Origin of the sequence: Chitinophaga sp. LS1 (genome assembly GCF_034274695.1) — a bacterium.
GTDB lineage: Bacteria > Bacteroidota > Bacteroidia > Chitinophagales > Chitinophagaceae > Chitinophaga.
In genome coordinates, this window is sequence record NZ_CP128362.1 from 6079413 (window position 1) to 6194755 (window position 115343).

Here is a 115343-nt window from a genome sequence, read left to right on the forward strand (position 1 = left end):
AAATATCATGGCCTGGAGAACTTTAGAACGAAAAACTCCCTCATCGGGGAGAGTTCTTCGTTCCAGATGGCCTCTGTGTCCAAGACATTTACCGGGATGGCTACGTTATACCTGGCAGAACAGCAGAAGCTGAGCCTGGAAGATACCCTCCAGAAGTTCTTCCCCGGTTTTCCATATAAGGGAATTACTGTCCGTATGTTATTGTCCCACAGGAGCGGGTTACCAAATTACCTGTATTTCTGTGACAGCATCTGGCCGGATAAGAAGCGGTTTATGACCAATGACGATGTGATCCGCCTGATGGAACAACATAAACCAAAGATTCAGCACCTCCCTGATACGCATTTCCAATATTGTAATACCAATTTTATGCTCCTGGCATCCATCATTGAAAAGGTAACCGGGCAGAAATATGCGGATTTCTTACAAAAGACCTTCTTTGACCCACTGGGCATGAATAATACGTTTGTATATGATCCGGCTACCCCTGTAAGGGCACACCAGACCATCAGTCATAAATACAATGGGCAGGCAGAACCCGATACCAATTTTGATGGTGTGGTAGGTGATAAAGGGATATATAGCACCGCCCAGGATATGCTGAAATGGGATCAGGGGTTATATAACGGCAAGCTGTTTACGCCGGAATGGTTGAAAATCGCATATACTCCTTATAGCCATGAGAAACCGGGTGTACGGAATTATGGATTGGGATGGAGATTGATGGTGTACCCCGATAGTTCTGAAATTGTATATCACAATGGCTGGTGGCACGGGAATAATACGGTGTTTTACAGGATTGTGAAAGATACGTCTACGATTATTATATTAGGGAATAAGTATAATAGGAATATATACCATGCTGTGAAACCAGTAGCTGCGATTTTAGGAGCAGGTGATGGTGAGACGGAAGGTGAAGAATAGCACAAAATTAATAACGCAAAAAAAAAGCTTATGCCGAAAGGCATAAGTTTTTTTTGCGGAGCTGGTCTGGCGTATTACCTGACCAGCTCCCAGTTTTATTCTTCTCCGTGTTTTCTATTCGGTAATACATTTTCCCTCGTCCATGGTATTGTACCCGTAAATTCATGCTGCCTCACCGCGCATTTCGCCATATGGCAATAATGACAACAAGAGCCAATACAGGGATCTGTATGTATAAAGAACTCTACTTCTCCTGATGTAAATGCATTATTAACCAGGTTTTCTATCGCTTTCAATTCCTCGTGCGAATCGTTTAATAATAAATAATACGGTAGGGTCAAATGGCAATCAATATGATAATTATTCCCATACTGCTGTACCCGCATATTATGTATATCAATCCACTTGTCTCTGCGGTGCTCTTCTAAGATCCGGATCACCTTATCCACCATCTGCATATCCGTTTCATCCATCAGACCGGAAATGGATTGACGCAGCAACCGGTAGCCCTGGCGCAAAATAAGAGACCCCATCAATGCAGACGCCAGCGGATCTATCCAGACCCATCCCGTAAAGTGAATGATCAATAACGCAACGACCAGTCCGGCACTGCTATACACATCCGTCATGATATGAGACCCATTACCGGTAATGGTGAGAGACGACAGCTGCTTCCCTTCGCGTAACAAATAAGCGCCTAACATAAGATTCCCCAAAGCCGTACCCCCAATGATCCAGAGACCCTTGTCTATACTTTCCAGCGGACTGGGAATAAAGAAAAACTGAGCAGCTTTAAAGAGGATCAAACAACCCGCTATAAAAATCATGGCCCCTTCAAACCCGATGGAGAAGAATTCCACCTTACCATGGCCGTAGGGGTGGTTTTCATCTTTCGGCTTGCTGGTCAGGTAAATACTGTAACAGGCAAAGGCGCCGGCTACCACATTGATAATGGATTCGAGGGCGTCTGACAATATCGCTACTGAGTGCGTAAGGAACCAGGCAAGGAACTTGGTTCCAGTAAGTATAAAACTTACGATCAGGGAGATCAATATGACACGTAATTCTTTTCTCTGCAAAACACTATTAATTGATCCACAAAGAAAAGAAATTTTCCGTAAGTTTAGTGTAAGTGAGTGTAAGTTAAAAGATAACAAAACTTAACTGTAGCAAAATAAAGATGTAACTGTAGTAATAGTCCCCCAACCAAAATCGTAATTATGCTGAATTTCAACCCAAAGTCTGCATGGCTATGCCTGCTATTGTGCAGCATATGCATGAATCCTGTGCATGCATTTCAACAACCCGCTGATATAGTCATTACCGGTGTGGTCCGGCTACTCGACAAGAATGGAGTGACCGCCGCCGCCCCGGGCGTCAGTGTAATAGAGCAAGGCACAAAGAATGGTACCATGACCGGCCCTGATGGAACCTACAAACTAAAAGTAAAGACGGGGGCCACCGTCGTCTTTTCCATGGTCGGGTATAAATCGATCACCCGTGCTGCCCAATCGGTCATCAATCCAACACTGGAAGAAGACGTAAGTAACCTGGGCGAAGTAGTGGTCACCGGTTACCAGACCATTGACAGAAAACTCTTCACAGGTGCGGCCACTGCTGTGAAAGCATCGGACGTAAGGCGTGCCGGTATTGCGGATGTAAGCCGTATGCTGGAAGGCCAGGTGGCCGGTGTGAGTATCCAAAACGTATCTGGTACATTCGGTGCCGCACCCAAAATCCGCATTCGTGGTGCTACCAGTATCACTGGTGATAATAAACCCCTGTGGGTGGTGGATGGTGTAGTGCTGGAAGATGTGATCAATGTAAGCAACGAACAACTCTCCACCGGGAACCCCTCTACCCTACTCGGCTCTTCTGTGGCGGGTTTGAACTCGGACGATATTGAGAGTTTCCAGATATTAAAAGACGCTGCCGCCACCGCACTCTATGGAGCCAGAGCGATGAATGGCGTAATCGTGATCACGACCAAGAAAGGCCGTGTAGGCAAGCCGGTAGTCTCCTACACAGGTAACTTCTCTACTTATCTGAAACCTACCTATGATCAGTTTGACATCATGAATTCTGCTAACCAGATGTCCGTATATACAGAACTGGAACGCAAAGGTTGGCTGAACCACTCTGATGCCACCCGCGCGGAAAATGGCGGTGTATATACCAAAATGTACAACCTGATCGATACCTACGATGCAACAAAAGGACAGTTTGGGCTGGCAAATACTCCAGAAGCCCGCAAGGCATTTCTACAAAGATATGCCGGTGCCAATACGGACTGGTTCAATACACTATTTAAGAATTCATTGATGCAGGAACATTCCGTGAGCATCTCTTCCGGTACGGACCGGTCACAGCTCTATGTATCTACAAGTTTCCTGCAGGATGGTGGCTGGACCCCGGCTGATAAACTAAAACGCTTCACGGGAAATGTAAGAGCGAATTACAACTTCAATGACAAGGTCTCCTTCGGATTTATAACCCAGGGCGTAATTCGTGATCAACGGGTACCCGGTAGTCTGAACCGGAACAGTAACCCGGTAAGCGGGCAGTTTGACCGTGACTTCGACATCAACCCATACAGCTATGCGCTGAATACCAGTCGTACACTCACAGCGTACGATGAACAGGGGCACCTGGAATACTTTACCCGCAACTTCGCTCCTTTCAATATCCTCAACGAAATGGCAAACAATTACATTGATGTGAGCCAGCTGGATTTGAAATTACAGGGCGAGTTTTCTTATAAGATCCTGCCTAATCTGAAATACACTTTTCTTGGTAACATTCGCTATGTAAAAAGTAGCCAGGAACATAAGGTAAAAGAGAACTCCAATATGCCAATGGCGTACAGAGCTGCAGGCGATGCGACTATCAGGGATAGAAACAGATTCCTTTACAAAGATCCCGATAACCCCGATGCTGAAGCCATCGTCGTTTTACCCTATGGCGGTATCTATTCCACTGATGATGATTACCTCGTAAGTTATTATTATAGGAATACATTAGAATGGAGTAAAACCTGGAACAATACACATACCCTGAATCTGCTAGGCTCACAGGAGTTGCGCTATGCCAACAGACAGAACAAACAATTCGATGGATATGGTTACCAGTTTGACAAAGGCGGTGTGCCTTATATAGATCCCAACATTATCAAGCAGAATGTTGAGAATAATTTCAATTACTACAGCATGACGATGAACTACGATCGTTATTTAGCTTATCTCGCAAATGCTGCTTATTCTTACAAGGGTAAATATAATTTCAATGGAAGTGTACGCTATGATGGCTCAAATCTGCTAGGTGAATCCAGAACCGCAAGATGGCTGCCTACATGGAATGTGAGCGGATCATGGAACCTCGACACAGAAGATTTCATGCAATCACTGAATAATATAAACAGACTCACCCTGAGAGCCACTTATGGTCTGACCGGAAGTATGGGAAATGCAAGAAACTCAAGTGTCGTATTGCAAAACAGAAGTACGAACAGACCTTATCTATCTGAAGTAGAATCAGTCATTTATATACAAAGTTTAGAGAACTCCCAACTCACCTGGGAAAAGCAATATGAGACAAATGTGGGCATTGACCTGGGCATGTTTCAGGATAAATTAACCCTGACACTGGATGGATATTTAAGACAAGGATTTGATCTTATCGGCCCTATCCGTACCTCAGGTATTGGTGGCGAGGAAATCAAAATCGCGAACTATGGAGATATGCATTCCAAAGGAGTGGAAGCAACCATCGCTTATAAGATCCTTGATGACAGAGAATGGGGATTACGCACACAACTCACCCTTGGCTATAACAAAGGAAAGATCACCCGGTTGGAAAATAACCCGATCATCTGGGACCTGGTCGTAGCTGAAGGCGGCGCCACACAAGGTCACCCTGTAAGGGGACTGTATTCCATTCCATTTGCAGGGCTGAACCCCAAAGACGGTACACCATTATTTATAAATGAAAATGGAGAGACCAGCAATAATGTATATCTACAAAGTGACAAGGTACAAAACCTCCATTATGACGGACCAGTAGATCCTACACTCACCGGTGGATGGTATAATACACTACGATATAAAAACTTCTCCCTCTCTGCATTGGTTACTTATAGTACGGGAAATAAGATCCGCCTGAACCCCGGCTTCAAACAACAGTACTCCGATCTCGATGCCAGCTCTAATGACTTCATCAACAGATGGACATTACCGGGTGATGAAGCACGTACCAATGTACCCAGTATACTCGATAAATATGGGGAATCTCTACTGGATGGCGTGTATCCTTATAATAATTACAACTACTCTACTATACGCGTAGCAGATGGTAGCTTTGTCCGTTTGAAGCAGGTATCCCTGACGTATGGTTTTAAACCAAAAGGATTCAACAACCTCTCTGTGAGCCTGGTAGCCAATAACCTCTGGCTCATATATTCTGACAAACGATTGAATGGACAGGACCCTGAATTCTTCAATGCAGGTGGTGTGGCATTGCCTATCCCTCGTCAGTTCACCCTTTCAGTAAAGGCCAGTCTGTAACCCTTTAAAACACGCATTCATGAAAAAGCATCATATCTTATTATTCATATTACTGGCAGGCAGCGGGTGTAAGAAATACCTGGAGCAGGCACCAGATCAGCGTACACAATTGAACAGTATGGATAAAGTAGCTGAGCTGTTGGGTACGGCGTATCCGCAGGGAGACTATGCCACCTTTACAGAAGCCGCATCAGACAATGCAGCCGACAAAGGAACAGGTGGTACCGTATCGCTGCAGATCAATACCAACCCTTATTATTTCAGGGACGTCATTGATAAAACAGAGGGGTCTCCTACTTACTACTGGAACAATTGCTATAAAGCCATCGCGGCCTGTAACCAGGCATTACAGGCAATCGAAAATGCAGACAACCCGGCAGACTACAATGCACAAAAAGGCGAAGCACTGGTAGCTAGAGCGTATGCACATTTCATGCTCGTAACTCTCTTTTCCAAAGTATATGATGCTGCTACCGCAGCTCAGGACCCGGGCATTCCATATGTGACTACTCCTGAAAATGTAGTGATCAAACAATACGAGCGCAAGACAGTGGCTTATGTTTATGAGCAGATCGAAAAAGACCTGACTACCGGGTTACCGCTTATTAAAAATACCTCCTACACAATACCTAAGTATCACTTCACCACTTCGGCCGCCAATGCATTTGCGACACGCTTCTATTTATTCAAAAAGGATTATCAGAAAGTGCTCACCTATGCAGCGAATGTATTTCCCGGAGGCAATATCAAAAGTAACCTGCGCCAATGGGTAACGGTGTATCAAAACCTCACTGCTGCGGAAGCACTGGCTTTGTATACGAACGCTACCGAGCCTGCGAATCTGCTATTGGTAGAAGCTCCTTCTATATGGGCCCGCAATGTTGCGCAATACAGATACGGACTGCAAACGGATCTTGTATATAATTTATATCGGTATCCAAACGTGACCGGAGCTACCTGGGTACAACCACTCTACTATGTAGGCGATAATACTGACAACTGGGAGATCCTCAAGTTCAGAGAGCACTTTGTACGTTCCAGTGCCAACGCGGATATCGGGGTGCCTTATACCATCTTCCCACTCTTTACAGCAGAAGAAGTTTTATTCAACAGAGCAGAAGCGAACATCTATCTGGGTAATTACGATGCCGCCAAGCAGGACCTGAATGACTACGCCAGTATGCGTATCGATGGTTACAATACCAGTTACCGTATTACAAATACGAAGCTGACCAACTTTTATGGCACTACCGATGTAAAGACCGGCCTCATTTATACCCTGCTGGATTTTAAACAGGCAGAATTTATGCAGGAAGGCATGCGCTGGTTCGATATACTTCGGTATCACATTCCTGTATCCCATAGTGGTGAAACCCTGACTGGTGATGACCTCCGTAGATTGTTCCAGTTACCACAGGAAGTGAAGCTCTCCGGTATTGAACAAAATCCCCGTTAACCGCATTAAAAATTTTGAAAATGAAATACTTATCAATATTGCTGATCATGCTGCTGGTAGCCTGTTCCAAAAAGGAAACCCTGGATACAGACCTGCCGGGACTCGGTGGAGAGACCTGGGAAAAAGGGCCACTGGATTACTGGCTGGATTCCAATTTTGTCAATCAGTATAATATAGAAGTGAAATACCGGTTTGACCGATATGAATTGTCGTTGAACAAGGACCTTGTACCAGTTACTGAATCGCAGGTTGAACCTGTGATGACAACCATTGCAAAAACATGGATCGCTCCTTACATCGGTGAAGCAGGTGATGCTTTCTTTAAAACATATTGTCAGAAACAGTTCGTTCTGGTAGGTAGCCCGCAATACAATACCAACAACACCGTAACACTGGGTACTGCAGAAGGGGGCCGTAAAGTCGTACTCTTTGCGTTGAATGATTTCAGCCTTGATAATAAACCAGGTGTACGGGAAATGTTGCACACCATCCACCACGAGTTTGCACACATCCTGCATCAGACGATCATGTACCCTGTAGAATTCAAAACCATTTCTACAGGATATACCGGCAGCTGGAATGATTATACATTGGACGAAGCGCTGGCAAGAGGTTTTGTGACCCAGTATGCGCGTAGTGCACCAGATGAAGACTTTGTTGAAATGGTATCGACAATGCTGGTAGAAGGCAAAAGTGGTTTTGATGCCATCGTAGCCAGTGCGCCTGATGACGGCGCCGCCAAATTACGCCAGAAGGAAGAGATCGTGGTACGGTACTTCAAGGAAAGCTGGAATATTGACTTCTACAGTCTGCAGACAAGAACCCAGAACGCTATCAATAATCTTTAATACAGCTCAATCATGCGTACACATATATTATATATACTGATACTGGCATGCCTCCTGAGCTGCCGAAAAGATCAAACGACCTCTATCTTTGGTGAAACGCCCGATCAGCGACTGGAAAAAGCGCTGGCAGATTATAAAACAAGATTAACAGGTGCTGAATATGGATGGAAGACAGCCGTGTTTCCACCAGCCGGCGGCGGGTATAGTTTCTTCTTTACTTTCGATACCGCAGGCAGGGTGACCATGTATGGCGACGTCACGGAAGATGCTGCAGCTACTCCCGAAAACAGTACCTACCGTTTAAAAGCCATGCAACGCCCCTCCCTATTATTTGATACCTACACTTACCTGCACCTGCTGGCAGACCCCGATCCAAATGTATATGGTGGCGTCACCGGTCAGGGATATTCTGTAGATTTTGAATATTCCATTGACAGTGTATCGGCTGATACAATCAAACTCACGGGGATCACTTATAGTACCAAAATGATTTTGATAAAGGCGACAAAGGCAGAACACGATGCATATACCTCCGGCGCTTTTGGTAACCAGTTAGTAGATATTGAGAATAACGTTGCTGATTTCCCCTGGCAATATTTACAATTTACAGATGGTCGAAAATTGCAGGTGAGCATAAATACATTTACGAAAAACTTTACTTTAATCTATCTCGATGATGCAGGAAAGGTACAGCTGATCACAACCCCATTTTACTATACAACCAATGGTTTGTATTTGCAAACACCAATTACATATGGCAGCTATACCTTTAATGAGGTATTCTGGGATCCTGATAATCAGGTATTTTATGTAAAAATAAATGGCAACCGGGTAGATGTGCAGGTGGCTGATAATTCTATTATACCCATGCATCAGTTGATCGGTGTAAGTTTCACTTCTATCGTAGTCCCGCCGCAGGCAATTCCCGGATGGTCAGATGATTTTACAAATATGTGGAAGTCTATCGCGACGTCATTGAAGAGTGGAAATTATGGGTTGACATTGTATTATACGTACTTCACTTTTGACAAAGATGCAGGCGTTTTATACCTGGATGTATATGTGATTCAGAATAACCGGCTGTACCTGGCTGAGTTCCCATATACTTATACCAAAACCACAACAGGGGTATTTGACTTTACAGGACAGACATATTCAGGCAATGCGGCATTGATAGATACAGATATGGCGCCATTACTTGATCACCTTGAAAACGATCATTTCACCATGGACTTTTATCAGGGAACGTTGGGACAGTTGAAAAGCGTAGAGGATACGGGATTCTATTTTACCGGATATCTGGAATAGAGGGGAAAAAATGAAACTCCTTAGAACTGCATAAATGCAAATTATATATCCGAATTAAAAGAGGGTGCATCATAAGTTAGATACACCCTCTTTTAATTCGGATATAAGAATGGAGCCAGATCCCATTTTATGCGTTTCTCAGGAGTTTTATTTATTTATGATACACGCTCTTTTCTATTTCGGTAAATATACTGTAAAGGTAGCCCCCTTACCCAGTTCGCCCTCGGCTTGTATCAACCCATGGTGGTTTTCTGCAATTTTCTTACAGAGCGCCAGGCCGATACCCGTACCTGCATATGTCTTTTTATCATTGAGGCGCTGGAAAATGGTGAAGATGCGATTGGAAAATTGTTGTTCGAACCCTATGCCATTGTCCTGGAAGATCAGTTTGATATAAGATTGATCTTTAGATAATTCTTCAGGAAGTTCATCAAAGGATACACCAGCTACGCTGATTTTTATAAACGGATCTTTGTCACAGAATTTCAGGGAATTGCCGATCAGGTTCGTAAATAATTGCTGTATTTGTAAAGGGATTCCACGTACAACTGGTAATGCATCTGATTGTACCAGGGCGCCCTTTTGTTCTATCAATAATTCGAAGTCAGTTAGGGTATTTTTCAAAATAGCCTGGAGGTCGGTATTCACAAAACGGGCTGCCGGATTAGAAAGACGGGAATAGTCCAGCACGTCTTTGATAAGTGCCGTCATTCGGGTAGCAGATGACTGGATCTTTTCGAAGTAATGATTGGCCTGGGTACCACTGTCTTTCATACTCTTTTGCAGCAATTCGGAGAAGGTCCTGATTTTTCGCAGAGGTTCCTGCAGGTCATGACTCGCGATATATGCAAATTGTTCTAGCTCATTATTTTTTCTTAACAATTCGGCAGTTCGCTCATCAACTTTTTGTTCAAGGTCCTGGGCACTTTGCTGCAATATTTCCACAGCGTGGCGGTGCAGCCTCGTGATCCTGATCTGTGCACGTACCCTCGCTAATAATTCTTTCGCTGAAAACGGTTTGACGAGATAATCATCTGCACCAATATCGTAACCTGCTATTTTAGCTTCCTCACCTGCTCTGGCCGAAAGCAGGATAACGGGAATACCAGATGTGTCGGGATCACCTTTCAGGTGATGCAACAATGCCACTCCGTCCATTTCGGGCATCATCACATCGCTGATCACAAGCTCAGGTACCTGTTGACGAATACGTTCAAGCGCAAGTTTCCCATTAGCTGCCGTATCCACTATATAATAATGGTGGAGAAGGCGCTGAAGGTAGTCCCGCATATCACCATTGTCATCAACAACAAGGATAACCGGTTTATCCTCTTCAGCGTCTACATTCGGATCTAACTCCGCCAGACCTAAGCCGGGGTCCAGCTGAGCGGCTTCCTGGGCAAAATTCTCAGGCAACAACGAGAAATAATCATTGTTATCATGCATCGAAACCTGATCTTCTGGCAGGTGCGCCATACCCAATGGAATACTGACGGTGAAAGTAGTACCTATACCCAGTTCACTCTCCACAGTGATATTTCCCTCATGGAGCAGCACCAGTTCTTTCACTAATGACAGACCAATACCGGTTCCTTCAAAAGAACGGCCACCACTCTGCTTCACTCTATGGAAACGTTCGAACATATGTGGCAGTTCCTCATCTGGTATACCGATACCCGTATCTTTTACTTTCAGAATAGCATGGCCATCATCCTCATATAAGACAACAGAAATAGTACCCTTCAGGGTGTATTTAAAAGCATTCGAGAGCAGGTTGAGCACGATCTTCTCCCACATCTCTCTATCTATATATGCCGTTTCCTGTAGCACGCGGCAATCCACTTCCAGTTGCATACCGGCATGCTCGATTGCTGAACGGAAACTACCAGCCAGGTCCATTGTTACATTTGCAAGATCGACAGGGCAATACTGCGCCTGTGCTTTTTTAGCTTCAATGCGACTAAAGTCAAGGAGGGTGTTTACCAGTTTCAGGAGCCGATTGGCGTTCCTATGCATTGTCTCCAGGTCGGCTTGCTGTTTCGTCGAAAATACAGAAGTGTTACCAGCCAGCAATTCTTCCAGGGGACCCAGCATAAGGGTAAGCGGCGTTCGGAATTCGTGACTGATGTTATTGAAAAAGGCTGTTTTGGCTCTGTCGATTTCTATGAGTGCTTCGGCTCTTTTGCGGGCTTCTTCGTATGCGTACACATTCGAAAGACCACTTCCAATCTGGTCGGCTATGAGTTGAAAAAAGCTGCTGTACTTTTCATCCAGCTGCCGATGTGGATTCAGACCGACGATCAGCAGTACAGATACGGCTGACTGACCAGCATTCATCGGAATGACCAAAGCATTGTCCGGCGAGCGGCCCCATGCACCTGAAGGTAAATTACCAAAACCATCTATCAGGCTGCTGATAACCAGTGTCTTATTGAAACTAATTGCCTCAGGCAATTTCCAGTAATCTGCGATCTCACTATCCAGCTTAATCTTTGCTGGCAGCACATTTTCATGAGAAGTACCCACCTGTGTGGCCATTCCGGTGTCCGTATTTACCTGGTAAATGCAGGTGAACGGGAAGTCGTGCAGGTTCTGTTTAAGTATATCGATGGTATGGGCAAAGACGGCCGAATCGGATTTAGTATCCATGATTATCTTGCCCAAATCTCTTAAAGTACGTAGTTGTCTTTCACCTGTAATGCGGAAGGTATCGTCTGTATTGGCACAAATTATCCCATTTGTACCACCATAATCACCGGGTATCGGACTATATGAAAAGGTGTAGTAAGTCTCTTCCGGATAGCCATTGCGCTCCATGATCAGCAGGAGTGCTTCGTCGTAAGTGCCGATATTCTTTTCCATGCAGGCTGTGGCCCGTGGTTCTACTGCATCCCAGATTTCCTTCCACACTTCGGCAGCAGGTGCACCTAACACATGGGGATGTTTACCTCCCAGGATCGACCTGTAAGGATCGTTGTAAAGATTGATCAGCTCCGGTCCCCACCAAACAAACATAGGTTGGCTGGATGTGAGGATGATGCGTATACAGGTTTTCAAACTTTGCGGCCAGGTTTCATAACGGCCTAATGGGGTTGAAGCCCAGTCATGGGAGCGAATTAATGCACCCATTTCCCCACCGCCAGTGAGGAATTCTGGGATTACAGTATTTGTCAGTTCCATATTATATGTAGAAATCAGGTATTATACCCTCTCAAAACTTGCTCCAATCTTTTTTCAAGGAGGGCCATACTGGGTGGTTTAACGATATAATCGGCAGCGCCCATATGTTTGGTTTCAACAATGTCGCGTTGTTCGGATGAAGTGGAATAGATAATCACAGGGACATTTTCTAACCTTGGAATCTTTCGGATTTCCTGCAGGCATTCCCTTCCGTTCATGCGCACCATATTCAGGTCGAGAAAGATAAAGTGTGGGGTGAACTTATCTTCTCTGTTCAACTTTGTCAGTGCGTCAATACCATCATTGGCAGTGATACAATGTATATTCTCATCGATGTTGCTCAATGCCAGGGAAAAGATCTCCTGGTCATCATCGTCATCGTCTATTAAGAAGCAAATGATCCTATCCTCCATATTGTGTCTAAGGTTACCCAATATACAGTTTTTAGATGTAGGTACATATCAAAAGTAATACCTAAATAAAAGCCCGGAACCATGGGCTCCGGGCTTATTTATATTAAGTTGTACCAGTGATTATTCTGGTTTATTTTCAGGTGTTGAAGCTGGTGCTGCAGATACCTGGGCAGGAGTGATAGGGCGTGATTCCCTTGGCTCTCTTGGCTGCTGCGGACGATCTTCTTTGGGTTCCCTAGGTTCTCTAGGTTCCCTTGGTGCACGGTCTTCCTTCGGTTCTTTATTACCAGAACCTGGCTTTTTCTTAGCTGATTTAGGCGCGAAGATGGCGATCATACGCTTACCTTCCATGGTAGGCATACCTTCCAGTGCACCTACTTCTGCCAATCTTTCTGCAAATTTCAAAAGTATCAGCTCTCCTCGTTCCTTGAACATGATTGCACGACCTTTGAACTGCACATATGTTTTTACTTTATTACCATCTTTGAGGAATTTCTCCGCATGTTTGGCTTTGAAGTCGAAGTCATGGTCGTCGGTATTAGGCGTAAAGCGAATTTCTTTTACTTCGCTTTTGTGCGCATTCGCCTTCATTTCCTTTTCCTTCTTCTTCTTTTCGTAAAGGAATTTATTATAGTCAATGATGCGGCAGACAGGTGGAGCGGCATTCGGAGATATTTCAACCAGGTCCAGTTGCTGTTCTTCGGCCATACGCAGGGCATCCTCCGTGCGGTATACGCCTACTTCAATGTTCTCTCCCACTAAACGCACTTCCGGAACGCGAATCATTCTGTTTGTGCGGTGTTCTTGTTGCTGTTCTCTACGGAAGTTGGGGGTTCTTCCACCCCTGTTAAAATTTGGTCTGGGTCCTTGCTGCATTAAAAAAAGTAAAATTTCAAATTAATAATTGTCTATAATGTTTAGAATGAGCCGGCACAGCTACTAATTGTTATTGCTTTAAATAATAGATATTAGCTATGAACCGACCTTTTATGTTAATAGACTCTTACGCAATTAACGTACCCGAAAATACAAAAGTTCAATTAGTTAAAAATATATTTCTATAATTTTCAAAGTATCAACCCTCATTTTTGAGGGTTGATACAAAAACTTTTGTAACAGAGTCGTTTATTCGAAAGATTTTCTGTTTGTGACTTCTTCCTGGACCAGTGCGATGAATTGATCGATATCCATAGCTCCTAAGTCTCCCTTGGCCTGTCTGCGTACAGCTACCTTGCCTTCAGCGGCCTCTTTTTCGCCCAGTACCAGCATATAGGGAACCTTAGCAAGCTCGGTTTCTCTGATCTTTTTACCTATCTTCTCACTCCGGTCATCAATTTCTGCTCTAATTTCTGATTTTTTTAACAATTCTGCCACTTTTTCTGCATATGCCTGACTCTTATCACTAATTGGCAGGATTTTCACCTGCGTAGGTGTCAGCCACAGCGGGAATTTACCACCGCAATGTTCGATCAGTACGGCGATGAATCTTTCCAGTGAACCGAATGGCGCACGGTGGATCATTACAGGGCGGTGGCGTTGGTTATCTGCACCGATATATTCGAGTTCGAAACGCTCAGGCAGGTTGTAATCCACCTGGATGGTACCCAACTGCCATTTACGGCCCAGGGCATCCTTCACCATGAAGTCCAGTTTAGGACCATAGAACGCTGCTTCGTCGTATTCTGTTACTGTTCTCAGGCCTTTTTCTGCTGCTGCTTCAATGATCGCCTGTTCTGCCAGGTTCCAGTTTTCCTCTGTACCGATGTACTTGGTTCTGTCTGTCTGGTGACGCAGGGAGATCTGGGCTGTAAAATCAGTAAAGCTCAGACTATTGAATACATATAATACCAGGTCGATCACTTTCATGAACTCTTCCTTCACCTGGTCAGGACGGCAGAAGAGGTGCGCATCATCCTGAGTAAATCCACGTACACGGGTCAGACCATGGAGTTCACCATGCTGCTCGTAACGGTATACTGTACCAAATTCTGCAAAGCGTACCGGCAGGTCTTTATAGCTCTTAGGGCTGGCTTTGTAAATTTCACAGTGGTGTGGACAGTTCATGGGTTTCAGCATGAACTCCTCGCCTTCCTCTGGTGTGTGGATGGTCTGGAAACTGTCTTTACCATATTTTTCATAGTGACCGGAAGTCTTATACAGGTTCACGTTACCGATGTGCGGCGTTACAACCGGTAAATATCCCAGGTCCAGCTGTGCTTTCTGCAGAAAAGCCTGGAGTCTTTCACGGAGCATGGCGCCTTTTGGCAGCCACAGTGGCAAACCTAAACCAACCTTTTCGGAGAAGGTGAACAGTTCCAGTTCCTTACCCAGTTTACGGTGGTCACGTTTCTTTGCTTCTTCCAGCAGGAACAGGTGTTCATCCAGTTCTTTCTGGTTAGGGAAAGTAACACCATAGATGCGGGTCAGCATCTTGTTCTTTTCATTACCTCTCCAATAGGCACCAGCAATATTTGTCAGCTTGATCGCTTTGATAAAACCGGTACTTGGAATGTGTGGGCCACGGCACAGATCAGTGAAATTACCTTGTGTATAGAAGGTAATTTTACCATCCTCCAGCTCGTTGATGGTCTCTATTTTATATTCATCACCTTTTTTGGTGAAGTAATCCAATGCTTCTACTTTGCTGACTTCCCTACGTTCATAAGCGTTGTTGGCTTTTGCCAGTTCAGCCATCTTTGCTTCTACCTTACGCAGATCTTCGTCGGAGATGGTACGGCCACCCAGGTCGATGTCGTAGTAAAAACCGCCTTCAAGTGCAGGGCCATAACCGAACTTTACGCCCGGATAGATTGATTCCAGCGCTTCTGCCATCAGGTGGGCGGAGGAGTGCCACATGGTAGACTTACCTTCCACATCAGACCAGGTCAGCAATTGCAGCGTACTGTCCGTCGTTATAGGGCGGGCGGCGTCTACCACCTGCCCGTTCACTTTAGCGGCTAATACTTTGCGTGCCAATCCCTCACTGATGGATTTGGCAATGTCCATTGCAGTTACTCCTGCTTCATACTGACGAACTGCGCCATCCGGTAATGTAATGTTGATCATACGATTGAGCTGTTAATCTTCAGCTATTAAGTTTTGCGTTTTTATGTTCCCAATGGGGTATATCTGTTTGATACACCGCGTTTGGGCTTGCGAAGTTAAGAAAATTGATGGGTTTTTCTACATCTGTTAAAAGATGGTTGACAGGACCTTCGGATTAACAGGGACGAAGGTAGCAGTGAGCACTGCATTTATACTTCCTGCTTAGTTAAATCTCAGACTATCCGTGACTTCTACACACCCCAGCATATCGTTTCCAAAATAAGGATTCGTCTTCTTACTGGAATTGCTCAGCCAATACCCACCGGCATCCTTCAGTGCCATCGGACAATACTGACGGTAAACGGTTTTCCCTTTCACACCTGTCACTTTAATCAAATCAAACAACAAACCAGACACCATATCAAATGCAGCTCTTTTCTCTTCAATAGCCTTCTCACTTACCAAACCACTTAACTCAGCACTCATGCTGGTCACCTGGTTCCTTACATTTGCCAGCCGGCCGGAATCCATTTGCAGGGAATTGAGCGGCAGACTGTCGAGGTGTTGTTTCAACTCGGCACTATACCGGTCTATATATGTGATGTTTGCCTGGGTCAGTCCTTCTGTCAGGGAATAGTAACTCTCCATGGCTAACTGTAATGAATCGTAAAAGACAGTGGCGTAAGGCGCCTGTAATGCCGTAGTATCCCCTTTTTCTCCGTTCTCCTGCCTGGTGGATGATTGACAGGCTGCTATGCTGATCAGTAATAATGCCGCTACTATGAACCTCATATATTATATGTATCTTTTTGCAAAGATAAGGAAACCATCGCTTTTGCCTGCGCCCGGCACAAAGGATCATTAAAAAGCACTAACTTTGCCCCTTTCAATTAATTTAGGCAATGCTAATAGCACTTCAGGACATTACTTTTGAGTTTGGCGCAAGGGCCATTGTAGAAAACGCCTCGTGGCATATCATTCCCGGCGACCGTGTAGGATTGATCGGGATGAATGGAACCGGGAAATCCACTATTTTACGTGTTATTAACGGGGAGTATTCCGTTTCAAAAGGTAGCGTCAACAAAGCTAAAAACCTCTCTCTTGGTTTCTTTAACCAGGATCTTCTGAGCTTCGAATCTGACGACTCCATCCTCGAAGTGGGTATGACCGCTTTTGAAGAAGCCATTAAATTGGAAAAAGACATCGAGCGCCTTACCCAGGAACTGGAAACTAACCAGTCCGAAGAGCTCCTGATCGAATTCAGTGATAAACTTCACCTCTTCGAAACCCTCGGCGGTTACGAAATGAAACACCGTTCTGCACAAGTACTGGAAGGTCTCGGTTTCAGCACTGCTGACCTGGAAAGACCTTACAACCAGTTTTCCGGAGGTTGGCGCATGCGCGTACTCCTGGCAAAACTGATCCTGCAGCAACCGGATGTACTCATGCTCGATGAGCCGACGAACCACCTTGACCTCCCTTCCATCGAATGGCTGGAAAAATACCTGCAAAGCTATAACGGCGCTGTGATCATCGTATCGCACGATCGTTTCTTCCTCGACAGAATGGTCAACAAGATTGTTGAGTTGTACCAGCAGCAGCTGCACCACTACTCAGGCAATTACGAAGACTACGAACAGGAAAAAGAACTGCGCCGCGAAATGCAGCAGCGTTCTTACGAAAATCAACAGGAATACATCCGCCAGCAGGAACGCTTTATCGAGCGATTCAAAGCCAAAGCTTCCAAGGCCGCACAGGCACAGAGTGCTATGAAACGCCTGGACAGACTGGATAGAGTAGAACAGGTAGATGGTGGTCCTTCCAAGATCAGAATCAACTTCACGATTGATAAAACACCGGGAAAGATTATCTGTACCCTGGAAGAAGTGACCAAGAAATATGGTAATCTCACCATCCTGGATCAGGCCAGCGCAATCATCAACCGTGGTGACAAGATCGCCCTGATTGGGGCAAACGGTAAGGGTAAATCTACCCTGCTCCGCGTAATCGCTGGTACGGAAGAAATGGAAGGCGAACGCATTCCCGGTCACAACGTAGTAGACAGCTTCTACGCACAGCACCAGCTGGAAAGTCTGAACATGGAGAGCGAAATCCTCGACGAACTGAAAAGCTGCGGTAGCGGTCGTACAGAAGTAGAGCTCCGCTCCCTCCTGGGTTGTTTCCTCTTCACCGGCGACGATGTATATAAGAAGATCCGCATCCTCTCCGGGGGTGAAAAAGCACGTGTGGCGCTGGCAAAAACAATCATCAGTCAGGCGAACTTCCTGCTGCTCGATGAGCCGACGAACCACCTGGACATGAACTCCGTACAGATGCTGATCGATGCACTCTCCAAGTACGACGGTACCTATGTACTCGTTTCCCACGACCGTTATTTCGTAAGCCAGACGGCTAACAAAATATGGGAAATTGTGGATGGTGAGATCAAGGAATTCAGAGGCACCTATACTGAGTGGGAAGAGCATAAAAAACGCCAGGCAGAAGTAGCAAAACAACAGGCCGCAGCTGCTAAAGAACAGAAAAAAGAAGCGGCAGCACCTGCAGTAAAACAACAGGAACCAAGAGCGCCAATCGATAAGGATAAGAAAAAAGAACTCCAGAAACAGCAAAAGCAATTCCAGCAACTGGAAGAGCAACTGGCTAAGCTGAATTTAAAGAAAACCGACCTGGAAACGGAAATGAATAATCCGGACGTCTATGCCGACAAAGCCCGTTTTCAAAAGGTAGAAGCAGCATATGCTCAACTGGGCAAAGAATTGAAAAGCGCCACCGCAGAATACGAAAAGGCATTTGAAAAACTGATGGAGCTGGAAGGTTAATCCGCTCCATCAGTACACATCATCCTTAAATCAGCTTATGCAGCGAATACTCGTAGTCGAAGATGAAATAAAAGTAGCCAACGCCGTCAAAAAGGGCCTGGAGGAGAATGGCTTTGAGGTAGATGTAGCCTACGACGGCCGTATGGGTAAAAGCCTTGGCGCTTCCAATAATTATGACCTGGTGATCCTGGACCTTAACCTGCCCCATAGTAATGGTTATGAAGTATGCGAAGTGATCCGCCGCCGCAATAACCGTATCCCCATTATCATGCTGACTGCCCTGGGCGGTATGGAAGACAAGATGCAGGCCTTTGAGCTGGGGGCAGACGATTATCTCGTAAAGCCGTTCGATTTCCGGGAACTCCTCGCGCGCATCCGCGTATTCCTGAAAAGAGCCGGTAGCGAAGTACAGCAGAACTCTCAATACAAGATCGTCATCGCCGACCTCGAAATAGACAGGGAAAAGAAAGAAGTGACCCGTAGTGGTAAAAAAATCCCCCTCACAGCCAAAGAATACCAATTGCTGGAATTCCTGGCCCTGCACAAAGGGAAGGTGATCTCCAAACTCGTCATTGCCGAAAAGGTATGGGATATTGACTTCGATACAGGTACCAATGTGATCGAAGTATACATGAACTTCCTTCGTAAAAAAATCGATAAGGATTTCGAAAATAAGCTGCTGCATACCAAAACTGGTATGGGATACTACCTTGCAGAAGAATAGTGAAGATCAAATATAAAATAGCACTCTCCTACTCTATTTCAGCCATCATATTGCTGAACACCTTTGCTATTCTCGCTTATTACTTTTCTTCACAATCCAGGCAGGCAGAGTACCTGGACCGCCTGGAATACCGCGCACGCTCTATCGCCAATGTAATCATTGAAGATAATACCGTGAAGGTAGACCTGCTGCGCAAACTGGATAAAACCACCTTCCAGGACCTCTATAAAGAAAGCATTCTTGTATATAACCTTAACTACGATCTGCTGTATTCTAATTTAAAGGATACAGCAATCCGTACTTCCCGTCCTTTACTGGATTATATTAAGAAGTATGGAGAGTATAGTCATGGCCGTGATAACGGTGAACTGGTCGGCGTATATTATACAGAGGGCGATGTATCGGTGATCGTACTGGTGTCTTCCTTTGATAAATATGGTTATCAGAACCTGCAGAACCTGAAGCGGATCCTGATAATTGAAATTGTCGTAGCCGTAATTCTATTAGTCATCATCGGCTATTTCTTTGCCCGTAAAATGGTACAACCCATTGATAAACTGGTAAAGCAGGTAAAGACCATCAATGCCAACAACCTGCAGGGGATCAGTGTAGAAGCCCGTGGCAAGGACGAGATTGCGCAGCTGGGTGCAAACTTCAACACCATGCTGCAACGCCTGAGCGATGCATTTGACCTGCAGAAGAGCTTTGTGAACAATGCCAGCCATGAACTGAGAACTCCGCTGGCATCTATCATCAGCCAGCTACAGGTAGCCCTCTCCAAAGACAGAACAAAAGAAGTATACGCCGATATCTTAGCCTCCGTACTGGAAGATGCAGAGAACCTCTCCGACCTGAGTAATGGTCTGCTACAACTGGCACAAAGTGAGCTCAACCAGCAGAAATTTATCTTCAGTGAAGTACGTATGGATGAGCTGCTGCTGGAAATGGGCAACCTCGTCAAACTAAAACATGTACCGGTAGCGGGTGAACCGCAAAGGGGCCCTAAGGTCGATATCAGCTTCCTGAAAGTCCCCGACCAGGATACAGAGCTGGTAGTACAGGGCAATGAGAGCCTGCTGAAGGTATTATTCCTGAATCTGCTGGACAATGCCTTTAAATTTTCTACTGACAACACTGCAAGGGTTACAATCGATTTCTTCACACATAATATACAGATCCAGGTCAGAGATAATGGGATCGGTATAGCCCCGGAGGAACTCAACAAGGTATTTGAACCCTTTTATAGAGGAGCAAATGCTCATCAAACCCGCGGCCATGGCCTGGGACTCTCTATCTGTAAAAAGATCGTGCAACTGCACAAAGGTCATATTTCCGCTTCCTCCACCCCCGGGAAAGGCACGATTTTCACCGTTATCCTGCCCCACACCTGATTATTTTAATGAGTTTTTAATTGTGTTTAAAGCATTCTTTAAGTGAGAATGGGGAATTTTGCTATTATTCTAAAGAACGACATGAAGTGCAATTTTCTTTTCTCCCTTTTACTTTCCTCAGGATTTTTCCTGGGGGGCTGCAAACATCCGCAGCTGGAAGGCGGGGCGACTAAAAAGACCTTTGTACTGAGTGATACGATGTTGAAGACAATTCGGATAGATACTGCCAGTATAGAGCCCGTGCAGATGGAATTACATTTTTCAGGAAAAGTGGCTGGTAAGATCAATAAGCAGAAAGATATAGAGATCCTTGTAGATTATTCTTCCCAGCACCTCGATGATGTAAAAGAAGGCTATAAAGCTGAAATTGTTACTGCAGCGCTACCCGACAAGATCTTCTACGGAATTGTAGATGCCGTCGATTCTTCTTCTAATGCAATTCAGTTAAGTATAAAACTGGATGATATGAACAAACTACTGAAGCCAGAGATGTTCACGAAAGTCATTTTACATTACAGCGAAGGAGATGATATGGTAGCCGTGCCAGAAAATGCCGTGATCGCAGATCATTGCAGGAATTATGTACTGGTGTTTAAGGATAAGTATAATATCCAGCTAAGAGAGGTGGAGACTTATACAACGTCAGGAGAAACAACATATATCAGCAAAGGACTGGATGCAGGAGAGAATGTGATATTAGATCACCAGCAGCTGATCTATGATGCATTAAGCGAGAATTAAGTTTTAGTTCGCATATAGGTTGATAGAATGGACATGCAAACGCAGCTCTTTCAGATGTAAAATTTGTCTGAACTGTTTTCATGCTCAATTACTCCGCCCCGCCGCAGAAGAAACAACGCGGGGCGGTTTTTCTTTTAAGTATTCATATCCTTTAGAAATAGCAATTAGATTAAAAAAACTCGCTTCTCCTTTTGGCAGAAGCGTTTTTTTTTATGCACGCCTGCGGCACCTGAATGCCGGATTGTGTACCTATTCGTTCATCCTCGGACGTAATCGCTGTTTCGCCTTATTAAATACCATCTGCCCCTTATCCGCTCCTTTCCTCATTTCCTGCTGCACTTCTGGTTCCAGGTGATACACTGACTGACATGCTGAGCTACAACATCCATCATACTTTGCCGCACACTCCTCACACTGTATAAACAGCAAATGGCAACCATCATTTTTACAATTCGTATGCGAATCGCATGGCTTTCCACACTGGTGACAACTGCTGATAATTTCATCTGTAATACGCTCCCCTAACCTATCGTCAAATACAAAGTTCTTTCCTTTGAATTTGAGTGGCAATCCCTGCTCCTTTGCCTTGTTCGTATATTCAATGATGCCCCCTTCCAGGTGGAATACATTCTTAAACCCATGATGCAGCATATAAGCCGATGCTTTTTCGCAACGGATACCACCAGTACAATACATCACGATGTTTGCATCTTTATTTTCCTTCAGCATATCAACTGCCATCGGCAATTGCTCTCTAAAGGTATCAGATGGCACCTCGATCGCATTCTGAAAATGCCCCACTTCAAACTCGTAGTGGTTGCGCATATCTACCACAATGGTATTCGGGTCGTCAGTAAGTTCATTGAATTCCCTGGCTTTCAGGTATTTACCTTTATTTTCCATGGAAAAGGATGGGTCGTCGATACCATCTGCCACGATCTTCTCGCGCACTTTGATCTTTAGTACCCAGAAGGATTTGCCATCATCATCTACTGCTACGTTCAAACGTATGCCATTGAGGAAATGATACCCATACAGGCGATTCCTGAATTCCTCAAAGTGATGCTCCGGAATACTGATCTGGGCATTGATACCCTCTGATGCCACGTAAATCCGTCCAAATACCTTCAGCTCATCGAGCTTGAGGTACAAGTCATCACGAAATGCCTGTGGATCTTCAATCTTTGCGTACTGGTAAAACGAGACGGTGACGCGACGAAATGTCTCTGCTGCCAGCTTTACTTTTAGTTCAGCTGCAGAAATACGGTTGTGTAGTGCCATTTTTTTAGTAGAAATTTTAAGAACACTTGCCTTGTGAGCAAAATTTCTACGATTCCCTTTGTGGGTTTCGTAACCCCTGACCTAATTTCAGGAGCTGCAAAGGTAACAATCTACTTTTAAATTTTCACGCCTCCCAGACTGTAGGTTCTGAGGACCACTCATATAGAAGGGATGACATGTAATAAGCTGCACTACTGATAATCAATACATAACCTGTAAAACCGACCGTTAAATACTCCTGTAAACCTACCCAGTCATAGATTTCTGCAAAGTAGGCGAACGTAGCAAGTACTACACCCAGGATGAATGCGAATAATGCAATTCTCTTCATAAGGGGACATTTTAATTCACACGAACATGTTATAAAAGTCCAGACTATTCTGGCTTGAATTTAGATTACAAATATTATAACATGCTACAAATACAAAAAGTTCAGGTTGCCGCAGACATATCTGAACCCGTATAACTATCTGATTATTATTGTATATAAATTAATTTTAAGACTTGGCACTCTTTTTGACTTAAACGAACAGGACAAGTAATCAGCGTTTAACCCAAAAATGTGAATTTTATGAGTACAATTTTTCTTTACATCTTTTACTTCATCGTAGGATTGTGGATATACCGCCTCCTGGCTTACTTTTATGATCGTGATCCCAAAGAAAGCTATAAAACAAGAAAGGAAAGATATTAGGCAGGCAAGGGAAGGTCAATGGCAGACTTTCCCTTTTTTTATGAAATTATTTTCATTCCCTCTTTGAGGAATGCTTTTATTGAAAGAGCTGGCCTCTATGGCTCCGGCGTATTCTGCTGGCGCACCATCCCACCAAATAATCCTCCAAATCCTACCCTCACTCCTATGCGTGTCGCATCCTTACTTTGGTATCCCGCGATTACATCAACGCGCAACAGCTTAAAAATATTCTCCAACCCGGCAAAAACTTCTACATAATTGTTATTCTGGTTCACATAAAAAGCGTTAGAACCAGCTACCAGGTTCCATTTCAACCTGTTTAGCAAAGGGATTTTATTTGTCAGCAACCCGTTAAAATGATGCTCCACATTGGCGGTCGCATAAAATGGCGCCGTCGTGCTGTACCTGTAGTAAGGTGCCAGCTGGAAACTATTCAGATAGTTGATATTATAGAAGGTCTGGTTCCCGTTGAAGTGCTGATAATCAGGTATATCTACATGCTTATCATTCAGGAATCCACCCAATTTTACCCTATACATAAACTCCCCGAATAGCTTCAGGTTCATATTATCCTTGATCTGGAACTGCCATTTATCAAAATCCGCATCACTACCCGCTATACCATGGATCCCCTTGGTATACGTGACCCCAAAAATGGGATATTTGGAACCAAAGGCGATCTTCCTGTCCGGCAGCTCGATAAATTTCTGCCCTGGCTGGAAAGAGAACCCAAGTTCTGCCACCAAAGCCTGGTTCCGGGTAAATGGAATATCTGCCAGCTCGTAGGGATGGTTGGGAAGGAACTGTTTATTGCTGTTCTTAAAAAATACAAAGTCGGTGGTATTCTCCAATGGCATACGATCCTCATACCGTACCCCCAACCTGAGGAAAGAATTGTTCTCAAACCGTCGGGTAAACTGAAGCGTGGTAAAGTAATTCTCATACAGCTTCATATAATTCTCCTTCAGGAACAAGGTATAGAACTCATTTTCCAGGGGAGAAATAGGATTATCGTGATTGAACTGGCTTACCCTTTTCCCACCACCCAGTATCCAGGTATTCTGGCCAATGCGGTTGTGAATCCGGCTCTCCTGCGTCCATTGCAGATAAGTCCAGGCATTGAGGTGTGTATTGCTGAAACCATAGCGGATATAAGGCATGATCTTCAGCTCCTGTGACCGGGAAAGGTTCAGTTTCAGTTCAGGTTCCACATTTAGTACCAGCCCTTCTACAGTGTTGTACCCGAGTTGTTTAATCAACCCTTTCATAGACAGCTGATGTGAATAAATTCCTGTATCTCTCTGAAAGTAATAGTTATGTTTTGCCCCAGACCAGAAGAAGTCGGTAAATTTGACAGGGTGCTGGTGTTTGCGCAACGTATCGAGCGTACGGGAAGACCTGGCGCTGTCCCGCTCCGCCTGGGCAGTACTGTCTTTTACACGGAAGTCCTTTACTTCTTCCTTTTCAAGTGGCACGGGACGAATGCTATCCCAGTAGGCCAGTAGTTTTTTATCGAAAGCGGTATCGTACCGCATGATAGTATTATCGAAATGCTTCTTTTGGAAGTTAGGATGCAGGTCGTAATTTGAATATACATTCACGAAATTGCCCACCATATCAAACCCAAATTGTTTGATGCTCATGGTAATGACCTGATCTTTGGTACGCCATACTTCATTGTTCACAGGTACATGGATCTGGCGGATGCGCAGGGTATCCATGATCTCAAGCTGATAATCCTGTGTAAGTAGCAGGTCTGCACTGTGGATCCGCCAGTCGTCGTCCGTGATAAAGATATAACCGGAGAACAATGGTTCGAATTTCCTGCGGGGCATCACCTTTATTTTATTGACGGTTTTGCCATCATCCTGGAAGGTGCCTTCCAGCTGGTATTTATAATAGAGTAAGGCGTTTTCTGCAATGGGAGAAATGTAACCACGTTTGTTGAATTGAGTAATAACAGCGGTCACGTTGTTATCATAGAGGTCTATAAAAGCCGGAAAACTGAACCCAAATCCACCGCCACTCTGACGTGCAGAGAGTACTTCGACCTTTACATTGTCAGGCTCCTGAAAGTCTACGCGGGTCATAGATTCAGAGAGGAATACCACACCTTGCCCGGAAGAGTCGACACCCATGTCTTTCTTATCTAACTTCTTCCCGAAAAACTTTTCAGGCACATCCCTCAGCTTGAACATACCTTTGATATAATCATTGCAGGTATACTCATTTACCTGGTGACGGTAAAAGTTACGCTTTTTGATCGCTGCCCTGATAATGGCGTAAGCAGGGTCTTCCCCACCTGATTTAACCACCACTTCTTTGATCTGCATGCTTACGGGTTGTAAGGCAAAATCCAGCGTCTGTTCTGTATTGGTAATAATGACTTGTTTTTCCAGTTTACGATAGCCCATATACTGGCATACCAGTGTATAAGTGCCTGCTGGAATGTCCAGCTGATATTGTCCGGCAGCATTGCTGGTTGTACCAGTAGTGGTACCCTTTATGAAAATAGTTGCGTATGGAAGTGGGATTTGTTGTTCATTCGTAATACGTCCCTTGACAATGGTGGCCTGCGCGAGGTTAAACAACATACTAAAGAATACTGTCAATGCAGTGCTGTGCATAATTTCCTTTTATATGAAAAAGGATCGCTTTTGCCATTGACAAAAACGATCCTTCTAAAAATGAGTTTTATAGTGTCCTTTTGTACCGCAGATAACTACCTGATAAACTACCCAGGCCTGCCGTAAGCCCACCGATAAATGCGCTTACTACGCCAATCAATATCGGACTTTTAACCTTCAGAATCAATTCGCTCATCCTGTTTGCCAGGATGTGGTCATTCCGTACATCTGCCATGAAGGCTAATGCCAGCCAAAGCAGGAACACGGCAATGAAGCCGTTCATAAAACTACGCAATGGCGGCAATGGAATGGTTACAGCTACAACAAAAGCCGCAATTGCCACCGTCCACCATGCTAAAAATAAACCACCCAGATAACTGAGTATAACGATTAAGATAAAACGAGGGAAAGACTTCATAACGGGAAGATAACAAAAAGGGCTTATTATAACTGTAAAAAGCCTTCAATTTGTTTTTTCACACGTTGATAAGTATCAACCTGGAATACCTGCGAATTTGGAACGATAAGCTGATTCCAGCTGTAGCTTTCCTTGTAATCCCAGGCACTCTGCCCGTTGGATGCAAATACTTCCAGTTTGAAGCCGCGGGACTTGTCCATATCGTTGGTTAGTTTGAACCAATCCGGGCCTCCCTCTTTCCTGGCTTTATCAGCGCCTTTACCATAGGTTACCTGTACGGCAATTACGTACTTTACTTTCAGGAGAATGCACAACCCTGTTTTGTCCAGGTAGTAAGGCTGATCCGGTTCAATACCGGCATCTGTAAGCAGTTTGTTTGTTCTTCCTGCCGGTTGTAGCGTATCGCCACCGGCATAGAGAGAATTGTAGAGCGCCTCCTGTAAAAAGACACCAATCTTTTTAGTGTAATCTTGCATTTCAGGTGTAACCTCTCCTGCGGGAATACCATAGTTAACGGAGAACGGCAGAATAGCTACACCACGCTGCGCAAAGGCAGTAACTGTTGCCAAAAGGGCAAGGCATAGGAATAATGAACGACGCATAGGATTTAAAAAAAGTAGGTAAAAGGAAATAAAAAAGGACTGAACGAAAGATTATTCTTTGTTCAGTCCTTCAAATATGCAAAATAATTTGCTTATTTCCAACGCCTGATTAATATCAGCGATATAAACATGTATATTTTATCCGTATAGGAGTCCTATAGATTACTTACTCACTTCCAATGCCTGCGTAATATCTTCGATGATATCCTGTGCATTTTCCAATCCAACAGAGATACGGATCATACCAGGCGTAATACCCACTTTCAGTCTTTCCTCGTTAGTCAGTTTCGCATGTGTGGTACTTGCAGGGTGAGACGCAATACTGCGGCTATCGCCCAGGTTCGCCGTCAGGGTCAGCATTTTCAGGGCATCCAGGAAACGGGTGCCTTGTTCCAGTCCACCCTTCAGTTCAAAACATACTATACCACCGCCACCGGTCATTTGTGCCTTCGCTATTTCATGCTGAGGATGACTTTCGAGCATAGGGTATTTTACCCATTGCAGCAGTGAATTTCCTTCCAGTGCCTTAGCCAGTGCCAGCGCACTTTCGCAATGCCTTGCCATACGGATGTGCAGGGTTTCGAGGCTCTTGCTCAGTACCCATGCATTGAATGGAGACATTGCCGGACCTGTACTGCGGCAGAATGTATGGATCTCCTTAATCAGGTCTTTACGACCTACTACTACCCCACCTAATACGCGGCCCTGGCCATCCATCCACTTGGTAGCGGAGTGAGTTACAATGTGTGCGCCGAGTGCGATCGGCTTTTGCAATACAGGAGAAGCGAAGCAATTATCTACATTTAATATAACGCCATGCTTGTCGCAGATCTTTGCCAACAGGCTGATATCAACTACTTCCAGACCTGGGTTGGAAGGAGTTTCTACAAACATCATCTTCGTATTCGGCCTGATCAGCGCTTCTACAGTTTCTGGTTTGTTGATATCAAAGTAAGTGTACTCAATGCCCCATTTAGGAAGGAACTTAGTGATTACAGTATGGGTAGAGCCAAATATAGAGCTGGCAGAGAGCAGGTGATCACCTGTTTTCATAAGGGCCATGAAGCTCGCAAATATGGCGCTCATACCGGAGGCAGTAGCATAACCATCTTCAGCCAGTTCCAGGCTACATACTTTACGTACAAATTCGTCTACATTCGGGTTGCTGAAACGGCTGTATATATTATTATCTGTTTCATCTGCAAAGGTAGCGCGCATTTCTTCTGCACTGTCGTAGGTAAAACTGGATGTAAGGAAGAGAGGTGTAGAGTGCTCCATCTGCCACGTCTTCTCTGTTTGTATTCTGACTGCGTTCGTTTCCGGCCGGTATTGATCTTTCTCCATTACTTATTTAAGTTGTTTATGTACAATTTGACTTTGTCAAGTATTTATTTGCCTCAATCAACCATTTACCCTGGTTTCCCATGTCAGGTTGCCTCCTGCGCGACGAAGGGTCTCTGCAACGGAGCAATATTTAGTCATAGAAAGTTCTACTGCTCTTGCGGCCTTGTCAGGGTCCAGGCTGGTGCCGGAAAGGTGGAATATAATATGAACGTTCTCCCAGATGGAAGGCTCCTTACCTTTTTCGCGCTCTCCGTCTATTTCGATTTTAAAGTCCGTCAGTTCCTGGCGCTGTTTTTTCAGGATCATGGCTACATCTATAGCGGAGCAGCCACCGAGTCCCATCAGCAACATCTGCATAGGTCTTACGCCATTATTCTTACCACCATTCTCAAGGGAAGAGTCCATTAAAACTTTATGCCCCTGCTCATCTACAGCTTCCATGTTGAATGCATCGTCGATTCTCTGTAATGAAATCTTCATATTCGGTGTTATTTATCCTACAAATATAAGCAATGCGGCAGGATTTTTAGAAGTCATAAATTATTCAAAACCGGACAGGCTCAGATTATTTTGCCACCGAATAAATAAAATGGAGATGCATTTTCCATGCTTCTTCAGGCGCTAATAAATTTGATGATTTCCAAATTTCTCCTCATTTTCTTGACTTATACGGCTCATATGTTATATTTGCGCAAATTTTTCCGGGGTTTTGACGGTACAGATCTATCATAATACGCACACATTTACACTGGAGTCCGGGGTCGTGTTACCGGAGTTGCAAATCGCCTATCACACATACGGTACGCTGAATCATAGCAAAAGTAATGTGATATGGATCTGCCATGCCCTCACCGCCAATTCGGATGTAGCCGACTGGTGGAAAGGCCTCATTGGTCCGGGCAAGGCTATTGACCCTGCCCGTCACTTCATTGTATGTGCAAACATATTGGGCTCCTGCTATGGCAGTTCAGGCCCGCTTTCCATCAATCCTGCAACCGGGAAGCCTTATTTTTCCACCTTCCCGCAAATAACCGTGCGGGATATGGTGCAGGCACATACCCTGCTGCGCCAACACCTGGGCATTGACGAAATTCTATTGCTCATGGGCGGCTCCATGGGGGGCTACCAAAGCCTGGAATGGGCACTGCTGGAACCAACCCGTATCCGTCAGCTCTGCCTGCTCAGCACCGGCGCTTCCGAAAGCGCCTGGGGAATCGCCATACATACCGCTCAGCGTCTCGCTATTGAGGCCGACAGCACCTGGCGGGAACATCGTCCGGATGGCGGCGCAAACGGCTTAAAAGCCGCCAGAGCCATTGGTATGCTCACCTATCGTAACTACCAGACCTTCGTTCGTACCCAGTCCGACCCGGACAATGATAAGACCGACGACTTCAAGGCTGCATCTTATATCAACTACCAGGGCGACAAACTCGTAAAACGCTTCAATGCCCAGGCCTACTGGCGCCTCACCAAAGCGATGGATAGTCACAACATCGCCCGCGGCCGTGTCACCGATCTGGCAGGTACCCTTGCCCTCATTCAACAACCTACACTCATTGTAGGTATCACCAGCGATGTGCTCTGCCCACCTGAAGAACAACACTTCCTCGCCAAACATATTCCGGACGCTACCTATCACGAAATCGATTCTTCGTATGGCCATGATGGTTTCCTCATCGAAGTAGATATGATAGGTACACTGTTAAATAACTGGTTATTATAATTTGATCAATGCGTTAAAATCTGATTAAAAAGGTCTTAAAATTCCTTAAGACCCTTTAAACTGTTATAGCCTCCATCTATCTTTGTATCAGATTTAGCATGACAAAGGCATTTTCATACATATTACTCTTCCTACATATTGCGACTACTATGTTTATCCCGGTCGCGGATGAGAAGGATATTTATGATACCCGAGGCCGACAGATCAATGATGTCAACACACTCTTCGATTTTGTCAATCATGTAGTGCTGGGCAATACAGAGGTCAACCAGCAGGACGAAGACGATGATCAGCCACACTATTTCACCGGAAGCAATAGCGTGTCTTATTATATCTCAAGTCAACAGGAAATCGCCTGTAGCAGACAGGAACCCTCTACCAGCGACTTAGCTGTGGCGTACCCGCTATTGGCAGTACAAAAGCCGCTGGCTATCGCCTACGAAATTCTTACACCACCCCCGGAAGTCTAACTTTTACTTTATAAGTCATGAACTTTTATCAGCTTTTCAGGTTGATAAAGGAGCTTCGTGTACATACAGACCTAACACATTAAAATAGTATTAAATTCAAATCAGATGTATAGTCGGGATTCTAAAACAAAGCGCCCTCCCCGGATTGTAGCCAGTTGTATCATTATGTTGTTATTCGCATTCAAGGCATCTGCACAGGACACCGTGCACATTAGCCTGCAGGATGCGGAGAAACAATTCCTGGATAAAAACCTGGACCTGCTGGCAGAGAAATACAATATCTCTATCGCCCGCGCGCAGATCATCCAGTCTAAATTGTACAACAATCCCACCCTTCAGGTAAGCGGGAATCTGTACAATCCTGACAGGAAACAATTTTTTGATGTCAGCAATCAACATGGTCAATATGAGATCGGCATTACCCAGCTCATCTCATTGGCAGGCAAAAGAAACAAACAGGTAAAGCTCGCGCAAACGACTGCGGCCATGTCTGAAAATGCCTTCTTCGACCTGCTGAGAACCCTGCGTTACTCTCTCCGTAGTAACTTCTACCAGGCTTACTACCTGCAGAATTCTATGAGGGCTTATGCAGACCAGATCATCGCTCTTGAAAAGATGGATGCTACCTACAAGGATTTACAGTCCAAAGGTCTCGTAACCCTGAAAGACGCCGTGCGTCTCCGCTCCCTGCTTTATAGCCTCAAAGCGGACCGCACTGCTATGGAAAACCAGGTGCTTGATATCGAATCTGAACTGCAGATCCTACTCGCAAACAATCATGCATATTATGTAATTGATATGCCTGAAAATGCAGCGGCAAACCTGCCTGCTATCCGCAATACCAGTCTGGCCAGCCTGGTAGACACCGCATATGCCAACCGTCAGGATCTGCTAATGGCCCAAAACAATCTGCTCTATAACCAGCAAAACCTGAAACTGCAAAAAGCCATGGCTGTACCTGACCTGAACCTCGGTGCAGACTTTGATAAGCGCGGCAGCTTCGTGGACAATGCCTCTTTCCTTACTGTCGGTATTGATCTCCCCTTCTTCAACAGGAACCAGGGTAATATCAAATCTGCCAGCTACAGCATCGATCAGAATAAGCTACTGGTAACTCAGCAAACACAAAAGGTGGAAAATGAAGTGCAAACCGCTTATGTGAAAGCATTGAACACAGACAAAATGCTGGAATCAGTAGATCCGGAGTTCCGTGGGCAGTTCGAACAACTGCTGAAATCAGTGACTGACAACTTCCTGAAAAAGAACCTCAGCCTGCTGGAGCTCACTGACTTCTACGACTCTTATAAAGAAAATATGCTGCAACTAAACCAATTGCAAAATGATAGGATGCAAGCTATAGAGACGCTCAATTTCGCAGTTGGTAAAACTTTGTTCAATAATTAATCACAACCTTAGTATAGTCATGAAACCTTTTGTTATATATCTCTTTCCTGTTGCACTCGGATGCATGCTTACAGCATGTGGTGGTCACACGCCTGAAGTAGTCAAAGATGAAAACGCACTGTCAGATAGCCTGGTAAAGAATGTGCAAACCGCACCAGCTACATTTGAAAATCCTTCGGAAACAATCAAACTGAATGGTAAGATCGTTCCGGACGAAACCAAAGAAGCTAAAGTATATGCGCTGGTGAGTGGTAAGATCAGATCAGTGAATGTAGAACTGGGCGATTTTGTAAAACAGGGTCAGCTCCTCGCCTTACTGCAAAGTACCGAAGTAGCAGGCATCAGCAACGATGTATCTGTGGCCGAGTCCAATGTAGCCCTGGCGAAGAAAAATGTTGAAACCCAGAAGTCTCTCTTCGAAGGTAACCTAGCTACCCAACAGGATTACCTGGGTGCACAGATCGAAGAAAAGAAAGCTGAATCTGAACTGAACCGCGCCCGCTCCGTAGCCAGCATCACCGGTGGCAGCAGCTCAGCATATACTTTGAAAGCACCGATCAGCGGTTATATAATTGAGAAAAATATTAGCAACAACTCCGAAGTTCGCCAGGACAACAGCGCGAACCTCTTCACTGTTGCCGACCTGAATACCGTTTGGATCATCGCAAATGTATACGAAGCAGATATTCCTGCTATCAAACTGGGCGACGAAGTACGTGTCACTACCCTCGCAAATCCTGAAAAGGATTACATCGGTAAAATCGACAAAGTATACAATGTACTGGATCCTGCCAACCGTACCATGCAGGTGCGTATCAGCATGCAGAATGCAAGTGGAGAACTGAAACCAGAGATGTTTGCCACTGTAAAAGTAAATACCAAACCAGCCGCTACCAGCATGCTGAGCATCCCTGCCAATGCTGTGGTGATGGACAACAGCAAGCAGTATGTAGTAGTAAAAACAGCCAAAGGTCTTGAAATCCGTGAGATCAAAGTGATTCGACGTATCGACAACAGGGCGTTCATCTCTGGTCTGCAGGTAAATGACCAGGTAGTGACCAGCTCACAGGTATTTATTTATGATGCCCTTAATACAAAATAATCCATGCAGAAAGTCATAAAAAAGATAATTGCTTTTTCGTTAAAGAATAAGCTTTTCATAGGTTTTGCGACCATCGTCCTCGTCGTATGGGGTGTGATCGCATTCAAAAATATTCCCATTGAGGCTTTTCCGGATGTAACAAATACTCAGATCACTATTATTACCCAATGGCCTGGCAGAAGTGCCGAAGAGGTAGAAAAGTTTGTGACTGTGCCCGTGGAAATAGCCATGAACCCTGTACAGAAAAAAGAATCTGTTCGTTCTACGACTGTATTCGGTCTGTCAGTGGTGAAAGTGATCTTTGAAGATGGTGTGGACGATGCGTTTGCCCGTCAGCAGGTAAACAACCTGCTCCGTGATGTGGAACTGCCTGATGGTGCAGACCCTGATGTACAGCCCCCTACCGGCCCTACCGGTGAGATCTTCCGCTATACGCTGGAGAGCAAAACCAAGACGGTGAGAGAGCTGAAAACACTGCAGGACTGGGTGATTGAACGTCGCCTGTTGAACGTACCTGGTGTAGGCGATGTGGTGAGCTTTGGGGGGGAAGTAAAAACGTATGAAATTGCCGTAAACCCACAGAAGCTCGCTTCTTATAATATCACCCCACTGGATGTATCAAACGCGATTTCCAAAAGTAATATCAACGTAGGTGGTGATGTGATCGTAGATAACTCACAGGCTTATGTAGTACGTGGTATTGGTTTGCTGAACAATGCGGAAGAAATTGGTAACATCATCGTTGACAACATCAATGGTACACCTATTTTAGTAAAAGATATCGGTACTGTGGCTATCTCTGCCCTGCCCCGCTTAGGTCAGGTAGGTCGTGATAAACAGAACGATGTGGTGGAAGGTATCATCGTCATGCGTAAAGGTGAAAACCCAAGTGAGGTGATCAAACGTGTGCAGGATAGGATTACCTACCTGAACGACAAAGTGCTGCCTCCCGATGTAAAGATCAATACATTCTATAACCGTAGTGACCTGATCGAATTCGCGACACACACCGTATTGCACAACATGCTGGAAGGTATCATCTTCGTAACGGTGATCGTATTCCTCTTTATGGCTGACTGGCGTACGACTGTGATCGTGGCGATTGTAATTCCACTGGCACTGCTGTTTGCATTTATCTGCCTCACACTAAAAGGCATGTCTGCGAACCTGCTGTCGATGGGGGCGATTGACTTCGGTATCATCATTGACGGTGCCGTCGTGATGGTGGAAGGGATCTTTGTGTTGTTAGATCAGCGGGCACACCAGATGGGTATGGAGCGGTTCAACAAACTTTCCAAACTGGGTATCATCAAGAATACCGGTGGTGAACTGGGTAAAGCGATCTTCTTCTCCAAACTGATCATCATCGCAGGTCTGTTGCCTATCTTCTCTTTCCAGAAAGTAGAAGGTAAGATGTTCTCTCCGTTGGCATGGACACTGGGCTTTGCGCTCTTAGGTGCATTGATCCTCACCCTGACCCTGATTCCATTGCTCAGTAGTATTTTACTGCGTAAGAATGTAAGAGAGAAACACAATATTTTTGTGGAGTTCATTACTAATGGTGTAATGAAAATGTTCGCCTGGACATATAGAAATAAACGGCTCTCTTTGCTGGTTGCGGTTGGTTTAGTGGTAGTAGGTCTGTTCAACTTCAAATTCCTGGGTAGTGAGTTCCTGCCTGAGCTGGATGAAGGTGCGATCTATATCCGTGCTACCTGTCCGCTCAGCGTATCGCTGGAAGAATCCAAATCTATCGCCAACAAAATGCGGCGTATTATCCTGTCTTATCCGGAGGTAAAACAGGTGATGTCGCAAACCGGTCGTCCAAATGATGGTACGGATGCAACAGGTTTCTACAACATCGAATTCCATGTGGATATCTATCCAAAAAAACAATGGAAGAGCGGTATTACGAAAGAAGAATTGATTGACCGTATGCAGCAGAAACTGGCTGTGTATCCGGGTATCAACCTGAACTTCTCCCAGCCGATCATGGACAACGTGGAAGAAGCGGTATCCGGTGTGAAAGGTTCCCTGTGTGTGAAGATCTATGGAGATAGTCTGGTGTATACTGAAGGCAAAGCCAATCAGGTATATGATATCATGAAGAACATTCCGGGTGTGACAGACTTAGGTGTCATCAAGAACATTGGTCAGCCTGAAATGGATATTGAACTGGATGAAAATAAAATGGCCCTGTATGGTGTAACGACTGCCGATGCCAATGCGATTATCGAAATGGCGATTGGTGGTAAAGCCGTTACACAGATCTATGAAGGTGAGCGTAAGTTCCAGCTGCGTCTGCGTTACGAAGAGCAATACCGTAACAATGCAGAAGCGATCAGTGACCTGATGGTACCTACCCTGCGTGGTGCAAAAGTACCTATCAAAAACATTGCGAACATCAAGACCCTGACAGGTCCGAGCATCATCTTCAGAGATGATAACAGGCGCTATACTGCTGTAAAATTCTCTGTACGTGGTCGTGATATGGGTAGTGTGATTGCGGAAGCACAGGCCAAAGTGAATAAGGATGTGAAGCTGGATAAAGGCTATGAAATGCAGTGGGCGGGAGACTTTGAAAACCAGCAACGTGCCACTCAGCGCCTTACTCAGGTAGTACCAATCAGTTTGATGCTGATCTTCCTGATCCTGTTTGTGATGTTTGGAAATGTGAAGGATGCAGGCCTTGTATTGATCAACGTACCATTTGCGATCATCGGGGGTATCGCTGCCCTGCTCATAAGTAACACAAACTTCAGTATCTCTGCAGGTATCGGTTTCATTGCACTCTTTGGTATCTGTATACAGAACGGGGTGATCCTCATATCGGTGTTTAAGAATAACATGGGCAAGGTGAAAAAGCACGACTTCAACCACCATACACTTGAAATATCCATAAGGGATGGTGTGCGCGAAAGGGTACGTCCGGTGGTAATGACAGCACTGATGGCGGCAATCGGGTTGTTACCGGCGGCATTGTCCAAAGGAATAGGTTCCGAGACTTCCAAACCACTGGCAATTGTAGTGATTGGGGGGCTGATTACGGCAACAATTCTGACGCTGTTAGTATTCCCGCTGTTCTTCTATCTTGGATATAGAAAAGTTGGTCAAAAAATGGATTAATTCAATTTAATAAAGCCAGCCGCAAGCCAGCGCCAAAAAGGAAGGCTTCCACGTACAGCGGAAGCCTTCCTTTTTGTTTTTATTAACATAATTTACCTATATTCAATTAAAATTATACACCCCGTCAATCAAAATCGAAAAATCGCCACTATATGAAGAACTGCTTTGTAAAAGCCAGTCTGTGCTGTATGCTGTTATTACAACTTTTCACGTTAGCATACGCCCAGCAAAAGACCATTACCGGTACCGTAACTAATAAGACTACCGGCGAACCCCTACCTGGTGTAACCGTTAGTTTAAAAGGTACCCTGTCGGGGACTATCACCGATGGCAGCGGCCACTATAAATTCAACACGACCCGATCGTTGCCGCTGACACTTATTTTCTCATCCGTAGGTTTTAAAAGCGAACAGGTACAGGTCTCGAATGAAGAAAGTAACAATATTCAGCTGAGCTCCACCGAAATCCTGGGTGAAGAAGTAGTAGTCGCCGCCAGCCGTGTATCAGAATCTATCCTTGCCTCCCCGGTGTCGATCGAAAAACTCAATGCTACCGCCATCAGGGAAACACCTACCCCCAATTTCTACGATGCACTCCCCTCTCTGAAAGGCGTGGAAACCAGTATGCAAAGCCTCACCTTCCGTACCGTAACGACCCGTGGTTTCAATACGAATGGGAACACCCGTTTCAATCAGCTGGTAGATGGTATGGATAACCAGGCCCCCGGTCTCAACTTCTCTGTAGGAAACATATTAGGCCTCTCCGAACTGGATGTCGCTTCTGTTGAATTACTGCCCGGTGCATCTTCCGCCCTGTACGGTGCAGGTGGGATGAACGGTACCCTGCTTATGACCAGCAAAAGCCCTTTTGAATACCAGGGACTGAGCCTTCGGTTGCAGAGTGGTGTAAACCATGTAGGTAAGCAACAACAACCTTATGTAGGTTATATCCCGGACATTGCTGCCCGCTATGCAAAAGCTTTTGGTCGCTTTGCATTTAAGCTGAACGTCTGCTACCTGCAGGCAGATGACTGGCAGGCTTTGGATTCTACTAATTATGACCGTTTAAATGGCAAGACAAAAGCGGGTTTCTCACATGCCTCAGATCCCAATTATGATGGGGTGAATGTGTATGGTGATGAAATCACAACTACCTATGGCACCAGCGCCGGTTACCTGAATGGGGTGGCAGTGTCACGTACCGGTTACAGGGAAAAAGACCTGGTGGATTATGGTACTAAAAGTTTAAAATTAAGCGGTGCTTTACATTATAAATTTACCGATAACCTGGAAGGTATTATTCAGGGTAACTGGGGTAAAGGTACCACGGTGTATACCGGCTCCGACCGCTACTCTCTCCGCAATTTCGACATGGGACAGTATAAGGTGGAACTGAGAGGCAAACGCTTCTATTTAAGAGCATATACCACACAGGAACGTTCAGGCGAAGCCTACAACGCGACTGCGCTTGGTACCCTGCTCAATGAAACTTACAGCCCAAGTGCTACCTACGATGCTAATGGCGCTGTAACAGGTGGCTGGTTTGCAGAATATGCCACTGTTTACAACCAGGCAAGACTGGGTGTATTTCAGGGGGCACCGGGTGTAAAGACGGATCTGGAAGCACATGCCATTGCCCGTGGATATGCAGACAGAAACCGTTTAGTACCAGGTTCTGAAAACTTTAACACAGCGAAAAAGACAATTACGGAACGCTACATCGGGTTTGGTACTGATCGTAATGGTGCTAAATTCAATGATAAAACAAACCTGTACCACTATGAAGGATTCTATGATTTCACGGATCATGTAAAAGTACTGGAATTGCAGGCAGGAGCTAGTTTCCGCCATTACGCACTTAACTCAGACGGTACCATCTTCGACGATGCAAACGGACGTATTGGAATCAATGAATACGGTGGCTTTGTACAGGTGGGGAAGAAACTGGTAAATGACAGGATTAAACTGACAGGTTCTGTGCGCTATGATAAGAACGAAAACTTTGATGGCAGGTTTACACCCCGTATCTCTGGTGTATTCACAGTAGCACCACAACACAATATCCGGCTCTCCTTCCAGACAGCTTATCGTAATCCTACCAACCAGGACCAGTACATAGATTTACCTATCCGCTCCAATACAAGACTGATTGGTGGCTTGCCGGCATTGATCTCAAAGTATGACCTGTATAATACAAAAGGCTATACACAGGCAAGCGTTCAGCAATATGCTGCAACCGGCGATCCTACCAAACTGGAAACGTATACCTTTGGTAAGTTCAGACCTGAGAGCGTGAGTTCTTATGAAGTAGGTTATAAGGGGCTGATCAATAACCGCCTGTTGATAGATGCTTACTACTATTACAGCAAGTATAAAAACTTCCTTTCTTACCTGGTACTGATCCAGCCTACACAGCCGCTGGCTTCCGATCCATCATTTAGCAGAGCAAATATCTTTGCGACTTATGTAAACAATCCTTCTGATGTGGTCACACAAGGAGGTGCGTTGGGACTGGAATATTTGATTGGTAAATGGACCATTACTGGCAATGTATCCTACAATGATATCACGAAGGATTCAAAGACATTATCTAATTCATTTAACACGCCTAAATATCGTTTCAATCTAGGTTTGTCAAACAGGAATGTATATAAGAATCTTGGATTTAATGTGATGTACAGATGGCAGGATGCGTTTACGTGGAATAGTAGTTTTGTGCAGGGTGAAGTAGCGGCGTATGCTACGCTGGATGCACAGGTGAACTATAGAATTCCAAAAGTGAATGCGACAATTAAAGTTGGTGGTTCGAATATAACTAACCACTATTATCAAACATCATTTGGTAATCCAAAGGCAGGAGGTATTTATTATGTCTCTTTGCTTTTCGAAGACCTTCTGAAATAAATAAAAAACAACCTCTAAATTGAAACGCTTTGCCATCGGCAAAAGCGTTTCAATTTAGTACTCAAAAATATTTAAATCGGGAAAGTATATTCCTCCCCTCTCTCCGAAACTGTCGCATTATACCGACTCTCCCACAAAGGAGAATGCACCTGCGTATCCTCATACTTCTTCAACTCCTCCTTCAATTGTTTCAACTCCTTCGGATGTGACGCTGACAGATCATTTTTCTCTTCCCTATCCTTAGACAGATCAAACAACCATTCTTTTTTATCATGCTCATTCACCACTAACTTCCAGTTCCCACTCCTAAACGCTTTTGAAAACCCACTTCTCCAAACAAATTGCTCATGGGGATGCTTATTCAACGTTCCCTTTTGTAAAAAAGGTACAAGGTTCACTCCATCATAAGTCCTGTCAGCAGGTAGTGTCGCACCGGACAATGCCGCAGCAGTAGCAAAAATATCCAGCGAAGATATCTCCTGTGCTGATGTCACGCCGCTGGTTATATGCCCCGTATAGCGTACATAAAATGGTACAGACAAACCACCTTCAAAGTGCGTACACTTGCCACCCCGCAAAGGATAATTATCTGTCGCACGGGTATAACTTGCACCACCATTATCACTGGTAAAGAAAATGATCGTATTATCTTCCTGACCAGATGCTTTCACCTGCGCCAATACCTGACCCACAGCATCATCCAGTGCTTCAATCATACCATAGTAAATACGTTTAAGAGAATCCTTCTCAGTAGTTATCCTGTTATAATAAGCCTTTGGCACCTGGAATGGATCATGCGGCGCATTAAAGGTCAGGTATAAAAAGTAAGGCTTGTCTTTATGCTGCTGTATAAACTGCGAAGCTTTATTAGCCAAAGAAAAAGTAAGGTAACCCGTATCCTGCACGACCTCTCTGCCTTCTCGAATAGCAGTCGCGCCATTACGTGGTGTCCATGCAATCTTATCCGTCAATGCCCATGGTGCACGAATGCCCACATATTTAGTGGTATCCAGTTCCCCTTCTGTATAAGGAGATAACCCTGCCTGAAAATAATAGCTGTAATCAAATCCTTTCTGATCAGGATAGAAGCCATCACCAGTACCCAGGTGCCATTTGCCTACGATGCCAGTAGCATACCCCTGCGCATGCAGCAACTGCGCCAGCGTGAGCTCAGAAGCGGGCAACCCATTCTGTGCAGCCCCACTACCATCTGGCATAAATTCATATCCAAATCTTACCTGGCTACGCCCCGTGATCAACCCCGCACGGGAAGGAGAACAAATTGGCGCTGCTGCATATGCAGTGGTGAACCGTATCCCACTCTTCCCTAATCCATCTATATTTGGCGTCCGTACTTTCGTATTTCCATACGCCTGCAGATCACTATATCCTAAGTCATCTGCCAATATTACAATGACATTCGGCGGGCGGTTAGGCGCCGGCTTTTTGCCTGTAAAGCTGCACAATACAGCTGTGCCCAATACGACAGGTAACAAAAATCTTCTTTTCATTTATTAGTGCTTTTTACTGAATAATTCATCAAAAGTGAAGCTCGCATAATACAAGCCGCCAATAGAAGGCCCACTCATATACTGCGTATAATATTTGTTCAGGATATTGCTTCCACCGATCCTGATCGTACTCTTCGCTGCGGGAATATGATAGGAAACCTGCGCATCCAGTGAACCCCATGCCGGTACATATCCATTCGCAATACTGGACACCCAGTTAATACCACCTGACCAGCGATAAGCCACATTAAATCCAAAGTTTTTATACACATGCGTATTCCCCAAACTAAAGCTTCCACTAAAACTGGGTGTATTAAACCCTCCTGAACTCAGGTAAGCATCCTTCGTCCCTGCCTGATCAAACCCATTATAAGTCGCATTCGCAGAGAAATGATAATCTTTTGGTAATACATAATCTACACCCAGAGATACTCCATAGTTATATACTTTAGAAGGTGTATTCGTATACACAGAATAACTGGAATAATTACCTCCGGCTACTGCGATTGCTGCCAGACTATCGTTGGATATCCCAGATGAGAGATTTACTTTACCCACGCCAATACCCTGTATAAATCCATCAAACTGTACCCAGAAAGCAGATACATCCACAAACAATTTATCATTCAACAATGAGCCCTTATAGCCCAGTTCAAATGTTAAGTTCTTCTCTGGTTTGATGTAATTGATAGGCGCAGCTACCAGCAGGGATTTATTCGCCTGAATAGCTTCATCCCTGTCTGTACCTGCGTTCACAGCTTTGTTGACAGCCGTATTAAACGCTGTTATACTGGAAGTGAAGTAAGAGTTCCCTATGATATCATAGGATTGCAGGTTCTGTTTGATACCACCCAATACCTGCGTAGTACCTAAGCGCAGATTTGCCCACGCATCCTGGAATACAGGCATTCGGTAACCATTCTGAAAAGATAAACGAAAATTATGCTGAGGTGTAGGAGAATACACCAACCCAAGCCGTGAAGTGAATTGTCCATCTATATATTGTGCCTTATCATAGCGCACGGAACCTGTCGCTTTTAATTTGCCGGGAATAATCTCCCTGCTTAACTGTACAAAAGCACCGCCTTTCCATGTGGTAATAGGACTTCCCGTAGTATCAGGATAAAAGGTACCATCAGAGCGCAAAGAACTAAATCTGTAATCTGCACCAATCTGCACATCCAAAATTTTAGAGGTCCATTTAGACAGATCCGCCTGCAATTCATTATGAATAAAATACCCTCTGGAAATAAACTTCGCACCTGAAGTCCAGCTGCCAATGCGTTTTAAACTATCGGCTATATGATTAAAAGAGGTAGTACCTGCTTCAATACGACCGTTATCAGCAGCGGTTCTTGCGGCCTGCAGGGCAGTATTCATATTCCCTTCAGAAGAATAGTTACTATTAAATGCGGTAGTAAAATCACTATACCACTGGCTATCGCTCTTCCACGTACGATTAATATTATCAGCCAGGAAACGGATATTATAAGAATCCCCTGAGTTCTCCGTATTCACATATCCCTTATAAGAGATCACAGGAGATTTAAATGTGATCCCATGCTGTTGTACTGTGTAGTTTTTAAACTTCAGCTTATTTGCACGGGTAAAAATATTATCAACGATCCCACCTTTATAAGAATAAGACAACCGGGTATCATTATTGAATTTATACACTAAGGTCGCATCTGCTTTCAGCAATTTAGATGCATAATCAGTCAGCTCGGCTTCTTTATAACCTGTGCGGCTTACTACCACACTCTGGCTATTCAGAGTCAATGTCCGATAACTTTCATCGCCATACACATTCACACCATTGTACCCGGGATCCTGACGTGTGCCTATTGAACCATACCCAATTCCTGCATTCAAATTTGTCTGCCTGGCAGTATCACCGGAAGCCCAATCACTCCCACGGGTATATGCAAAGTTCACTTTAAATGCCAACCGGTCAGAAATCGCTTTCGCATACCGCAATGAAATACTGGTATATGCTGAGGGTGACACATAGTTATAAGGATTATGAAGATTATTTACCCCTCCTTTATAATTAAAACTCAGCCCCTGATGCAACCATGGATCCTTCGTGATTGTATTTACCAACCCATTCGTTGCACTCAACCCGTACAGCGCCGAAGACGCCCCCGGTATCAACTCCACACTCTCCACATCCAGATCCCCTGCGCCAATCGTATTCGCTATTGGGAAGTTCAATACCGGCGACTGATTATCCATCCCATCTACCAGCTGTACAAACCGCAAATTCGTAGGATTCTGGAACCCACGTGTATTATACACTGTAAACAGCAAACTCGTATTCAACGTATTCACCCCCTTTAGTGAAGAAATCGCCTCATAGGCACTCACGGCCGGGCTTTCTGCCAGCTGCCTGCTGCTTAACTTCTCGATGGTAACCGGTGAACGCAGGATGGATTCCGAATGACGTGACGCTGTCACTACCACGTCATTCAAGTGTGTAATTTGTTTTTCAGATAACGTAATTGTAACAAAGCTGGCATTCTTTAGCACCACTTCCTTATTACCATAACCAACGTAAGTCACCACCAGCTTCACGGGAAATGCCCCCGAAAAAGGTAAATGGAATACCCCCGCCGTATCGGTCAGCGCCCCTGTCGTGGTAGACTTAATAAATACACTCGCTCCCGGAACAGGGGTGCCTGTATCCGGATCTACTACTTTCCCCGTTAATTGTGCATGTGCTGTTATAGTCATCAACATGCCTATCAGTGTTAATATTGCTCTCATTTTTTTGCGACGATATTTTTAATTTGAGAGACAATGGCCATTAGTCTACTAAATAAGTAGACAAATATAATAAAGGAAAGATTAATGGAGAGGAAAAAATATTTACGGGAAAGGATTAATTACCAGTTTAAAAAACGGGGCTATCAGAGAATCAGATCGTGTGTAAGCAGGAATTAAAGCCCCCTGAAATAGGCGACGCCCTGGGACCAGATGGCCCAGGGCGTCTTTTGTTGTAACCCTCATCGGCCCTAAAAGCCGTGAAGCATCTTTTATACATTAAAACGGAAGTGCATAACATCACCATCCTCTACGATATACTCTTTACCTTCAATTCTAAAGCGGCCGTTATCTCTGGCAGCTGCTTCTGAACCATATTTAACATAATCATCATAAGCAATTACTTCCGCTTTGATGAAACCTTTTTCGAAATCCGTGTGGATCACGCTCGCTGCCTGTGGAGCTTTCCAGCCTTTATGGATGGTCCATGCCCTTACTTCCTGCACACCCGCTGTGAAGTAGGTGATCAGTTCCAGCAGGTTGTAAGCAGAACGGATCAGGCGGTTCAGACCTGGCTCAGTCAGGCTGTATTCAGAAAGGAACAGTTCCTTGTCTGCCGGATCTTCCATTTCAGAGATCTGTGCTTCGATGGTATTGTTCATCACGATCACCTGTGCGCCTTCGGCTTTAACACCTTCCTGCAGCGCCTGGGAATATTTATTGCCAGTGTGCATGCTGCCTTCGTCTACGTTAGCTACATACAGCACTGGTTTTGCTGTCAGCAGGAACAGGTCTGCAATAGCAACACTGTCTTCCTTGCTCAGACCCAGTTCACGGATATTTTTACCTTTTTCCAGGTGTTCCTGGCATTGTTTCAGGATTTCGTATTCTTTCTTTGCTTTCGGATCACCACCGGTCTTCGCCATCTTTTCAGTACGGGCGATTTTCTTTTCCACACTTTCCAGGTCTTTCAGCTGAAGCTCGGTATCGATGATTTCCTTGTCGCCGATCGGGTTGATCGCACCTTCCTCACGGAGGATGTTGTCATCTTCGAAACAACGGATCACGTGCACGATGGCGTCTACCTCACGGATATTGGCGAGGAACTTGTTTCCCAGACCTTCACCTTTACTGGCACCTTTTACCAGACCGGCGATGTCTACAAATTCAATGGTAGTAGGTACAATTCTGTTTGGGTTTACCAGTTCTGCCAGTTTACTCAGTCTGGTATCCGGTACATCCACCAGTCCTACGTTAGGTTCAATAGTACAAAAACGGTAGTTGCTAGCCTGCGCTTTTGCGCTGTTGCTTACCGCATTAAATAATGTCGATTTTCCCACATTCGGTAATCCAACAATTCCTGCTTGTAACGCCATTTTTTTAAAAAATTTGCGCGAAGATAGTATTTTTTTAACTTAATTAAGAAGTTTTGCCATCCGGCCTCTTCTGCGCTAAAGAAGCCATCTTGCAGCCGGGTAAAAAATTTATTACATTTACCGGATTACTTATATAACCAATCTAAATTCATGGCTTTAAACTACGTCTGGCTGGCTTTTTTCCTGGTTTCTTTTGTGGTGGCACTCTTTAAACTGATCGTTTTGGGAGATACCGCTGTGTTCTCTACCGTTATGACAAGCATGTTCGACAGTGCCAAAACCGGGGCCGAAATCTCACTGGGTCTGGCCGGAATCATGACCTTCTGGCTGGGAATGATGAAAGTGGGTGAAAAAGCTGGCATGATTGAAGTGTTTGCCAAAGCCGTAACACCCTTCTTCTCGAAACTGTTTCCATCTATTCCAAAGGGCAATCCTGCCATGGGATCCATGCTCATGAACTTTAGTGCCAACGCACTGGGACTGGACAATGCCGCTACTCCCCTTGGCCTGAAAGCCATGAAGCAGCTACAGGAGATCAATAAAGAAGAAGATACTGCCAGCGATGCCCAGATCATGTTCCTGGTGCTCAACACCGCTGGGATCACGCTTATTCCTACATCAGTGATCGCTATCCGGCTGGCACAACATGCTGCCAACCCTGCGGATATCTTCATTCCTACCCTGATTGGTACACTCATCTCCTTCATATCGGGTATGATTGCCGTAGCCATCTACCAGCGTCTCAATCTCTTCAAATTGCCCGTATTGATATTTCTGGGCATCTTCGGCGGCTTACTGGCTATCTTATATTATGCCATGCATAACCTGCCCGCCGAGCAAATAGCGACTTATACAAGCTTAATTGGCGGACTGGTGATCTTTTCGATCATTGTATCCTTCCTGACCCTGGGATTGATCAAAAAAGTAAATGTCTACGATGTATTTATTGAAGGGGCGAAAGAAGGTTTTCAGACTTCCGTAATGATCATTCCTTACCTCGTGGCCATGCTGGTAGGTATCAGCGCCTTCCGCGCTACCGGGTGCCTGGATTATGTAACAAATGGCATTGGAGCTGTAGTTGCCTGGATGGGTCTGAATACTGATTTCGTACCTGTACTGCCTGTCGGCATCATGAAGACTTTCAGTGGTGGCGCAGCGCGGGGCCTGATGGTTGATACGATTGTACACTATGGTGTAGATTCCTTCCAGGGCAAACTGGCCAGTGTAATTCAGGGTTCTACAGAAACTACCTTTTATATATTAGCCGTATACTTCGGATCCGTAAATATCAAAAAGACCAGATACGCCCTTACCTGTGGGCTGATTGCAGATGTAGTTGGCCTCATAGGCGCCATTATTATCGGCTACATTTTCTTCTGGCATAAATAAACCTTATTTACTATCTTACCGGCACCACCACGAACGAAAAAACCTTATGCATGCTTACTAAGAAAATCCACGAAGACTGGATCGCTGTCATCATAGCGTTCCTCTCAATTGCCGTTATTACCTTTGGTCTCAAGCCTTTTTTCGGAACCGTGATCCTGACCAAAACCGCATCGGGTTTTATATGGGTAGCCGCCAGCCTGTTCATAGCGAAAGTACTTATCCGCAGTACGGCGGACTTTATAAAATTACTTCCCGCATTATTAGTGATTGTATTAATTACGCTTATGGCACAGATCGTGGCGAACACCGCATTCATGAAGTCTTACGGCATAGAAGTGGTACTCTTCAGCCTTATTCTCGGGTTAATCATCAGCAATACGATCGGTGTACCTGGCTGGTTAAAACCTGCTATTCAAACGGAACTTTATATCAAAATAGGATTGGTATTATTAGGTTGTACCGTCCTGTTCCAGGATATCGTCAAAGCCGGCGCTTTGGGTATTATTCAATCCGTAGCCGTCGTATTTACTGTCTGGTATTTCAGCTTTTGGGTATGTAAGAAATTAGGGCTGGATGATGAATTCAGGATGATGATATCCAGTGCAGTGTCTATCTGTGGGGTATCTGCAGCCATTGCCACTGCTGGAGCGATTGAGGGAGATAACAAGAAACTATCCCATGTCATTTCACTGGTATTGATTGTCGCCATTCCGATGATGCTTTTTATGCCTTACATCGCCAAGTGGGCAGGCATGTCTCCAGCTGTAGCGGGTGCGTGGCTGGGAGGTACCATCGATACTTCCGGTGCAGTTGTAGCTGCGGGTACCATGCTGGGTGAAGAAGCCCTGAAATATGCCACCCTGGTAAAGTTCTCGCAGAATGTATTATTAGGATTAGCAGCGTTTTTTATCTCTTTATACTGGTCTTATTCCAAAAAAGATGCGAACTACGAAAAGCCAACATTGAGAACCATCTGGGAGCGCTTCCCTAAATTCGTGTTAGGTTTTATCCTCGCTTCCCTCCTTTTCTCCTTTGCCCTCAGCCCTATGCTGGTGACAACCATCAAGGGTAGCATCAAGGAATTACAAACTTACTGGTTTGCCTTAGCCTTCACCTGCATAGGGCTGGAAACAAAGTTCACTGACATTTTCAGTATGGAAAGAGGACGCCCGGCTATGGCTTTCATCATTGCACAGGTGTTCAATATCTTCTTTACACTGGGTATTGCTTACCTCGTGTTTGGTTAATCATATTTTTCCATCTTGTCGTCGATGTATACATCTGCGTCTTTTTTGATCTGCATTTTGATGTAGCACAATAGCTGTGATGCACCGGCAGTGAAGCATACTTCCTGTGCCTGACGTACCACCGCCATTACTTCATCATACTTCCCTTCTATCACAGTTTCAAACGGACATACCCGGTACTTGAGGCCAGAGTTGTGAATGACAGCAATGGCCTCATCTACTGTTGCATAAACCTTGTCTGACGGTACTGTAGGCAGGATCTGTAAAGCTACGTTAATCGTGTGTTCCATTATTTTTTCCATTTTACTTCGTAAAGATCTTTTCGTATATCCTTTTTGGTCTGCACGCTTCCAAAGGCATGCAATTCCTTTAATAATACCAGGTCGACATCTGCAATCACCACCATTTCTGTATTAGTGGTCGCATCTGCTTTAACCCCTGTTACAGGAAATGCAAAGTCAGAAGGGGTTAATACTGCACTCTGTGCATATTGCAGATCCATGTTATTCACCTTGGGCAGATTACCTACACAACCCGCTATGGCTACATAACATTCATTCTCGATGGCACGTGCCTGTGCACAGAATCGTACCCTGTTGAAAGCATGCTGAGTATCTGTGAGAAAAGGTACGAACAGGATCTGCATCCCCTCTTCTGCCAGTATACGGGATGGTTCAGGGAATTCTACATCGTAACAGATCTGTATCCCAATTTTTCCACAATCTGTATCAAAAGTTTTCAGTTCATTCCCCCCTTTGATTCCCCATGCATACACCTCGCTCGGTGTAGGATGAATTTTGATATAATGATCAAAGGTACCATCCCTGCGACAGAGGTAAGAAATATTATACAGTGCATCCTCAATCAGGATCGGCATACTACCTGTAATAATATTTACATTGTATGCCACTGCCTTACCTACAAACCAGTTCCTGATCTCCTCTGTGTATTTCGCCACACCCCTGATGGCCTGTGCAGAATCCATCTGGCTAAATTCTGCCATCAATGGGGCGTTGAACAATTCAGGGAAAACCACAAAGTCAGACCCATAATCGCTCACGGCATCAATGAAATATTCTACCTGTTGCAGGAAACCATCCAGGCTGCCATAGTCCCTCATCTGCCATTGCACCAACCCGATACGCACAGTAGATTTATTATAACGAACGGTATCATTATCCTTTTCATAGTAGATATTATACCATTGTAATAGCGTAGCGAATCCTCTGCTGGCTTCATCATTCGGCAGGTAATTCTTTAATATTTTCTTTACTAAAAAGTCGTTGGAGAATTGAAAGGTCAGGGTAGGATCATATATTTCTTTATCCTTAACTTTCTCGATATACTCACGGGGAGTGAGCTGATCCGCATATTTCTCATAATTCGGAATACGGCCACCGGCTACTATACCTCTCAGGTTCAGCCGCTCACAAAGGTTCTTGCGGGCGTCATACAAACGTCTGGCCAGTCGCTTGCCCCTGTAATCAGGATGTACAAACACTTCGATACCATATAAGATATCCCCTTTGGGAGTGTGGGTACTGAAAGTATAATACCCTGTGATCTGCTCATAGGTGTGCTCATCCCCAAATTTGCCATAATCCACGATAATGGATAAGGCACAGCCCACTATCTTCTCATTCACAGTGATGGCAATCTGCCCCTCCGGAAATATCTCAATGAGCCTGCGGAGCGTGGGTTCCCGCCAGTAACTGCCTGCCATATCTGGGTAGGCCCTCAACATAGACTCCTTCAAATCGATATAATCCTCTGCGGTCAATTGCCTGATTTCTACAGTTTCTGACATGGTCTCTTCGTTTTACAGGCAATTTAAAGTAAAAAGGGCATATCATGACGATACACCCTTTTTGCGGATTTTTCGCATATTCCCCCGCCGCTTTGCGGGGTTTTCCTCAAGTATGAGAGGAAAGCTATTGATTCAGTAGATCCTGAATATAGATAACCTTATTATTTTGAGTTTGTAAAAAGGCTTTATTTGCTCTGCCAATGTGCAGGAATGCTTTCACCTGTCTGATAAAAAATACTGGCAGGTAAAACAGCGCGGCTACGGTTTTCCTGTCTGTACTCATCACCGCTACGATGATCAGGAAAGACAAAGGGAACAGCACCATCGCCACTAGCCAGCCCAGCATCCACACCGGTGAGATCCAATAGTTCACTACTGCAAAAAAGGCCGCTCCCACCACCTGCAGAAACAATGGCGGACGCAGTAAATTAAAACCAAAGAATACGAGGTTAAAACTGCCACGTTTCAATCCCGTCAGCAACACATCCCAACCGTATTTTAAATATTTAAAGTAGGCATTGATCCACCTGGTACGCTGTGTTTCCAGTGCATCGCCGCTATCAATCTTCTCATCGTATACCTTCGCTTCTTCTGCATAGGCCAGCTGTGGAATCAGTTTCACAATATCGGCCTGGATCTTCTTATCAAATCCACCCAGGAAGTTGCGATAGATTACCTGCTTGTACAGGGCTGTTTCGATAGCAATACCCAGTCCCCATATATTGGCAGACAATCCCATTTCCATGCGCATACGCCTGTCAATGAAGTTGCTGAAATAGTTACCTGCAGCATCCAGTTGTGCATATACGCTATCGTTGTTCTTCGCCAGCATATTGGTTTGTACCGCACGGTAACCTTTATTGAAATACCTGTTCAATACGTCGAGGTAATCAGGATGCAACAGGTTGTCTGCATCCAGTATGATCATTACATCGTGTGTAGCATCAAAATGATTGATCGCATAGTCGATGGAACGGATTTTTGCATTTAAGGGTACTTCCGGCAGTAACACTTTTACCTGTGGATCGTCGTTGTATCCAATGTTCGCATGTTCACAGCCATCCGCTACAACATATACTTTGAAGTGGCGGTAGGTTTGCCTGAGTACAGAATCTACAAGGGGTGGAACCAGTTGTAGATTCTTATGGGCCGTGATGATGACTGCAAAAGAATAATCTTGTGCCGGTGCTTCAGTATTCACCTTCCTGCTAGCAAAGAGGGAGCCAAAAAATTTCTTTATGCCATAAACAAGCAAAAGAATAGTTGGCTGTAGCAGGTACGCTGCCAGCAAAAGCTGTATCGCTGCAAAGCAGTAAAAAAGGATGGTCCACATATTAATTTGCTTTTTCCCAAACAGAAAAGAACCCACCTGTAAAGCGGTAGGGCAATGCATCGGCGATCTTACAATCCAGCCACTGTAATGCACGTACTTTTTTAGCTACAAAAGAGAACGGGAATACATCCTCAATAAAATTCGCTTTGCCAAAACGTACGATGCGGAAGTGGTTTTGTGTAGACAAATTTTCCAGATCCGTTTTGTTGAAAAATTGCACATGATCCAGATTATCCGCTGCCGACTGCACAGTAGTTCCTGTGTAGCCCAGCGCTTTCTTGACACCGATCACCATTCTCCATGGCCAGCTGTTTTTTTCACGCATTGCTAATACGGGGCGGGTCACAAACAATTCGCGGGGGCCGCTGCCATTTGGCACAGTCACGATGAGCACACCGTCCTGTTTCAACGACTGGTACAAAACTTTCAATAAAGAAGAAGGATCCTGCAGGTGTTCCAGTACCTCGCTACAGATGATCGCATCAAATGTATCGCCCTGTGCCACGAGCTTCTCTGCACTGATTACATCAAACCACACATTGGGCAATGTATTCAGAGCACGTGCACGGGCAATAGTTTGCTCGCTCACATCAATCCCCAGTACATTGAAACCCAGTTTACCCAGGTGACGGCTGATCACACCGTTGCCACAGCCTACATCCAGCACCCTGGCATCCGCCTTTACCTTCCCTTTCAATGAGTCACTGATAAAGTCAAGCCGCTTTCTGTCAGCGATTCTATCATATTCATATGTAATAGTAGTAGTCATGATTTGTATCCGGTTAATTTTGATGATCAAGCACATCCCTGTACAGGTCTTCTACCTGACGGGTCATGCCTTTTGCACAATAATGCTGATTCACAGTAACAGCTGCTGCGTGCTGTACAGATGTACGTAAGGGTACATCTGTATGTAAGGTGCTGATGGCCGTAGCCAGCGCCGCAGGATCACGGACGGGAACAACCAGCCCGTTTTGCCTGTCGGTTACAATTTCTTTGGAGCCATCTACTGCTGTCACGATCACGGCCTTACGCATGGCCATGGCTTCCAGCAGCCCGATTGGCAGCCCTTCCCAGAGGGAGGGTAAACAATAAATATCAATTGCCTGTAACAATGCCGGCACGTCGCCGCGGAATGGCTGATATACAATATGGCTGGCAATGCCTTGTGCGGCTGCCAGTGAAACCATTTCTTCTTTCATATCCCCTTCCCCTACCACCAGCAGGGTAATGTCGCGATGTTGCTCCAATACCTTTTTAAAGGCGTAAACAAGCGTTAAAGGATCTTTTTGAATTGTAATGCGTGCAATGTACCCAATCACCGTATTTTGGGCTGGAATACCTAATTCCTGGCGAATGTTGTTTTGTGATGCGGAAGGATTGAATCTGGTCAGATCGATCCCATTATTGATCACCGTAGACCTGAAGCCTGAAAAATGCTTCACACCTGTATCCCTGTTAGACGCAGAGACAGAGATGTTCGCCTTTGCTCCACTGGTCAGCAACCTTTCTGACCATACCCTCATCTGCTTTTGCAGAAAAGGCTGATCATCGTGAAATGACCAGCCATGGATCGTATACAATAAAGGTCGGCCACTCATGCGGGTGGGAATATACAGATTGCTGGCAGCACGTGAACCGTGTGCATGAACGATGTCAATCTGTTCTTCCTGTATAAGCGTTTTGACCCGTTTCCAGCAGGAAGGGTCAAATGCTTTCAGGGAAGGAATTACATAATGGCGTATACCCATTTCCTGCAAACGCGTGATCATAGGTCCGTCTGTAAAAGACAGCACCACCGGCTCAAAGCGTTCTTTGTCCATGGCATCCACCAGGCTGAGTACGTGGGATTCCCCACCACCTATCAGTCCCTGGCGGATGGCCTGCAATACCTTTATTTTAGGTGTGTTGTTCATTATGCCGGAACGCCTTCGGCCTGGGGTTGTTTCCTTTCCCAGCCCTGTGGCAGTTTTTCGTAAATCTCAATGTTTTCGAATTCCTTGCTCTTACGCGCACCTACTTCTTTGGCCCATGCTGCCATTCTTTCAATGCCTTCCTGTAAGGAAACACCACTGCCTTCGCCAAATACGCTGTGTGCTTTGGTGTGGTCAGAGTAAGCATGCATAACCTCGTTACGTGCTGCCAGGTATTTGATATCCGGGGTTACACCGAAACAGGCGCCTACTACCTTCGCCAGTTCATTCACCGTATAAGGTTTGTCTGCACCAATATTGAAAACCTGATTGTAAGCAGCAGGAATGTTTACGCTGTTCGCAATCGGAATAGCCACATCGTCAATAAAGCTGAAAGCCCTGGTCTGTTCACCATCACCGAAGATGGTGAGTTGCTGGCCCTGCATGATCTGGTTCATGAAGATGCCGATTACGTTACGGTATTTATCGCCAATGTTCTGGTTTTCACCATATACATTGTGCGGACGGAATACCACGTAGTTCAGACCAAACATTTCGTGGGCTGCTTTCAGATCCAGTTCTACTGCGAACTTAGATACGCCATATGGATCTTCCGGCATTGGCACCATTTCCTCACGCATAGGCAGCTGACCTGCACCATATACAGCGATGGAAGAGGTAAATACGAAACATTTTACTTTATGCTTGATAGACTCATTGATCAGGTTAATGCTACCAATGAGGTTATTGTTATAATTGAAACGGCGGATAAAGTGGCTCAGCCCTTCAGCTGCATATGCCGCCAGGTGGTATACATATTGAAAACGGTATTCTTCAAACAGACTGGTCACCAGCTGATCGTCGGAAACAGAACCCTGAACGAATATTGCACCTGCAGGGATATGATCTTCGAAGCCTCCGCTGAGGTCATCCAGTACAACTACTTCATGTCCCATTGCCAGGCAATGTTTTACGACATGTGAACCGATAAAGCCGGCACCGCCGGTAACAAGTGATGTTATTTTAGACATAATTGAGTTTTTTTATACAGGTGAATAACTTGATGTAGTGAGGTTCCAGAACGTGCCTTTTACAAATGACCGTAAATGCTTAAACTGTCCTTTCATCGTGTAAGTGACCACTGCCTTGGGGAACGTAAGGAAACTAAAGAAACAGAGGAACGCTGCCAGCTGCATCTTGTTCGTATTCCTGCGCATGTAGAGAATGCGGTTACGTGTATGGTAATACGCTTTAATCGCGCTTTCCTTACCCATGGTGATGGACTCCTTATGAAAGATCAGCCCGTTAGCATTATAATAGATCTTGTACCCGGCGCGCAGAATTCTGGCAGACCAGTCACTTTCTTCATAGTAGATAAAGAATTTGTCAGCAAAGCGGCCTACATTGTCAATCACTTCACGCTTTACCATCATGGCAGCGCCATGTGCACACCAGGTAGGGCCTGATACATCGTGCTGACCTTTATCTTCCTCCTTGCTGCCTACAGCCCATGTACGACCCGTTAGGAGGTTCATCTTGTTAAAGCCGGCGTATTGGATCACATTGGGGTGAGAGTAAAAACGAATTTTAGGACATACCACGCCAATGGTTCCGTCTACATAAAATGGCTGCAACAGGTGCTCCAGCAGATCGGGAGTGACTTCTGTATCATTATTTACAATGAATAAAAAATCACCTTTCGCCTGCTCAATACCGAGGTTGTTGCCACCGGTGAAACCCAGGTTTACAGGGCTTAGAATGAGGCGGAGATTCGGATAGTTGCCTGCTTCAATTTGTGCAGTAGGATCAACACTGGACCCATTATCTACGATGATCGTCTCAAAATTGCGGTAGGTTAGCTTTTTTGTAGACTCCAGAAATTCGCAGGTAACAGTTGTCTGGTTGAAATTAAGGGCAATAATGGACACCAGTGGTGTTTGTTCTTGCAAACTCATAATCGTATTCGGTAATTATTAATTTTATACATTATCCTTCTGCCTCAGGGCATTCGGAGTATTAGCGAGAATCCACATATCGTACAGCACAGAATGTTTTTCAGCATAACTTTTATCCAGGTTGATGCGCTCGCTCACGCTCATATCTTTATTCCCTCTCTTCTTAATCTGCCACAGACCAGTGATGCCGGCAGGTGCCAGAAAGCGGCCGGCGTAGTCGTCTGTCGTGAGGGTAGCAGCTTCGTACAATGGAAGGGGGCGATTGCCTACGAGTGACATATGTCCCAGCAATACATTCAGAAGCTGGGGAATTTCATCTAAACTGGTGTTGCGAAGGAAGGTACCCAGACGGGTTACACGGGGGTCATTACTAATTTTGAAAAACACAGGACCGGTACCGTTTGTATCGTACTGGTTCAGGTGCTTCATCTGGGCAACCTGCTTGTCAGCATCCGCTACCATGGTGCGGAACTTGTAAAATTTGAAGATCTGGTAGCGTTTGCCAGCGCGGTGAGACACATAGAAAACAGGCCCTTTGGACCCCAGTTTGATTAGAATAGCCAGGACAAGAAATACCGGGGATAACAATAAAAGCAGTGTGCCGGCAAATAAAATATCCAGGCCACGCTTGATGGAATAGTTAAGGTAATAGCCAGGCTTTATTGAAACAGATCTGTCATCTTTTTCAATAGTCTGTGCCATGTGACGGATCTGCTGCGCAGTACGCAGCTTTTCTTCAAATATCGCAGGGGTAACGGCGGGGGTAAGGATATCATCAATACCTCCTATGGTGCGGAGTTCTTGTTTCAGCGAGGCTGATAATGCTTCAGTATAAATAAACACAGGTACCTTGGCAAGCCGGGATTCAGTGCGAATAAAATCCCTGAGCTTACGCAAATTGAAATGGGGATTGTTATGTACGTTACATATAATAAATGTAGGCACTATGTTGTAATGCAGTTGTTCCTTTAGTACATTCACTGACAAAGACAACTCTTTTGCAGTAAAAACATACTCCTCGGTTTTGCCTGTGACACCATCGAAGAATTCATCATTCCCGATGCAGAGTGTGTACCTGTTCACGTGGCTCGAGGCCATGGTGAGTACTTTGGTACCTGTCTTTATCCTGGCATCAGGATAGCTCAATGGTAGATTAGATATCATGTGCGTTCGGTTTACTTAAAAAATCTTGTGTAACAATGGTCACTGGGGTGCAACAAAAAAGATCATCCCGCTATACTCACTGACTGTCTTGTGCTTAACTGGTTATCTACAATCTCGAGCAACTTAATTGGATCAAATGGTTTGTTAATCACTCTAGCTACATTGGGATATAGGGGGATACTGTCCTTCAGGTCCATACCTGTAAGAACGATAACTGGTATATCGCTATATAGAGCATTGCCTGCAAGGTTCTTGGCGAGCTGCCAGCCGTCTATATTAGGCATTTGCACATCCGTGATGATCAGATCCGGAATATTGCCGCTGGATAACCACATTGTTGCAGTCAGTCCGTCTGTCGCAGCATATACTTTGTACTTGTTGCCTAACATCGCTTCTAACAAAAATCGCATTGGGGCACTGTCATCTACTATTAAAATCTTCTTTTTCATTTTAACTCCGGTTTAGAACATAAAAGATTGCTCTGTAAACCAAATGCGTTCACCCTACAACGTTTGCTGTTGCAGAATGGGCAAATGGAATCTCTTTGATCTTCCAGGAGGATAAGGTAGAATTATCACTAAATTAACACCACTTGCAGTTTAGTACATATGCGATATAGAAAGGCATACGCGCAAAGACTGCGGTGGTAGTTCATTTCAGGACAAATTGGTTAAAGTGAATTTCAGAGGAGATGGCTATGGTTACATTTAGCAGATTGCTATAATCAGGGTAAAAATATTTATTATTCCTGAATAGTGCAAATAAAATCTTGAACAATATTTTTTTCGCACTTGAAAGTCAACAATCTGATGGTTTTTATCGAAATCTGGCACAAAAGTATAGTAATAATTATTTTTTAATATTTTGAAATTGGTAAATGATAAAGAATTCCTCGTGAATGATGAGAAAGTGAAAGTAAACGATGCTAAAATTGCGGTTGATGTATCATTATATTGACACACAATAATTTTTCTTCTTTAATTTGGCACCATTATAACGAAAGCATTACCCCGATAAAGCCAATGTTTACAATGATGATTTTATTCTACACCAGCTTATTCATTCTGTTCTATAATTATATCGGGTATGGTTTCCTGGTGGGGATACTCGTGGCCTGCAAACGCTTCCTGTCAAGGGCTTCCAGAGAAGTCACTACATTTGAGCCCGCAGTCACCCTCATCGTTGCTGCATATAATGAAGCGGCATTCATAGCAGAAAAAATAAAGAACACCCTGGAACTGGATTACCCTGCTGATAAATTAGAAATTATATTTATCACTGACGGTTCCAATGATGGTTCTGAAATAATAGTGCAGCAATACGCAGGTATCAGGAGTATGCACGAACCTGAAAGAAAAGGAAAAACTGCCGCCATCAACAGGGCCATGCAGACCGTGCAGACACCGGTTGTGATCTTCTGCGATGCAAATACGTTGCTGAACATTGATGCTGTTAAAAATATTGTGCGCCACTACCAGGATCCAAAAACCGGTGGTGTGGCTGGTGAGAAAAAAGTAATGCCTGCTGGCAACAGCGGTGCAGCGGGCACTGAAGGCATCTACTGGAAATACGAATCATTGTTAAAGCGACTGGATGCTGCCCTGTATACAGTGGTCGGCGCTGCCGGTGAGTTGTTCTCGGTAAGAACTGTACTCTTTACACCAGTGGCACCTGAAGTGATCCTGGATGATTTTATAATTTCACTCAGAGTGAACCAAATGGGCTACAGGATTGCGTATGCACCGGATGCCTTCGCAATGGAAACGCCATCAGCAGGTATTACAGAAGAACATAAGCGCAAGATCCGCATCAGTGCAGGTGGTTTCCAATCCATCGTCATGCTGCGTGCATTGCTCAATGTATTCCGGTATCCACTCCTCTCCTTCCAGTACATTTCGCACCGCGTACTGCGCTGGACACTGAGTCCACTCAGTCTGCCAATACTGCTCATTTCCGCAGCTGTACTGACATTGCAGGGTGCTGGTGGTTGGTATCAGCTCATTTTTGCAGCACAGGTAATATTTTATTTACTCGCAGTCGCCGGATTTTTCCTCGCTAAGAGAGATATTAAATTCAAGCCCTGCTATATACCATTCTATTTTCTCTTCATGAATGTGGCGATATACGAAGGGTTTTTCCGATATATCAGGAAACAGCAATCCGCAGTATGGGAAAAGGCAAGAAGAGAAACAGCCGTTATGAATGCATAAAAATCGCAACAACCAGAAGATGTCGACTACAACCAATACACAGCGTATTAATAGCATGGATGCACTCCGGGCGCTGGCCATGTTCCTTGGCGTGGTGCTACATGCAGTGATGGCGTATACCATAACCCCATTCGAAAACTTTTATCATGACCCGCACTATAGCAGCGGCGCTTATGATGTGATCTTTTTTGTAATACACACTTTCCGGATGCAGTTATTTTATCTGATAGCCGGGTTTTTCTTTCGTTTATTATATTTCAGGATTGGCGAAGCTGCGTTCATCAAGCATCGCACGCAGCGCATCCTGATCCCTTTCGTAGTGGGTCTGTTCCTGATCCTTCCCTTTACCAATCTGCCGCTCACAGCGTATACGGTCACCGGTGGGGGCCAGCACCTCACCGGTCCGGACGTTTCCCTGATCCTGCACAACATCATGATCTGGAGAGGCCCGGTACACCTGTGGTTCCTGTATTACCTGACGCTGTTCTACATCATCGGGATTGTATTACTGAGACTAAAGTTGCCCAAACTGCCCGTTACCATTGTGCCTGCGCTGTTACTGGTGGGCTCTTTTGTATCACTGTTGCTGTTTGATACATACTATATCAAATACACACCTGGATTGGTTCCGAAGCCAAACTACATCCTGTACTATGGCATTTTCGTATACGCCGGATGGGTACTGCATGAGCACAAAGAAAAATATTTCCCCCTGCTCAAACGCTATGGGCTGACGTTTACAGCCATTGGAATGGCCGCTGCACTGTTGATATATAATAATAGTACCACGGCCGATATTTTGTTGAAAGCCGGTATGACTATTGCCACCGCATCGCTGGTGCTTGGTTTCCTGGGTGTATTCCTTCGCTGGGTCAATGCTGAATCATATACCATGCGTTACCTTTCAGACGCCTCCTACTGGGTATACCTGGTGCATGTAGGGCTGGTATACATGATGCAGGCATGGCTGGGCGATACCCAATTACCGGGAATTCTGAAGCCCGTATTATGTTTTATCGTACCCGTAGCAATATCACTGCTTACCTACCAGTGGTTTGTTCGGTACACTATTATAGGGTTTTATTTACATGGGAAAAGAGAAAAATCGAATACTGAAGAACACAAAAGAGTATACAAAGTGTCTACATCTAAATCCTGAAAAACGTTGCAATCCTTTACTACTAAACATTACGTGGATTTAGAAAACGATTTGTTAATGTAATTAAAAAGATTTGCTTCTTTTAAATTTTATGCTACCTTAGCATTCGAATTTTATCCTTCCAACCAGTCCTCATTTAAAACCTCACGATAATACTTTTAGCCGTTTTCCTATTAAAAGCCGCTCAGCATTGAGTTGGCGCCGAATACGTTGTTAAGAAACATGTGAGCAGTTTTGCCAAAACTTGCTGGGTAAGTTAATTAATCGGTTTACAACTGAAACACTTATCCATATGAGGAAATTTTACGCAATTTGTCTGTTTTTAATCATGTGCTTTGGTCATATGGCCATGGCGCAGATATTCAATTCAGGCGACGCCGTTGTGAATTACGACCCCAATAACCCTCCTACCGCACCATCGTGGGGTACGATTGGTAAATGGGTCCGTACTAATCGGAGCGACGTCAATTTTACTAACAAAGACTCTTACAAGTGTTACTACCTGAATGGGATGCCTTTTCGCCTCAAGTTTCCCAAGAGCTATGAGCAAGGTGTAACAGATGGTAAGAAGTACCCCATCTTTATTTTCTTCCACGGTAAAGGCGAAGGTGGTGGCATTTATGACAACGAATATTCTCTGTATCATGGCGGTAGCAAATTCTGTGCTGCTGTAGACAATGGAACTTTCGATGGCTTTGTGCTGGTACCCCAAAACACCACAGGCTATTTCGGTGCATCTCACTACACATTTGTAAAGCAGATCATCGACACACTCATCGCCAGCAACAAGCTGGACATCAATCGCATCTTTGTTGACGGTCTTTCCGCAGGTGGCTCTTCCACCTGGGAATTTATGTTTGCTTACCCTACACTGGTAGCAGGTTTCCTGCCTATCAGCGGTTGCTCTATAGCATATAAAGACCAGGTCAACACCTTCAAGTACATTCCTCTTTGGATCTTCCAGGGTGGTCTGGACAATAGTCCTCACCCTAACACCACATCACAGGTTATGACCGCCGATTCTCTCGCAGGCGGTAACTGGAAAGAAACTGTATACCCTAATGGGGGTCATGGTATTTGGGACAACGCATGGAACGAAACTGATTTCTGGCCCTGGATTAACAGGCAGAATAAAACCAACCCCTGGCCTACAGCCGGGCACAATGAATTTTGCCCTGGAGAAACAGTAAATGTTACTTTAGGATTAACTGCTGGTTTTGATGGTTACGAATGGCGCAAGGATGGTGTTACTATCCCTGGCGCTACTACAAACGAATTGGTAGTGACCGCTTATGGTACCTACGATGCGAGAATAAAGAGAGGTACAGTATGGTCTGATTATTCTTCAACACCTGTTGTTGTAAAACAAAAAGCAGCCACACAAACCCCTCCTATCACTATTTCCGGCCTGATGAGTAAGGTGATCCCTGCTCCGGACGGGAATACTTATGTGACACTGACCCTGCCTGACGGTTATACTTCTTACCGCTGGGCAAAAGCAACGGACACTACTACACTGGCTACTACCCAGACTTACAATGCAGGCACAGCTGGTTCTTACCGCGCTAAAGTGACTGAGCTGTATGGCTGTTCCAGCGAATGGTCTTCTTCATTCTATGTAGTGCCTGCGACTGGTACTAATGCACCAGCACCTGCTTCCGGTCTCACGGCTACGGCTATTTCAAAAACAGCCATTACCCTTGACTGGACAGACAATCCAAATGCAACTTACAATGAAACAGGTTATGAGATATACCGCGGATCTACTTCCGGCGGCCCATATACCCTCATAAATTTAACTGCGGCTAACACGGTTACTTATACTGACAGCCTGCTGAACCCCAACACTAAATACTACTACATTATACGTGCTGTAAACGACAGCAGCTCTGCTGCAAACAGCAACGAGGCTGTGACCCAGACACAGGTGGACAATACACCACCTACTGCACCGGGCAACCTCACCATAACCGGTAGCACTTCCAGCCAGGCTTCCCTGTCATGGACGATCTCTACTGATGATGTAGGTGTATATAAATACGATATCTATATTAATGGTATCAAATCTTACACTGTAGGAAACGATCAGACAACCTTCACCGCTTATGGCCTGAAGAGCGATTCCCTGTACAACTTTGTGGTAAAAGCAAGAGACGTAGCAGGCAACTCTTCTGCACGCAGTAACCAGGTTACCGCCTATGCTGTGGCTAATGGCCTCGCATGGCGCTACTACACCGGTAACTGGAGTACACTGCCTGACTTTAATACATTGACGCCTGATGCAACTGGTTACTCTGCTATCCCTGATATCAGCGTAGCGACAGATGCGGATTACTTCGGCTTTGTATGGGAAGGTGAAATCCGTATCCCTGTATCCGGCAACTATACTTTCATCATTAACTCTGATGATGGTAGTAAACTCTGGATAGACAGTAAGTACGATGCTTCTGTAACCCCACTCGTGAACAACGATGGTTCACATGGTACACAGGACAGAGAAGGTACCATCTACCTCACTGCTGGTATGCACAAAATTGCTGCTGCCTACAATGAAATCGCAGGTGGTCAGTCATTCACCCTCTCCTGGAAGAATACTGCAAATGGTATCACTACTGCCACCCAGATCACTGCTGACTACTTCAAGAAAACAGTGACTACCGGTGCAGTACCTAAATACCCTGGTAACCTGCTGGCGACTGCTACTGCTTACAACAAGATTAAACTGACATGGGCAGACAGCAGCAGCAACGAAACCGGTTTTGAAGTATACCGTGCTACTACACAAGGTGGTCCTTACACCACAGTAGCCACCACCGCTGCTAATGCAACGAGCTATACCGATAGTAACCTTGTAGCGTCTACTACATATTACTACCGCGTTAAAGCAATTAATAAATATGGTGACTCAGGCTTTAATCCTGCTGAAAGCGGTGGCCTGTTCTGGGGTGAATATCCAGGCTCCTACAGTACTTTGCCTGCTTTCAGCTCACTCACACCATCTATATCCGGTACCACCAATAATATTACCCTGAATGTAAGAGACCGTGAAGATTACTTCGCACTCAAATTCGATGGGTATATTAATATTCCGACTACCGGCACTTATACGTTTTATACTGCTTCAGACGATGGCAGTAAATTATATATCGGAGGCTTTAGCGAGAGCAATCTGGTGGTGAACAATAACTACCTGCAAGGGACTACCGAACGTTCCGGTACCAAGACCCTAACTGCTGGCAGATATCCTATCACTGTTACTTATTTTGAAGCAACGGGTAGCCAGACATTATCTGCCAGCTATGCAGGTCCGGGTCTCAGCAAGCGCCTCATTCCAGACAGCGCTTTCATCTACAAAAACATGAAAGCAACTACCCTGGCTACACCAGCGGTACCAACAGCTCCGACTAACCTGACATTGACAGCTGTAAGTCCAAACAAGATTCAGTTAAGCTGGAAAGATAACTCCACTACTGAAACCGGCTTTGAAATTTACCGTTCTGTAAATGACAGCACAACGTTTAAACTTTTCACCACTGTTGCTGCAAACAGTACGACCACAGCCGTGTACAACGACTCTGCACTGTTTGCCAACGTGAAGTACTTCTATAAGGTGCGTGCAAAGAATGAAGGTGGTTACTCTGTCTTCACTAACAGCACCGGAATTTACACACTCAACACTCCTCCTGTGATCTCACAGTTGGTCAACCGATCAGTGAGGTATGGCACTCAGCTCGTGCTGAACATCACCGCTACTGATGCAGATGGCGAGACCCTGACGCTCACGGCCGCGAATGTACCTTCCTTCGGAACATTTGCCAACACAGGGAACGGTACGGCTACATTGACTTTCAATCCTGCCACTGCCAATCAGGGTACCTATGCCAACATTACTGTGACTGCTGCTGACCAGCATAGCGGTACTGCCAGCACTACATTCACCCTGACCGTGAATGACAACTACACACCAGTAATTAGTACTGTAAGTAGTGTGACACTGGCAGAAGCTACAACCTCTTCTATCAGCCTGACCGCTACTGATGGCAACGCAACTGACACCATCACCTGGACCGCCAGCGGCCTGCCTTCTTTCGCTACACTGACTAATAGTGGTAACAATGCGACGATCGCCCTCGCTCCTACTTACATCGACGCAGGTACTTACAATGTAACTGTTAATGCTAACGATGGTAAAGGTGGTATCGATACCAAAACCTTCGCTATCACAGTGACGGATGTGGATCCAAGCCGTACACTCTATGTGAATTTCTCTGATGGATCTTATCCTCCATCTTCTCCATGGAACAGTACAAACAAGGCACCGGTACAAAACGACCTGTTCCCTAATCTGAAAGATCAGAACAGCGTAGCCACTACAGTAGGTATCAAAATTGTAAGTAACTGGGGCGCACTGGGTAACGGTTCTAACTACTATGGTACCAATACCGGCAACAACTCCGGTGTTTATCCAGACAACGTGATGAGAACTGCTTACTGGACCAACACGACCAAGCAAACACTGAAACTGTATGGTCTGAGCAGCACCAGCAAGTATAGCTTCACTTTCTTTGGTGCACGTGCGGATGTAACTGACAATCGTCTGACCAATTATACCATCGGTACGACAACCGTTTCTTTACAGGCTTCTTCCAATACAAAGAATACAGTTGCGATCAACAATGTCGCTCCTGATGCAAACAATGAAATCAGCATCGATCTGCAAAATGGTACCGGCTCTGTTTATGGCTACCTGAATGCAATGGTGGTGAAAGTATCTTATGATGATGGTAACGCACCTGCCAAACCAACCAACCTGGCTGTAGCCAGCGGTACAACTGGTGTGAACCTCACCTGGAAAGACGTTGCCTTCAACGAAACCGCTTACGAGATCTGGCGCGCTGCCACCAGAACAGGTGCTTACAGCCTGCTCACACCAACAGCTGCTGCAAATGCCGTAAGCTATACAGATACTTCTGCTAAGGCAAACAAGACTTACTTCTACGCCATCAGGGCTATCAATGGAAATGGTAATTCTGCATTCTCTGATACCGTTACAATTACTACCGGCAACAATGCACCTAAACTGGACAGCATCGCAGGTGTAACTATCAAGAATAACGAAACCGCTAACGTTACCCTTCGCGCGATTGACGATGCAGGCGACATCCTTACACTGAAAGCAACCAACCTGCCATCATTCGCTAAACTGACTGACAACGGCGATGGTACAGGTGCTATCAGCATTACTCCTGCTGCCGGAAACGTAGGTAAGTATACTGTGACCATCACAGCTACTGACAACAATGGTGGAAGTGCTACAAGAACATTCGTGATCTATATCAGGGATAAGAACCTGACATCACTGTACTTCAACTTCAACCAGACGTTGCCTGCAGACGCACCATGGAACAACTTCAATACTTATCCGTACAATACGGCTGTTATCAATAACGCCATCGACGAAACCGGCGCTGCTACCGCCATCAAGATCGCTGTGCTGGATGCCTTCTCCGGTACCAACGCAAGCGGTGCTTCCACAGGCAACAACAGCGGCGTATATCCTGACAACGTTATTGCGACCACTTACTACACCAGTGAGTCTACAGCAAGAAGGATCAAGTTCACCGGTCTGTCTTCCACTTACCGCTACAACCTGATCTTCTTTGGCAGCCGTACAGGGAACGATAACAAGAACACGGACTTTACAGTAGGCAGCAACACCGTCACGCTTAACGCTGCGAATAACAGCACCAATACTGTTCAGATCAACGGTATCTCTGCAGACAGCACCGGCGCTATCCAGTTCACTGTAAAACAGTCTACCGGCGCTACTTACGGTTATATCAACTCAGTAGTATTACAATACTACATCGACAACGGTTCTCCGCTCAATCCTACCAACGCTACTGCGATTGCTACCGGCAAGACCAGTATCAATCTGAAATGGCAGGATAACTCAACGAACGAGACCGGATTCCAGGTATACCGTTCTACTGACAACAGTACCTTCTCCCTGCTGACTACAGTAGGTAATAACGTGAACTCTTATACAGATGCAGGTCTGGGAACAGATACCCGCTACTACTATAAGATCCGCGCCATTAAGGATACTGCCAGTTCTGACTTTACCAATGTAGCGAGTGCTTCTACTTTCATCAACGCTGTGTACATCAACTGTAACGTATACACTCCTGCAGGTACGCCATGGAACAATACCAACTCCGGACCTGCCCTGGGTTCTACGTTCCCGAACCTGAAAGATGAAAGTGGCAACAATACCGGTCTGACCATGACCATCACACAGGCCTTCACGGGTGATAACCCTTATGGTATGAACACTGGTAACAATTCAGGCATCTATCCTGACAACGTCATCAGCAGTACCTACTGGGTGGATATCAATGTGAATGGTCAGCTGAAGATCTCCGGTCTGAACCTGGCTAAGCGCTACAACTTCGTATTCTTCGCAAGCCGCGATGGCGACGGAGACAGAACGACCAACTACACCGTTGGTACCACCACTGTATCGCTGAATGCTTCTTATAACACCAGCAATACCGTTCAGATCAACGATATCGTTCCTGATGCAAACGGTGAAGCGCTCATCAATGTAAAAGCAGGTGGTAACTCCATCTACGGCTACATCGGCGCCCTGGTGATTCAACAGTATACGCCGAGCAGCAGTGACCTGGATCAATCCCTGATCATGGCTAAGAAGAACAACTACCTGACAGGTGAACTGACTAATTCCGATGCAGCAGACAAAGTGACGCTGACCAATGTTTATCCGAATCCGTTCGTTTCCAGCGTAACCCTGGATATGGCAAATACTGGTAAAACCAGCAGCAATGTGAGCATCGTAGTCTCAGATATTTCAGGTAAGATCCTTTACGCAAGATCACTTGGGAAACTGGATGCCGGCAGTCAGCGGATCAATGTCGATCTCAGTACATCTCAGATTCCAGCTGGTCCTTGCATCCTGCGAGTGTTAGATGGAGAAAATGTAGTGAAGACAGTGAAGTTGATTAAGAATTAATAATTGATAATTACCATTCTTTGATTGATTACTTATTTGTTACCGAAAAAGTCCGGTGTAAGCCGGATTTTTTCGGTCATTTTAGATTAGATTTTTTTACACTTTAAAGAATACGCCGATATGGATTTGATTTATTTATTCAAATCACTACTGAGGAGAAAATGGTTAATCATCATCAGCACTTTTATAGCGGTGCTGGCGGCTTTTTTGTTAACCCTCAACCAGGAAAAACTGTACAAGTCTGTTTCCCAAATTGCTACCGGGTACACCATGAGTGACCAGGTAAAACTTAAAGATGAAAGCTTCAACGTGTATGAAATTGATGTAAAATTCAACAACGCTGTCGAGGCCATCAAGTCACCCCGTGTATTAGGCATGACCGGTTATAGCCTCATGCTGCATGACCTGGAAAACCCTGACAAACCCTACAGGGTACCCTCTGTAGAGGATCGTAAAAACCCTGTCTATCGTAAACTTAATAGACAGAAGGCAATAGAAATCCTCAACAAAAAATACAACGAAGAGAAATTGCTCAGTTCTTTCGATCCCCAGGAAAGGGACATCCAGGAACTGATGATGATATATAAATACGATCTCGAAACAATGCGCAATGTATTGTACGTAGGTCGGGTACAAAGAACGGACTATATCGATATTCAGTATCGCTCTATCAATCCGGAGCTGAGTGCTTATATCGTGAACCAGGTCGTAACTGAATTCATGCGCAACTATGAATCCAGCCGTAACCAGCAAACTGTTCAGAACATCGAAACGCTGAAGAAACTGGTAGACCAGAAGCGTGAGGAACTGGATGGCAAGATTGGTAACATCAAAACAATGGGTACCCTCGATGCCACTGTGGAAAGTTCCAACACACTGGAACAGATCTCCAACTTCGAAAGCAGACTCGCTGATGAAAAGGCAATCCTGAACAGTGCACAACTGGCCAGCCAGCAGGTGACCCAGCGCCTGTCTGAAATGGAAAGCACCAGCACACAAAATGCAGCATCTACCAATAGCTCTAATTCAGAGCTGGCCACCCTGCGTGAAAAAATGAATGATGCCTCTAATGAATACCAGAGCAAAGGCGGGAGCGATCCGGAACTGTATAACAAATACAAAAAGGCGAGAAACGATTATTCTTCCAAACTGATGGCCATTGCTTCTGCAGCTCCCAGTGCCACCAGCCCGGGTACCACCAGGGCAGACCTGCAACAGAAGAAAAGCGACCTGGACCTGCAGGTAAGATCTACCCAACAAAACATTGCTTTTTACGAACAAAAGATCAGACAGCTGAATGGCACTATGGGCGCTGCTGCGTCAAGAGGTGCAAACAACCTTGCGCTGCAGAAAGAAGTAGAACTGGCACAACAGGAATATGAAAGCATCAAATCCCGTTACGATGCAGCGGTGAACAACAAGATCGCACCGATGGATAACTTCCACCAGATCCTGTATGGTCAGCCTGCGGTTGAACCTGAGCCTTCCAAACGTATCATTATTGTCGCAATGGCTGGTATGGCCGTAGCGGTGTTCTGCTGTATCCTCATCATCTTCCTGGAATATATTGATGTGAGCATCAAGACTCCGACCCAGTTCCTGCGTATTCTTGAACTGAAACTACTGGGTGTAGTAAACAGGATCAACCTGAAGAAAACACCACTGGAAGAGATCTTTACCGATCCAACCCTTAAACAACATGATACGGCTGCTTTCCGGGAACTCCTGCGTAAACTGCGTTTTGAAATGGAGCACAGTGGTAAGAAGATCTTCCTGCTTACCAGTGGGAAACCGGGCGAAGGTAAATCTACTATTCTGAAAGCACTGGCATATAGCTTAAGTCTGAGTCATAAGAGAGTATTGATTATTGATACACAGTTTCCACATAATTCACTGACACAGGAATTTGAAGCAAAGCCCGTGTTGGAGAGTTTTAATTCTAATGAATTTAATTCCGGACAGATCGCAGACCTCATCTCTCCTACCACCATGCCCAATGTATTTATCATTGGTTGTGAAGGTGGCGAATATACGCCTGCTGAAATACTGAAACCGGGCAACCTGCTGGAATACCTGGGTGCACTTACCAGGGAATATGATTACATCCTGCTGGAAGGTGCTGCGTTGAATGAGCGTGCAGATAGTAAAGAACTGATGCAGTATGCCGATACCATCATTACCGTCGTATCTGCAAGATCAGGTGTGAACCAGACAGATAGGGAGACTATTTCTTTCCTGCATAGTCTGAATGGTAAGTTCAGTGGTGCAATATTAAACTTTGTTGAACCCGAAAATATAGATCTATAATGAGCACAGCGAAACCCGGCAACAGGCTGGCGTGGATAGATTACGCGAGGGGCATTGCCATCATACTGGTACTGTACCGTCATATCTTTGAGGGCATTAGCCGCTCAGGTGTGGAGGCTTCACAGTTTAAGTGGCTGGAAAATGCAAACATCATTTTCTACAGTTTCCGTATGCCCCTGTTCTTCATCCTGTCTGGTGTGTTCATTGGTAAAAGTCTGGCAAAGAGAGGGATGAAGAGCCTGATCGTTAATAAATTCAACATCCTGCTGTATCCATATCTCTTATGGTCCGCATTGCAGATCACCATTCAAATCTGTCTGAGTGGACTGGTGAATGCAGACAGGGGTTGGGCGGATTACGGGTATATTTTTATATACCCCCGCCGCATCGATCAGTTCTGGTACCTCTATGCATTATTCAATGTAACAGTGTTGTATATACTCACGAAAGAAAAATTGCGGCTGAAGATCTGGCACCAGCTGTTGATCGGTTTGGCTGCTTATATGTACAGCAGTTATGTCTCCGTACATCATATTGATCTCGGCTTTATTTACGACATCTGTCACTTCTATATCTTCTTCGCCATCGGCGAACTCGTTGCGGATCAGATATTGGATAGCACTAAGTATCCCCTGTATGGCAGCTGGGGATTGTTTGCCGCCCTCCTGCCCTTCTTTGCCGCAGGCCAGTATTACTTCCTGATGACGAATTTAGAGATGAAGTACAATCTTTTTGTAGAAGAACATCAACCTTTATTATTTGCGCTCATCGCGCTCGTGGGTTGTGCATTTATGATCAATATATCATTCCTTTTACAGCGCTATGGCAGTGTAAAGCTGCTGCGGGTAGCAGGATTCCATTCACTTTACATTTACGTTTCTCATGTGTTGGTCGCATCTGCAGTGCGTATGTGCCTGGTAAAAGTGTTTCACATCACCTACCTGCCAGTGTTGTTAGTGATCTGTTTATGCTTTGCCGTTGTGATCCCCATCCTGCTATACAAGGCAGCTATGCGCGCAGGTGCATGGTGGCTGTATAGCCTGGAAAAGCCCATGGAACTTAAATTAAGCTAAAAAATGAGCAACCCAAAATACACCTACTGGCTGAAATCCGGTATCTACAGCGGATTACAGAAAATCGCCGTACTCCTGTTCGGGATCGGCAGTGTGCTGGTATTAACCCGCTCACTGACCAAGTCTGACATGGGCGTATGGAACCTCTTTCTCGTATATACCGGTATTATCGAGATCATAAGACAAAGTCTGATTAAAAACGCTGTGATCAAATACATCAATGGTCACGCTACGGAAGAACACCCCCATATACAGTCTGCTGCTCTGTACCTCAATATTGTGATCACAGTCCTGATCGGTATCCTGATCGCGGCCTTTATCATTCCCGTGAGCAAGCTATTGCAGGCCCCCCCATTGGCGATGGTGATGTACCTGTTCCTGCCCGGTTTATTGTTGTTAGTTCCCTTCTCTCATTTTGAATGGGTACAGAATGCCAATGCTGACTTCAGGGGCATTTTCTGGGGATATTTAAGTCGTCAGGGTACAAGTTTTATTTTGATCGTCGCGCATTTACTGATAGATCATAATATTACCCTTACCCACCTCATCCTCTACTTCGATGCAGGTTTGGTATGTGGCACCATCGTATCCGGCTACTTTGCCCGGAACTTTGTGACCCGTCAGATTAAGTATCATAAGGAATGGTTCACCAGGCTTTGGACCTTTGGTAGATGGGTGTTTGGTACGAACGTGAGTTCTTCTTTGTTCCGTAATACGGATACATTTATTATATCTTCTTTTTTAGGAACCCCATCAGTTGCCTTGTACAATGTATGTTTGCGTATATCCAATCTGGTAGATGTGCCTTCGCAGGTCTTAGGTGATATTTTATTTCCTAAGACGGCGAAGATGATGGAAGACGGTAACATCGAAATGGTGAAGTACTATTATGAAAGAGCTGTAGGTACAATTCTCGCAATCGCAGTACCCGCCAGCCTTGCTATTGTATTGTTACCCAGGCTGGTGATCGGCATCATCGCAGGTCAGGGATATATGGAAGCGGTACCTATTTTGCAGATAACTATATTTTATGGCCTGTTTCTGCCCTTCATCAAGCAGTTTGGCACTATTATGGATTCAATTGGCCTGCCCAAACTGAATTTTTATGTAATCACTGTAACGGCTATCTGTAATATATTCATCTGCATGTTCTATACCCGGCAGATGGGACTGATGGGCGCTGCTTATGGTACCATGACCTCATATGGTATCTGCTTCATTATCACGCAGACCATACTGTACCGTAAGCTCAATACCAGCTTGCTCAATGTGGGAAAATATATGCTGCAATTCTACCCGGAAGCGATCTCCGTGGTACAGCAACGTTATTTACTAAAATGGAAAGCCAGATGATCAGGAACAGGGATATAATCGTAGTAGGCTTACAGCCCTGGGATATTAAGATCGGGAGTAACTGTAAGAACATGGCGCAGGAACTGTCACAATACAACCGTGTATTGTACGTAAACAGGGCACTGGACAGGATCTCTGCCATCCGATCCAGCGACGACGAAATGGTGCTGACCAGAAAAGCAAGCCTCCGTGGCGACACCAACGATCTGAAGCCTGTCTCTGCTTCGCTCTGGACCCTGGATCCACGCACCGTATTGGAATCTATCAACTGGATTCCCGTGCCATCGATCTTTGACAGGATCAACTTAGTCAACAATAAAAGACTCGCCCGCGAAATCAACCAGGCAGCTAAGCGACTGGGATTTAACGATGCGTTGTTGTTTATCGATAATGATTTTTTCCGTGCACAGTACCTGCCTGAATTGCTGGAAGGTGTAAAGGAAACGATCTACTATATCAGGGATAACCTGACCAGTCAGCCATATTTCAAAAAGCATGGCGTAAGACTGGAACCATTGCTCATGCAGAAAGCTACGATGGTCGCTGCCAATTCAGCTTACCTCGCAGCGTATGGTGCAAAGTATAACAAAGCATCTTTTGATATCGGACAGGGTTGTGACTTCGGTTGGACGAAAGAAGAATATCCGCCGTTCAAAGATTTCAAAAGCCCTGTGATCGGGTATGTAGGTGCATTGATCAAATCCCGGCTCAACATCTCATTGCTGGAACAGATTGCTAAACAACGTCCTGAATGGACACTGATACTGGTTGGTCCTGAAGACGAGGCATTCCGTAACAGTTCACTGCATCAGTTGAAGAACGTACACTTCATGGGTGCCCGTCATGGAGGGGAACTTCCATCATGGCTCAGCACTTTTGATGTATGTATCAATCCACAGGAGCTCAATGAGATGACCATTGGTAACTATCCCCGTAAGATAGACGAGTACCTGGCACTGGGCAAACCGGTGGTAGCAACAGATACGGTAGCGATGCAAATCTTTGCACCTTATGTATATCTCTGCAAGACAGCAGATGACTACATCATAAACATCGACACCGCCCTGCAGGAGGGTGATAACACCGAACTGCAGGAAGCAAGAAAAGCCTTTGCATTTTCACATACCTGGGAACAGTGTATTGCATTAATGGGGGCATACCTTGAACAAACTCAAAACGTAGAAGCATGAAAGATAACAGGTTTTCAGACGATCGGTTATTAGAGATCACCGTGACACTATTCATTGGCTTCACGTTGTTATTTCTGGCATTAAAAGTTTTATTCTTCTAAGATATGCGACCATCACTCATCACAGGAGCAGCACCTCTGCGAGGGTCCGGTTTACTGCACAAGCCCCTGGCCTTTGCCGCTGTGTTAGTAGTAGCCATCGGCATCAGCCTGCTGGTGGGCTACGTAGATTACCGTATAGGTATGATCATCGCAGCAGGCTTAATAGGAGTCATGGTCACACTGATCTGTCTGTTCAATACCCATCTGGGGTTTCTGATTACTACGGTAGTGGGTTTCTTTATGTTTTACATTAAGCGCATGTCTGACGATACCCTCCCCATGGGTGTGGCTGTCGATGTACTGACAGCGGTGACCTTCATCGGCGCTTATTATAAAAAGACGATTCATAAGCAGCGCATCTGGCAGTATATGAAGAATCCTGTTTCTTACATGTACATCATGTACCTGGGATTTCTGCTCATCGAATTGTTCAACCCCTCTATGTATTCAGTATCGGGGTGGATATTTACCGTGCGCAAGTTTGTCAACTTCGTGATGATCTATTTTATCGGCCTGTTCACTTTCAACAGTGTCAAAGATGTAAAAGATTATCTCAAACTCTGGTTATTCCTGTCCGTACTGAGTGGTGCCTATGGCTGTTTTCAGGAATGGTTTGGGTTACTGGGCTTTGAAGAGCACTGGGTAGTAAGTGATCCGGTGCGTTACAGACTGTACTTCCAGGGTGGTGAGATCAGGAAGTTCTCTTTCCTCTCCGACCCTACTGCTTATGGTATATTGATGGCGTGCAGCGTGGTATTTGCCATTGTACTGGCCATGACCACACAAAAGCCAAAGCAACGTAACTGGCTCATAGTGGGCATTATCATTATGTGCCTGGGCATGGCCTTTTCCGGTACGCGTACGGCTTACTTTATGATACCCGGTGGTCTGGCTATCTATTTTCTGATGACCATCACAAACCGTAGAACATTGCTGTTCATGGCAGGGTTCTTTATGTTTATCGTGGTGCTCATGTTCGGCCCATTTTCCGGCAATAATACAGTGAACCGTATACGTACGTCCTTTCACCTCAAAGATGATGAATCGATGAATGTGAGGGATGAAAACAGGCATCACATACAACCTTATATACTGCGGCATCCTATCGGGGGGGGGGTAGCCACTTCCGGGGTATTAGGTATACAGTACAATCCAGGCCATCCGCTGGCAGGTTTTCCACCGGACAGCGGTTACCTCCGAACAGCACTCGAAACGGGCTGGATCGGGCTAATAATCACAATGACGCTATTCTTTGTCACCCTCCTCGTAGGCGTAAAAGGATATTACCAGGCCAGGACCCGGGAGGTCAGGGCGCTCTATGTAGCCATTGTGACAGGGTTATATGCCTACATCATCGCGCACTATGCACAGGTGGCCATCGGGCAGATACCCGGCGCATTCTTCTTTTATAGCGCCATGGCCATCATCGTAAAAATGAAAGATTTCGAAACACCTTCTCATAAAAATTCAGACCAAGCAAAAACTATAACAACATGAAACAGCACATCAGCGTCCTTTTAATTTTCCTCTCTACAGCTCTCACAGTGAGCGCACAAAACAAGACATTGCCTTCTACCCCTTCCAAAGATGTATCAGCAGAAGACATCCAGGAAAAACTGGTACAACTCGCGTACGAGAATCCAGATCTAAAAGTTAGAGTATACGAAAAACAAAGAGCAGAATATGAGCTCAACAAAGCAAAGGGTAACTGGCTGAATTATGTAACCCTCAGTGCAAACTTCAATGATGTAACACTGGGGCGCTTCAAAAACTCCGGCGACTATCGTGCACAGGTGTACTATCCGCTCTGGAACGTGGGTGTGAATGTACCATTGGGTTCACTGGTTGGTAAAGGCGCTGATGTAAAAGTAGCCAGGTCGAATGTAAACATTGCTTCTGCGCAGGAAGAATCAGCCAAAAGACAGATCAAAGCAATGGTATTGTCCAAATACCACGACTACCTGATGAACAAACAATTGCTGGCAATGCAGAACGAAATCACTGAAGATGATTTTGCAGCATTCACACAGGCAGAAAGCAAACTGGCTGCAGGTAGCATTTCTTACGAATCATATACCTCCGCATCACAGCAGTATAACAATGACAGAACCAAGAAGCTGAATCTGGAAAGAGACCTGGCTAATGTAAAGCTGGAAATCGAAGAGCTGATCGGTGTGAAGCTGGAGACTGTTATTGCCCAGTAACCCGGGCTCATTCATTTAAAATAATTTTTTGTCATGGTAAAAAGTACCACTACAATTGTTGCACTTTTGTTCGTAATGTGCATACAAACAGTGAACACATATGCGCAGCACCGAATGGACAGTATACTTATTCCGGTAAATCCCTGGAATAAAATAGGGGCATTGCTGCAGCTCCCGGACGATTATAATAAGTCCAAAAAAGAATACCCGCTGATCGTTTTTCTGCATGGAAAAAGCAAATCAGGACATGACCTGTCTAAGTTATATCTTGAAGGCATTCCTTACTGGATCAATAATGGGGAGAAAATAGAAGCTGTAAATCCCGTTGATGGTAAACTGTATAAATTCATTGTTGTTGCGCCACAAGCGCCTAGTTGGGGACTGAAACCAGCAGAAATCAAACGCCTGCTGGACGATATAGAGAAACATTACAGAGTAGATCGTTCCAGGATATACCTCACTGGTTACAGTGCAGGTGGCTGGGCGACGGTGATGGCAATGACGGATAATGCGAAGCTGTCTAATCGTATTGCAGCAGCAGTACCCATGTCGGTAGCGACGATTGATGTAGCGAATATGAAACGTTTTAAGCTGGTTGCAGATGCGAATATCGCCACCTGGTACATGGCAGGGACAGATGAACCGCATTTTCTGGAGGAGTGTGAACGGTATAAGGATAGTACGAACTCTCATAAGCCAAATCTGGCTAAGCTAACAATATTGGATGGATTTGCACATCATACATGGAAAGCACTGTATGATCCTAAGAATAAACAGTATGGTATGAGTATTTATGAGTGGATGTTGCAATACAAAAAGTGATAAAAAAGGCCTGCGGTACACCGCAGGCCTTTTCTCATTCAATTAACTTTTATAAACTTACTGGTTAGTTTCATCGAATTACCATCCGTTATTTCAAGAATATACAGCCCGTTTGCTAAACCACTTACATCAAAGGTTTTCATCACGGTATTCGTGGTACCCATATAATAAGTACCCTTAATATACCCGTTGCTGTTAAATATTCTTACAATAAGATTGGCCGCCTCTTTCACCACCAGCTTCAGGTTGAGAGAGGTACTGGCAGGATTAGGATATACCTGTATTGTGACTTCGCTGTCATCCACAGCCGCAGTCTTGCCATTCACATACACCGATACTTCGTCGGTGGAGGTAGCGCCATATGTGTCTGTCACGGTAAGACGAAAAACATAAGTGCCTGCCTGTGAGAATGTAATTACCGGTGTTTCAGAAGCAGGATTCAGAATGGTCGCCGAACCAGCAGTTCCACTCACCAATTCCCATTTATAAGAAGAGATATAATTTGTAGTAGTAGATCCGGCACCCGTCAGTGTCACGGTATTCACCGTTGGCAGGGTGATGGTCTGATCTGCGCCCGCATTGGCCACAAGGCTATTGTTGCTGGCAGCTTTCACAATTACATTGATATCATCGGTAGCAGTTGCCCCATCATCATCAGTCACTGTGAGTCTGAATACATAAGTACCCACATAAGAGAGCTGATTGATATCTGTCTTCGCAGCAGTAGAAGACGGTACAGATGCCGTAGCCGGTCCTGATACCTGTGTCCATTTGTAAGATACGATTGTGCCATCACTGTCAGTAGAACCCGAACCATCTACGGTGGTGTTGTTCCTAGGCATGGTGATGGTGATATCGCTACCCGCATTCGCTACAGGTGCTTTATTAGCAGCAGGTGTAGAAACAGTCGCAGCCTTTACCGTAATGGTTACATTGTCAGTAGCAGTGGCGCCATCATCATCAGTAACCGTCAATGTGAACACATAGCTACCTGCTGTAGTCAGTTTTGTTACCACCGGAGAAGCAATAGTAGCGCTGCTCAGTGTCGCCGTCACAGGGCCGGAAGCCTGTACCCATTTGTATGCATTGATTGTACCATCGCTGTCAGTAGAACCTGTACCATTCAATGTTACAGTAGCAGTAGGCAGAGTAATGGTCTGGTCAGCACCGGCATTGGCTGTAGGCGCTTTATTCACGGCAGCGGCAGTTACAGTAATGGTTACCTGGTCAGTAGCAGTCGCGCCGCCATTATCTGTCACCGTTAGTGTGAATACATAGGTGCCTGCAGTAGACAGGTTAGTAATCACAGGAGAAGCAATGGTTGCACTGCTGATAGTGGCCGTAGCCGGACCAGATGTCTGTACCCATTTATAAGTACTGATCGTACCATCGCTATCTTTAGAGCCAGTACCATTCAGCGTTACAGTTGCAATAGGCAATTGAATGGTCTGATCAGCACCTGCATTGGCAGTGGGTGCAACATTCGCAGCCTTTACCGTAATGGTTACATTGTCAGTAGCTGTCGCACCATCATCATCAGTAACAGTCAGGGTGAATACATAAGTACCCGCAGTTTTCAGGTTAGTGATCACCGGCGACGCAATAGCTGTATTGCTGATTGTAGCAGTGACAGGTCCTGAGGGCTGTACCCATTTGTAAGTTTTGATAGAACCATCAGTGTCTTTGGAACCTGTACCATTCAGGGTAACAGTGGTCGTAGGCAGGGTGATGGTCTGATCTGTACCGGCGTTGGCAGTAGGTGCTACATTCGCAGCATTCACTGTAATGGTGACAGCATCCGAAGCGGTAGCGCCATCATCATCCGTCACAGTCAGTGTAAATACATAGGTACCTGCAGCAGTGAGTTTTGTCAATACAGGCGAGGCAATGGCCGCACTGCTGAAAGTGGCAGTTACCGGACCGGAAGTCTGAACCCATTTGTAAGTTTTAATGGTACCATCACTATCAGTAGATCCGGTACCATTAAGTGTAACAGTTGTAACGGGCAAAGTAATGGCCTGGTCAGCACCTGCACTGGCAGTAGGCGCTACGTTTGCTGCAGTACCGGATGCATATTCATCGGCACCTACATCGTATGCGCTGCCTTGTGGGCGGGCGTTGCCATCTATATCAATTTTGAAATAAGCGCTTAGATCCTTCCCCTGATCGATGGCAGGAGAACCCGCTGCCAGGTGGAAATTCTTATTAGCCGCATCTACAAACTTCACAGTCGCAGCATCCGGATAGTTCAGTCCATTTGCAGATGTGTATGATATACCGGATTGAATAGTCAGGTATGCGAGTGCTCCTCTCGAAGCCAGAGAACCAGGTTTTACCGCAAGGTTGTTGACAAACAGGTTGCCGGTACCATCGGTACCATTTGTATTCTGCATACGGATCGCATCTCTGCCTGAGTTGACGATGGTGTTGTTCATCACATACACCTGCAGTGGTGTGTAGTTCTGTTTGGTAGGGCGGTCGTCGATGAAGATCGCATCCTGACCTGTGCTGGTACCATCTATACCACAATCGCTGAGAATGTTGTTGTAAACGTAGCTCAGACCCGTACCGAATATTTCAATACCGTTACCGGTACCTTTGATCACCGTGTTGTTGTACACCTTACCGTTGGACTCACCACCAAGGATGATACCCGCCTGCTGGCTACCTTTATTTTCAACACCGTAGTTAGATACCTTATTATTATAGATCTCTACATTCTCAGGTGCGGAAGCTACCTGGATACCATCCCAACCGGTATTGGCGGTGATGACGTTGTAAATTTTCAGGTTATAAATGCGTGGAGGTAATAAGGTGGTAGATACACCGTTGCAGGTGGACGTTTCTCCATTGGGCGCAGTGTTACCAATGTACATACCTTCACCGGTTACATCGTGTATATAAAAATCATGCAGTTTTACATTTCTGATAGAGAAAGTTGGATACTGGTTGTTGACATCGCAATCTGGGTTTACTTTTGCCATCACCCCTACTTCAGAGCCGGTGATTTCAAAGTGATCCGCTTCATAATCGGTACATCCCTTGCTGATACCAAGACCTACGTTCAGTTTCTTGCTCACACCGTCTACACTAAAACCGTAGGTGTCAGAACTACCTGTACCCGTTACTTTGAAATACTTGGCATTGTTGAATACAAAACCATAGCTACCACCATTCCCTATTTTTACCTGGCCACCGCAGTTGATGAATACAATTGGTTTGGCAGTGGTACCGGTGATGTTGAAGAACTGGATGTAGTCGTAACTACCTGACTGGATACATACAGTATCACCTGGTTGAACACCCAGGTTGTTACCATTAATATATGCACCGCCATCCGTACCTGGTGTAATGAGGAACTTGCAACTGGCGCAGGCGGTCTTGCCACCGGTAGCGGCATTTACGGTTACGGTGACTGTTTTGCTGCTGCTACCTGTAGTGTTCTTCACGGTCAGTGTAAACACATAGGTGCCAGCTATCAGGTTGCTGGCAGTGATCTTCGCAGTGCTGGTGCTGCTCAGTGTAGCAGTAGAAGGACCTGAAGTTTGTGCCCATGTATAACTGGTGATGGTACCGGTAGAAGAAGAACCGTCTAAAGCAGTGCTGTTGGTAGGTAATGTAATGCTCAGGGAAGCAGAAGCCACTGCTGCCACCGGAGCGGCAGTGGTAGCGGCATTCACTACTACCGTCACTGTTTTGCTGCTACTACCTGTAGTGTTCTTTACGGTCAGTGTAAACACATAGGTGCCAGCTATCAGGTTGCTGGCAGTGATCTTTGCAGTGCTGGTACTGCTCAGTGTAGCAGTAGAAGGACCCGAAGTTTGTGCCCATGTATAACTGGTGATGGTACCGGTAGAAGAAGAACCGTCTAAAGTAGTAGAATTCGTAGGCAGTGTCAGCGTAATGCTGAATGCTGCTACAGCTGCTACGGGAGTGGCTGGATTCACCACTACTGTTACAGTTTGTGAACTACTTCCTGCAGAATTTGATACAGTTAGTTTAAACACATAAGTGCCGGCAACGAGGTTGCTGGCAGTAATCTTTGCAGTGCTGGTGCTGCTCAGTGTCGCTGTAGATGGACCTGAGGTTTGCGTCCATGCATATGTAGTGATGGTACCGGTAGAAGTGGAACCATCTAAAGTAGTACTATTGGTTGGTAAGGTTATGGTCAGGCTGGAAGATGCTACGGCGGCTACAGGAGGGGATATGGTAGAAGATGCGGTGTTGCGGCTGTACTGCAACATCCATTCGTAAATGTTAGGATTCTGGTAAGTGTGGTTGGGATCATATGCTTTGTCCCAAACATTATCGCTGTGTGTACCACCGCTGTATTCGGTAGCAATAGGAGTGATAGATGGACTACACGCCTTCATATCAGCGATGTAATCACGTTGGTTGCCAATAAAGCTGTCGCTGGTGCCACATAGCATCCATACAGCAAGTTTGCTGCTGGCGACATTACATAGTCCTGCAAATTTATTTGCATCAATTGCTGCTGAAGACACAGGTACGATAGCAGCCAGGTTATCTGAATAGGTTGTTCCGGACGCGATGTAATTTAATACACCATAACCACCGGCACTTAACCCGGTCAGGTAAATACGGGATGCATCTACTCTGTACTTTGATTTAATATCATTCAGTACACTTTGCACCATGGTCTCACTTGCCCATCCATTGGTGATTTGCGGAGATACCACGATAAATTTAAACAACTTTCCATTGACTGTATACTGCATCTTTGCACCGTTTGCAATCATCTTTGGTACACCATGCGCTAATACAGCGTTGACATCAGTTCCCCCCTCTCCTACGCCATGCAGGAAAATTATAAGAGGATAACTGGTCGATGTACTGTTGTAATCATCCGGTAAATGCAGCCAGGCACCTGTAGTTTGGCTGGTGCCTAGTTTTACAGTAATGGCAGTCTGGTCTCCCTGGGCTTTGGATACATAGGGATACACAGATGCAGTTAATAACAGACAGGCACATATCAGTAGCCTGACAATAGGTAGGTTCTTCACGTTTGGTTAAAATTTAGTAGCGTTTTACAATAGCCGACGTTTTTCTTAATAATACATTGTTTCGATTTTATGTGTCTCAATCGTCCCGGGCAAAAATAGGATACAAATTTGTTTTTCAACAAAAAAAACAAATATAAAGTATTAAATAATTTATATTTATTAAATATACGTAACACTTTGAAGAAAAACAAGATGTACTTTAATCTTCCCCTCTATTTTTTTTGATTTAATTCCATGCTAAAAATGTTATCCATTTTAGCTGAGACACAGGGATCATTTTAACTGTTTCGACTTAGGATATGTGTGTAGTAATTCTTTATTTGAAGTTATAAATTCCCCTTTTATAGAAAACACCATTGTTGTATAATTTGTTTTCTTTTTCTTTAATTAGTGTCACATTACGAATTTATATAGAGATAAAATTTAGCTATGTATTATACATCATTATTTATATGGTGTACTTCTTTCCTTATTTATTGTATTGCTCTTACCTGTATTATACTTACTATTACCGGCTGATCTGGTCCTTATTTGTCATCTGCTGAATTTTGTTCAATAGTAAGATCCCTTTTACAGCAGCATTGATACTTACGGTTGGCCTTTCACAATTAAAACGATGTAAGATCTTCGGATTGAAATCTTTCTTTTGATTGCCTGTACCAAAGATCACATCTATCGGATCAGGACCTTCTAATAATGTATTGAAAAATATCTTACTCACTCCCGCATCTGTATGTGGAAATGCAAATGCTCTATAAGGTAGGTTAAAATGCTGTACAAGGAAGTCTACAGATTGTCGTGTCTGAAAGAGTTGTTCATCCAGTGTAAGCTGGTTATAATAAGGATGATCAATACTATGCCCACCAATTGCAAAACCCTGTTGTACCAGTGTGCCCACTTCATCCAGCGTAAGGAACGGCATTTCTTTCTCCAGATATTGTGCAAAGGAAATCTCTAATATCTTTCCTATTTCATCTGCCTGTCCCTTTGTGTTGTAAGTGATCTTTTTAATAGCTGGAATGAGTGATGCTTCATCTGTTTGCAGATAAGCATACAATTGATCAAGCGTTGCCTTTGAATGATGTGTTGTTTGTAAACTTTCGATAATCAGGCTAAGCTTGAATTTATAAAACAGACTTTTATTGTTAAGAAATGCACTATTCAGGAAAAATGCTGCTGGTGCGCCTTTGCGAAGCAACATAGGAGCGATGATATCTTTTACTTCACGTAGCCCATCGTCGAATGTGAGCAGGAAAGAACCGGAAGGCAATGCCTGTCCTGTTTTTAAAGCATGAATGATATCCTGTAAAGTAACCGGGGTAAATCGTCTGAGCAGGTAATCGAGATCTTTTTCAAATGCTTTGGTACCTTTCCAGGGATAGAGGTGCTTGATATGTGGAACAGGTGCGTCGCTCACCAGGTGATGATAGGGAAGCAATAAACTATCCGGACGTCGTTGTTTCAATACGGCAAGGGGTAACAGTTGCGCAGCACTGTAAAATACATTTTTTACCAGGCTCATATATTGTGTTAAATGTTCTTAAAGGTATGAATAATTTTTACTTGCGATAGAACCGGGGGCGTCCCGAAGCCATGTTTCTATTTTCAAACATAAGAACTCAAAACTTCGGGATGGCTCCTTTTTATTTGGGTACCTGATGGTGAGAATTCTCGTAACTGCAATTCTCATGGAGATCCTGTTACTTATGATACATTCCCGCTTCTTTTCGGACTGGCATGGCTTGCGGCCAGCTTTCCAAAAGTCACTATTTTATTGCATAGACATCACCTTCACCCTATGCTGCGTTCCCCACTCTGCCAATACCTGTATCACCGGCTTCAGCGAATCACTATACGCCGTCATCTCATACTTCCCCTCTTCCTCTTTCCGGATCAGCCCATTCATTTCCAGCTCATGCAACTCTCTCGACAACATTTTTGGCCCTATGCCCGCCAGCTCCCGCTGCAAATCCATAAAGCGCTTTCCTCCCATCGCCAGGCACCCCAGGATCGTCACTTTCCACTTACCACCAATGATATCCAGGGTATCCTGAATAGCCAGCAATTGTCGCTTACAATCATAAATCTTTTCACCGGGACAAACCATATAGGAATTATTTTTTATTATTTTCATTCCCTCCATGGAAGCACTTCCATAAAGGGTAGCTTTCACCATTGTAAAGTTAACCTATTTACTTTTGTACAAAATCATCAATATGGAATTTGAAGTTATCATCATCGGAGGAAGCTATGCAGGATTACAAGCCGGAATGACACTCGGCCGCGCACTTAGAAAGGTATTGATCATTGATAGCGGCAAACCCTGTAATGCTCAAACGCCACATTCACATAATTTCTTAACGAGAGATGGAGAAACCCCAGCCGCCATTACAAAAGCAGCACTGGAACAACTCAAAGCATATACCACCGTTCAGGTGCTCCATGGCAAAGCCACACTGGGAGAGAAAACCAACAACGGATTTTCTATTACCACGGAAGCAGGAGAAAAATTCACCTCAAAAAAACTCATTATTACCACTGGTGTCAAAGACATCATGCCCGAAATTCCGGGTATAGCAGCATGCTGGGGAATTTCTGTCATTCACTGCCCCTATTGCCATGGTTATGAAGTAGCTAATCAGCCAACCGGTATTTTAGGCAATGGCGAAGGTGGTTTTGAAACAACAAAACTGATACAACACTGGACAAAAGACTTAACTTTGTTCACGAACGGACCTATCACTATGACAGCTGAAATGGTGGCACAGATAAAGAAAAAGAACATCAATATCATTGAGACACCTGTAAAAGCCATTATTCATGACAAGGGACAATTAAATGCAGTGGAACTTACCGATGGTACCAAAGTATCGTTAAAAGCAGTCTATGCCCGTTTACCGTTTATACAGCACAGTGATATACCTGCGCAACTGGGATGTGAATTGACAGAAACAGGGCATATCAAAGTAGCTGATTTTGTAAAGACGACTGTTGAAGGCGTGTATGCCGCCGGGGATAATTGCAGTATGATGCGTGGTGTGGCTAATGCAGTAGCAGTGGGATTGGCGGCGGCCGCGTTTGTGAACAGGGAAATGATCTGGGAAGAATTTGAAAATGCCTGATACTGTTACAAACATCCGGGATGAACTCAGCCATTACATCCCCCCTCACCTGCCTTTAGTTTAATGACATTTGTCATTTATATATTATATTTCGCGGGGTAGATTTGATTCACAAATATTACCCCGCATGAACCATACTGATATCATCAAACGCGTACACTGGAAAGACCTGCGCCATCTTTCCATCCCTGAAATGCTCATTGAAAATAACCTGACGATCCCCTGGGCCCTTGCCTCGTGGGTATTAGCTTATTTTGGGTATTATATATGGGCTTTACCTTTTTCTGCTTTCTTTTTTCTCACTGCTTTAAGGCAGGTACACAATGGCTTCCACAACTCCTTAGGAACCAATAAATTCCTCACAGAATTCACCTTATTCTCCAACAGTGTATTGATGTGTGCGTCCATGCATGCCGTCAAATTTAATCATATCCGTCACCACAAGTATTGTCTATCTGAAGAAGATTACGAAGGGAAATCAGCGGGCATGAGCTGGTATGGCGCCATCCTTTATGGCCCCCTGCATATGTTCCTTATTCACAAAGTCACCTGGCAAAAAGGGAACCGGACCTACAGGAACCACCTGGTTGCCGAATTATTGGCCGTTATCGCCTTCGTAAGCGCGGTATTTTACTTCCAGGTACCCTTCTTAGTGTATCATGTAATTGTGATGGTAATTGGGGAGCTTTTGATGGCTTTCTTCGCGGTATGGACTGTGCACCATGATACCGAAGCGCATCCTGAAATAGCGAGAACGCAGAGAGGGAGCTGGAAGAATAAGATTACGTTTAGTATGTTCTATCATCTGGAACATCACCTGTTTCCGGCAGTGCCAACAATAAAACTGCCTGAGCTCGCAAAAAGGATCGATCAGGTTTTACCTGAATTAGAGAAAAAACAAACTTTTTAGAAGCCGGCCACTAATATACTGGTACCTGCCAGCTGGCCGCAAAAGAACTGGCACACTCTGCCTGCCATAAATGAACCGGCACCTTCCAGCCGGCCGCAGGGCTACCCGCATAAAAAAACCGCTTTCACCTATGGTGAAAGCGGTTTTTTATCTATTTAAATCAATTACAGGCTAAATGCTGCCTTCACCTTATCCACATAATCCAGCTTCTCCCATGTAAACAACTCCACTTCTACACTCTTCTCATGCTTCTTACCCTTATTGAATACCTTGGTCACCACCTTGCTCTCCCGACCCATATGACCATAAGCAGCAGTATCGCTATAAATAGGATTACGCAGTTTTAAACGCTGCTCGATCGCATAAGGACGCAGGTCAAAGATCTCTTCCACCTTACGTGCAATCTCACCATCAGTCATCTCCACCTTGGCAGTACCACGAGTATCGATGAACAAACCACAAGGTTTAGCCACACCAATCGCATAAGACACCTGTACCAGCACCTCATCTGCCAGACCTGCAGCAACCAGGTTCTTAGCAATGTGACGGGTAGCATAAGCAGCAGAACGGTCTACTTTGGAAGGATCTTTACCAGAAAACGCACCACCACCGTGTGCGCCTTTACCACCATAAGTATCCACGATGATCTTACGGCCTGTCAGACCAGTATCACCATGAGGACCACCGATTACGAATTTACCGGTTGGGTTGATGTGGTAAGTAATTTTATCATTGAACAGCGCTGCCAGTTCTGGCTTCAGCTGTGCTTTTACACGGGGAATAACGATATTGATCATGTCTTCCTTGATCTTAGCCAGCATCTTTGCTTCGGCATCGAAATCATCGTGCTGTGTAGAGATCACGATTGTATCGATACGTACAGGCTTGTTATCGTCAGAATACTCGATCGTCACCTGTGACTTTGCATCCGGACGCAGGTAAGTGATCTCTTTGTTTTCGCGACGGATCGCAGCCAGTTCGATCAGCAGTTTGTGCGCCAGATCCAGTGCCAGTGGCATATAGTTATCGGTCTCCTTGGTAGCGTAACCGAACATCATACCCTGGTCGCCAGCACCCTGCTCTTCCGGGCTCTTGCGCTCTACACCCTGGTTGATATCTGGAGACTGCTCATGGATGGCAGAGAAGATACCGCAGGAGTTAGCCTCGAACATGTATTCACTTTTGGTATACCCTATCTTGCGAATTACCTCACGCGCAATTTCCTGCACATCCAGGTAAGCTTCGGATTTAACTTCTCCAGCCAGTACCACCTGACCGGTAGTCACCAATGTCTCACAAGCAACTTTGGAAGTCGCATCATAGGCTAAGAAATTATCTATCAATGCATCTGATATCTGATCGGCAACTTTATCCGGATGTCCTTCGGATACTGATTCTGAGGTAAATAAATAAGGCATAAAATAATTGAATTTCGGCTTTAAGATTAGTAAATCTAGTACAATTTACCATATTTTAGTCATTTGGTGGTATGCCTAATGGTAAACTGGGGCAAAAATAAGTCATTTGACTATATTCCAGTATTTTGATAGGGAAAATATTCGTTAAAGGGGCGGGAAATTGATAAACCCCCCAAAAGCGTAGTCTCAAAAATAAAATTAAGGTTGGAGATTCGGGGGCAACAACAGTTCGTCTCTGGCAGGGTCAGCATGAAAAGGGGGTGTATCAAAAGTATGATACCCCCCCTTTTTCAAATTCGATTAAATGCTTTATTTACCAAGCAACTGTGAGTACAGCTGCAGATAATCTGCTAAATCTTCATTTTCTTTCTTGTATGGCAGGATAATCTTACCCTTTTCGGCCTTCAGTTCATCCACCACTTTCTTATCGATCTTTTCGCCAGCCATTATTACCGCATCTGCATATTTTGCAGCGCCTCTGTTCAGGGCTGTATTTGTACCTTCTTTGTACAGTTCAATGTCTTTTTCCTTGATCTGATTGCTGATGGTCGCCTTTTTAACAAAGCCCGCACCCAGGTTATCTTCAAAAGAATTGGGTTCTAAAGAGTAAACCACCTTGGAATGTGCGAATACAGGCTCCTTCTTATAGGCAGTCTTCAGGTACAGAGGGATCAGTGATGTCATCCAACCGCTACAGTGGATGATGTCAGGAGGCCAACCGAACTTTTTCACCGTTTCCAATGCTCCTTTACAGAAAAATACAGCACGCGCAGCGTTGTCATCATAGAACTGATCATTCTCGTCCGTAAATAACGCTTTTCGCTTAAAGTAATCCTCATTGTCAAGGAAATACACCTGCAAACGGGCATTTGGCAACGAAGCCACCTTGATAATCAGTGGATAATCATCTCCTTCAATCACGATGTTAATGCCAGACAATCGTACCACCTCATGCAGTCGGTGCCTTCTCTCGTTGATAATGCCAAAACGGGGCATGATCACCCGCACTTCCAGCCCTGACTCGTTGGACTTAATTGCCATCTTATTGACCATAGCCGCATAATCTGTGAGTTCCAGATAAGGCGACATCTCCTGAGCAATAAAAAGAATTCGTTTCTTTGTGGACATCTAATGCTGATATTAATGCAGTAAATTTAAATTTGGTTTGCAAAATTACGGATTTTTACCGGAAGAAAAGACAATTTGGCACTTTTAACATCCTTTTAAGCAATAAATTATGTATTTATTCAAACGGAAAGACGAACTGGAAAGGCATTTAACGACAGCCCGGCATGCAGGAAAACACATTGGTTTTGTGCCAACTATGGGCGCTTTGCACCGGGGACACATCTCCCTGATCAATGCTGCAAAAGAAAATTCTGACCTGGTGGTTTGTAGCATCTTTGTAAATCCCACACAGTTCAATGATCCAAAAGATTTCGAAAAATACCCTGTCACCATCGACCAGGATGTACAGCTACTGACAGAAGCAGGGTGTGATGTATTGTTCCTGCCATCTGTGCAGGAAATGTACCCGGAGGGGCTGACTGCCAAAATGCATTACGACTTTGGTACGCTGGAAACGGTGCTGGAAGGCGCAGCAAGGCCCGGGCACTTTCAGGGAGTAGGGCAGATAGTACATCAGTTGCTGAACCTGGTGCAGCCGGACAAATTATTTATGGGACAGAAAGATCTGCAGCAGTGTCTGATTATAAACCGATTGCTAAAGATTATTGATTCGCATGTGGAATTGGTGATCTGTCCTACACAAAGGGAAAATGATGGGTTGGCAATGAGTAGCCGGAACATGCGGTTAAATACGACTGAAAGGGTCAATGCCCTCCATTTATACCAGGGGTTGTCTTATATCAAGCATCACTATAAGAAGGAAGGCTTTAAAGAGATGAAGGAAAAAGCTGTCAATGAACTGAAAACCAGTGGGTTTGAAGTGGATTATGTGGAACTGATCAGTATACTGGAAGACGGGTCCGTGATATTTCCGGAAACGGCGGCAACGACCCCTTTGTATGCAGTAGTGGCTGCGAAGGAAGTGAGTAGCGGGGTAAGGTTGATAGATAATATCATGTTATAAATGGAAGGGGGATGTATCATAAGCAACTGGAAGGGCCATGAGAATTGTATGTACGAAAAATCACTCCACCAGGTACCCAAATAAAAAGGGGCTGTCCCGAAGTTTTGAGTTCTTATGTTTGAAAAAGGAAACATGGCTTCGATACGCCCCCCTTTCATCAGTTCCCTACATGAGACTGATCACCTTTTGTCACATTCATTTATTTTACCTTAACTTTGCAGCCGCACGCAGAATTACGTTATGCAGATTGAAGTATTAAAGTGTAAAATACACCGCGCAGTTATCACGGAAGCCAACTTACAATACGTAGGTAGCATCACCATCGATGAAGATCTGATGGATGCGGCCGGCCTGATCGAATATGAAAAGGTTCAGGTAGTCAACGTGAATAATGGCGAACGCCTGGAAACCTACGTTATCAAAGGAAAACGTGGTTCAGGGCTGATATGTATGAATGGCCCGGCAGCTCGTCTCTGTGCTGTAGGTGATGTAGTTATCATCATCTCTTATTGTACAATGGACTTCGAAGAAGCCAAAAAACATACACCGATCGCTGTTTTTCCAAAAGAAAATAATAAATTGTAAGTGTAACCCCTAAATCTGACTTTCTATGCCTAAATCGCTCAGAACTATTATCAATTTTGCAATATTTTTAGCGATAGGTTTAGGTTTGATCTGGTTGGTTACGCACAATCTAACTGCACAGGAAAAGGAAGATATCATCCGTAGCTTCCGAAAAGCCAATTACTGGCTTATAATACCCGTTATTTTTGTTGGTATAGCAAGTCACTGGTTCCGCGCCGTACGCTGGAAATTACTCATGGAACCGCTGGGTTATCATCCCAGTACCCTGAATACTTTCTTTGCCGTCATGGTCGGCTACCTGACTAACCTTGCCATTCCCCGCCTGGGAGAAGTAACCCGTTGTGGCATCGTGGCCAAATACGAAAACATCCCTGCAGAGAAACTGGTAGGTACCATGATCGCAGAAAGAGCGGTCGATATGCTGGTGCTCATGCTACTCATGCTCGTAACGGTGTTATTACAGCTGGATACAGTCGGGGTTTTCTTCACCCAACACATATGGGTACCTTTACAGACCAAACTGGGTAATGCCGGTGGTAGCCGCACCTGGATACTGGCAGGCATTGTCATCGTACTGGTTGTACTGGGTATTATCGCCTTCCGGATCATCGCCCGTTCCAAAGTGGGCGATAAGGTCAAAAAGATCTTCAGAGGCGTATGGGAAGGTGTTCTTTCCATTGGCCAAATGCAGAAAAAAGGCTGGTTCATATTTCACTCCCTCTTTATATGGGTATTGTACTTTATCATGATGTACCTGGGCTTCCTATGTATGGACGAAACCAGGGCACTGGGTGTAGGCGCCGCCCTTTCTGTGCTGTGCTTTGGTAGTATCGGTATGATCGCCACCCAGGGCGGTATTGGTGCTTACCAGATCTTAGTACAGCAAACCCTCCTCTTATATGGCATCCATGCCACTACCGGCTATGCTTTTGGCTGGATCGTATGGCTGGCACAGACCCTGATGGTAATTGTAATCGGCTTCGCCAGCATGATTGCCCTCCCGATCTATAACAAAGGAAACCGCACACCTGTAGCTGAGTAATCATCCATAATTCCTTATCTTTAAGTATTATATCATAAATTTAACATTGGATTTTCCCCAAAATCTGGTATTGTTGTGATTATGGTTATATCATCATATAACCCACACCGTTAATTTGTAATTTGCCCTTTAAGATGCGATTGTCCAAAAGTGAGCCTTTAGATACTTTTACTCAAGATCAGGAGATGGAAAAAAAGACGAACAGCAAGAAAAATGCGCCAGAAAAAAAGAAAATGATCCCCCGGGACGTTAGCTGGCTCGCCTTTAATGCCAGAGTATTACAGGAAGCAGCTGACACCAGTGTTCCATTACATGAACGTATCCGTTTCCTCGGTATTCATTCCAATAACCAGGATGAATTCTTCCGCGTACGCGTAGCCACCCTTCGAAGAATGCTCTCTGTAGGCAAATCTGCCCGTATGCACCTGGAAGAAAACCCGGAGCAGATCCTCAACGATATCCACGATCTTGTTATAGATCAGACCCGTGAATTCGACCGCATCTGGGACGAAATTGAAGATCAGCTGAAAGAACAGAAGATCTATATCCGTACAGAAAAACACCTGAGCAAGGAGCAACAGAAATTCGTGCTCACCTACTTTAATGAGCAAGTGCGTACCAACATCATCCCACTGATGATAGAAAGTATCCCACATTTCCCATTACTGCGCGATAAATCTATTTATCTGGCCATCGTACTGGCGAGACAGGATAACTCTGTCAGACAAAAATTTGCCCTGATAGAAATTCCTACCATTGTCCTCCCCCGCTTTATCATTCTGCCATCAAAAGAAGGCGAAAAAGACATTATCCTCCTTGAGGACGTGATCCGTTTCTGCCTGCCTCATATTTTTACTTATTTCGGCTACGACAAGTTCAACGCCCACATCATCAAGGTGACCCGCGATGCGGAGCTGGATATTGATAATGATATCTCTACCAGCCTCATTCACCAGATCGAAAAAGGCCTGAAAGACCGTCGTAAAGGGAAACCGGTCCGTTTTGTCTATGACAAGGATATCGATCCCCTGTTGCTCGAATACCTCATGCGCCGTATGGGCCTCTCCCCCGGCGATAACCTGATTCCGGGTGCACGTATCCATAACTTCAAAGACTTTATGGATTTCCCGAACGCCGTATTCGCTGAGAAAACCAGCTCATCACGCAAAAGCTTTTTGCATCCATTATTTGCCGAAGCAACGAGCGTGATGCACGTAATTCAGGGTCAGGATGTGATGCTCCACACCCCTTACCACTCTTTCGATACCATCATTGATCTGCTGCGCGAAGCGGCTATCGATCCGAACGTGGTGAGTATTAAGATCACTGCTTACCGGCTGGCTCGCAATTCCAGGATCGTAAATGCGCTGATCAATGCCGTTCGTAATGGTAAACAGGTGACGGTATCCCTCGAGCTCCGTGCCCGTTTTAACGAAGCTGATAACCTGGAATGGAAAACCAGACTGGAAGATGAAGGGGTGAAAGTATTGATCGGTATTCCGGGTCTGAAAGTACATGCCAAGATGTGCGTGATCAAAAAGAAGATCGGTACCAAAACCATTCAGTGTGGTTTTGTCGCCACCGGTAACCTGAATGAAAAAACCGCCCGCGTATATGGCGACCACTGGCTGCTCACTGCTAACAGGGCCATCATTGCCGATATCAACCGTGTGTTCGCTTATCTTGAAAGTCCCAAGCACGATCCAAAGATCCTCGCAGGCTGTAAAACACTGGCCATAAGCCCGATCAGCATGCGTCCTTTCTTTGTGAAAATGATTGAGCGAGAAATCAAACTCGCGAAAAACAAAAATGGTGGTGAGATGATCCTCAAGATGAACTCACTCTCCGATCCGCAAATGATCAACCTCCTGTACGAAGCCGCACGCGTAGGTGTAGATGTAAAGATGATCATCAGAGGTATCTGTTGCGCCTATACGGAAAATAAGAAATGGAAAAAAGATATCACGGCTATCAGTATCGTGGATGAATACCTGGAACATGCCAGGGCGTTCGTTTTCAGAAGTGGCGTATATATCTCCTCCTGCGATTGGATGGTACGTAACCTTGACCACCGCGTGGAAGTAGCCGTACCTATCTTTGACCTATCTATCCAACAGGAGATCAAAGACATACTGGCGATACAACTCAGTGGCAATGTAAAAGCGAGAATACTCGACAATAAACAGGAAAACGAGTACAAGAGAGACAGTGGTAAGAAAGTGAGGTCGCAGATTGAAATCTTTAAGTACCTGCATGAAAAGCAATACAAATAATAATAGATTTTTTATAAAGAGAAACCCGCTCCGGCATTCAGGCAAGAGCGGGTTTTTCGCGAAAAGGGATTTGTGGCCTGCGGCCGGTAGGCAGTAAAAAAATAATAAAACAATTATCTTTGCCCATTATGAAGCTTGCTGCTATTGACATAGGCTCCAATGCCGCCAGGTTACTTATTTCAGAAGCATCGCCCAACAGTCAGGGACGTATGGATTTTACGAAAGTAAACCTGGTGCGTGTGCCATTAAGACTGGGTATCGACGTTTTCAGCACCGGCATCATTTCTCCAAAAAGGGCCGAACACCTGATCAGCACGATCAAAGCATACAAACTCTTACTCGAAGTATACGAAGTTAAATACCTGAAAGCCTGTGCTACCAGCGCGATGCGTGATGCGGGTAACTCCGCCGCCATCCTGGACGATGTGAAGCGCGAAACAGGTATTGACATCAAAATTATATCGGGACAGGAAGAAGCATCGTTCCTCTACGAAAGCCACATTGCCGAGAACCTCGACAAGTCACGCGCCTATATGTATATAGATGTGGGCGGCGGTAGCACAGAGGTAACGATCTTCAGCAGGAACACCCTCGTACACAAAACCTCTTTTAATATCGGTACCATCCGCCTGCTGCAGCAACAGGTCACTGATGCGCAGTGGCAAATTATGAAAGAGACTATCAAGCAGCAGATCAAAAGCATTGGTCCTGTGACAGCCATTGGCTCCGGTGGTAACATCAACAAGATCTTTTCCCTTTCCAAACGCAAGGAAGGGAAGCCACTCACCCTCGATGTGCTGAAAGATTACTACAAAGAGTTCAGCAGTTTCTCTGTCGAAGAAAGAATTCACCTCTATAATTTAAGGGAAGACAGGGCAGATGTGATCGTGCCTGCCCTGCAGATCTACGTTAACATCATGCGTTGGGCGAATGCAGAAGAGATTTTCGTACCTAAGATAGGGCTTGCAGACGGCCTGATCCAATCATTGTACGGGGAAATCAACTCAATTTGATTTTTTTCCCTACCTTAACACCCTTTTTTAACAATAAGATAAGAAATGTCTACGCATAAAGAAGTTAAGCGGATCACAACGCATATCCTTCAGCGGATGAAGGATGAAGGGGAAAAGATTTCAATGATCACAGCCTACGATTTTTCCATGGCCCGCATCTTTGACGATTCGGGGATGGATGTATTGCTGGTGGGCGATTCCGCTGCAAACGTAATGGCTGGTTATGAGACCACCCTCCCTATTACACTGGACCATATGATTTATCATGCGGCGTCGGTAGTAAGGGCGATTAAACGGGCTTTTGTAGTGGTAGATCTGCCATTTGGTACTTACCAGGGTAATTCTAAGGAAGCCCTGATGTCTACCGTGCGCATTATGAAGGAAACCAGCGCGCATGGTGTAAAGATCGAAGGTGGTGAAGAAATATTAGAATCGGTAAAACGTATTATATCAGCAGGTGTGCCTGTGATGGGGCACCTGGGACTGACACCTCAGTCTATTAATAAGTTCGGTACTTATTCTGTACGTGCTACAGAAGAAGTGGAAGCTGAAAAACTGCTGCGCGACGCCAAACTGCTGGAAGAAGCGGGTTGTTTTGCCATTGTGCTGGAAAAGATCCCGGCCCTGCTGGCAAAGAAAGTGGCAGAAAGCGTTCGCATTCCTATCATTGGTATTGGCGCCGGTAAATATGTAGACGGCCAGGTACTGGTGATGCACGATATGCTGGGCATCAACAAAGACTTTAAACCGAGATTCCTGCGCAGGTACCTGAACCTGTATGAGGAGATCCTGAAAGCATCGAAGCAATATATCAGTGATGTGAAAGCGAAGGACTTCCCCAATGATAATGAACAATATTAAGATAAACGAACGCTTCTGCTCCCGGCAGGAGCGTTTTGCTAAAATAACCTACCTTTACCCCACTTCCACAAACTAAATCTTTGTTATGTTAGACTATGTACTGAACGGCCTGATGCAACGGTATCAGGAGCGTGTTCCTGACGTCGCTGCTATTATTGCGGCCATGATCAATGAAGATGTTATTCAGATCGCAGATGATATTGAAAATGACCATATTGCTTTCAGAACGATAGGCGTGCCACAATTAGGCATTCAATCGCTGGAAAAGATCTTCCTGCATTATGGTTACACGAAGAAAGAACCTTATCATTTCAGGGAAAAAAAACTGGATGCTTATTGGTATGCGCCGCCGGCGCCGAAGTATCCGCGCATCTTTATCAGTGAGCTCCGGGTGCAGGATCTGAGTGCGGAGGCACAACGGATCATCACCAGTTATACGGATGAAGTGAAGGTAGATCCGGTATCAAAATTAGACCTGGATAATGGGCCGGATGTAGATGTGTTTTTGCATAGTGCGCTTTGGAGAACCCCTACCCTGGCGGATTACCAAACGCTGGCAGCAGAGAGCGAATATGCGGCATGGGTGATTTATAACAGGTATTATCTGAATCATTTCACAGTCAGTTTGCAGAACCTGCCTGTAGGATATAATACAGTGGCGGATTTCAATAATTTCCTGGAGAAGAATGGGTTTAAATTGAATGACGCAGGTGGGAAGATAAAAGAAAGCCCGGATCATTTGTTATTGCAGAGCAGTACGGTGGCGAAGATGATTGCTGCTACATTTGGAGATCATAAAACGCAGGAGATATCGGGTTCTTATGTGGAGTTTGCGGAAAGAAGGGTGTTGCCGGAATTTGCGCACCTGGATCCTAAGGATATTAAGCGGGAGCATAGAAGAGAAGGGTTTGAGGCGGGGAATGCAGACAGGATCTTTGAAAGTACTTATAGCTCCCAAACGCAACGATAAGGGAATATTACAGCCCGTTAAAAATATTTATAACCAGGCTTTCGAAAGTTTGCATAGCTCGTTAAAAACATTTATAAATAACCACAGACGACGAGATGTCGAAAGTTCACATAGCTCGTTAGGAACATTTATAAATAACCTCAGGCGAGATGTTGAAAGTTCGTACAGCTCGTTAAGAACATTTATAACCACAGACGACGAGATGTCGAAAGTCCATACAGCTGGTTAAAGACCTATTTTAAGCAAGTGCGCACAGCTTGTTAAAAACATATATTTGCACCATGATACAAGATATTCTGAACCAATTCCATATCACGCCCCAAAACAGCGGTGTCAGTACAGGTACCCAGTGGTTGAAAGCCGATGGCGCTATAATCGACGCCAATTCTCCGGTAGATGGTAAACACATTGCACAAGTGACTGCTGCCAGTCGTGCGAATTATGATAAAGTAGTAGAGACAGCTGCGGCTGCTTTCAAAGAATGGCGGTTGTGGCCAGCGCCTCGCCGTGGTGAAGTAGTAAGACAGGTGGGTGAAGCACTGCGTAAAAATAAAGAAGCACTGGGCAAACTGGTGTCTTACGAAATGGGTAAAAGCCTGCAGGAAGGCTATGGCGAAGTACAGGAAATGATCGACATCTGTGACTTTGCAGTAGGTCTCTCCCGTCAGTTGCACGGGTTGACCATGCACTCTGAGCGTCCGGGTCACCGTATGTATGAGCAGTGGCATCCGTTAGGCATTACAGGTATTATCTCCGCATTCAATTTCCCTGTAGCAGTATGGAGCTGGAACGCTATGCTGGCATGGGTATGCGGCGATGTATGTATCTGGAAACCATCAGAAAAAACACCGTTGTCTGCGATTGCGTGTCAACAGATTATCCAGGATGTACTGAAGGCGAACAAGGTGCCTGAAGGGGTATGTTGTTTGTTGGTTGGTAACCGCGACGCTGGTGAATGGCTGGCGGAAGATACCCGTGTTCCATTGGTATCAGCGACAGGCTCTACCCGTATGGGTAAAGCGGTATCGGCAGTGGTAGGTGCGCGTTTAGGTCGTTCATTATTAGAATTAGGTGGTAACAATGCCATTATTATTTCAAAAGATGCAGACCTGGATATGTCATTGATCGGTTGTGTGTTTGGCGCGGTGGGTACAGCTGGACAACGTTGTACATCTACACGCAGACTGATTATTCATGAGAGTGTATATGATGCATTTACGGCTAAGCTGGTGAAAGCATATGGACAGTTAAAGATTGGTAATCCGCTGGATGAAAATAACCATGTAGGCCCATTGATTGATAAAGATGCGGTGAAGATGTATGAGCAGGCGATTGTAGAAGTGCAGAAAGAAGGGGGTAAAATTCTGGTAGAAGGCGGTGTATTGAGCGGTGGCGATTATGCTTCCGGTTGTTATGTAAAGCCTTGTATTGCGGAAGTAGAGAACCATTACAAGATCGTGCAGCATGAAACGTTTGCTCCTATTCTGTATGTGATGAAGTACAAGACGCTGGATGAGGCGATCGCATTACAGAATGGCGTGCCACAGGGCTTGTCTTCTTCAATCATGACATTGAACCTGCGTGAGGCAGAAGCTTTCCTCTCTCAGGCCGGATCTGATTGCGGCATTGCGAATGTCAATATCGGTACCTCTGGTGCGGAAATTGGTGGAGCATTTGGTGGTGAGAAAGAAACCGGTGGTGGTAGAGAAAGTGGTTCAGAGGCATGGAAAGCATATATGCGGAGACAGACGAATACAATTAACTATTCTACGCAATTGCCACTGGCACAGGGGATTAAGTTCGACCTGTAAGTCTAAAATAAGTGATTGTATAAAGCGCATTTGCCTTCGGGTGAATGCGCTATTTTTTCTTTGAAAATAGTTCGTCCAGGCCATAATTTGATATGACTCTATAGGATTAAAATTTTCTTTTCGTGCTTATAGCAACAATCGTTTGTACTTAGAGTCTTAAATCAGTTTTTTCTACAGGCTGAAAAAGCACCAATAAAAGGTCGATTTTTGTAACTTAGTAATCTTATTGAGATGGGGGTAATGCCTCAAGCTCGCGCAGGCGTCTGAGATAATTATTTATCTGCGCCTGCTTTCTTTTTTTAGCCACTCCTGATTATCAGGTTCCATATATGGCACTCTATTTTTGAGTATAAAATAAGCGGCAATTAGGATTTTGTGTGAAATTGCAATAAGTGCTCGTTTTTTGCCTCTTCGTATACTCAAAGTATAATATTTTCTTTTCAGATAAGTATCTTTCGTATGTGCTGCAGCCCATGCTGCTTCCACGAGTGCGGTTTTAAGGGATCTGTTGCCATGATTGATTCTTTCACTTTTCTTTTTTCCGGCACTTTCATTATTACCAGGACATAAACCACACCAACTAGCCAAATGATGCTGATTAGGGAACGCATGCATATCTGTACCTATTTCGGCTAAGATGGCGGTAGCTGTTTGTTTTTGTACTCCGGGAATAGTCTGAAGTAATTTTACTTCTTCCTCCCATTTTTTAAGTACTGATCTATACGGTTATCCACCTGACCAAGTAGGTCATTTAGCTGTAAAATAACAGTTTTAGACAGGCTGAGCATAAAACGGTGATGCTCATTAAGATGGCCTTCTAATGCAAGAATAAGCTCTTGTTTTTTGATTTTGAGCCTACCTTTTGCCAAATTGGCCAATATCATAGGATCCTGTTCTCCTTCAATAATGGCAGTGATCATTGACCAGCCACTTACACCGAATACATCACTGACTACAGTGCTCAATTTGATATTGGCTGTCTCTAAAATGTTCTGTAACCGGTTATATTCACTGGACCGCTGTCCTATTACTTTACGTTTGTATCGGTACAATTCCCGTAATTCGCGAGTGTATTGCGGTGGAATAAAACTTCCCTTTAGTAGCCCGCTTAGCAATAATTTTGCAATCCAGGCACTGTCATTGCGATCGGTCTTATGCCCCGGCACATATTTAATATGCCGGGCATTGACCAGAATAAGTTCAAAGTGAGGTTCCAGTATATTAAAAACAGGCTTCCAGTAAACCCCCGTGCTCTCCATTGCGACATGTGTAATGCCGGATTCTTCAAGCCAAGCTACCAGGTCCCTAAGTGAACTTGTGAAAGTGCTAAAAGTGCGGGTTTGTTCTTCCAACCCATTTCCTCTGATGGTGGCTACTACATTCTCCTGGTGAACATCGAGGCCACAGCCGCGACTCACAACCTGTTCAAAACTGATATGTGATTGTTCCATGGTAGTACTTTTGTCGAAGGTACCACCATTTTCATAGTCGTTTGTGAACCCGGTTCATGAGGGTTTTTTCTAAAAATGGGTTTCATGCCTCTTAGTGAATACCCTCTTTCATGAATGTTTTATTGCCGAATAGCCGGGTAAACTATAGCATAGCTTTAATGCTACAAGTGCACCATAAGTATACCATAAGTACATTAAAAGTACATCTGTATATCAAATCGATATTGAAGTGTACTTATAGTGAAGTATTAGTACTCATTTGGTAACGAAGTTGCACTATAGTTCGGATGAAGGTTTTAATATTGTCTTGTAACCTCAAAATTGTTTGTTATGGCACTTGTAAAAGACAGCATACTCCTTCAACTTGTACGAGGCACCCTCGGCAAGCAACTCACGATCTACGAAAGGAACGGGCAGATTATAATGGCCAAAAAACGCGGTCCGTCAATGAAAAAGCCAACAAAAAAGCAGCTGGAAGCCAGGTATAAGATGACCATAGCCGCAGCTTATGCGAAGGCAATCCTGCAGGACCCTGAACTGAAGGCATATTATAAGTTACTGGCAGGTCCTGGCCAGAATGCTTATAACTTGGCCATAAAGGATGCATACAAGTCGCCGGAGATTCAGAATATCCGACTGGAAGAGGGGACGGTAGTAGTAACAGCAAAGGATGAATTCAGGGTAGTAGAAGTGGACGTACGGGTACACGATGCGGCAGGTGCTATGCTGGAAAGAGGAAAGGCTGTTTTAGGCAGAAATGGCGTGGATTGGTATTATAAGGCTGGTTATCTGCCATCAGGCGGCAAAGTAGTCGTAGTGGCTGTAGATTTACCGGGAAATGAAACGCCCAGGGAGTTGAAACTGGAATAAATACCTGGATGAATTAGTAATAAATTGCTGCATAGCTGTTGGTGTGAAGCACACCTGCATGACTTGTGTTGTGCAATGATCAAATTATTGCTGTTGCATTAATTTATTACCTTTTTACGCCTAAACATATACAATAAAAAAATAATAAATTCGTTTTATACCAAAACCAATCAACATCCAAAACCCAGGCATCTGGAACATGCCACATTTAATGAGCGACAAATAGGTAAAAAAATAGCGAGGTTAGAGAACCTCGCTTTTTCGTTAAACGGAAACCATGCTTATGAGAAAAATAATTGGAGAGTCTCCTAATTATTCTTCCAGCTCTAAATATTACACTTTTTCCTGGAATTTCATATTCTACTTTCGTGCTACTTTCCTTGCTATTTACCAGCAGTTTAGCCTTTAAATCGTATTATTGTTGTGCCCGTAGCCACTTTTCAAAGAAAATCGTCCTACGCTCCATAGTGGAAAATATTTTATAATATTCAATAATTTCATTCTACGAATAGGTATTCACCCCCATCTACCACACCATTCAACTGATCATAATATTCTATTTCCCCTCTTCATCAATTCGTCTTATCTTGGCCCGTTACACTTTATATAACCTTTAACCATTTATGGTATTTGTATTGATATGCTTATTGTGAAAAAATACAGACTAATGAAATCTAGCGGAGCAATAGCAGTCATGGCAGGATGTGTTGCGATGATGACTGCACTTACAACTAATTCGGCCTATGCACAGGGTAATGCAGTACCAAAGAACTGGCACCTGCTGGACTACGCCGCTGACAGCGTTTATGGCACCAGCGTGCAGCGCGCCTACACTGAACTGTTAAAAGGGAGAAAAAGTACCCCTGTGATCGTTGCTGTGATCGACTCAGGTATCGATACACTACACGAAGATCTGAAGTCCATTTTATGGACGAATCCAAAAGAAATTCCCGGAAATGGAATTGACGATGACAAGAACGGTTATGTAGACGATGTACATGGATGGAATTTTTTAGGTGGAAAGGACGGCCGTAGCTTAAAAGATGATTCTGACGAAGCGACCAGGGAATATGTACGGTTAAAGGACAAATATGTAAATCCTGATTCCGCACTCAACCACGACTCAAAAGAATATAATTATTGGTTAAAGGTATCCAGCAAAATTGCCAAACCTTCTACTGAAAGCAAAACGACTTATAGAGCCATGCTGAAACTGCAGGACAACGTGAATAAAGCCGGCGGCATTCTCACCACCTTCCTGCATACCAGCGACTTCAGTGTACCCAAACTCGACAGCATCCAGACTAAGGACGAAGATGTAATGGTGGCAAAGAATTTCATGATCCGCCTGTTTAACAGCACCGGCGATTCTGCTATTACTTATGCTGATTTCAAACCTGAATTCGAAGAGTACATAGAAGACCTGAAAAAGAAAGCAGAGATCTCTGACAACTATACACCTAATGCAAAACGCAAGGAAATCGTAGGCGATGATATCAATGATATCAACGACAAATACTACGGTAATAATGATGTAATGGGACAATTTGGTCTCCATGGTACTCACGTATCCGGTATCATTGCAGCTGCAAGAAACAATGGTGTAGGTATGGATGGTGTGGCAGACAATGTAAGGATCATGGCAGTGAAAGCAGTACCAGATGGTGATGAGCGTGATAAAGACGTAGCATTGGCTATTCGTTATGCAGTAGACAATGGTGCGCGTATTATCAATATGAGCTTTGGTAAATCATTTTCTCCGCATAAGGATTGGGTAGATGCTGCTTTCAAATATGCGGCGGACCACAATGTATTGTTGATACATGCAGCGGGTAATGATGGTAAGAATGTAGACAGTACTGACAACTTCCCCAATGCCGATTTCCTGAACGGTGGTGTGGCTGGTAATGTCGTGACTGTGGGTGCCACCAGTAATGGTAAAACAGGTGCTAAAGTGGCAAGCTTCTCTAACTACGGTAAGCGTACGGTAGATCTGTTTGCACCAGGTGTATCTATTTATGCTACCCTGCCAGGTGGTAATAAATATGGCAGTCTGAGTGGTACCAGCATGGCTTGTCCGGTCGTAGCCGGTGTAGCGGCGTTGGTATTGTCTTACTACCCTGATCTGACTGCAGAGCAGTTGAAATATGTATTGTTGAAATCGGCAGTGCCTTTGCCTGACGGTACGAAAGAAGTAACTAAACCTGGTGCGCCTGGTCAGACAGTCGCCTTTGCTGATTTGTCTGCAACGGGTGGTTTGGTGAATGCTTATAATGCCCTGAAGGTAGCAAGTACCATGAAGGTGGAGAAACTGGGGAAGAAACCAAAAGTAATGAAGATCAAAAAAGGATAAAATATCCGTATAAAAGCATTGCTGAAAAAGGGGATTCACCAACAGGCATGAAAACCATTTTCAGAGAAAAAAGGGCTTTTGCTGATAGCAAAAGCCCTTTTTAATTATTTAACGAGTCTCAGGTTGATTGGATATCTATATACCTCTCCATTACTCGCTTTGATGGTAGCGATAATAGAAAATATCACATTGATCAACCATACAATCCCATTACGGCCGCTTACAAACCTAAAACTGAAATTAGGTGAGCTGGACATCCACCAGAAAGTTGTGAGGGTCCAGAGGGAACCAATAAAGAAGAAAATCATATTTACGATCAACGCTGCGATACTCATGGTGATCTGGAAGTTCAGCGCTTCCTTCCCTTCAGTGTCCAGGAAAGTAGACTGCTCTCTTTTGATCAGCCAAAGTACAAGTACAGCAATAATGTTACCGACAGGAGAAATAAGCCCTATTGTCATTCCTATAATGCCGGCAAGGCTGATAAATATCGCCCAGGTTTTTTCGTCTTTTTGATTCATTGGGTATAATAGATTTGGGTGTAAGCTATTCCATGTGAAGATAAAAACAAAAACTACAAACCTATAAGCCGGATTCTGTTCAATCGTCTTGCGACGACTGATGCTATCATTTATCTGCGACAACGTTCGCACGTCATCTGTATCTGCCTACCCTCGGTCATTGGACGAGCCGCCCTTAATCGACCGTATACATGGCATTTCAGCACGCAAGGTTTACCCTTCTAGTATGTTGCCATTCCAGAACGTAGGCTCTTACCCTACATTTTCACCCTTACCCTGTACAAGACAAGGCGGTCATTTTCTGTGGCACTTTCTGTGACCTGTGCACGCCGTCAGAGACGAGGAGAACAGGTCCCCACCAGTTAGGTGGTGCGTTGCTCTATGCTGTCCGGACTTTCCTTACCAGTTGCCTGGAACGATAGCACGGTTTGTAGTTTTTGCAAAAATAGTAAAAAGGTTACTTAAAAAATATCTCAGTTGCACCAAATCCGTACCTGGGGTGATATTCATTTGAGAATTTATCTACTTCAGGCGTATCTTTTAATATCTTATGAATTTCATCCTTGAGTCTGCCCTTCCCTACCCCATGGATCACGAACATATTATGTTGATGGTGGGAAATGGCCAGTTCCAGGTAACGCACAAATTCATTGAGCTGTATCGCAAGAATTTCAATGTTCTTCATCCCTTTCCAGTCGTCTGTGAGCGTTTCGATGTGCAGGTCCAGTTCGTACTTAGGTGTAAGGGGTACTTCAGGAAGGGTATTGGTCGAAGTGGTCGTATTAGACGCTGCGAACTTACCGATTGAAGGAGTATCGAAATCATTACCCGATTTTTCCGGTTTTGGCGGAAACTTATCGAACAGTAAATAACTTAATGTAGCGTTTCTTCTGGCCTGTAAATCACTCAGTTGCTGGAAGATCTGCTTTGTTTTCATCTTCCAGGTTTTCTGGAAACTCGGCGCCAGTTTTGGATCTGGTTCTTTGGGATAGAAGGTGAATTCTATTCTTGGACTATCGTTCAGCGCTTCGAAAGGAAGGTCGCTGAGATAGAAATTTGCAAATGGCTGAATTTCGTTTTTCATCTCCAGTTCCAGCTGATTTTTGAGGTATACCTGGAAATGGAACTTCCAGGCTGTATTGGTCTCATTGGCCAGGTGAAACTTGAGTTGTTCTACATTTTCCTCATATCCCTCTACACGGAATACAGGCAGTACAGAGAGGAATACCCCTTTGTCCATTTTAAAAGTATCCTGTTTCTTTTCAGGCTTAATATCAAAACCAGATTTTCTGGCAGGTGGGTTGCCATTCTTGGGCGCGGTTGTAAACCGGTGAAAATAAGGGAAATCGATTTGATCCAGATACACGGGGAAGGTAACTTTGCCAATCTCTACCATCACCATATCGTTATTGATAATGTCGACAACAGTACCTTCTTCTTTTGAATGAAGCAATAATATCTTATCTCCAATTTCGTACTTCATGATAACTACACTGCGTCTCTAAATAACAATGACAGATAGCAGGAATCCCCCTGCTACCTGTATCGCAGTGCAGCAAAACTACATAAATTATGGGACTCTTACTTCTTTGCAGCCGGTCATGCAGGATGCCGGCGCATATAACCATCATAAGAAATGGGGCCACTACCTTCTACAAGAAATACTAACAGCAACAGTAGAACAAGGATGGAAAGGCCGGATTCGCTATGTACATTGAATAACCCTGTAGGGGTATGTACAAAGAAGAGGGCGCCAAGTAGAATGGGGATCTGTGCGATGACAGCAGCTCGGGTGAGGAGGCCAAATGTGATAAGGACCCCGCCCAGGAGATGAGCAAAGACAATGTAATGAGCAAGCCAGAAGGATAATACGGTGATAAACGGGCTCTGGTTTATCACGGCTTTGAGAACATCGATATTTTGAATGAATACAACTCCTTTCCAGAACAAAAATATTCCAAGAAGGACGCGAATGCCATCAACCCATTTTGGATGATGCGATTCGCCCCAATGGTCAATTCGCTGTAGCAGGTTCATAAAATATGAGTTTAGGATCAAAGAACTACTTAAATATATAATTTTTTTATGGACTTTCCAAATTAGATAAGTGCTGCAAGTTGTTAAAGGTGAGGTAGTTAAATAAAACAGGCCTGCGGCAACATGGAAGATTTCCTATTTTTTATTGGGGACTGGTTATAAAAAAGAACGGTTTTACCTTTTGTTTGGTAAAACCGTTCTTTTTATTTGATATGAATATTTTAGAAAGTATGCTTTGGTATATCCTGATTCAGCTTGCTCTTTCTGTAACTATAGCCAAAATAAATAGTCAAACCGATGATGAGCCAGATCGTGAACACTACCCAGTTCCTGAAACCAATTTCTGTCATCAGGTAAAAACAACTGAGCAAACCAAGAACAGGTATCGCCGACAGTTTCTTTACAAATGACAACACCACAAAGATCACGGCTGCTATGGCAAAGAAGAAGAATGGAATATTGTGTTTCCATACATCCCAGCCACCCTCAAATGAGAAACGGCCTGGTAATTCTTTTCTGAATATAAAAATGAAGATCAGCACGATCGCTGGTATGATATACTGCCCATTGATATATGGTAAACGGAATCGTTTGCTACCATCATTTTTCTCCTGCGGGGGCAGTAATAATACCCCACCACATACCAGGATGAATGCAAATAAAGTTCCGATACTGGTCAGGTCTGTTACAACGGTCAGGTTCAGAAAGAGCGCAGGTACACCTACGATCACACCTGTGATAATTGTTGCAAATGAAGGTGTTTTGAACTTCGGATGGATCTTACTGAATTTCTTTGGCAACAACCCGTCACGACTCATACTCATCCAGATACGTGGCTGACCGATCTGGAATACAAGCAGTACACTCGTGGTGGCTACTACCGCACTTACAGATATCAGGAAACTTATTTTGTGAAGGTTGACCGCATTGAATACGAATGCTAATGGATCCTCTACTTTCAGCTGTGAATAAGATACCATCCCTGTCAATACAAATGCAATCAGGATATATAATATGGTACAGATGATCAATGAATAGATCATGCCCTTGGGCAGGTCGCGCTGCGGATCTGCACACTCCTCAGCCGTGGTACTGATCGCATCAAAACCTATGTAGGCAAAGAATACGGCAGACACACCTTTTAGTACCCCTGAAAAACCATTTGGCATAAACGGTGACCAGTTGTCAGGATGTACATAAAATGAACCGACTATAATTACAAAGAGGATCACTGCGATCTTGAGCCCCACCATGAAGTTGGCGCTCTTTTTACTCTCACGGATACCTACATAAGCGAGGTAAGTCACTAAAATTACTATAATAAAAGCAGGTAAATTCAGTATAACAGGCAGGCCTCCAATGTGCGGTGCCGCTGCATAAATTTCAGGCGTAGCACTATCATAATTACTCGTCAGCCACACCGGCAGGGATAAATTCATCCCAAAAGCCTTTCCTACACCAGCGAGCAGGTTATTGAAATAGCCGCTCCACGATATGGCTACGGCAATGTTCCCGATGGCGTATTCCAGGATCAGCGCCCAACCAATCACCCAGGCTGCCAGTTCTCCGAAGGTCACATACGAGTAGGTATATGCACTTCCCGACACGGGTACCCTGCTGGCAAATTCGGCGTAACAAAGGGCCGAAAAACCACAGGTGATAGCAGTAATAACAAATAACAGGGAAACCCCGGGACCACCATGAAACGACGCTTCGCCAATGGTTGAAAAGATACCAGCGCCAATGACGGCAGCAATGCCCATTGCTGTCAGGTCCTTTACTTTCAGAACTTTATGTAACCCGCCACCATGTGCGTCATCTGATAAACCATCTTGTGCATCTTTCAGAATAGTAGTAATAGATTTCTTTCGAAACAGCGATTTAGACATCTGGTGGTGATATTTTGTTGTTGACCTTCCTTAGGTTTAGCGATGATGCGAATATATTGAAATTTAATTAATGCCCGCTTTGAAGCAGAAAATCAGGGAGTTCGAATCTTTGTTACCTGAAGTTCCTTTATTTTTCAGAAGGAAATCAGCCAAATCGATCGGTAGTGATCTCCTTTATGCATTAATGCGCTCTTTTTAAGAGGAAATCAGCCAGTTCGGATCTTGTGGCAGATGGTTGCCCTGCATTATGCATTAATGTTCTCTTTTTAAGAGAAAATCAGCCAGTTCGGATCTTGTGGCAGATGGTTGTCCTGCATTATGCATTAATGTTCTCTTTTTAAGAGAAAATCAGCCAGTTCGATCAATGGTTGTTTCCTGGCAGATAATACCGCGATCTTTTCCAGGTGCTCCAATGCCAGATCATGGAACCTTTCCTTCTCCTTTTCCGCCCACTGATCAATCTGACAGTCATGGAATAATTGCAGCACCTGCGCTACCTTATCTTCCGGATTAGTTGCTAACAGCTCCTTCAGCTTGGTCCGCTGTGTAGCATTACAAAGTTCCAGTGCTTTGAGCAACAGGAAGGTTTTTTTATTCACTAAGATATCTCCCCCCTGTTGTTTCCCAAATTTCTCCGGATCTCCGAAGGCATCCAGAAAGTCATCCTGGATCTGGAAGGCAATCCCTACGTTCTTACCAAATTGATACAGGTGATCCTGGTTGTATTCACTTCCCCCGCCAATGATAGCACCCATCTTCAGACTGGCTGCCAGCAATACGGAAGTCTTCAGTGCGATCATGTTTACATAATCATCGAATTGTACATGCTCCGGCTCCATCTCTTCAAAGTCCATATCTATCTGCTGGCCTTCGCACACTTCGATCGCAGCTTTGTTAAAAGCGGCTAACAGTTTTTGTTTATGCTGAGGCTGTACCTTGTTCAGGTATTCATATACATTGATCAGCATCACATCTCCGGCCAGGATCGCAGCGGTATCACCATACAGAGTGTGTACGGTTGGGTGGTTTCTGCGAAGGGGGGCCTTATCCATCAAATCGTCGTGTACGAGGGTGAAATTGTGAAAGAGCTCCACCGCGGTTCCTACCTGGAACGAGTCAGGGTGAATATTATCAAACAATTCATTGCCCATCAGTGCCAGTATAGGGCGTATACGCTTCCCACCTATTTTGAGTATGTGGCTGGCCGCATCGTACAATTTCTTAGGTTTTTCCGGAAAATGTTCCTTCGCAAAGTGTTCTCCAAACTGGATCGTTAATTCCTGAAATGAATGCATGGTATCTTGTCAATAATTATGAATCAGGTCGAAATTATGCCTTTTTACGGGAAGCACCGCCACCCTTCTTTGCAGAGGATGATTTCTTCTTATCAGTGGCAGATCTGTCACCTTTAGCTGGTTTGCCTTTGGCAGGGCCGCCACTCCTTTCGGAAGGTTGCCTTTTGCCGCGGGGAGAGCGATTAAAATCAGTATCCTGGTCTCTTCTGCTGCGTGGAGCTTCTCCGCCACGACCACGTACTACTCTACCCTGCGGCGGGAAATCTGCATCCTCATCTTCTATCAGCTCATAATCCAGCTGTCTCTTTACCAGGTTTGCCGCAGCTACCTGCACCTTCACCTTATCTCCAATACGAACCTTCCGACCCGTATTCATACCTATCAGTGAATATTCATTCTCATCATACTTAAAATCATCCTTCGTCATCATACTCTGCAAACTCACCAGTCCTTCACACTTGGTATCCACTGTCTCTACCCAGAAACCAAAATGAGCGACCCCACTCACCACACCATCGAAAGTCTCGCCCAGGAACTGCTGCATGTATTCCACCTGCTTGTATTTGTTCCCAGCTCTTTCTGCTTCCATCGCCTTGCGCTCCATCTCTGAAGAGTGCTTACACATTGCATCCATCCTTTTATCAGCATGAATATCATTGGCCAGGCACTGCGCTACCACCCGGTGTACCAATACATCGGGGTAACGACGGATCGGAGATGTAAAGTGACAGTAGTGATCAAAACCCAATCCATAGTGACCGATATCTTCCGTCTGGTAAACGGCTTTGGCCATGGTACGGATACCGAGGGTTTCGAGTACATGCTGTTCAGGTTTGCCCTTCGCCATCTGCAACATTGCATTGAAGCTATTCGCCAGCGCTTCAGGGTTAGAAAGATCCAGCTTGTGACCGAACTTGTTTGCGAAACCAGAGAACACTTTCAGCTTCTCTTCATCCGGTGTATCGTGGGTACGATATGGGAACGGCACCTGCTGGTTATTGCCGATGCGGATATTGTATACATATTCTGCTACCTTTCTATTGGCAAGCAGCATGAATTCTTCGATCAACTGGTGGGCTTCCTTGCTCTCCTTGATCATGATGCCGATCGGCTTTGCATGTTCATCCAGCTGGAAGCGAACTTCCTGCGAAGAGAAGTTGATAGCGCCATGTTGAATACGTGTTTTGCGCATAGTCTGTGCGATGGTATTCAGCAACAGCAATTCATCTTTGTAAGGTCCGTCTCCCTTTTCGATGATCTCCTGTACCTCTTCGTAGGTAAATCGATGATCGGAATGGATCACGGTTCTGCCAATCCATTGCTCCCTGATCTCCCCTTGCTCATTGATCTTAAACACGGCAGAGAATGTCAGTTTATCTTCGTGCGGACGCAGGGAACAGAGCTCGTTCGAGATCTTTTCCGGCAGCATAGGCAGTACGCGATCCGGCAGGTATACGGAAGTAGCACGTTTGTCTGCTTCCTTATCCAGCGCAGTATCCGGCAGTACATAGTGACTTACGTCAGCAATGTGCACACCGATCTCGTACCAGCCACCACGGGTCTTTTTGACAGAGAGGGCATCGTCAAAGTCCTTGGCATCCACAGGGTCGATGGTAAAGGTGAGGGTCTTGCGGAAGTCCTTACGTTTCTTTACTTCATCACTGCTGATGTCTTCTTTGACGGCCTGTAGTTCCTGCATCACATCCGCCGGGAAGCTAAGCGGGAAGCCCGCTTCGATAAGGATCTCCTTCATAGCCAGGTCGTTGGTATCGCTGGCATCCAGTAGTTCTACAATCTCGCCAACGGGTTTGCGGGTCTTTTCGCCCCACTGTACAATCCTGACTACGGCCTTATCGCCGCTCTTCATGTCTTTTACTTCGTTCGCTGGAATATATATATCCGGCATGAAGATACCCTTGTCAGGTATAAGGAATGCGAATCCCTTATTCACCTGCAGGGTGCCGGTAAACTCTGTCTTCTTACGTTTAGTAATCGCCGTTATCACTCCTTCCATTCGTCCCTGGTTCTTAGCTGGTTTGATAACATCCACGTTTACTTCATCTCCGTCTAAAGCGGTATTCAGGTTTTTCTGCCTTACAAGTACATCTTTTTCCTGTCCTTCGACGATGACGAAAGCCATGCCGGAACGGGTGATTTCTATTGTTCCCTTGTAGGTTTTCTTTTGGCTGCTACTGCCTTTTTCTCTGCTGCTAGCGCCTTTTTCTTTTTGAGGTTTTTTCTTTTTAGTCATTCTCGTAACATTTAATCATGGTTACTTCCAAACTGTTCCACGTAATCAAAAATATAATTATTAAATGAATCTCCTTCCCCGAACAGGAAAGATATTTCCACCGGCATAACGGCGATGGTTATGTTTCGCTCCCGGAGTTGCGGGGCCAGGAGCTGTAGCCTTACGGCATCTTTTTCGGTGGTGATCACCATTTTATTCTCCCCGGGCAGGTTCCCGAGTTCACGTTGTATCTTATCAAGGTCGTGCACCCCATAGTAATAATGATCGGGAAAAGGCAGCTGGAAGACCTCCCGGTGGCTGCTTTTCAAGTGCTGCAGGAGTGGTTCAGGACGGGCGATACCGGCTACCAGCAACAGTGTTGTATCTGCCGGTATAGTAGTGGGTGCACCGCTGAACAGGTCGTACAGCTGACCATATTGCAATGTGGTAAAATATACATGTTGTTCATGCAAGGGATTGATTTCCTGCCTGATAGCGTTTTTTTCAGTTTCAGAAAGGTGGGGTGGACATTTGGATACGATGATACAATTGGCCCTTTCGTATCCTTTGCGTCCTTCCCGGAGGCGACCAAATGGTACCACATGATCTTTGGTAAACCGGCGGCTGTAGTCGGTGATCATAATGTTCATACCTGGTTTTACAGAGCGGTGCTGAAAGGCATCGTCCAGCAGGATCACCTGTGTTTCGGGGCGTTCTCCGAGCAGTTGGGGAATGGCGAGCATTCTCTCTTCGCCCACGCAGACGCTGATGTCCGGGTACTTTTGGTGAAACTGCATGGGTTCATCACCCAGCTGTGAGGCGGTGCTGTTTTCATCTGCCAGCAGGTAGCCTTTGGTACGGCGGTTATAGCCACGGCTCAGGGTAGCGGTGTGTACGCGGTCTTTGAGCAGGCGGATGAGGTGTTCGACATGGGGAGTCTTGCCAGTGCCTCCTACAGAAAGGTTGCCCACAGCGATCACGGGTAGGTCGAATTCCACAGCAGTGAGTACTTTATTGTCGTACATCCTGTTGCGGGTCCACATGACCAAACCGTACAAAAGTGAGAAAGGATATAATAAGATCTTAAGATATTGCAGCATGCATCAGCTTTTTGTGAAATGATAAGTCGTATTGGGTGTGACCACGATATGCAGTGGAACATCCCAGGTGCCGATGTCGGCAATGCCGGTTACCGGGTCGAACAATGACAGTCCGATGGTGGTAACATCCGGGCGGCATTGTTCCAGAAAGCGGTCGTACATCCCTTTGCCATAGCCTACGCGGTGGCCGGCGGTATCGAATGCCAGCAGTGGTACGAATACCAGGTCCAGCTCAGATGGCGCGATGAGGGTACCTGATGTAGGCTCGGGAATGCCGTAGTTGTTCTTTTCCAGTACGGTGTTTTGATCCCAAAGGTAATGCAACATGGTGCTATCGGCCATATTGGAACGTGAAATTACCCATTGGAGGTCCGGAAAATGGATCCGGGTATAGTCTACAAGAGCTGGTGTATCCACTTCCTTTTTTTCCCTGATAGGTAGAAAAATGTGTGCCAGCTTGTAAGGGCTGAAATCCAGTAGCCTGCATTGTGCGAGCAACTGCGCATTGAGCTTGGTAATCTCGTCGGAGGGAGTATTCAGTCTTTTTTCAAGAAACTCCCGGCGTATATCCTTTTTTGTTAACAATATGGTACGCTGAGTTATTTTAATTGTAAAGATAGCTTTTCTGCCTGTTCCTTTACAAAAGCCTTGTCAATATGGCTGGTTTGAGGAATCCTTCCCAGTTTGGGGAATCCGGACCAGGTGACAACTTCGTCTTCATTAGTATGTGTTTCGCCACTGAAGATCCAGCCCAGAACAGGAATTTGTGCCTGCTGGAGGACTTTTGCGGTGAGTAATGAATGGTTGATGGAGCCGAGGTAGTTGCCTGCCACGATAATGACTTTGGCTTTGAGTTGTTGGATCAGGTCGATGGTAAAGGTCGTTTCAGTGATAGGTACCATGAGGCCGCCGGCGCCTTCGATGATGAGGGGGCGGTTGGCCGGTTGGTAAGTCTCAGCTATTTCTATTATTCTTTTTACATTAATGGTTACGTTTTCGAGCCTTGCAGCGAGGTGCGGAGAGGCTGGTTCCAGGAGGCGGTAGGCCTCTTTATGGCATTTTGAAACTGGATTTGTGAGTAGATTTTTTATGGTGTCAGTATCAGTGCCTTCTTTCAGACCGGTTTGCACTGGTTTCCAGTAATCGGCCTGGAGGGACTCGGTGATACAGGCGGAGGTGATGGTTTTGCCTACGCCCGTGCCAATGCCGGTGATGAAGATGCGGTTTGTCATAATTGTGCAAAGATATTGTATATTAATTATATAGTGGTTATTGAGTGATTTGGGGCAAATCATTCATTTACCTTATTTTCGCTCCGATCAATTTAATATAGTTATGAAGTTTTGCAACAGCATCCTTGAAACCATAGGAAACACCCCATTGGTAAAACTCCACCGCGTTACCGCAGGCCTTCCCTGCCCTGTCTTTGCCAAAGTAGAATTCTTTAACCCTGGCAACTCTATCAAAGACCGTATGGCTATCAAAATGGTAGAAGTCGCAGAAAAACAAGGTTTACTAAAACCAGGCGGCACCATCATTGAAGGTACCTCCGGCAATACAGGTATGGGTCTTGCGCTGGCCGCTGTGATCAAGGGTTACAAATGTATCTTTACCACCACCGATAAACAGTCCAAAGAAAAAGTAGACATACTCAAAGCCGTAGGCGCCGAGGTGATCGTATGCCCTACTAACGTAGAACCTGAAGATCCCCGCTCCTACTACTCCGTATCCAAACGGCTGGCTACTGAGGTGCCGAACAGTTTCTATGTAAACCAATACGATAACCTTGCCAATCGTGATGCACACTACGAACAAACGGGTCCTGAAATCTGGGAACAGACAGATGGAAAGGTGACTCACCTGGTTGTGGCCACGGGTACTGGCGGTACCATTACCGGTACGGGCAAGTTCCTGAAAGAAAAGAATCCGGACATAAAAGTATGGGCCATAGACAGCTATGGTTCCCTGCTGAAGAAATACTTTGAAACAGGAGAACTGGATATGTCGGAAGTTTATCCTTACATCACCGAAGGTATTGGCGAAGACTTTGTACCGCAGAACTACGACATGAATGTGATCGATGCCTTTACAAAAGTAACGGACAAAGACGGGGCTGTGATGGCAAGACGTATTACCAAAGAAGAAGGGATTTTTGTGGGGTACTCCGCCGGTTCTGCGATTGCAGGGCTATTACAACTGAAAGCATCTTTAAATCCAACAGATGTAGTCGTGGTGATTTTCCATGATTCCGGCAGCCGTTATGTAGGTAAAGTGTACAATGATCAGTGGATGATGGAAAGAGGTTTCCTCGATGTGAAGACAGTGAAAGATGTGGTGAATGGTCGCCGTAACCAGCCATTGGTAACGGTAGAACAGGAAGAGAAAGTGAGTGAGGCGATTACTAAAATGAAGAAGTATGATATCGAACATATCCCGGTTTTACATCAGCAGGAAATAGTAGGTTCTATTTCTGAAAATGGACTTTTCAACAGACTGATTGATGATGTGAACCTGAAAGATGCGCAGATCAAACAGGTGATGCAGGCTGCATTCCCGGAGGTAAAAATGGATACGCCGATAGAGAAATTGTCTTCTTATATCAATAAAGAAAATGGTGCGGTGCTGACACGCGATGAAAGTGGAAAGGCACACATCATTACGAAATACGATATTATTCAGGCACTTGGCAACTAAGATGTAAACAGCGGAAAGATGGATACTACATTTTCTGATTTACCGCTTAAAGATCAAACTGGCAATCCGGTGAGGTTGTCCTTTCCACCTCACCGGATTGTATCATTAGTTCCTTCGCAAACAGAGTTATTATTTGATCTTGGGCTTTCTGATGAGATTGTGGGAGTGACAAAATTTTGTATTCACCCGGTGAATGATAAAACCCGGGTGGGAGGAACAAAGAAATTACATATAGATCAGATTAGGGAGTTAAAACCGGATCTGATCATTGCTAATAAGGAGGAGAATGAACGGGAGCAGATCTTATCATTGATGGCCGATTTCCCGGTTTGGGTGACAGATGTGCATGATTTGGAGAGTGCCCTGGAAATGATTTCACAAATTAGTGCAATTACAGACCGGGCAGCAAAGGGGGTGCAAATTTGTTCGGAGATAAAAACAGCCTTTGAGCAGTTGGCCTTTTTTTCTAAAAATGGTCCTCCTCACAAAAAAGTGGCCTATTTCATCTGGAAAGATCCCTGGATGGTAGCCGGAGGAGACACATTTATATCTGCCATGTTGGAGCAATGTGGGTTTGAGAATGTTTTTAAAAAAAGGACCCGTTACCCTGTTATCACCCTTGATGAATTACAGTATACTGATTGTCAATTAGTTCTATTATCTTCTGAACCTTTTCCTTTCAAAGCAGCCCATTTTCCATTTTTTACCTCTCTTCCTGTTCAGCTGGTAGATGGAGAAATGTTCAGCTGGTATGGTAGTAGAATCTTGCGCGCTGCGGCTTATTTTCGGGATAATTTCTACCAAAATCAGGCTTTTTTTTGACGAATATCATATAAATCACTAGAAAACATGATTCTAACACTATAAAACTTGTTATTTAGTACTTATATTTGCTGTCCTTAAATGTAAAACAATCCGAAAGCTATGGGAAAATACAGAGCTGGCGTATTATTCGGCGAAGAGCTGGAAGCGCTGTACAATGATGCCAAGAACAATGCATGGGCAATGCCTGCGGTAAACGTGGTAGGTACTAATACAGTAAATGCTGTACTGGAAACTGCTGCAAAAGTAAACTCACCTGTTATTATTCAGTTTTCTAACGGTGGTGCACAGTTCTTTGCAGGTAAAGGAATGCCGAATGATAAGTTGCAGGCAAACATTGCAGGTGGCATTTCCGGTGCAAAACACGTACATGAAGTAGCTAAATACTACGGTGTACCGGTTGTATTGCACACAGACCATGCTGCTAAAAAATGGTTGCCATGGATCGACGGTCTGCTGGATGCGGGTGAAGAATTTAAGAAACAAACTGGTCAGCCACTGTACAGTTCCCACATGCTGGATCTTTCTGAAGAGCCAATCCATGAGAACATCGAGATCTCTAAAAAATATTTCGAGCGTATGAACAAGCTGGGTATGTCCATCGAAATCGAGCTGGGCGTAACTGGTGGTGAAGAAGACGGTGTTGATAACTCCGGCGTAGACAACTCCAAGCTGTATACTCAGCCTGAAGATGTAAACTTCGCTTACGAGCAACTGTCTCAGGTAGGTACTCGTTTCACAGTAGCTGCTGCTTTTGGTAACGTACATGGTGTATATTCACCAGGTAACGTGGCACTGCGTCCTGAGATCCTGCAGAATTGCCAGGACTTCATCCAGGCTAAGCACAAAACTGCTGCTAAACCAGTTTATTATGTATTCCATGGTGGTTCAGGTTCTCCTAAGCATCAGATTACAGAAGCACTGGGTTACGGTGTAATCAAGATGAACCTGGATACAGATATGCAGTGGGCATTCTGGGAAGGTGTTCATGATTTCTACGAAGCCAAGAGAGATTATCTGCAGGCTCAGCTGGGTAACCCAGAGGGTGCTGATAAGCCAAATAAGAAATTCTATGATCCTCGTGTATGGCTGCGTAAAGGTGAAGAGACTTTTGTAAAACGTCTGGAAGAGGCGTTCAAAGATCTGAACTGCATTGGCAGAAATGCTTAATATTGAGGGAGATATACTTCAGGGAAGCCGGTAATTGTGAAAATTACCGGCTTTTTCTTTTAAGGTGGACTCCGGAAGGATTGAAAACCAGCCACTTTTGAATAAATCAGCTCTCAGCCTGCCCGTTCTCAAAGAAAAACCTGACCGCCAACCTGTTTTATTATAATATTGCAAACGAGATACTTTTGAAGTTAATTTAATTTGTATCTTGCACAACTATTTTGTAACCTAATAGTTCAATATGTCAAGCTGGTTTAAGCGAATTAAACAAGGCATTCAAACGTCTACAAGTGAGAAGAAAGAAGCGCCGGATGGTTTGTGGCACAAATGCCCTAGCTGCAAAAAAACAGTTACGGTCAAAGACCTGAAGGACCACTTTTACGTGTGCGATAAGTGTAATTACCACAATCGTATCGATTCTGCTGAATATTTCGAGATCTTATTCGATAACAATCAGTTCGAAGAGCTGTTCCCTAATATTTATCCAAAGGACTTTTTGGGATTCAAGGACTTAAAGCCATATGGCGCAAGGTTAATAGATGCTCAGAAGAAATCCGGACTGAAAGACGCGATGCGTGTAGGTGTGGGTAAAGTATTTGGTAACGACCTGGTGGTTTCCTGCATGGACTTTGCTTTTATTGGCGGTTCTATGGGTTCAGTGGTAGGTGAGAAAATCGCCCGCTCCATTGATTATTGTATTGCACACAAAATGCCATTAATGATCATCTCCAAATCTGGTGGTGCCCGTATGATG

84 protein-coding genes, 1 other RNA gene and 1 pseudogene (2 of these 86 cut by a window edge) are annotated in these 115343 nt (G+C 44.8%); 44 read left to right on the forward strand and 42 right to left on the reverse strand.

Going from position 1 to position 115343, the window contains the following annotated elements; all coding sequences use genetic code 11:
- Window positions 1–924, forward strand: partial view of a serine hydrolase domain-containing protein gene (locus QQL36_RS25035; RefSeq protein WP_083730359.1) — the 3' portion only. The gene continues 276 nt to the left of window position 1, outside the view; the window shows 924 of its 1200 coding nt (coding positions 277–1200); its start codon lies off the left edge, out of view; its stop codon occupies window positions 922–924.
- Between the two features lie 95 nt (window positions 925–1019).
- Here QQL36_RS25035 and QQL36_RS25040 read toward each other — a convergent pair whose 3' ends face one another.
- The gene (locus QQL36_RS25040; RefSeq protein ID WP_083730358.1) at window positions 1020–2003 is read right to left on the reverse strand and encodes a cation diffusion facilitator family transporter; all 984 of its coding nucleotides are present in this window, start codon (window positions 2001–2003) and stop codon (window positions 1020–1022) included.
- 141 nt (window positions 2004–2144) lie between these two features.
- Between QQL36_RS25040 and QQL36_RS25045 the strand changes: the two genes are divergently transcribed.
- From QQL36_RS25045 to QQL36_RS25060, 4 genes are read left to right on the forward strand one after another with little or no spacing between them, the layout of a single operon-like run.
- Window positions 2145–5483 carry a SusC/RagA family TonB-linked outer membrane protein gene (locus QQL36_RS25045; protein ID WP_321567158.1) on the forward strand — a complete coding sequence of 1113 codons (3339 nt, stop codon included), beginning with the start codon at window positions 2145–2147 and terminating at the stop codon, window positions 5481–5483.
- 19 nt (window positions 5484–5502) lie between these two features.
- Entirely contained in the window at window positions 5503–6939 is a 1437-nt protein-coding gene (locus tag QQL36_RS25050; RefSeq protein WP_321567159.1) for a RagB/SusD family nutrient uptake outer membrane protein, read from the forward strand.
- A 20-nt stretch (window positions 6940–6959) separates the two neighbouring features.
- Entirely contained in the window at window positions 6960–7787 is an 828-nt protein-coding gene (locus tag QQL36_RS25055; RefSeq protein ID WP_321567160.1) for a putative zinc-binding metallopeptidase, read from the forward strand.
- Window positions 7788–7799: 12 nt separating this feature from the next.
- Window positions 7800–9095: a DUF4302 domain-containing protein gene (locus QQL36_RS25060; protein WP_083730354.1), complete on the forward strand. Its 1296-nt coding sequence runs from the start codon at window positions 7800–7802 to the stop codon at window positions 9093–9095.
- A 174-nt stretch (window positions 9096–9269) separates the two neighbouring features.
- Here QQL36_RS25060 and QQL36_RS25065 read toward each other — a convergent pair whose 3' ends face one another.
- The 5 genes from QQL36_RS25065 to QQL36_RS25085 all read right to left on the reverse strand — a co-directional run bounded on the left by QQL36_RS25065 (window position 9270) and on the right by QQL36_RS25085 (window position 16525).
- Window positions 9270–12275, reverse strand: coding sequence for an ATP-binding protein (locus tag QQL36_RS25065; RefSeq protein ID WP_083725453.1), 3006 nt, complete (start codon window positions 12273–12275; stop codon window positions 9270–9272).
- A 14-nt stretch (window positions 12276–12289) separates the two neighbouring features.
- Window positions 12290–12688, reverse strand: a complete 399-nt coding sequence (locus QQL36_RS25070) for a response regulator (RefSeq protein WP_083725451.1) — start codon at window positions 12686–12688, stop codon at window positions 12290–12292.
- Between the two features lie 120 nt (window positions 12689–12808).
- A complete protein-coding gene (infC, locus tag QQL36_RS25075) occupies window positions 12809–13564 on the reverse strand; it encodes a translation initiation factor IF-3 (RefSeq protein ID WP_321567161.1) in 756 nt (251 codons plus the stop codon).
- Window positions 13565–13813: 249 nt separating this feature from the next.
- On the reverse strand, window positions 13814–15754 hold the full coding sequence (gene thrS, locus QQL36_RS25080; protein WP_321567162.1) for a threonine--tRNA ligase: 1941 nt from the start codon (window positions 15752–15754) through the stop codon (window positions 13814–13816).
- Between the two features lie 201 nt (window positions 15755–15955).
- Window positions 15956–16525 carry a DUF3347 domain-containing protein gene (locus QQL36_RS25085; protein WP_083725447.1) on the reverse strand — a complete coding sequence of 190 codons (570 nt, stop codon included), beginning with the start codon at window positions 16523–16525 and terminating at the stop codon, window positions 15956–15958.
- Between the two features lie 110 nt (window positions 16526–16635).
- On the opposite strand from QQL36_RS25085, the gene QQL36_RS25090 reads away from it, so the two are divergent.
- The 4 genes from QQL36_RS25090 to QQL36_RS25105 all read left to right on the forward strand — a co-directional run bounded on the left by QQL36_RS25090 (window position 16636) and on the right by QQL36_RS25105 (window position 21429).
- Window positions 16636–18573 carry an ABC-F family ATP-binding cassette domain-containing protein gene (locus QQL36_RS25090; RefSeq protein WP_321567163.1) on the forward strand — a complete coding sequence of 646 codons (1938 nt, stop codon included), beginning with the start codon at window positions 16636–16638 and terminating at the stop codon, window positions 18571–18573.
- A 37-nt stretch (window positions 18574–18610) separates the two neighbouring features.
- Window positions 18611–19297, forward strand: a complete 687-nt coding sequence (locus QQL36_RS25095) for a response regulator transcription factor (protein ID WP_083725443.1) — start codon at window positions 18611–18613, stop codon at window positions 19295–19297.
- Complete coding sequence (locus QQL36_RS25100; RefSeq protein ID WP_083725441.1) at window positions 19297–20688, forward strand: ATP-binding protein; 1392 nt, start codon at window positions 19297–19299, stop codon at window positions 20686–20688. Before QQL36_RS25095 ends, QQL36_RS25100 begins: the two co-directional genes overlap by 1 nt.
- An 81-nt stretch (window positions 20689–20769) precedes the next feature.
- Window positions 20770–21429, forward strand: coding sequence for an efflux RND transporter periplasmic adaptor subunit (locus QQL36_RS25105; protein WP_083725439.1), 660 nt, complete (start codon window positions 20770–20772; stop codon window positions 21427–21429).
- A 249-nt stretch (window positions 21430–21678) separates the two neighbouring features.
- Here the strand turns inward: QQL36_RS25105 and QQL36_RS25110 are convergent, their stop codons facing one another.
- Both QQL36_RS25110 and QQL36_RS25115 read right to left on the reverse strand, forming a co-directional pair.
- Window positions 21679–22710: a rhodanese-related sulfurtransferase gene (locus QQL36_RS25110; RefSeq protein ID WP_083725437.1), complete on the reverse strand. Its 1032-nt coding sequence runs from the start codon at window positions 22708–22710 to the stop codon at window positions 21679–21681.
- 124 nt (window positions 22711–22834) lie between these two features.
- A complete protein-coding gene (locus tag QQL36_RS25115; RefSeq protein ID WP_083725435.1) occupies window positions 22835–23041 on the reverse strand; it encodes a hypothetical protein in 207 nt (68 codons plus the stop codon).
- Window positions 23042–23281: 240 nt separating this feature from the next.
- On the opposite strand from QQL36_RS25115, the gene QQL36_RS25120 reads away from it, so the two are divergent.
- Window positions 23282–23404, forward strand: a complete 123-nt coding sequence (locus QQL36_RS25120; RefSeq protein ID WP_255373884.1) for a hypothetical protein — start codon at window positions 23282–23284, stop codon at window positions 23402–23404.
- 95 nt (window positions 23405–23499) lie between these two features.
- Here QQL36_RS25120 and QQL36_RS25125 read toward each other — a convergent pair whose 3' ends face one another.
- The 5 genes from QQL36_RS25125 to QQL36_RS25145 form a co-directional block, all read right to left on the reverse strand.
- A complete protein-coding gene (locus tag QQL36_RS25125; RefSeq protein ID WP_321567164.1) occupies window positions 23500–26031 on the reverse strand; it encodes a DUF5686 and carboxypeptidase regulatory-like domain-containing protein in 2532 nt (843 codons plus the stop codon).
- Window positions 26032–26098: 67 nt separating this feature from the next.
- On the reverse strand, window positions 26099–26449 hold the full coding sequence (locus QQL36_RS25130; protein WP_321567165.1) for a hypothetical protein: 351 nt from the start codon (window positions 26447–26449) through the stop codon (window positions 26099–26101).
- A 26-nt stretch (window positions 26450–26475) separates the two neighbouring features.
- A complete protein-coding gene (locus QQL36_RS25135) occupies window positions 26476–27051 on the reverse strand; it encodes a hypothetical protein (protein ID WP_143708937.1) in 576 nt (191 codons plus the stop codon).
- 162 nt (window positions 27052–27213) lie between these two features.
- Complete coding sequence (locus tag QQL36_RS25140) at window positions 27214–28395, reverse strand: trans-sulfuration enzyme family protein (protein WP_321567166.1); 1182 nt, start codon at window positions 28393–28395, stop codon at window positions 27214–27216.
- A 57-nt stretch (window positions 28396–28452) separates the two neighbouring features.
- Window positions 28453–28875 (reverse strand): OsmC family protein, encoded by a 423-nt coding sequence (locus tag QQL36_RS25145; protein ID WP_083725425.1) that lies wholly within the window; start codon window positions 28873–28875, stop codon window positions 28453–28455.
- 229 nt (window positions 28876–29104) lie between these two features.
- On the opposite strand from QQL36_RS25145, the gene metX reads away from it, so the two are divergent.
- The 6 genes from metX (at window position 29105) to QQL36_RS25175 (ending at window position 39126) form a co-directional block, all read left to right on the forward strand.
- Window positions 29105–30121, forward strand: coding sequence for a homoserine O-acetyltransferase MetX (gene metX, locus QQL36_RS25150; RefSeq protein ID WP_321567167.1), 1017 nt, complete (start codon window positions 29105–29107; stop codon window positions 30119–30121).
- A gap of 149 nt (window positions 30122–30270) precedes the next feature.
- Window positions 30271–30591 (forward strand): hypothetical protein, encoded by a 321-nt coding sequence (locus QQL36_RS25155; RefSeq protein WP_143708935.1) that lies wholly within the window; start codon window positions 30271–30273, stop codon window positions 30589–30591.
- 105 nt (window positions 30592–30696) lie between these two features.
- Window positions 30697–31995, forward strand: a complete 1299-nt coding sequence (locus tag QQL36_RS25160) for a TolC family protein (RefSeq protein ID WP_083725419.1) — start codon at window positions 30697–30699, stop codon at window positions 31993–31995.
- Between the two features lie 19 nt (window positions 31996–32014).
- The gene (locus QQL36_RS25165; RefSeq protein ID WP_083725417.1) at window positions 32015–33097 is read left to right on the forward strand and encodes an efflux RND transporter periplasmic adaptor subunit; all 1083 of its coding nucleotides are present in this window, start codon (window positions 32015–32017) and stop codon (window positions 33095–33097) included.
- A 3-nt stretch (window positions 33098–33100) separates the two neighbouring features.
- Entirely contained in the window at window positions 33101–36223 is a 3123-nt protein-coding gene (locus QQL36_RS25170; protein ID WP_083725415.1) for an efflux RND transporter permease subunit, read from the forward strand.
- A 152-nt stretch (window positions 36224–36375) separates the two neighbouring features.
- The gene (locus tag QQL36_RS25175) at window positions 36376–39126 is read left to right on the forward strand and encodes a TonB-dependent receptor (protein WP_321567168.1); all 2751 of its coding nucleotides are present in this window, start codon (window positions 36376–36378) and stop codon (window positions 39124–39126) included.
- A 71-nt stretch (window positions 39127–39197) separates the two neighbouring features.
- On the opposite strand, the gene QQL36_RS25180 is transcribed toward QQL36_RS25175, so the two are convergent.
- From QQL36_RS25180 to ychF, 3 genes are all read right to left on the reverse strand, one after another.
- Entirely contained in the window at window positions 39198–40637 is a 1440-nt protein-coding gene (locus QQL36_RS25180) for a sulfatase-like hydrolase/transferase (protein ID WP_321567169.1), read from the reverse strand.
- A gap of 3 nt (window positions 40638–40640) precedes the next feature.
- Window positions 40641–43403, reverse strand: a complete 2763-nt coding sequence (locus QQL36_RS25185; protein WP_321567170.1) for a TonB-dependent receptor — start codon at window positions 43401–43403, stop codon at window positions 40641–40643.
- Window positions 43404–43672: 269 nt separating this feature from the next.
- Entirely contained in the window at window positions 43673–44776 is a 1104-nt protein-coding gene (ychF, locus tag QQL36_RS25190; protein WP_321567171.1) for a redox-regulated ATPase YchF, read from the reverse strand.
- A 150-nt stretch (window positions 44777–44926) separates the two neighbouring features.
- Here ychF and QQL36_RS25195 point away from each other — a divergent pair, with 150 nt between their 5' ends.
- A complete protein-coding gene (locus QQL36_RS25195) occupies window positions 44927–46165 on the forward strand; it encodes a nucleoside recognition domain-containing protein (protein WP_083725405.1) in 1239 nt (412 codons plus the stop codon).
- 50 nt (window positions 46166–46215) lie between these two features.
- Entirely contained in the window at window positions 46216–47412 is a 1197-nt protein-coding gene (locus QQL36_RS25200) for a YeiH family protein (RefSeq protein WP_321567172.1), read from the forward strand.
- Here the strand turns inward: QQL36_RS25200 and QQL36_RS25205 are convergent.
- From QQL36_RS25205 to QQL36_RS25245, 9 genes are all read right to left on the reverse strand, one after another.
- Window positions 47409–47702 carry an MTH1187 family thiamine-binding protein gene (locus QQL36_RS25205; protein WP_083725465.1) on the reverse strand — a complete coding sequence of 98 codons (294 nt, stop codon included), beginning with the start codon at window positions 47700–47702 and terminating at the stop codon, window positions 47409–47411. The genes QQL36_RS25200 and QQL36_RS25205 overlap by 4 nt on opposite strands.
- On the reverse strand, window positions 47702–49219 hold the full coding sequence (locus QQL36_RS25210; protein WP_083725401.1) for a bifunctional GNAT family N-acetyltransferase/carbon-nitrogen hydrolase family protein: 1518 nt from the start codon (window positions 49217–49219) through the stop codon (window positions 47702–47704). The genes QQL36_RS25205 and QQL36_RS25210 overlap by 1 nt, the downstream gene beginning before the upstream one ends.
- Window positions 49220–49343: 124 nt before the next feature.
- Window positions 49344–50552: a glycosyltransferase family 2 protein gene (locus QQL36_RS25215; protein ID WP_179091201.1), complete on the reverse strand. Its 1209-nt coding sequence runs from the start codon at window positions 50550–50552 to the stop codon at window positions 49344–49346.
- A 1-nt stretch (window position 50553) separates the two neighbouring features.
- Window positions 50554–51321: a class I SAM-dependent methyltransferase gene (locus QQL36_RS25220; RefSeq protein ID WP_321567173.1), complete on the reverse strand. Its 768-nt coding sequence runs from the start codon at window positions 51319–51321 to the stop codon at window positions 50554–50556.
- A 13-nt stretch (window positions 51322–51334) separates the two neighbouring features.
- Window positions 51335–52468, reverse strand: coding sequence for a glycosyltransferase (locus QQL36_RS25225; protein ID WP_321567174.1), 1134 nt, complete (start codon window positions 52466–52468; stop codon window positions 51335–51337).
- Window positions 52468–53496, reverse strand: coding sequence for an NAD-dependent epimerase/dehydratase family protein (locus QQL36_RS25230; protein WP_083725393.1), 1029 nt, complete (start codon window positions 53494–53496; stop codon window positions 52468–52470). The genes QQL36_RS25225 and QQL36_RS25230 overlap by 1 nt, the downstream gene beginning before the upstream one ends.
- Before the next feature lie 12 nt (window positions 53497–53508).
- The gene (locus QQL36_RS25235; protein ID WP_083725391.1) at window positions 53509–54420 is read right to left on the reverse strand and encodes a glycosyltransferase family 2 protein; all 912 of its coding nucleotides are present in this window, start codon (window positions 54418–54420) and stop codon (window positions 53509–53511) included.
- A 24-nt stretch (window positions 54421–54444) separates the two neighbouring features.
- Window positions 54445–55584: a sugar transferase gene (locus tag QQL36_RS25240; RefSeq protein WP_220388800.1), complete on the reverse strand. Its 1140-nt coding sequence runs from the start codon at window positions 55582–55584 to the stop codon at window positions 54445–54447.
- Window positions 55585–55646: 62 nt separating this feature from the next.
- Window positions 55647–56033, reverse strand: coding sequence for a response regulator (locus tag QQL36_RS25245; protein WP_083725389.1), 387 nt, complete (start codon window positions 56031–56033; stop codon window positions 55647–55649).
- Window positions 56034–56615: 582 nt separating this feature from the next.
- Here QQL36_RS25245 and QQL36_RS25250 point away from each other — a divergent pair.
- The 10 genes from QQL36_RS25250 to QQL36_RS25295 all read left to right on the forward strand — a co-directional run bounded on the left by QQL36_RS25250 (window position 56616) and on the right by QQL36_RS25295 (window position 75036).
- Window positions 56616–57794 (forward strand): glycosyltransferase family 2 protein, encoded by a 1179-nt coding sequence (locus QQL36_RS25250; RefSeq protein ID WP_321567175.1) that lies wholly within the window; start codon window positions 56616–56618, stop codon window positions 57792–57794.
- 19 nt (window positions 57795–57813) lie between these two features.
- Window positions 57814–58953 (forward strand): acyltransferase family protein, encoded by a 1140-nt coding sequence (locus tag QQL36_RS25255; RefSeq protein WP_321567176.1) that lies wholly within the window; start codon window positions 57814–57816, stop codon window positions 58951–58953.
- A gap of 292 nt (window positions 58954–59245) precedes the next feature.
- Window positions 59246–65986 (forward strand): fibronectin type III domain-containing protein, encoded by a 6741-nt coding sequence (locus QQL36_RS25260; RefSeq protein WP_321567177.1) that lies wholly within the window; start codon window positions 59246–59248, stop codon window positions 65984–65986.
- A gap of 120 nt (window positions 65987–66106) precedes the next feature.
- The gene (locus tag QQL36_RS25265; RefSeq protein WP_321567178.1) at window positions 66107–68293 is read left to right on the forward strand and encodes a GumC family protein; all 2187 of its coding nucleotides are present in this window, start codon (window positions 66107–66109) and stop codon (window positions 68291–68293) included.
- Window positions 68293–69366: an acyltransferase gene (locus tag QQL36_RS25270; protein WP_321567179.1), complete on the forward strand. Its 1074-nt coding sequence runs from the start codon at window positions 68293–68295 to the stop codon at window positions 69364–69366. The genes QQL36_RS25265 and QQL36_RS25270 overlap by 1 nt, the downstream gene beginning before the upstream one ends.
- 3 nt (window positions 69367–69369) lie before the next feature.
- The gene (locus QQL36_RS25275) at window positions 69370–70719 is read left to right on the forward strand and encodes a flippase (RefSeq protein ID WP_083725379.1); all 1350 of its coding nucleotides are present in this window, start codon (window positions 69370–69372) and stop codon (window positions 70717–70719) included.
- Window positions 70716–71909 carry a glycosyltransferase gene (locus QQL36_RS25280; protein WP_321567180.1) on the forward strand — a complete coding sequence of 398 codons (1194 nt, stop codon included), beginning with the start codon at window positions 70716–70718 and terminating at the stop codon, window positions 71907–71909. Before QQL36_RS25275 ends, QQL36_RS25280 begins: the two co-directional genes overlap by 4 nt.
- A gap of 104 nt (window positions 71910–72013) precedes the next feature.
- The gene (locus QQL36_RS25285; RefSeq protein ID WP_321567181.1) at window positions 72014–73507 is read left to right on the forward strand and encodes an O-antigen ligase family protein; all 1494 of its coding nucleotides are present in this window, start codon (window positions 72014–72016) and stop codon (window positions 73505–73507) included.
- Window positions 73504–74214, forward strand: coding sequence for a TolC family protein (locus QQL36_RS25290; protein ID WP_083725375.1), 711 nt, complete (start codon window positions 73504–73506; stop codon window positions 74212–74214). The genes QQL36_RS25285 and QQL36_RS25290 overlap by 4 nt, the downstream gene beginning before the upstream one ends.
- Before the next feature lie 114 nt (window positions 74215–74328).
- Window positions 74329–75036, forward strand: a complete 708-nt coding sequence (locus tag QQL36_RS25295; RefSeq protein ID WP_179091199.1) for a prolyl oligopeptidase family serine peptidase — start codon at window positions 74329–74331, stop codon at window positions 75034–75036.
- Between the two features lie 38 nt (window positions 75037–75074).
- Here QQL36_RS25295 and QQL36_RS25300 read toward each other — a convergent pair whose 3' ends face one another.
- The 3 genes from QQL36_RS25300 to QQL36_RS25310 all read right to left on the reverse strand — a co-directional run bounded on the left by QQL36_RS25300 (window position 75075) and on the right by QQL36_RS25310 (window position 82167).
- On the reverse strand, window positions 75075–80060 hold the full coding sequence (locus QQL36_RS25300; RefSeq protein ID WP_321567182.1) for a PKD domain-containing protein: 4986 nt from the start codon (window positions 80058–80060) through the stop codon (window positions 75075–75077).
- Window positions 80061–80568: 508 nt separating this feature from the next.
- Window positions 80569–81582: a polysaccharide deacetylase family protein gene (locus tag QQL36_RS25305; protein WP_321567183.1), complete on the reverse strand. Its 1014-nt coding sequence runs from the start codon at window positions 81580–81582 to the stop codon at window positions 80569–80571.
- A gap of 249 nt (window positions 81583–81831) precedes the next feature.
- The gene (locus tag QQL36_RS25310) at window positions 81832–82167 is read right to left on the reverse strand and encodes a winged helix-turn-helix transcriptional regulator (protein WP_220388798.1); all 336 of its coding nucleotides are present in this window, start codon (window positions 82165–82167) and stop codon (window positions 81832–81834) included.
- 109 nt (window positions 82168–82276) lie between these two features.
- On the opposite strand from QQL36_RS25310, the gene QQL36_RS25315 reads away from it, so the two are divergent.
- Window positions 82277–83182, forward strand: coding sequence for an NAD(P)/FAD-dependent oxidoreductase (locus tag QQL36_RS25315; RefSeq protein WP_321567184.1), 906 nt, complete (start codon window positions 82277–82279; stop codon window positions 83180–83182).
- 127 nt (window positions 83183–83309) lie between these two features.
- A complete protein-coding gene (locus tag QQL36_RS25320; RefSeq protein ID WP_321567185.1) occupies window positions 83310–84092 on the forward strand; it encodes a fatty acid desaturase family protein in 783 nt (260 codons plus the stop codon).
- A gap of 164 nt (window positions 84093–84256) precedes the next feature.
- On the opposite strand, the gene metK is transcribed toward QQL36_RS25320, so the two are convergent.
- Together metK and QQL36_RS25330 are read right to left on the reverse strand one after the other, a co-directional pair.
- Window positions 84257–85510: a methionine adenosyltransferase gene (gene metK, locus QQL36_RS25325; RefSeq protein ID WP_083725366.1), complete on the reverse strand. Its 1254-nt coding sequence runs from the start codon at window positions 85508–85510 to the stop codon at window positions 84257–84259.
- 309 nt (window positions 85511–85819) lie between these two features.
- Window positions 85820–86638 (reverse strand): glycogen/starch synthase, encoded by an 819-nt coding sequence (locus QQL36_RS25330; protein ID WP_083725364.1) that lies wholly within the window; start codon window positions 86636–86638, stop codon window positions 85820–85822.
- Window positions 86639–86747: 109 nt separating this feature from the next.
- Here QQL36_RS25330 and panC point away from each other — a divergent pair, with 109 nt between their 5' ends.
- The 8 genes from panC to QQL36_RS25370 all read left to right on the forward strand — a co-directional run bounded on the left by panC (window position 86748) and on the right by QQL36_RS25370 (window position 96157).
- Complete coding sequence (panC, locus tag QQL36_RS25335) at window positions 86748–87602, forward strand: pantoate--beta-alanine ligase (protein ID WP_083725362.1); 855 nt, start codon at window positions 86748–86750, stop codon at window positions 87600–87602.
- 240 nt (window positions 87603–87842) lie between these two features.
- On the forward strand, window positions 87843–88187 hold the full coding sequence (gene panD / locus QQL36_RS25340) for an aspartate 1-decarboxylase (RefSeq protein WP_083725360.1): 345 nt from the start codon (window positions 87843–87845) through the stop codon (window positions 88185–88187).
- Window positions 88188–88212: 25 nt separating this feature from the next.
- Complete coding sequence (locus QQL36_RS25345; protein ID WP_321567186.1) at window positions 88213–89229, forward strand: lysylphosphatidylglycerol synthase transmembrane domain-containing protein; 1017 nt, start codon at window positions 88213–88215, stop codon at window positions 89227–89229.
- 134 nt (window positions 89230–89363) lie between these two features.
- Complete coding sequence (gene ppk1 / locus QQL36_RS25350; protein WP_083725356.1) at window positions 89364–91502, forward strand: polyphosphate kinase 1; 2139 nt, start codon at window positions 89364–89366, stop codon at window positions 91500–91502.
- A 128-nt stretch (window positions 91503–91630) separates the two neighbouring features.
- Window positions 91631–92515 carry an exopolyphosphatase gene (locus QQL36_RS25355; RefSeq protein WP_321567187.1) on the forward strand — a complete coding sequence of 295 codons (885 nt, stop codon included), beginning with the start codon at window positions 91631–91633 and terminating at the stop codon, window positions 92513–92515.
- A 45-nt stretch (window positions 92516–92560) separates the two neighbouring features.
- Window positions 92561–93376 carry a 3-methyl-2-oxobutanoate hydroxymethyltransferase gene (gene panB / locus QQL36_RS25360; RefSeq protein WP_321567188.1) on the forward strand — a complete coding sequence of 272 codons (816 nt, stop codon included), beginning with the start codon at window positions 92561–92563 and terminating at the stop codon, window positions 93374–93376.
- An 85-nt stretch (window positions 93377–93461) separates the two neighbouring features.
- Window positions 93462–94346: a DUF1338 domain-containing protein gene (locus QQL36_RS25365; protein WP_083725350.1), complete on the forward strand. Its 885-nt coding sequence runs from the start codon at window positions 93462–93464 to the stop codon at window positions 94344–94346.
- Between the two features lie 281 nt (window positions 94347–94627).
- On the forward strand, window positions 94628–96157 hold the full coding sequence (locus QQL36_RS25370; RefSeq protein WP_083725348.1) for an aldehyde dehydrogenase family protein: 1530 nt from the start codon (window positions 94628–94630) through the stop codon (window positions 96155–96157).
- 276 nt (window positions 96158–96433) lie between these two features.
- On the opposite strand, the pseudogene QQL36_RS25375 reads toward QQL36_RS25370, so the two are convergent.
- Both QQL36_RS25375 and QQL36_RS25380 read right to left on the reverse strand, forming a co-directional pair.
- Window positions 96434–96832: pseudogene (locus tag QQL36_RS25375) on the reverse strand (transposase); the annotation flags it as partial.
- Window positions 96833–96843: 11 nt separating this feature from the next.
- Window positions 96844–97608: an IS110 family transposase gene (locus tag QQL36_RS25380; RefSeq protein ID WP_321566635.1), complete on the reverse strand. Its 765-nt coding sequence runs from the start codon at window positions 97606–97608 to the stop codon at window positions 96844–96846.
- A 330-nt stretch (window positions 97609–97938) separates the two neighbouring features.
- Between QQL36_RS25380 and QQL36_RS25385 the strand changes: the two genes are divergently transcribed.
- Together QQL36_RS25385 and QQL36_RS25390 are read left to right on the forward strand one after the other, a co-directional pair.
- A complete protein-coding gene (locus tag QQL36_RS25385) occupies window positions 97939–98478 on the forward strand; it encodes a hypothetical protein (RefSeq protein ID WP_321567189.1) in 540 nt (179 codons plus the stop codon).
- Window positions 98479–99145: 667 nt separating this feature from the next.
- Complete coding sequence (locus QQL36_RS25390; protein ID WP_321567190.1) at window positions 99146–100831, forward strand: S8 family peptidase; 1686 nt, start codon at window positions 99146–99148, stop codon at window positions 100829–100831.
- Window positions 100832–100935: 104 nt separating this feature from the next.
- Here the strand turns inward: QQL36_RS25390 and QQL36_RS25395 are convergent, their stop codons facing one another.
- From QQL36_RS25395 to bioD, 10 genes are all read right to left on the reverse strand, one after another.
- Window positions 100936–101352, reverse strand: a complete 417-nt coding sequence (locus QQL36_RS25395; RefSeq protein ID WP_321567191.1) for a DUF4870 domain-containing protein — start codon at window positions 101350–101352, stop codon at window positions 100936–100938.
- Between the two features lie 48 nt (window positions 101353–101400).
- Window positions 101401–101787: RNase P RNA component class A (gene rnpB, locus QQL36_RS25400), an RNA gene on the reverse strand.
- A gap of 22 nt (window positions 101788–101809) precedes the next feature.
- Window positions 101810–102835 (reverse strand): Smr/MutS family protein, encoded by a 1026-nt coding sequence (locus QQL36_RS25405; protein WP_083728799.1) that lies wholly within the window; start codon window positions 102833–102835, stop codon window positions 101810–101812.
- Between the two features lie 116 nt (window positions 102836–102951).
- Window positions 102952–103389, reverse strand: a complete 438-nt coding sequence (locus QQL36_RS25410) for a DoxX family protein (RefSeq protein ID WP_083728801.1) — start codon at window positions 103387–103389, stop codon at window positions 102952–102954.
- Window positions 103390–103610: 221 nt separating this feature from the next.
- Window positions 103611–105278 carry an amino acid permease gene (locus tag QQL36_RS25415; protein ID WP_321567192.1) on the reverse strand — a complete coding sequence of 556 codons (1668 nt, stop codon included), beginning with the start codon at window positions 105276–105278 and terminating at the stop codon, window positions 103611–103613.
- A 323-nt stretch (window positions 105279–105601) separates the two neighbouring features.
- Entirely contained in the window at window positions 105602–106573 is a 972-nt protein-coding gene (locus QQL36_RS25420) for a polyprenyl synthetase family protein (protein WP_083728805.1), read from the reverse strand.
- Between the two features lie 34 nt (window positions 106574–106607).
- Complete coding sequence (gene rnr / locus QQL36_RS25425; protein ID WP_321567193.1) at window positions 106608–108824, reverse strand: ribonuclease R; 2217 nt, start codon at window positions 108822–108824, stop codon at window positions 106608–106610.
- 11 nt (window positions 108825–108835) lie between these two features.
- Window positions 108836–109903 carry a tetraacyldisaccharide 4'-kinase gene (gene lpxK, locus QQL36_RS25430; protein ID WP_083728809.1) on the reverse strand — a complete coding sequence of 356 codons (1068 nt, stop codon included), beginning with the start codon at window positions 109901–109903 and terminating at the stop codon, window positions 108836–108838.
- A 3-nt stretch (window positions 109904–109906) separates the two neighbouring features.
- Window positions 109907–110488 (reverse strand): 5-formyltetrahydrofolate cyclo-ligase, encoded by a 582-nt coding sequence (locus QQL36_RS25435; RefSeq protein WP_179091286.1) that lies wholly within the window; start codon window positions 110486–110488, stop codon window positions 109907–109909.
- Between the two features lie 14 nt (window positions 110489–110502).
- On the reverse strand, window positions 110503–111135 hold the full coding sequence (gene bioD / locus QQL36_RS25440) for a dethiobiotin synthase (protein WP_083728813.1): 633 nt from the start codon (window positions 111133–111135) through the stop codon (window positions 110503–110505).
- 103 nt (window positions 111136–111238) lie between these two features.
- Between bioD and QQL36_RS25445 the strand changes: the two genes are divergently transcribed.
- The 4 genes from QQL36_RS25445 to accD form a co-directional block, all read left to right on the forward strand.
- Window positions 111239–112597, forward strand: coding sequence for a pyridoxal-phosphate dependent enzyme (locus QQL36_RS25445; RefSeq protein ID WP_321567194.1), 1359 nt, complete (start codon window positions 111239–111241; stop codon window positions 112595–112597).
- A gap of 18 nt (window positions 112598–112615) precedes the next feature.
- On the forward strand, window positions 112616–113419 hold the full coding sequence (locus QQL36_RS25450; RefSeq protein WP_321567195.1) for a helical backbone metal receptor: 804 nt from the start codon (window positions 112616–112618) through the stop codon (window positions 113417–113419).
- Window positions 113420–113521: 102 nt separating this feature from the next.
- A complete protein-coding gene (fbaA, locus tag QQL36_RS25455) occupies window positions 113522–114589 on the forward strand; it encodes a class II fructose-bisphosphate aldolase (RefSeq protein WP_083728819.1) in 1068 nt (355 codons plus the stop codon).
- 241 nt (window positions 114590–114830) lie between these two features.
- Window positions 114831–115343, forward strand: the 5' portion of a protein-coding gene (gene accD, locus QQL36_RS25460) for an acetyl-CoA carboxylase, carboxyltransferase subunit beta (RefSeq protein WP_083728821.1). Its footprint extends 336 nt past the window's final position; the window shows 513 of its 849 coding nt (coding positions 1–513); the start codon lies at window positions 114831–114833; the stop codon falls past the right edge of the window.

What these genes read in the sequence shown, in the direction of transcription:
- QQL36_RS25370 (WP_083725348.1), top strand. Translation starts at nt 94,628, where the DNA reads ATGATACAAGATATTCTGAACCAATTCCATATCACGCCCCAAAACAGC.
- QQL36_RS25415 (WP_321567192.1), bottom strand. Translation starts at nt 105,278, where the DNA reads ATGTCTAAATCGCTGTTTCGAAAGAAATCTATTACTACTATTCTGAAA.
- QQL36_RS25250 (WP_321567175.1), top strand. Translation starts at nt 56,616, where the DNA reads ATGATGATTTTATTCTACACCAGCTTATTCATTCTGTTCTATAATTAT.
- QQL36_RS25120 (WP_255373884.1), top strand. Translation starts at nt 23,282, where the DNA reads ATGAGTACAATTTTTCTTTACATCTTTTACTTCATCGTAGGATTGTGG.
- bioD (WP_083728813.1), bottom strand. Translation starts at nt 111,135, where the DNA reads ATGACAAACCGCATCTTCATCACCGGCATTGGCACGGGCGTAGGCAAA.
- QQL36_RS25315 (WP_321567184.1), top strand. Translation starts at nt 82,277, where the DNA reads ATGGAATTTGAAGTTATCATCATCGGAGGAAGCTATGCAGGATTACAA.
- QQL36_RS25330 (WP_083725364.1), bottom strand. Translation starts at nt 86,638, where the DNA reads ATGTCCACAAAGAAACGAATTCTTTTTATTGCTCAGGAGATGTCGCCT.
- QQL36_RS25275 (WP_083725379.1), top strand. Translation starts at nt 69,370, where the DNA reads ATGAGCAACCCAAAATACACCTACTGGCTGAAATCCGGTATCTACAGC.
- QQL36_RS25295 (WP_179091199.1), top strand. Translation starts at nt 74,329, where the DNA reads ATGGACAGTATACTTATTCCGGTAAATCCCTGGAATAAAATAGGGGCA.
- QQL36_RS25355 (WP_321567187.1), top strand. Translation starts at nt 91,631, where the DNA reads ATGAAGCTTGCTGCTATTGACATAGGCTCCAATGCCGCCAGGTTACTT.
- QQL36_RS25110 (WP_083725437.1), bottom strand. Translation starts at nt 22,710, where the DNA reads ATGGCACTACACAACCGTATTTCTGCAGCTGAACTAAAAGTAAAGCTG.
- QQL36_RS25290 (WP_083725375.1), top strand. Translation starts at nt 73,504, where the DNA reads ATGAAACAGCACATCAGCGTCCTTTTAATTTTCCTCTCTACAGCTCTC.
- QQL36_RS25185 (WP_321567170.1), bottom strand. Translation starts at nt 43,403, where the DNA reads ATGAGAGCAATATTAACACTGATAGGCATGTTGATGACTATAACAGCA.
- QQL36_RS25205 (WP_083725465.1), bottom strand. Translation starts at nt 47,702, where the DNA reads ATGGAACACACGATTAACGTAGCTTTACAGATCCTGCCTACAGTACCG.
- QQL36_RS25230 (WP_083725393.1), bottom strand. Translation starts at nt 53,496, where the DNA reads ATGTCTAAAATAACATCACTTGTTACCGGCGGTGCCGGCTTTATCGGT.
- QQL36_RS25245 (WP_083725389.1), bottom strand. Translation starts at nt 56,033, where the DNA reads ATGAAAAAGAAGATTTTAATAGTAGATGACAGTGCCCCAATGCGATTT.
- QQL36_RS25225 (WP_321567174.1), bottom strand. Translation starts at nt 52,468, where the DNA reads ATGAACAACACACCTAAAATAAAGGTATTGCAGGCCATCCGCCAGGGA.
- QQL36_RS25255 (WP_321567176.1), top strand. Translation starts at nt 57,814, where the DNA reads ATGTCGACTACAACCAATACACAGCGTATTAATAGCATGGATGCACTC.
- lpxK (WP_083728809.1), bottom strand. Translation starts at nt 109,903, where the DNA reads ATGCTGCAATATCTTAAGATCTTATTATATCCTTTCTCACTTTTGTAC.
- QQL36_RS25215 (WP_179091201.1), bottom strand. Translation starts at nt 50,552, where the DNA reads ATGTGGACCATCCTTTTTTACTGCTTTGCAGCGATACAGCTTTTGCTG.
- QQL36_RS25385 (WP_321567189.1), top strand. Translation starts at nt 97,939, where the DNA reads ATGGCACTTGTAAAAGACAGCATACTCCTTCAACTTGTACGAGGCACC.
- QQL36_RS25155 (WP_143708935.1), top strand. Translation starts at nt 30,271, where the DNA reads ATGTTTATCCCGGTCGCGGATGAGAAGGATATTTATGATACCCGAGGC.
- QQL36_RS25060 (WP_083730354.1), top strand. Translation starts at nt 7,800, where the DNA reads ATGCGTACACATATATTATATATACTGATACTGGCATGCCTCCTGAGC.
- QQL36_RS25195 (WP_083725405.1), top strand. Translation starts at nt 44,927, where the DNA reads ATGGCTTTAAACTACGTCTGGCTGGCTTTTTTCCTGGTTTCTTTTGTG.
- QQL36_RS25175 (WP_321567168.1), top strand. Translation starts at nt 36,376, where the DNA reads ATGAAGAACTGCTTTGTAAAAGCCAGTCTGTGCTGTATGCTGTTATTA.
- QQL36_RS25105 (WP_083725439.1), top strand. Translation starts at nt 20,770, where the DNA reads ATGAAGTGCAATTTTCTTTTCTCCCTTTTACTTTCCTCAGGATTTTTC.
- QQL36_RS25130 (WP_321567165.1), bottom strand. Translation starts at nt 26,449, where the DNA reads ATGAAGTCTTTCCCTCGTTTTATCTTAATCGTTATACTCAGTTATCTG.
- QQL36_RS25410 (WP_083728801.1), bottom strand. Translation starts at nt 103,389, where the DNA reads ATGAACCTGCTACAGCGAATTGACCATTGGGGCGAATCGCATCATCCA.
- fbaA (WP_083728819.1), top strand. Translation starts at nt 113,522, where the DNA reads ATGGGAAAATACAGAGCTGGCGTATTATTCGGCGAAGAGCTGGAAGCG.
- QQL36_RS25365 (WP_083725350.1), top strand. Translation starts at nt 93,462, where the DNA reads ATGTTAGACTATGTACTGAACGGCCTGATGCAACGGTATCAGGAGCGT.
- QQL36_RS25420 (WP_083728805.1), bottom strand. Translation starts at nt 106,573, where the DNA reads ATGCATTCATTTCAGGAATTAACGATCCAGTTTGGAGAACACTTTGCG.
- QQL36_RS25220 (WP_321567173.1), bottom strand. Translation starts at nt 51,321, where the DNA reads ATGACTACTACTATTACATATGAATATGATAGAATCGCTGACAGAAAG.
- QQL36_RS25095 (WP_083725443.1), top strand. Translation starts at nt 18,611, where the DNA reads ATGCAGCGAATACTCGTAGTCGAAGATGAAATAAAAGTAGCCAACGCC.
- metK (WP_083725366.1), bottom strand. Translation starts at nt 85,510, where the DNA reads ATGCCTTATTTATTTACCTCAGAATCAGTATCCGAAGGACATCCGGAT.
- QQL36_RS25310 (WP_220388798.1), bottom strand. Translation starts at nt 82,167, where the DNA reads ATGGTTTGTCCCGGTGAAAAGATTTATGATTGTAAGCGACAATTGCTG.
- QQL36_RS25140 (WP_321567166.1), bottom strand. Translation starts at nt 28,395, where the DNA reads ATGGAGAAAGATCAATACCGGCCGGAAACGAACGCAGTCAGAATACAA.
- QQL36_RS25235 (WP_083725391.1), bottom strand. Translation starts at nt 54,420, where the DNA reads ATGAGTTTGCAAGAACAAACACCACTGGTGTCCATTATTGCCCTTAAT.
- QQL36_RS25145 (WP_083725425.1), bottom strand. Translation starts at nt 28,875, where the DNA reads ATGAAGATTTCATTACAGAGAATCGACGATGCATTCAACATGGAAGCT.
- QQL36_RS25320 (WP_321567185.1), top strand. Translation starts at nt 83,310, where the DNA reads ATGAACCATACTGATATCATCAAACGCGTACACTGGAAAGACCTGCGC.
- panD (WP_083725360.1), top strand. Translation starts at nt 87,843, where the DNA reads ATGCAGATTGAAGTATTAAAGTGTAAAATACACCGCGCAGTTATCACG.
- QQL36_RS25345 (WP_321567186.1), top strand. Translation starts at nt 88,213, where the DNA reads ATGCCTAAATCGCTCAGAACTATTATCAATTTTGCAATATTTTTAGCG.
- QQL36_RS25160 (WP_083725419.1), top strand. Translation starts at nt 30,697, where the DNA reads ATGTATAGTCGGGATTCTAAAACAAAGCGCCCTCCCCGGATTGTAGCC.
- thrS (WP_321567162.1), bottom strand. Translation starts at nt 15,754, where the DNA reads ATGATCAACATTACATTACCGGATGGCGCAGTTCGTCAGTATGAAGCA.
- QQL36_RS25125 (WP_321567164.1), bottom strand. Translation starts at nt 26,031, where the DNA reads ATGCACAGCACTGCATTGACAGTATTCTTTAGTATGTTGTTTAACCTC.
- QQL36_RS25210 (WP_083725401.1), bottom strand. Translation starts at nt 49,219, where the DNA reads ATGTCAGAAACTGTAGAAATCAGGCAATTGACCGCAGAGGATTATATC.
- QQL36_RS25285 (WP_321567181.1), top strand. Translation starts at nt 72,014, where the DNA reads ATGCGACCATCACTCATCACAGGAGCAGCACCTCTGCGAGGGTCCGGT.
- QQL36_RS25165 (WP_083725417.1), top strand. Translation starts at nt 32,015, where the DNA reads ATGAAACCTTTTGTTATATATCTCTTTCCTGTTGCACTCGGATGCATG.
- QQL36_RS25450 (WP_321567195.1), top strand. Translation starts at nt 112,616, where the DNA reads ATGGATACTACATTTTCTGATTTACCGCTTAAAGATCAAACTGGCAAT.
- QQL36_RS25180 (WP_321567169.1), bottom strand. Translation starts at nt 40,637, where the DNA reads ATGAAAAGAAGATTTTTGTTACCTGTCGTATTGGGCACAGCTGTATTG.
- QQL36_RS25240 (WP_220388800.1), bottom strand. Translation starts at nt 55,584, where the DNA reads ATGATATCTAATCTACCATTGAGCTATCCTGATGCCAGGATAAAGACA.
- QQL36_RS25065 (WP_083725453.1), bottom strand. Translation starts at nt 12,275, where the DNA reads ATGGAACTGACAAATACTGTAATCCCAGAATTCCTCACTGGCGGTGGG.
- rnr (WP_321567193.1), bottom strand. Translation starts at nt 108,824, where the DNA reads ATGACTAAAAAGAAAAAACCTCAAAAAGAAAAAGGCGCTAGCAGCAGA.
- QQL36_RS25055 (WP_321567160.1), top strand. Translation starts at nt 6,960, where the DNA reads ATGAAATACTTATCAATATTGCTGATCATGCTGCTGGTAGCCTGTTCC.
- QQL36_RS25265 (WP_321567178.1), top strand. Translation starts at nt 66,107, where the DNA reads ATGGATTTGATTTATTTATTCAAATCACTACTGAGGAGAAAATGGTTA.
- QQL36_RS25135 (WP_143708937.1), bottom strand. Translation starts at nt 27,051, where the DNA reads ATGCGTCGTTCATTATTCCTATGCCTTGCCCTTTTGGCAACAGTTACT.
- QQL36_RS25200 (WP_321567172.1), top strand. Translation starts at nt 46,216, where the DNA reads ATGCTTACTAAGAAAATCCACGAAGACTGGATCGCTGTCATCATAGCG.
- QQL36_RS25260 (WP_321567177.1), top strand. Translation starts at nt 59,246, where the DNA reads ATGAGGAAATTTTACGCAATTTGTCTGTTTTTAATCATGTGCTTTGGT.
- QQL36_RS25405 (WP_083728799.1), bottom strand. Translation starts at nt 102,835, where the DNA reads ATGAAGTACGAAATTGGAGATAAGATATTATTGCTTCATTCAAAAGAA.
- QQL36_RS25280 (WP_321567180.1), top strand. Translation starts at nt 70,716, where the DNA reads ATGATCAGGAACAGGGATATAATCGTAGTAGGCTTACAGCCCTGGGAT.
- QQL36_RS25380 (WP_321566635.1), bottom strand. Translation starts at nt 97,608, where the DNA reads ATGGAACAATCACATATCAGTTTTGAACAGGTTGTGAGTCGCGGCTGT.
- QQL36_RS25445 (WP_321567194.1), top strand. Translation starts at nt 111,239, where the DNA reads ATGAAGTTTTGCAACAGCATCCTTGAAACCATAGGAAACACCCCATTG.
- QQL36_RS25395 (WP_321567191.1), bottom strand. Translation starts at nt 101,352, where the DNA reads ATGAATCAAAAAGACGAAAAAACCTGGGCGATATTTATCAGCCTTGCC.
- QQL36_RS25045 (WP_321567158.1), top strand. Translation starts at nt 2,145, where the DNA reads ATGCTGAATTTCAACCCAAAGTCTGCATGGCTATGCCTGCTATTGTGC.
- QQL36_RS25050 (WP_321567159.1), top strand. Translation starts at nt 5,503, where the DNA reads ATGAAAAAGCATCATATCTTATTATTCATATTACTGGCAGGCAGCGGG.
- QQL36_RS25270 (WP_321567179.1), top strand. Translation starts at nt 68,293, where the DNA reads ATGAGCACAGCGAAACCCGGCAACAGGCTGGCGTGGATAGATTACGCG.
- QQL36_RS25115 (WP_083725435.1), bottom strand. Translation starts at nt 23,041, where the DNA reads ATGAAGAGAATTGCATTATTCGCATTCATCCTGGGTGTAGTACTTGCT.
- panB (WP_321567188.1), top strand. Translation starts at nt 92,561, where the DNA reads ATGTCTACGCATAAAGAAGTTAAGCGGATCACAACGCATATCCTTCAG.
- infC (WP_321567161.1), bottom strand. Translation starts at nt 13,564, where the DNA reads ATGCAGCAAGGACCCAGACCAAATTTTAACAGGGGTGGAAGAACCCCC.
- QQL36_RS25070 (WP_083725451.1), bottom strand. Translation starts at nt 12,688, where the DNA reads ATGGAGGATAGGATCATTTGCTTCTTAATAGACGATGACGATGATGAC.
- QQL36_RS25305 (WP_321567183.1), bottom strand. Translation starts at nt 81,582, where the DNA reads ATGAGCCTGGTAAAAAATGTATTTTACAGTGCTGCGCAACTGTTACCC.
- QQL36_RS25085 (WP_083725447.1), bottom strand. Translation starts at nt 16,525, where the DNA reads ATGAGGTTCATAGTAGCGGCATTATTACTGATCAGCATAGCAGCCTGT.
- ychF (WP_321567171.1), bottom strand. Translation starts at nt 44,776, where the DNA reads ATGGCGTTACAAGCAGGAATTGTTGGATTACCGAATGTGGGAAAATCG.
- QQL36_RS25170 (WP_083725415.1), top strand. Translation starts at nt 33,101, where the DNA reads ATGCAGAAAGTCATAAAAAAGATAATTGCTTTTTCGTTAAAGAATAAG.
- QQL36_RS25090 (WP_321567163.1), top strand. Translation starts at nt 16,636, where the DNA reads ATGCTAATAGCACTTCAGGACATTACTTTTGAGTTTGGCGCAAGGGCC.
- panC (WP_083725362.1), top strand. Translation starts at nt 86,748, where the DNA reads ATGTATTTATTCAAACGGAAAGACGAACTGGAAAGGCATTTAACGACA.
- ppk1 (WP_083725356.1), top strand. Translation starts at nt 89,364, where the DNA reads ATGCGATTGTCCAAAAGTGAGCCTTTAGATACTTTTACTCAAGATCAG.
- QQL36_RS25390 (WP_321567190.1), top strand. Translation starts at nt 99,146, where the DNA reads ATGAAATCTAGCGGAGCAATAGCAGTCATGGCAGGATGTGTTGCGATG.